Genomic DNA, 114422 nt, shown 5'->3' with positions numbered 1-114422 from the left:
CCGGGCCGCCGAGAAGATCGTCAGCGTCGAGCCGAGCGCGGCGGGCAGTGACGTCTGGGTGCACGGCGGCGGCTTCGCCACGTACCACGACGCGCGCAAGGAGCGCTTCGCGCGGTTCGAGGAGCTGCTGCGGCGCTGGCAGGAGGAGCACGCCCGGCTGAAGGCGCTCGTCCTGCGGATGCGGCAGCAGGCGGCGAACAGCCCCGACATGGCGAACCGCTACCACGCGATGCAGACCCGCTTCAGGAAGTTCGAGGAGGCCGGCCCGCCGCCGGAGCCGCCGCGCGAACAGGACATCAGGATGCGGCTGCGCGGCGGGCGGACCGGGGTGCGGGCGGTGACCTGCAAGAACCTGGAGCTGACCGGGCTGATGAAACCGTTCGACCTGGAGATCTACTACGGGGAGCGGGTCGCGGTCCTCGGCTCCAACGGGTCGGGCAAGTCGCACTTCCTGCGGCTGCTGGCGGGGGAGCCGGTGGCGCACACGGGGGAGTGGAAGCTCGGGGCGCGGGTCGTGCCGGGTCACTTCGCCCAGACACACGCGCATCCGGAACTGCTCGGCAGGACGCTGGTGGAGATCCTCTGGTCCGAGCACGCCAAGGACCGGGGAGGGGCGATGTCGGTGCTGCGGCGGTACGAGCTGGAGCGGCAGGGGGACCAGCCGTTCGAGAAGCTGTCCGGCGGGCAGCAGGCGCGGTTCCAGATCCTGCTCCTGGAGCTGGCCGGCACGACGGCGCTGCTGCTGGACGAGCCCACGGACAACCTGGACCTGGAGTCGGCGGAGGCGTTGCAGGACGGTCTTGAGGTGTACGACGGCACGGTGATGGCCGTCACGCACGACCGGTGGTTCGCGAAGACCTTCGACCGGTATCTGGTCTTCGGGTCGGACGGGGTCGTACGGGAGACGGTGGAGCCGGTGTGGGACGAGCGGAGGGTCCAGCGGGCGCGGTGACCTTGGCGGTCGGCGGGCGGGGCGAGCCGGTGGCGGGTGCGGGGGCGGGGTGCCGTGCGGCGCCGTTGCGGGGGCGCTGCCCCCGGGCCCCCGCGCCTCGAATGCCGGCGGGGCTGTAAGGAGTCGCCTCAAGCGCCGCGGGGCCGGGTGGGTGCGGGGGCTGGAAAGGCCGCCTCAAGCGCGGGGCTGGAAGGGTGCGGAAGGGCTGAAAGTGGCGACTCAAGCGCCGGCGGGGCTGAGGGGTGCGGGGTCGTTTTGACCCGCGTGGGGGCTCCCCGGTAGGGTTCAGGTTTGTTATACGTATTGGCTTCGTCGTTCTCACGCGAAGGGCCTTACGTAGGTTCCCTGGAGCAGTTACCAGTGGCTCGCATACGGGCAGCGTCCCCGGCATTGTGAGCCCCAGCTGCATGATCGCTTCAGGGGTGCCGTGTGTCTGGATCCCATCCACTGAAGAAGCGAAGGCTGCGAAGTGCGTACGTACAGCCCCAAGCCCGGCGATGTCACTCGCCAGTGGCACATCATTGACGCTCAGGACATCGTCCTGGGCCGTCTGGCCACCACGGCTGCGAACCTCCTCCGAGGCAAGCACAAGGCGATCTACGCCCCCCACATGGACATGGGCGACTTCGTCATCATCATCAACGCCGACAAGGTTCACCTGTCGGGCAACAAGAAGACCCAGAAGATGGCGTACCGCCACTCCGGCTTCCCGGGCGGTCTCCGTTCGGTGCGCTACGACGAGCTGCTCTCGAAGAACCCCGAGAAGGCCGTCGAGAAGGCCATCAAGGGCATGATCCCCAAGAACACCCTGGGCCGTCAGATGCTCTCGAAGCTCAAGGTCTACGCGGGCGACCAGCACCCGCACGCTGCTCAGCAGCCGGTCCCGTTCGAGATCACCCAGGTCGCGCAGTAGTTCCGGCCACCCCCTAAGACATACAGAAAGATCTGAGGAGAATCGTGGCCGAGACCACTGTTGAGACCCCCGTCGAGGGCACCGAGGGCGAGGAGACCTTCGCCGAGGTGACCACCTTCGAGTCCGAGGTCCCCGTCGAGGGTGAGTACACCTCCGAGTCGCTCGCGGGCCGCTTCGGCGACCCGCAGCCCGCGGCCGGCCTTGGCCGTCGCAAGAACGCCATCGCCCGCGTCCGGATCATCCCGGGCACCGGCAAGTGGAAGATCAACGGTCGCACCCTTGAGGACTACTTCCCCAACAAGGTGCACCAGCAGGAAGTCAACGAGCCCTTCAAGGTTCTCGAGCTCGACGGTCGCTACGACGTCGTGGCCCGCATCTCGGGTGGCGGTGTCTCCGGTCAGGCCGGTGCCCTGCGCCTCGGTGTGGCCCGCTCGCTGAACGAGGCGGACGTGGACAACAACCGCGCCACGCTGAAGAAGAACGGCTTCCTCTCCCGCGACGACCGTGCGGTCGAGCGCAAGAAGGCCGGTCTCAAGAAGGCCCGTAAGGCCCCGCAGTACAGCAAGCGCTAAATATCGCCTGCTCGACTGTCACGTTCGCCCCGGCGGCACGCTCTGTGCTGCTGGGGCGTTCGTTTATCAGCCCTCGCGGGCGTATAACGGCATAAGACGTTCATCGGCCCGCACGGGACCGCGGCCCGGCGAACGCCGTCGCGCATCTCGCAGGTCGGTCGCGCCACGCCGCCCGATGTGCCTTTTTGCGCTTTTCTCGTTGCTTTCGTTGTTTGGTTGCTCAGTTCGTTTGCTGTGCAGTGGTTGTTTGTGGTTTCGGAGCACTTCGGAGGACACCAGTGGGACGACTCTTCGGTACGGACGGGGTACGGGGTGTCGCCAACGCCGATCTGACGGCCGAGCTCGCGCTCGGTCTCTCGGTCGCGGCGGCGCACGTCATCGCCGAGGCGGGCACCATCGCGGGCCATCGCCCGACCGCCGTGGTCGGACGTGATCCGCGGGCATCCGGAGAGTTCCTGGAGGCCGCCGTCGTGGCGGGCCTGGCCAGCGCCGGTGTGGACGTGCTGCGCGTCGGCGTGCTGCCGACGCCGGCCGTGGCGTACCTCACCGGCTCGCTCGGCGCGGACATCGGCGTGATGCTCTCCGCCAGTCACAACGCGATGCCCGACAACGGCGTCAAGTTCTTCGCGCGCGGCGGCCACAAGCTCGCCGACGAGCTGGAGGACCGGATCGAGGCGGTCTACGAGCAGCACCGCACCGGTGAGCCGTGGAGCCGTCCGACCGGCGCCGGCGTGGGCCGGGTCACCGACTACACGGAGGGCTTCGACCGGTACGTCGCCCACCTCATCGGCGTCCTCCCGAACCGGCTCGACGGTCTCAAGGTCGTCCTGGACGAGGCGCACGGCGCCGCCGCCCGGGTCTCGCCCGAGGCGTTCGCGCGGGCCGGGGCCGAGGTCGTCACCATCGGGGCCGACCCGGACGGCCTGAACATCAACGACGGCTGCGGCTCCACCCACCTGGAGCTGCTGCGCGCCGCCGTCGTCGAGCACGGGGCCGACCTCGGCATCGCGCACGACGGCGACGCCGACCGCTGCCTCGCCGTGGACGCGGCGGGAGAGGAGGTCGACGGCGACCAGATCCTCGCCGTGCTGGCCCTCGCCATGCGGGACGCCGGGCAGCTGCGCAAGGACACCGTCGTCGGCACCGTGATGTCGAACCTCGGCTTCAAACTGGCCATGGAGCGCGAGGGCATCCGGCTCGTCCAGACGGCGGTCGGCGACCGGTACGTCCTGGAGTCGATGAAGGCCGAGGGCTTCGCGCTCGGCGGCGAGCAGTCCGGACACGTCATCGTCCTGGACCACGCCACGACCGGCGACGGCACACTGACCGGCCTGATGCTGGCGGCCCGCGTCGCCGCCACCGGCCGGAGCCTCGCCGAGCTGGCCGGGGTCATGCAGCGTCTGCCGCAGGTCCTCATCAACGTCCCCGACGTCGACAAGACCCGGGTGAACACCTCGTCCGAGCTGGCCACCGCGGTCGTCGAGGCGGAGCGCGAGCTGGGCGAGACCGGGCGCGTGCTGCTGCGCCAGTCGGGTACGGAGCCGCTGGTGCGGGTCATGGTCGAGGCCGCCGACATCGAGCAGGCGCGGGCCGTCGCGGGCCGGCTGGCCGATGTGGTGAAGTCCGCGCTGGGCTGAGCCGCCGCTCCACGGCCCGGCGCACGGGTCATGCCCGTACGGAAGCCCCTGGTGTGCTCGCCGGGGGCTTCCGTACGCGCCGGAACCTCGGCAGGGCCTTCTGGAGCAGCAGCGTCAGCGTGCCCGCGAGGATGATCCCGCCGAGGTTGGCGAGCAGCTGCTGCCCGGAGCCGACGGTCTGCTGGTAGTGGGAGTAGCTGAACGCGACGGCCGCGTTGGCGGCGGCCGGGACCGTCGTCACCGAGATCGCCACCCCGATCAGCACACCGGACTGCGCGGAGGTGAGCGAGAGCGTTCCGGCGACGCCCGCGAGGCACGCCACGACGAACGACATCCAGTCCGGGTGCCAGATGAACCCGGTGTTGGGCCGGGGCTCGTTGATCATGCCGCTGTTGAAGAGGCCGAAGGCGTCCATCAGCCAGGCGAAGCCCGCGGTGATGATCATCGCCAGGGCGAAGCCGCCGATCAGCGCCCACAGCGAGCGCGCCACCAGGCGCGGGGCGCGTTGCACCAGGGCCGTGGAGATCCCGGCCAGCGGGCCGAACTCCGGGCCGACCGCCATCGCGCCCACGACCAGCACCGCGTTGTCGAGCATCACCCCGCAGGCGGCGAGCATGGTGGCGAGGGCGAGGAAGGAGACGTAGGTGATGGAGAACGCCGACTCCTCGTGGGTCGCCTCCATCAGCTCCTCCCACAGCACCGCGTCGACGCTCTCGCCCGGGGCCTCCTCCTCCGCCCGGTCGGCCTGGTCGGAGAGCGTCAGCTCCATGTTCTCCATGGTGATCGACCCGGACCTGTCGATGCCGAGGCGGCGCAGCGCACCGATCAGCTCGTCGACGGCCTCGCGCGCCACGTCGCACATGACCACGTCCCCGGCCGGGGAGCGGGCGACGCCGGGCAGGACGACGAGGTGAGCGGTGCCGACGGAGGACTCCAGGAGCGCGACGACCTCGTCGGTGGTGTCGGCCGGCACGATCAGACGCAGATGCAGCACGCGGCAGCCGGCCTTCCGGGTCGGAGTGGGCGCAGTGGTCGTTGTGGTCAGAGCTTGCGCAGGGACAGCTTCTGGACCTTGTGGTCCGGTCCCTTGCGGAGTACCAGGGTGGCACGGCCGCGCGTCGGAGCCACGTTTTCCAGCAGGTTCGGCTTGTTGATGGTCCGCCACATGGTGCGCGCGTAGTCCAGCGCCTCCTCCTCGGAGACCTGGGTGTACTTGCGGAAGTACGAGGACGGGTCCTGGAACGCCGTGGCGCGCAGCTTGCGGAAGCGGTTCAGGTACCAGGTTTCGATGTCCTCGGCGCGCGCGTCCACGTACACGCTGAAGTCGAAGTAGTCGGCGAGCCCGACCCTGGTGCGGCCGTCACTGCCGGGCAGCGCGGGCTGGAGGACGTTGAGGCCCTCGACGATGAGGATGTCGGGCCGGCGCACGGTGAGCCGCTCGTCGGGGACGATGTCGTAGATCAGGTGCGAGTAGACGGGCGCGGTCACCTCGTCCTTGCCCGCCTTGATGTCGGCGACGAAGCGGGTCAGGGCGCGCCGGTCGTAGGACTCCGGGAACCCTTTGCGCGAGGTCAGCCCGCGCGCCTTGAGCTCCTTCATCGGCAGCAGGAACCCGTCCGTGGTCACCAGCTCGACGCTCGGGTGCTCCGGCCAGCGGGCCAGCAGCGCCTGGAGGATACGGGCGCTGGTGGACTTCCCGACGGCGACACTGCCCGCGACCCCTATGACGAACGGGGTGCCGCTCTGCGCCCCGTGCCCGTTCCCGGCGTCCCCGAGGAAGGTGTTCAGCGCGCCGCGCAGCCCGGAGGTGGCCTGGACGTACAGGTTGAGCAGCCGGGAGAGCGGCAGATAGACGTCCCGCACCTCGTCCAGGTCGATGACGTCGCCGAGGCCCCGCAGCCGCTCCACCTCGTCGGCGGTCAGCGGCAGCGGGGTCTTGTCCCGCAGCGCGCTCCACTCGTCGCGCGAGAGCTCGACGTACGGGGTCGGCGCGTGCTCGGTGCGACGGTGGGGGCTCCGTGCGGGTGAGGTGATCACGTGTTCATTGTCGCGGGAGTTCCAACCGAGTGGGGGGTGGGCTCGGTCACGTGGGTGCCGGGTCGGGGTCGGTGCTGTGCCCCGTGCCCGCGTGCTCGACCGCCTTGGCCTCCCTACAGCTGGTCCCCCTGCCGGCTGGTTCCGGAGGATGCGTCCTGCCACCGTCCTTGCTGTCCTGCTCGCACGGAGCCGACGGGGCAGCGGCGAGTACCCGGGTGGGGAACACCGAGATGACCCCCGGTAGGGGCGGGGCGCAGCAGCGTATCCGGGGCCCCGGGCTCCCCGCTCCCCGGGACTCCGGGCCACGGAGTCCCGGGGAGCCCGGCGTGGAAGGTATTCGCCCTACGCGTCCTGCGGATACCAGCGCAGCTCGACCGTGTTGCCGTCCGGGTCGAGTACGTAGACCGAGGTGGCCGAGCCCCGGGCCCCGAAGCGGGGGACCGGGCCCTCCTTCACCGTGAACACCCCGGAGTCGATGACCTCCTGCCAGTCGAGCGGGTCGACGACGAGGCAGATGTGGTCCACGTTCGACTCGCCGCGCGGACGGTCGAGAAGGTCGATGATCGTGGTCGGGCTGACCCGGACCGACGGGAACGGCACCTTCCCCGCCCGCCACTCCTCGACCCGGACCGGTTCCAGGCCCAGCGGCCCGCAGTAGAACGCGAGGGCCCGCTCGACGTCCCCGACGTTGAGGACGAGGTGGTCGAACGCCTTGACCCGCACGGTCGGCGGCAGCACGGGCATGGTCAGGCCTCCGATGCGTACGTGACGAAGTCCGCCCAGGCGGCCGGGGCGAAGCCGAGGTGCGGGCCGTCGGTGGGGAGGTGCTTGGAGTCGCGTACGTGGATGGTGGCGGGGGCGGCGGCGACCTCGACGCAGGACGGGCCGTCGTTGGTGCTGTAGCTGCTCTTGAACCAGATCAGCTCGGTGCTCATGTCTCTCCCAGCAGTTTCTCGATGAATTCCCGTGACAGACGGGGCGTGAGTGCCTGCGATCGGATCAGGTTGTAACGCATCTCCAGGATCTGCACCTGCCTCGGATCGGTGATCAGCCCGCTGATGAGCTGAACCTCGTTGAGCCCGACGGTCTTTCCGTCCTTGAGTTTAAGGATGCGGTGTGAACCGCCGAGACCCGCGTGCTCCTCCGCCTCCATCGGCATGACCTGGATCTCGACATGCCGCAACTGGCTGAGCTCAAGCAGGTGTTCGAGCTGGTGGCGCAGGACCATTCTGCCTCCGGTCCGCCTCCGCAGGGTCGACTCTTCCTGGACAAAGGTCAGCAGCGGCGCGGGCCGCCGGTCGAACACGACCTGCCGGGCCATGCGGGCCGCCACCAGGCGCTCGACGTCGTCCTCGCTGTACGCGGGGCGTCGCTCGCGGTACAGGGCGCGCGCGTACTCCTCGGTCTGGAGCAGCCCGTCGATCACTCCATTCGCGTACGAGCCGATCTCGACAGCTTCCGCCTCCAGCTTCGTCAGGTCGCGGACCTTCTTCGGATACCGCGCCTCCTCCACGTCCTTCTTCATCGCCGAGATCCTGCCGCCCGCGCCCACGACGTCGTCGGTCCTGTCCAGGAACTCCGGCTTCGGGATGCGCCGCCCGCCCTCGACCTTGAAGACCAGGTTCTCGCTGTACCCGATGGCCGTGCCCAGTTCGGCGGCCCGCAGTCCCGCCGCCTCGCGCCAGAGCTTGATCTGCCGGCCGACCGCCGCGATGACCGCCCCGGAGTCGTCCTCCAGGCCGAAGTCCCGGTCCTCGTCGTCCCCGTCGAGCGCCGTGCGGTTCTCGCGGCCCTGGTTGTCCATGTCAGCCATGCGGCAGATGCCTCCACCCGTGTGTGTGCCGGACGTGTACGGCGGGGACGGGGCCCGGTACACCGGGGACAGTCACTGTCCGTACTCGCGTCAGTGCTTCTCAGAGTAGATACGTCCGGACACTCTGAGTGACATGAACCAGAGAATCACCCAACCGCGTGCACGCACCGGACAGTTCGCCGTGCAGCTCTCCGCCACCCGCCGAGGCGCCCGGCTCGCCCGCCTGCTGGCTACTGAGCAACTGCGCTCCTGGGGGCTGCCGCTGGAGGACGCGAGCCTGGTGATCGGCGAGCTGGCGACCAACGCGGCGCTGCACGGGTACGTCCCGGGGCGGGACTTCCGGATCCTGCTCAGCGTGTACGACGACGTCCTGCGGATCGAGGTCGTCGACACCCGGGGCGACAGCCTCCCGGAGAAGCGGGCCCCGGCCGCCGACTCCGAGAGCGGGCGAGGGCTGTTGCTCGTCGAGGCGTTGTCGGTGCGGTGGGGCACGGAGCACGGGCCGTTCCCGCGCAAGACGGTGTGGGCGGAGGTGGCTCTCACCGGATCGTGACTGCCGCGACCCGGTGGACCGGGATCCGGTGGGTCCGGGACGCGGGTGGCCGCGACGTGGTGGACCGCGTCCCGGTCGGCCGCGACGTAAAAGCTTTTGAGTACCGGCTTTTGAGTACTGGGGAAATAACCCAACCCGACCCTGACCGGCCAACTGGCTACCCCTGGGCGCGCGGGCGCGTGAGCGTGCGAGGGCGTCGTCACTCACACGGGTGAAGTGTGCCAACCGGGCTGGATTTTGGCCCTGTTGGCGGGCATATGCTCACGCTGACCACCACCCCAGACATGAGACGGCCCCCGGCCGGGACTGGCATCCCGACCGAAGGCCTGACCAACAAGGAAGAAGACACCTTCCCGATGGATACCCAGCAGGTTAGCGCGCCCTCGCTCGCCCCGTCCTCCGGCGTCGTACACATCAACATCCGCCTCACCGACGGCTACACGATCATCTCCAACCGCCTCTCCCAGCACCGGGGCCTGTCCCTGCTGGCGATCGGCCTCGGCACCCACATCCAGTCGCTGCCCGCCGGGAGGCGCATCGGCATCAAGGTGCTGGCCGCGACCTTCCCGGAGAGCGAGGCGGCCATCGCGGCCGGGCTGAGGGAGCTGGAGCACCACGGCTTCCTGCGCCGCACCCGGGAGCGTGTGGGGGGGCGGCCGGGTTGCCACGCGCACGGAGTCGTACAACCACCCGGATGCGGCTGCCCGGCGGGCGGTGGCCGTCGGGAGCGGCGGGGGAGCGGCGCCCGCGCCGGTACGGGAGGCCGTGCCCGAACCCGTACGTGAGCCCGAGGCCGCGCCGCCCGTACCGCCGCCTGGGCCCGAATCCGTGCGGGCGGAACCCGCACCCGCCCCGGCGCCCCGGCTCGTGCCGCCGCCCACCGCGCCCAAGCCGCCGCGCGCGGCGCTGCCCGGGCTGTGCCGTCCCTCCGAGGCGCTGTACGCGGCGGCGGCCGACCTGCTTGCCGGTCTGCGGCGGACCGCGCCCCTGTTCGTACTCTCCGAGGAGGAGGTGCGGCGGCTGGTTCCGGGGGTCGCCGCCTGGCTGGAGCGGGGGATGCGGCCCGATGCCGTACGCAAGGCGCTCACCGACGACCCGCCCGTACCGCTCCGGCACCCGGCGAAGCTGGTGCGCCACCGGCTGACCGCGCTTCTCCCGCCGCCGTTGCCCGTCGCCGCGCCGGTTGTCCCCCTCCAGACCTGTGAGGACTGCGACCGGGCGTTCCGGTCGCCGGTGCCGGGGGTGTGCCGGGGGTGCGGTGACGTCCGTGCGGACGGTGGCGAGCCACTTCGCCTGAGCGCGTGAAAGAGAAGAGGAAGCCAGTGATGTCCGTACGTGTGAACCGGGTGGATGCCCGGCGAGGGCCTGCCGATGTCGCCCAGCTCTATCATGGGCTCCGACGGGTCGTGACCGTCATCAGCGGAGAGGTGCATGCCATGAGTTCTGCGGATTCCGAGCAGCCGATCCACCCGCCGACCCGCCCGCGACAGACGGTCGAGGAGCTGCTGGCTGCGAAGGGGACGCGACCGATCGCTTCCCTGGACGACCTCACAGCCGGCACTTTCGGGACGGACGAGGAGGTCGAGGAGTTCGTGGCCTTCACCTACTCCGAGCGCCGACGTGACGTCGCCTGAGCCGCCGGTATGCAACCTGTTGTCCTGGACACGGATGTCAGCTCGCTGACCCATAAGGGCAGGCTCACCGGCCCCCTCGCCACACGGCTGATCGGCCGGAGACCCCTCATCACCTTCGTCACCCTCGGCGAGCTGACGCAGTGGGCGGAAATCCGGAACTGGGGCGGCCCGCGCCGCCAAGAGCTTGCCGACTGGATTTCCGCGATTCCCGTCCTGCCCGCTGACGAGGCGGTGGCCGCGACCTGGGGCCGGCTCTCCGCAGCGGGACGCAAGGCCGGGCTGCCCCAGCCGGTCGACGACATGTGGATCGCAGCCTGCTGTCTCACCTACGACCTGCCTCTCGCGACGCTGAACCTGAAGGACTACGCGTATTTCAGGGAGCACCACCGGCTGCGCATTCTCGGCGAGCAGTAAAACTACGGGCGGCGTGTCGATCGGGCGGCGTCCCGTTCGTCGTCATCGTGTAGGGCGACCCGCACGGCGGGCGCGACACACGCGACACACAGGCGACAGGAGCCGACCATGAAGTACATGCTGCTGATCCACAGCGGGGCCGTCGACGAGCAGGGCGGTGCGCCCCAGTGCACCGTCGAGGACTGGATGGCCTACGACAAGGACGTACGCGACGCGGGGATCCACGTCTCCGGGGAGTCGCTGGCCGACCTGGTGACCGCGACCTCCGTGCGGGTCTCGCCGACGGGGGAGCGGACCGTGACGGACGGGCCGTTCGCGGAGACCCGGGAGCTGCTGGGCGGGTTCCTCGTGATCGACGTGCCCGACCTCGACGCCGCCCTCGACTGGGCCGCGCGCTGCCCCGGCTCGCGCGACGGCGGCTCGGTCGTCGTCCGGCCGGTCGCGGACTTCGGGGCCTGAGAGCCGTGGCGGGCGAGGACGCCTCGGCGGGGGAGGCCAGGGTCGCCGTCGAGGCGGTGTTCCGGGAGGAGCGCGGGCTGCTGCTCGCCTCCCTCGTCCGCCGGTTCGGGGACCTCGACCTGGCCGAGGAGGTGACGTCCGAGGCGATCGAGGCGGCGCTGCGGCACTGGCCCGCCGAAGGCGTCCCCGCCCGGCCCGGGGCCTGGCTGCTGACGACCGCCCGGCGCCGGGCGGTGGACCGGCTGCGGCGCGACCAGGCGTACGCGGCCCGGCTCGCCGTCCTGAGTGCGGACGCGGAACGGGCCGATCCCGCCCCCGCCGCAGACGCGCAGGGACCCGGTGAACTACCGGACGAGCGGCTGCAGTTGTTCTTCACCTGCACCCACCCCGCCCTCGCCGCCGAGGACCGTACCGCCCTCACCCTGCGCTGCCTCGCCGGGCTCACCACACCGGAGGTGGCGCGGGCGTTCCTCGTTCCGACGGCGACCATGGCCCAGCGCATCGTGCGGGCGAAGAAGAAGATCCGCGAGGCCCGGATCCCGTTCCGGGTGCCCGGCCCCGACGAGCTGCCCCAGCGGCTGCCCGGGGTGCTCCAGGTCGTCTACTCGGTCTTCACGGAGGGGTACGCGGCCAGCTCGGGGCCCCGTCTCCAGCGGCTCGACCTGGCCGAGGAGGCGATCCGGCTGGCCCGGATACTGCACCGCCTGCTGCCCGCCGAGCGGGAGAGCGCCGGGCTCCTCGCGCTGCTGCTCCTCGTCCACGCCCGGCGCGACGCCCGGACCGGCCCGGAGGGGGAGCCGGTGCTCCTGGAGGACCAGGACCGGGGGTGCTGGGACCGGCCGATGATCGAGGAGGGCCGCGCCCTGGTCGTCCGGGCGCTGACGGGCGGGCCGGCCGGGCCCTACGGGGTGCAGGCCGCCATCGCCGCCCTGCACGACGAGGCGGCGGACGTGGCGGCCACGGACTGGCCGCAGATCGTGGCCCTGTACGACGTGCTCCGCACGCTCACCCCGTCCCCCGTGGTGGAGGTGAACCGCGCCGTGGCGGTGGCGATGAGGGACGGGCCGGGGGCCGGTCTCGCGCTGCTCGACGCGTTGGCGGGGGAGCCCCGGCTGCGGGCGTACCCGCCGTACGCGGTGGCGCGGGGTGACCTGCTGAGCCGGCTGGGGCGGGACGGGGAGGCCGCTGACGCGTACCGGGCGGCGCTGGAGCTCGCGGGCACCGAGCCGGAGCGGGCCGCACTGCGACGGAAGCTGGGGGAGTAGGAGCCGGGCCCACGCGTTCCCGCAGCAGCGGGTTCGCGGCCGTTCTCCTGTGGGTTCCCGTTCGGCCGAACGGGATTCGATGGCCGGAACCATCATCTTGACCTGCGCATGACATGGCTTCATTCTGTGCCCGTCGCACAGCTCCACCCCCCCACCCCGACGGACGTCAGGAGACTGCCAGCATGCGACTCGTCAACGCACGGAAATCCCGGCCGGCGAAGGCCAGACGGAACGCCGCCCTCGCCGTCCTGCTCGCGCTCGGCCTCGCCGCCCCGGCGACCGCCGTCGCCACCGCCGAGACCTCGGCCCCGAACGCGGCCGTCGCCGCGGACGAGCGGACGCTCCAGTACGAGATCCCCGGGCGCACCACCCCCGCCGCCCGCACCGACATCGCCCGCGCGGGCGTCTCGATCGACGAGGTCCACGACCACGGCGTCGTGATCACCGCGGACGCCGCCCAGGCCCGGAAGCTCCGGGCGCGCGGCCACGTACTGGAAGCCCTGCCCGCCCCGGTCGCCGAGCCGCACGCGGCGGACGGTGTGAGCGCCCTCGACTTCCCGCCCGCCGACTCCCGGTACCACAACTACGCCGAGATGAACGCGGCGATCGACGCGCGCATCGCCGCGAACCCCTCGATCATGAGCAAGCGCGTCATCGGCAAGACCTACCAGGGCCGCGACATCATCGCGGTCAAGGTCAGCGACAACGTCGCCACCGACGAGGCCGAACCCGAGGTCCTGTTCACCGCCCACCAGCACGCCCGCGAACACCTGACCGTCGAGATGGCGCTCTACCTGCTCCGTGAACTGGGCCAGGGCTACGGCTCCGACTCCCGGATCACCAGGGCGGTCGACGGCCGCGAGCTGTGGATCGTGCCGGACATGAACCCGGACGGCGGGGAGTACGACATCGCCTCGGGCTCGTACCGCAGCTGGCGCAAGAACCGTCAGCCCAACTCCGGCTCCACCGCCGTGGGGACCGACCTCAACCGCAACTGGGCCTACAAGTGGGGCTGCTGCGGCGGCTCCTCCTCCAGCCCGTCGTCGGACACCTACCGCGGGGCCGCGGCCGAGTCGGCCCCCGAGACGAAGGTCGTGGCGGACTTCGTCCGCAGCCGGGTGATCGGCGGGAAGCAGCAGATCACGGCGGCCATCGACTTCCACACGTACAGCGAACTGGTGCTGTGGCCCTTCGGCTACACGTACAACGACACGGCCCCCGGCATGACGGCTGACGACCGCAACGCGTTCGCCGCGGTGGGCCGCAAGATGGCGGCGAGCAACGGCTACACCGCCGAGCAGTCCAGTGACCTCTACATCACGGACGGCTCGATCGACGACTGGCTGTGGGGCTCGCAGAAGATCTTCGGCTACACCTTCGAGATGTACCCCCGCTCGTCCTGGAGCGGCGGCTTCTACCCGCCCGACGAGGTCATCGAGCGCGAGACCTCCCGGAACCGGGACGCGGTGCTCCAGCTGATCGAGAACGCCGACTGCATGTACCGGTCGATCGGCAAGGAGGCGCAGTACTGCTCCTGACGGGGCGAGGTCGACTCCGCTCCGGTGCGGGGCCGCGTACGGGCCCGCACCGGAGCCTCAGGCGACGTCGTGGACGCTGTGCTCGCCGAGATCCGGGGCGTGCCGGGCGACCGTGCGGTAGTCGAGGTCGTCATGGAGGACCGTCAGCCCGTGATGGGCCGCTGTGGCGGCGGTGATCAGGTCCACCGCGGAGGCGCTGCGATGCTGCCCGGCGCGTGCCATGCGGTGCTGGACCGAGGTGATCCAGCGCCCCGCTCCCTTCGGTACGGAAACGTCCGGGTAGAGGTCGGTGAACATCTCCACGATCTCGTCGTACTCGCGCGCGTTCCGGGCGCCGTACAGGAACTCCGCCCGCTGCGGATAGCAGGAGGCGATCGTTCCGGCCTCGACCGCATCGGACCACGCCGATTGGAGGGCGCTGTCGGAGAGCAGGCGTACGAGGCCCGACGTGTCGAGCAGGTAGATCACTGCCCGTCCTTCTCCGCCCGGTGCCGCCGCTCGGCGTCCTCGACCGCACCCCAGGTGCGCGCGCGATCGAAGTGGCGGCTGATGCGTGCCGCCCGCTCCTGCTGCTCAGCGTAGAAGCGCAGGGCGATGTTGACGGTCTCCTTCTTCGTCCGGGCCTTGGACAGGGCCATCGCCCGCTCCAAGGCTTCATCGTCTATGTCGATCTGGGTCACCGACATGTCCGGCCCTCCCGTCGTGCGCCCTGCGTCATGTGGGACATGTACAAAGAATTGTATGCCACCAACATTCCTCCCGCGAGGCGCTTCCGGCCTTAGGGTGCCGCTATGTGCGGAATCGTGGGTTATGTCGGTGGGCAGTCGGCGCAGGACGTCATCGTCGCGGGACTCAAGCGCCTCGAATACCGGGGCTACGACTCGGCGGGCGTCGCCGTACTCGCGGACGGCGGGCTCGCCGCCGCGAAGAAGGCGGGCAAGCTCGTCAATCTGGAGAAGGAGCTCGGGGACCGGCCGCTGCCGGCCGGCCGGACCGGCATCGGGCACACCCGCTGGGCGACGCACGGGGCGCCCAACGACGTGAACGCCCACCCCCACCTGGACAACGCGGGCCGGGTCGCCGTCGTCCACAACGGGATCATCGAGAACTTCGCGGCCCTGCGCCGCGAGCTGACCGGGCGCGGGCACGTCCTGGAGTCGGAGACCGACACCGAGGTCGTCGCGCATCTGCTGGCCGAGACGTTCTCGGCGGGCGAGGACCTCGCGGACGCGATGCGGCAGGTGTGCCGGCGGCTGGAGGGGGCGTTCACCCTCGTCGCCGTGCACGCGGACCAGCCGGACGTGGTGGTCGGCGCCCGGCGCAACTCACCGCTCGTCGTGGGCGTGGGACAGGACGAGTGGTTCCTCGCCTCCGACGTCGCCGCGTTCATCGCGCACACCCGGTCCGCCGTCGAACTGGGCCAGGACCAGGTCGTCGAGCTGAGCCGCGAGGGCGTCGTCGTCACCGGGTTCGACGGAGAGCCGGCAGAGGTGCGCGAGTACCACGTCGACTGGGACGCCTCCGCCGCCGAGAAGGGCGGCTACGCCTCCTTCATGCTCAAGGAGATCGCCGACCAGCCCCGGGCCGTCGCCGACACCCTCCTCGGCCGGGTCGACGGGGAGGGCACGCTCCACCTCGACGAGGTGCGCATCCCGTCCGCCGAACTGCGGGAGGTCGACAAGGTCGTCATCGTCGCCTGCGGCACCGCGTTCCACGCCGGGATGATCGCCAAGTACGCCATCGAGCACTGGACCCGGCTGCCCTGCGAGACCGAACTGGCCAGCGAGTTCCGCTACCGGGACCCGATCCTGGACCAGCGCACCCTCGTCGTCGCCATCTCGCAGTCCGGCGAGACCATGGACACCCTGATGGCGCTGCGGCACGCCCGCGAGCAGGGCGCCAAGGTGCTCGCCATCTGCAACACGAACGGCTCCACGATCCCGCGCGAGTCCGACGCCGTCCTCTACACGCACGCCGGGCCCGAGGTCGCCGTCGCCTCCACCAAGGCCTTCCTCACCCAGCTCGTCGCCTGCTACCTCGTGGCGCTCTACCTCGGCCAGGTCCGCGGCACCAAGTGGGGCGACGAGATCCGTACGGTGGTGCGCCAGCTCTCCGCCGTCTCCGGGGAGGTCGACCGCGTCCTGACGACGATGGAGCCCGTGCGCGAGCTGGCCCGGTCACTCGCCCACCACGACACCGTGCTGTTCGTCGGCCGGCACGTCGGCTACCCGGTCGCCCTCGAAGGCGCGCTCAAGCTCAAGGAACTCGCCTACATGCACGCCGAGGGGTTCGCGGCCGGCGAGCTGAAGCACGGGCCGATCGCGCTCATCGAGGAAGGGCTCCCCGTCGTCGTCATCGTCCCCTCGCCGCGCGGGCGTTCGGTGCTCCACGACAAGATCGTGTCCAACATCCAGGAGATCCGGGCCCGGGGCGCGCGCACCATCGTCGTCGCCGAGGAGGGCGACGAGGCCGTCGTCCCGTACGCCGACCACCTCATCACCGTCCCCGCAACGCCTACGCTGCTTCAGCCGCTGGTCGCCACCGTGCCGCTCCAGGTCTTCGCCTGCGAGCTCGCGACGGCCCGCGGCAACGAAGTGGACCAGCCGCGCAACCTGGCGAAGTCCGTGACCGTGGAGTGAGTGAGCGACCCGGGCGTCCCGGGGTCGCGAGGACGACAGGAACAGCGAGGGTGGGGTCGTGATCATTGGGGTCGGCATCGACGTGGCCGAGATCGAGCGGTTCGGCGCGGCGCTGGAGCGTACGCCCCAGTTGGCCGACCGGCTCTTCGTCGGCAGCGAGCTGACGCTGCCCAGCGGCGAGCGGCGTGGAATCGCCTCGCTCGCCGCCCGGTTCGCCGCGAAGGAGGCCCTGGCCAAGGCGCTCGGCGCACCCGGCGGGCTGCTCTGGAGCGACGCGGAGGTCTGGGTCGAGGAGAGCGGGCAGCCCCGGCTGCGGGTACGCGGCACGGTCGCCGCCCGCGCCGCCGAACTCGGCGTGCGCGGCTGGCACGTCTCGCTCAGCCATGACGCGGGCGTCGCGTCGGCGGTGGTCATCGCGGAGGGGTGAGCACCGGAGGGCCGCGGGGTGGTCTTCGCGGAGGGGTGAGCGCCGGAGGGCCGCGCAGTGGGCGTACGGGGGTGGCGTCGGCCCGCGTGATCGCGGAGGGTTGGACCCATGCGACGTGCCTACAGCGTGGAGACCGTACGGGCCGCCGAGGCCGCCCTCATGCAGCGGCTGCCGGAGGGCGCCCTGATGCAGCGCGCCGCCGCCGGGCTCGCCGTGGCCTGCGGCGATCTGCTGCGGCGCAACGGCCGGGTGTACGGGGCCCGGGTCCTGCTCCTGGTCGGCAGCGGCGACAACGGCGGCGACGCCCTCTACGCGGGCGCCCGGCTGGCCCGCCGGGGCGCGGGCGTACGGGCCCTGCTGCTCACCCCCGACCGGGCCCATCCCGGCGGCCTCGCCGCGCTGCTGGCGGCCGGAGGGCTGGTCGTCGACGGGCCGGACGGGCTCGGCGTGCTCGACCTCGTCGTGGACGGCATCACCGGCATCGGCGGGCGCGGCGGGCTGCGCGAGGACGCCGTCGCACTGCTCCACACGGTGACCCGGGACCGTACCCCGGTCCTCTCCGTCGACCTGCCGAGCGGGGTGGAGGCCGACACCGGGGAGGTGCACGGCGACGCGGTCCGGGCGGACGCGACGGTCACCTTCGGCACCTACAAGCCCGGCCTCCTCGTCGACCCGGCCGCCGAACACGCGGGAGCCCTGCGGCTGGTGGACATCGGGCTCGGCCCGGAGCTGCCCGAGCCGCCGGACCTGGAGGCCCTCCAGTACGCGGACGTCGCGGCGTTGCTGCCGGTGCCGGGCGCTTCGAGCGACAAGTACCGGCGCGGGGTCGTCGGCGTCGTCGCCGGGTCCGGGCGCTACCCGGGCGCGGCGGTCCTCGCGGTCGCGGGAGCGCTGCGCGGCGGGGCCGGGGCCGTGCGGTACGTCGGACCGGGCGCGGACGCGGTGATCGCCCGGTTCCCCGAGGCGCTGGTGCACGCCGGGCCGCCGTCGGAGGCGGGGCGGGTGCAGGCCTGGGTGGTCGGGCCCGGGCTCGGCGACGGGCGGAGCGCGGCGGCCGCCGTCGCCGATGTGCTGGCCACCGACGTCCCCGTACTGGTCGACGCGGACGGGCTGCGGCTGCTGGACGCGGAGACCGTCCGGACCCGGACCGCCCCCACCGTCCTCACCCCGCACGCGGGGGAGGCCGCCGCCCTGCTCGGCACGGCCCGTGAGGAGGTCGAGGCCGGGCGGCTGACCGCGGTGCGCGAACTGGCCGCCCGCTACCGCGCCACCGTGCTCCTCAAGGGCTCCACGACCCTGATCGCGGAGGCCCGCGACACCCCCGTACGGGTCAATCCGACCGGTACGTCCTGGCTCGCCACGGCGGGCAGCGGCGACGTGCTCTCCGGGCTGACGGGGTCCCTTCTCGCGGCCGGGCTGGCCCCGCTCGACGCCGCGTCGGCCGGCGCCTATCTGCACGGGCTCGCCGCCCGGCACGGCTCGGACGGGGCCCCGGTCTCCGCGCAGGACGTCGCGGACGGCATCCCGGCGGCCTGGCGCGACGTGCGGGCGGGCTGAGCCGGGGTGATGGTGGAGGCCCCGGAGTGGAAGGGCGGTCGGCAGCGGTGAGCGGCAGCCAACCCGTACGTGTACGCAGGGCCTACGACCCGCCGGAGGACGGCGACGGCACGCGTGTCCTGGTCGACCGGCTCTGGCCCAGGGGCGTCTCCAAGGAGCGGGCCGCGATCGACGTCTGGCTGAAGGACGTCACCCCCTCGGACGAACTGCGCTCCTGGTACCACCAGGACCGCTCCGGCGCGCGTCACGACACGTTCGTCGAGCGCTACCGCACCGAACTCGACGACTCCGCCCACACGGAGGCCGTCGAGCGGCTCGTCGGCCTCGTGCGCGAGGGCGGGCCCGTCACGCTGATCACCGCCGCCAAGGACGTGGACGACAGCCATGTTCCGGTCCTCGTCGACCACCTGAAGCATGTGATGAAACGCACATAAGGCCGGATACCGGCGTACGTCGCCCGAGGGGCGACCGACGCCTCTGAGACACTGGGCGCGATGAACGAGACAGCGTCCCTGAGAGCCCGTGCCGAGATCGACCTCGCCGCGCTGCGCGCCAACGTGCGCGCCCTGCGCGAGCGTGCGGCCGGTGCGCAGCTCATGGCCGTCGTGAAGTCCGACGGGTACGGGCACGGGGCGGTGCCCTGCGCCAGGGCCGCGCGGGAGGCCGGGGCGACCTGGCTGGGCACCGCGACCCCGCACGAGGCCCTCGCCCTGCGGTCGGCCGGACTCGACGGCCGGATCATGTGCTGGCTGTGGACGCCCGGCGGCCCCTGGCGCGAGGCGATCGAGGCCGACGTCGACGTGTCGGTCAGCGGCATGTGGGCGCTGCGCGAGGTCGTCGAGGCCGCCGGAGCGGCCGGCCGGCCGGCCAGGATCCAGCTCAAGGCCGACACCGGCCTCGGCCGGGGCGGCTGCCAGCCCGCCGACTGGCCCGGACTGGTCACCGAAGCCCTCGCCGCCGAGCGGGCCGGGCGCGTCCGGATCACCGGTCTCTGGTCCCACTTCGCCTGCGCCGACGAGCCCGGCCACCCCTCGATCGCCGCCCAGCTCGACGTCTACCGCGACATGGTCGCGTACGCCGAGAAGGAGGGCGTGGAGCCCGAGGTGCGGCACATGGCCAACTCCCCGGCCACGCTCACGATCCCCGAGGCGCACTTCGACCTCGTCCGGACCGGCATCGCGATGTACGGCATCTCGCCCGCCCCCGAGCTGGGCACCTCCGCCGACTTCGGGCTGCGCCCCGCGATGACGCTCGCCGCGTCCGTCGCCCTGGTCAAGGGAGCCCCCGCCGGACACGGCGTCAGCTACGGCCACCACTACACGACGTCCGCGGAGACGACCCTCGGCCTGATCCCCGTCGGTTACGCGGACGGCGTCCCGCGCCACGCGTCGGGCCGGGGCCCCGTCCTGGTCGGCGGGAGGACGCGCACGGTCGCGGGCCGCGTCGCCATGGACCAGTTCGTCGTCGACCTCGAAGGCGACCGGCCCGAACCGGGCGCGGAGGCGGTGCTGTTCGGTCCTGGCGACCGGGGCGAGCCGACCGCACAGGACTGGGCGGAGGCCGCCGGCACCATCGCGTACGAGATCGTCACCCGCATCGGCACCCGGGTGCCCAGGGTGTACGTGAACGGGACGGCCGATCCGACCGGGGGCGCACAGCGGTGAGCGAGAGCAGCGCGAGGGCCGCCGTCGACGCGACCGCCGCCGCCGCTGCCGGCGCGGCCGGCTGGCGCCGGGCGGGGATCGCCGGGGCCGCGATAGGGGTGCTCGCCGCCGGCGCGGCGGCGGGCGTCGCCGTCGAGCGGCTCACCGTCGGGCGAGGCATGCGGAAGAAGGCCCGCCTGGCACTGGACGCCACCGGGCCCTACGGCTCGCTGCGCGGCACGCCGGGCCGGGCCGTCGCCGACGACCACACCGAGCTGTACTACGAGATCGACGAGGTGGAGGACGCGCCGGCGGCGGCCGACGAGGGTCCGGGCGCGACCGGCACCCGCCGTCGCCGCCTCTTCGGGCGCAAGGCCCCCGCCCCGGTCACCGTCGTCTTCAGCCACGGCTACTGCCTCGGCCAGGACTCCTGGCACTTCCAGCGGGCCGCCCTGCGCGGCCTCGTCCGCTGCGTCTACTGGGACCAGCGCAGCCACGGCCGCTCCGAGCGGGGCCGGGCCCAGGCTTACGGGGTGCCGCTCGGCATCGACCAGCTCGGCCGCGACCTGAAGGCGGTCATCGACGCGGCGGCCCCCGAGGGCCCGCTGGTGCTGGCCGGGCACTCCATGGGCGGCATGACGATGATGGCGCTGGCCGACCAGTACCCGGCCCTGATCCGCGACCGGGTCGCCGCCGTCGCCCTGATCGGCACCTCCAGCGGCGAGCTCGGCGAGGTCAGCTTCGGGCTGCCGGTGGCGGGCGTGAACGCGGTGCGCCGGGTGCTGCCCGGGGTGCTGAAGGCGCTCGGCTCGCAGACGGAGCTGGTGGAGAGGGGCCGGCGGGCCACGGCGGACCTCTTCGCCGGGCTGATCAAGCGGTATTCGTTCGGTTCGCGGGACGTGGACCCGGCGGTCTCCCGGTTCGCGGAACGGCTGATCGAGTCCACCCCGATCGATGTGGTCGCCGAGTTCTACCCGGCCTTCACCGAGCACGACAAGAGCGGCGCGCTGACCGCGTTCCGGGACGTGCCCGTGCTGATCCTGGCCGGGGACAAGGACCTGGTCACCCCCAGCTCGCACAGCGAGGCCATCGCGGACGTCCTGCCCGACGCCGAACTGGTGATCGTGCCGGACGCCGGGCACCTGGTGATGCTGGAGCACCCGGAGGCGGTCACGGACCGGCTGGCCGACCTGCTCGTACGCAGTGGCACGGTGCCGGACGCTAACGTTGGCGGACATGGAAGCACCGCACAACAGCCCGGCCGCTGAGACCGCTCCCGAGCCCGTGGGGACGACCGCTCCCGAGCCCGCCGGGGCCGTACCCGAGGCCGTGACGGTGACGCTCACCGTCACCTCCCCCGAACAGATGCAGGACCTGGGCCGCCGCCTCGCCCGGGTGCTGGCCCCCGGCGACCTGGTCATGCTGACCGGGGAGCTGGGCGCCGGGAAGACGACGCTGACCCGGGGCCTCGGTGAGGGCCTCGGCGTGCGCGGCGCTGTCACCTCGCCCACCTTCGTCATCGCCCGCGTCCACCCCTCGCCGGCCGGAGGCCCCGCCCTGGTCCACGTCGACGCGTACCGCCTGGGCGGCGGGCTCGACGAGATGGAGGACCTGGACCTGGACGTGTCGCTGCCGGAGTCGGTGGTGGTCGTGGAGTGGGGCGACGGCAAGGTCGAGGAGCTGGCCGGCGACCGGCTGCGGGTCCTCATCGACCGCGCGACCGGCGACACCGACGACGAACGGCGCGAGGTGACCCTGGTCGGCATCGGGGCGCGCTGGGCGGGGCTGCGGGCGGATCTGGCGTAACGCCGCCCGTCCTCCGCCGCCATCCTTCACGAGACCTTCCCGACAGTGCGTCGGTAAATTGTTGCGCGGGGGACCGTGGTCGTGGTCACATGGGTACGAGACGTGGTTAGGTCTGCCTAACCACGCCCTCCACCGGAGCATCCAGGAGGCATCCATGCCGACGCCCGAGCGCGCAGCGCGACCGCAGCCGCGACCGACTCCGTCCGCCCTGTCGATGAAAGACCTGCTGGCCTCGTGCGCCGCGGCCTCCGCGGTCTCCACCCCGCCCAGCGACGCGGCGGAAACGGCCGACCGGGACGAGGGGAGCGCCCGCGAGGACGCCGCCCGGCGGCGGGCGGCGTAGGACACCCCGGGTTCCGAGGAGCGAGGCCCCGGTCCCGTAAGCCCTCTGGGCCCTACAGGACGACGGACCCCTGGTCGCCCTACGGGACGACAGACCCCCTGGTCGCCCTACGGGAACAGACCCCCTGGTCGCCCCCTACGGGACGACGACGACCTTCGCGCCGACCGTCGCGAAGGTCCACATCGCGTTGCCGTCCGCGCGCTTCATCCGGACGCCGCCCGTCTTCGACGCCGGGTCCGGGCTGGCCATCGAGCCGTCCTGCGCCGCGCTGAAGCCGATCGTCACCTCGTCCACGTTCGCGAACCGGACCACGTGCTCGATCGGGACGCCGTCCGAGCCCTGGACCGTGCCCGAGCGCGAGGTGACCTGGTGGACCCCGGTCGGCGGGCTGACGGGGCTCGGCATCACGGTGAAGGTGCGGATCGCCTCGTTGTTCTCGTCGACCAGCCACACCCGGCGGTCCTTCAGCGCGTACACGACGCGCTCGCCTTTGCCGGAAGCGACCGGGACCGCCAGCGGGTCGGCCGGGGGCTTCGGCTTGGCGGAGGGCTGCGCCGGGGCCGAGGCGGAGCTCTTCGGGCCGGGAGTGGACGCCACCGAGGCGGGGGCGTTCGCCGAGGCCTGGTAAGCGAGGAAGGCGACCGCGGCGACCGCCGCCGCAGTGAGCCCGGCCACGATTCCCGAGCTGCTCCTTGCCACCGTGAACTCCCCTTTCGGCGCCGCCTGCCGTATGTCGTACAAGCGTTTATGTCGTACCCGTGGATACCCGGGTGACGGTAGCAGCCGCGCGTGCGCCGGCCGGGACGCCGTACGGACGCCGTAACGCCGTCGGCGGAGCCGTAGGCTGTTTGCGTGCTCTTGCTCGCCATGGATACCGCCACGCCCGCCGTCACCGTCGCCCTGCACGACGGTACGTCCGTCATCGCCTCCTGCGGACAGGTCGACGCCCGCAGGCACGGGGAGCTGCTGCTCCCCGCCGTCGACCGGGTCCTCGCCGAGGCCGGGACGAGGCTCGACGCCGTGACGGACGTGGTCGTGGGCGTCGGCCCCGGCCCCTACACCGGCCTGCGGGTCGGCCTGGTCACCGCCGCCACCTTCGGCTCCGCCCTCTCCGTACCGGTCCACGGCCTGTGCACCCTGGACGGCCTCGCCTACGCCGCCGGCCTGGAGGGCCTGGAAGGGCCGTTCGCCGTGGCGACGGACGCGCGCCGCAAGGAGGTCTACTGGGCGCGGTACGAGGACGCCCGCACCCGTACGGGCGAACCCGCCGTCGACCGGCCCGCCGACATCGCCGCCGCACTTGCGGGGCTGCCCGTGGTCGGCGCGGGCGCGGTGCTCTACCCGGACGCCTTCCCGGACCCCCGCGGCCCCGAGCACGTCGCCGCCGGAGCGCTCGCCGCGCTCGCCGCCGAACGCCTCGCCGCCGGACAGCAGCTCCTGGAGCCGCGGCCGCTCTACCTGCGCAGGCCCGACGCCCAGGTCCCGAAGAACTACAAGGTGGTCACCCCCACGTGAGCGCCGCCACCGCCGCCGTACTGCGCGAGATGCGCTGGTGGGACATCGCACCGGTGCTGGAGCTCGAACACGCGCTGTTCCCGGACGACGCCTGGTCGCCCGGCATGTTCTGGTCCGAGCTGGCCCACGCCCGCGGCCCCGGCGCCACCCGCCGCTACGTCGTCGCCGAGGACCCCGCCACCGGCCGCATCGTCGGCTACGCCGGGCTCGCCGCCCTCGGTGACCTGGCCGACGTCCAGACGATCGCGGTCAGCCGCGAGGCCTGGGGCACCGGCCTCGGCTCCGAACTTCTCACCGATCTGCTGAAACACGCGACCGCCTTCGAGTGCGCCACCGTGCTTCTGGAGGTCCGGGTCGACAACGCCCGCGCGCAGAAGCTGTACGAGCGCTTCGGCTTCGAGCCGATCGGCTTCCGGCGCGGCTACTACCAGCCGGGGAACATCGACGCCCTCGTCATGCGCCTCACCATGCAAGAGCCAGCGGTAACCGAACACGCACCAGGAACCGGGACTGAATGATGGCTGCCGACGAACCCCTCGTACTCGGCATCGAGACCTCCTGCGACGAGACCGGCGTCGGCATCGTGCGCGGGACGACCCTGCTCGCGGACGCCGTCGCCTCCAGCGTCGACACCCACGCCCGCTTCGGCGGCGTCGTCCCGGAGATCGCCTCCCGCGCCCACCTGGAGGCGATGGTCCCCACCATCGAGCGCGCCCTGAAGGAGGCGGGCGTCAGCGCCCGCGACCTCGACGGGATCGCCGTCACCTCGGGCCCCGGGCTCGCCGGAGCCCTGCTCGTCGGCGTCTCGGCCGCGAAGGCGTACGCCTACGCGCTCGGCAAGCCGCTCTACGGGGTCAACCACCTCGCCTCGCACATCTGCGTCGACCAGCTGGAGCACGGCCCGCTGCCCGAGCCGACCATGGCGCTCCTGGTCAGCGGCGGGCACTCCTCGCTCCTGCTGGCCCCCGACATCACCAGCGACGTCCGGCCGCTCGGCGCGACGATCGACGACGCGGCGGGCGAGGCGTTCGACAAGATCGCCCGCGTGCTGAACCTCGGCTTCCCCGGCGGCCCGGTCATCGACCGCCTCGCGAAGGAGGGCGACCCGACGTCGATCGCCTTCCCGCGCGGTCTGACCGGCCCGCGCGACGCCCCGTACGACTTCTCCTTCTCCGGCCTGAAGACGTCGGTGGCGCGCTGGATCGAGGCGAGGCGCGCGGCGGGCGAGGAGGTGCCGGTACGGGATGTGGCGGCGTCCTTCCAGGAGGCCGTGGTGGACGTGCTCACGCGAAAGGCGGTCCGGGCCTGCAAGGACGAGGGCGTCGACCACCTGATGATCGGCGGCGGCGTGGCCGCCAACTCCCGGCTGCGCGCACTGGCCGAGGAGCGCTGCGAGCGGGCCGGTGTCCGGCTGCGGGTGCCGCGCCCCGGGCTCTGCACCGACAACGGTGCGATGGTCGCGGCGCTCGGCGCCGAGATGGTCGCCCGCAACCGCCGCCCCTCCGACCTGGAGCTGTCGGCCGACTCCTCGCTGCCGGTCACGGAGCCGCATGTGCCGGGGGCCCACCAGCAGCACACGCATGATCACGTGCACGAGATCAGCAAGGACAACCTGTACTCATGAGCCCCGCCGCGACCATCGTCCTGATGTGGGAGGCCCGCGCCGTGGAGGGCGGTGGCGGTGAACTCCTGGAGTGGGCGCGGGCGCGGGCCGCAGAACTGGCCCGCGAACCCGTCCGCCGCGAACTGCTGCGCGCCCCGCAGGACCGGGTGCTGGTGATGACGTGGTGGCAGGACGCCTCGTACGCCGACGAGCTCCCCGAGCTTCCCGAGCCCGACGCCGCCCTGATCACCCGTCCGGTGCACCGCTGGCGCTTCGAGGCGGTGGGCTGAGCAGCACCCCCGCCGCGGCCGCCAGGCCGCGCCGCCGCGGCCCGCCCCGGCCCGCCGCGCCCCGGCCCGCCGCGCCCCGGCCCGCCGCGCCCCGGCCCGCCGTGCCGCGCCGTGCCCTGCCGCGCCCCGGCCCGGCCCGGCTTTGCGCCCCGGCCCGGTCAGGGAAGCGTGGGGGAATGGGGACGCCATGGGCGGCGAGGGGAAGAGCGGGACGGGGAGCGGGCCCGGTGGCCGTGGAGCAGGACAGGGGTGCGGCCTCCCGCTGAGGCCGCACGGGTGCGGGCCGCGTGCCCCGGGGCGTGTCCGATGAGTTCCCGCGCCCGGGGCGGTCTACCTTCCACGACGTCCGGACCCCCAGGACCGGACGCGTGGACGGCCCGACGAGGAGAAGACCATGCAGAAGATCACCCCCTGTCTCTGGTACGACGGCCACGCGAAGGAGGCGGCCGAGCACTACGTCGCGATCTTCGGCGGTGACTCCCGCATCCGGGACATCACCTACTACGGCGCCGAGGCCCCCGGCGAGACGGGTTCCGTGCTCACCGTCGACTTCCGGCTCGCCGGCCAGGACTACACGGGGCTCAACGGCGGCCCGCAGTTCCCGTTCACCGAGGCGATCTCGCTCTCCGTCGACTGCGCCGACCAGGCCGAGGTGGACCGGTTCTGGGCCGCGCTCTCCGAGGGCGGCGAGGAGGGGCAGTGCGGCTGGCTCAAGGACAAGTTCGGGGTGTCCTGGCAGATCGTGCCGAACGAGCTGCCGCGCCTGCTGGCCGACCCGGACCCGGCGAAGGCGGACCGGACCATGAAGGCGATGCTCGGCATGGGCAAGCTGGACATCCAGGCGCTGCGCGACGCCTGAACGGGCGCGGCCCGAGGGTCCGGACCTGCGCGGGGCCCCGGGGGCCCCGAACGGGCGCGCGCCCCCCGGGGCCGGATCGGTAGTGTTCTGCGCATGCCACGCCGTGCCCCGCTCCCGCCTCCGCCGCCGCCCGTCGAGATCCGCTCCTGGCCCGACCGAGAGGCGATGCTCGCCGACCGGGCGGTGGTCCTTGGCGAGTTGGTGAAGATGCACGTGGGGCCGGGGCGGCTCGGGCTGCTGTGGATGTGGGGGGGCGCTCGCCGCGATCGGCTGGAGCCTGGTGGGCTCCGGCATCGTCATGTTCGAACAGGCCCTCGACCTGGTCGACTTCACCAGTGTCATCGGCGGAAGCGCCAGCCTGGTCATCGGCGCGGCGGTCCTGATCCCGGCCGCCGTCTTCCTCGGGGTCGGGGTCTCCCGGGACCGGAAGGTCCGCACGCTGCTCACCGCCTGGGGTGCGCTGGCCCGCGACCCGGAGCGCGACCGGCGGCTGCGGATGCCCGGGACGAGCCTCGCCTGGCTGCTGCTGTCGTTCGCCCTGGGCGCGGTGGGGCTGGCCCTGTGCATCATCGGGCCCGCGAGCGCGCGGCCGGGCCGGGAGACGTACGGGCTGGTCGCCCTGGTGATGGGCGTCGGCATGGTGGCCTGGCTGACCGCGCTGATCGGCGCGGTCACGGCCCTGGCGCACCGCCGCTGGGTGGTGGGCGTCCTGATGGGGACCGGTACGGGTGCAGGGACCGGGACCGGGACCGAGGCCGGACGGTCGCCGGCCGTGGCCCGGGGCCCCGAGCCCGCACGCCCGCCCTTCACCCGCGCCGGCGGACCCGGCCACCGCTGAGAGCCTGTCGGGTGGCCTTCGACCGGAAAGCGGACGCGGTCCGGTGCGTACGGTTCCAGGGCGCCGGGATGTCCTCGTAGCGGAGCTGCCAGGGCGTCTCGGCAACGCCGGAAGCGTGCGTGCCAGGGCGTGGCGGCCCGGTCAGAGGTCACCCGACAGGCTCGGAGACGTTCCCGCCCCGGTTCAGCCCAGCGGATGGCCGATCAGCATCGTCGGAGCCCCCGCCACCCGGGTCAGGAACACCGTCACCGCGTTCGGCCCGCTCAGCTTCATCCGGCGGCGCAGCTCCTCCGGCTCGACCGCCGAGCCGCGCTTCTTGACGGTCAGCACACCGACCTGACGCTCCCGCAGCAGCGCCTTCAGCTTCTTCATGTTGAACGGCAGTTGATCGGTGATCTCGTAACCCGAGGTGTACGGGGAGGAGTACGGCCGGTCGCTCGTGACGTACGCGATCGTCTCGTCCACCAGCCGCCCGCCGCACCGCTCCACGACGTCGGCGACCAGATGGGCCCGGATCACCGCGCCGTCCGGCTCGTACAGATAGCGCCCGACCGGGCCCACGGGCGGGGCGGGCAGCGGGGCCGGGGCGGTCAGGGTCGCCCCGGAGGGCAGCAGCGTTGCCCGGAACGCACCGGACGCGAAGCCCTCCCCGTACCAGAGCACCGCCTCCTTCACATCGCCGCCGTCCGAGATCCACTCGGCCTCCGCCTCCGGGCCGATCGCCTCGTGCGGGATGCCCGGGGCGATCTTCAGCGCCGCCCGGGGGGCCTTCAGCGCGGCGGCCGTCGCCCAGGACAGCGGCGGTGAGTACGCCTCCGGGTCGAAGATCCGGCCCCTGCCGCCCCGCCGCGCCGGGTCCACGAAGACCGCGTCGTACGCCGCGGTGTCGATCTCCGTGACATCGGCGCACCGCACCTCGATCAGCCGGTCCAGGCCGAGCGCCTCGGCGTTGGCGCGGGCCACCTCGACGGTCAGCGGGTCGCGGTCCACGGCGAGCACAAAGATCCCGGCGCGGGCCAGCGCGAGGGCGTCGCCGCCGATGCCGCAGCACAGGTCGGCCACGCTCCGCACGCCGAGCCCGGCGAACCGGGCGGCGCGGTGGGCGGCGACCGAGGTGCGGGTGGCCTGCTCGACGCCGTTGGGCGTGAAGTACATCCGGTACGCGTCCGCCGTCCCGAACTTCGCCACTGCCCGCTGCCGCAGCCGGGCCTGGCCCAGGGCCGCCGACACCAGCTCCGCCGGGTGCGTGCGGCGCAGCCGGGTCGCGGTGGCCAGCTCGTCGGCGGGGTCGTGGTCGCGCAGCTCGGCAAGCAGCCGCTCGCCCTCGGGGGTGCGCAGCGCGGCGAAGGCGGCGCGGGCGGGGTCGTCGGCCGAGGCGGAGGGGGTCGTTGCGTTCACCCGGTCCATTGTGGCCGGTGCGCCGGTGTGGGCCGGCCGGGGGACGGGGCATGGCTGCTCGCGGTGTCGAAAGGGCGAGCGGGTCGACGGCTGGCAGGATGCGGCGCCATGCAGCTAGTACGACAAAACGAAAAATCAGCCATGAAGTGGCACAGGTCGGGCGGTGTCGTGCTGGCGGCCCTGCTGGCCGCCGCCGTCGCCTCCGGATGTGCGGCGGAGGCGGGTGGCAGCGGCGCGGGAGCTCCCGGCGGGCCCGCGAAACCCGCCGCCGGCCAGCAGGGCGACGCCACCCCGCAGGCCGGGCCCGCCCGCGCCCCCGGCGCGTACGCGGAGACGCTCAAGAAGAAGCAGGCCGCACGGGCGGTCGCCGCGAAGAAGTGGGGGCTCGCCAAGACCCCGCTCGCAGCCCCCGAACCGCCGGAGACGAAGCCGCGCATCACCACCCGCAAGGGCTTCGAGGTCCGGGACGACGCCGGGCTGCCGCCCGTCTTCACCACCGTCCCGACCAAGGAGAAGATCGTCTTCCTGACGATGGACGACGGGGCGGAGAAGGACCCCGAGCTGCTGCGGATGATGACCGAACTGGACATCCCGTACAGCGCGTTCCTCAGTGACTACGTCATCAACGACGACTACGGCTACTTCAAGAAGATGCAGCAGCGCGGGGTGGTCATCAGCAACCACACGCTCAACCACCGCTATCTGCCCGGACTCTCCCACGCAGAGCAGAAGCGGGAGATCTGCGGCCAGCAGGAGAAGATCCTCAAGCACTACGGGAAGCGGCCCACCCTCTTCCGCCCGCCCTACGGCAACTACAACCGCGACACCCTCGTCGTCGCCAAGTCCTGCGGGATCACCGCCGTACCCCTGTGGTCCTCCGAGGCCTTCCCCGACCACATGGAATGGCGCGAGTGGGACAGGGACCTGCACCCCGGCGACATCGTCCTCACCCACTTCCGGGGCAAGGAGGACTGGAAGGGCTCGATGCCCGACATGATCCGCCGGGTCATGAAGACCGTCACGGACAAGGGATACGCGGTGGCGAAGCTGGAGGACTACGTCTGACCCGCGCCCCTTCCCCGCACCCGCCGCGCACGCGCGCTCAGCCTCCGCTGCCTGTCGCCCCCGCTGCGACAGGGCGGGGGTCCCGCAGGCCCGGTGCCACCGGCCGCGCGGCAACGTCACCGCGACGCAGGCGGCCACGAGGGCGAAGACGCCGAGAGCGATGGCCGGGATCCGGTCCGTGCCCGGGTCCTTGGGAGGGGCAGGCGCGGACGCCTTGTCTGCGGACACCCCGTGCTGCCGGGCAGGCGGCTCTCCGGACGCGTCATCTCCGTACCGTCGTAACGTCGTTCGGAACACGGAACTCCGCCCCCACGTTGGCCGGGACGCTGATCCGATGGAGCCCCGATGGAGCCCCGATCGAGACGGCGCGAGGGTGGTGAATTGGCACTCCGCTTGACCGAGTGCTAATCGCGGTCATAGTCTCAGGTCTGGCACTCCCCCCTGGAGAGTGCCAGCACCACCTTGTGCGACAGGGCAGGTCCGGCACCCGCGACGACGGATCGGTCTGGTCGCCACCCACAGACTGTTAAACCCCGTGAGATCTCCGAAGGGGGAGACCGGATCGTGTCGACCACCAGCTCCAAGGTTGCGATCAAGCCGCTCGAGGACCGCATTGTGGTCCAGCCGCTCGACGCCGAGCAGACCACGGCTTCCGGCCTGGTCATTCCGGACACCGCGAAGGAGAAGCCCCAGGAGGGCGTCGTCCTTGCCGTCGGTCCGGGCCGCTTCGAGAACGGCGAGCGACTTCCGCTCGACGTCAAGACCGGCGACGTCGTCCTGTACAGCAAGTACGGCGGCACCGAGGTGAAGTACAACGGCGAGGACTACCTCGTCCTCTCGGCCCGCGACGTCCTCGCGATCGTCGAGAAGTAATTCACCCACGTTTGCTTGTGTTCTGCGCCCCTGGCCCCCTGCGAAATAACTAGCCGGGTGGCGAGGGGCGCAGTTCGTTCGAGAGGGAAGTACAGCCCATGGCGAAGATTCTGAAGTTCGACGAGGACGCCCGTCGCGCCCTTGAGCGCGGCGTCAACAAGCTTGCCGACACGGTCAAGGTGACGATCGGCCCCAAGGGCCGCAACGTCGTCATCGACAAGAAGTTCGGCGCTCCCACCATCACCAACGACGGTGTCACCATCGCGCGCGAGGTCGAGCTCGACGACCCGTACGAGAACCTCGGTGCCCAGCTCGTCAAGGAGGTGGCGACCAAGACCAACGACGTAGCGGGTGACGGCACCACCACCGCGACCGTCCTGGCCCAGGCGCTCGTCCGCGAGGGCCTGCGCAACGTCGCCGCCGGCGCCTCCCCGGCCGCCCTGAAGAAGGGCATCGACGCCGCGGTCAAGGCCGTGTCCGAGGAGCTCCTCGCGACCGCCCGCCCAATCGACGACAAGTCCGACATCGCCGCCGTGGCCGCGCTCTCCGCGCAGGACACCCAGGTCGGCGAGCTCATCGCGGACGCGATGGACAAGGTCGGCAAGGACGGTGTCATCACCGTCGAGGAGTCCAACACCTTCGGTCTGGACCTGGAGTTCACCGAGGGCATGGCCTTCGACAAGGGCTACCTGTCCCCGTACATGGTGTCCGACCAGGAGCGTATGGAGGCCGTCCTCGACGACCCGTACATCCTGATCCACCAGGGCAAGATCGGCTCCATCCAGGAGCTGCTCCCGCTCCTGGAGAAGGTCATCCAGGCCGGCGCCTCCAAGCCGCTCCTGATCATCGCCGAGGACGTCGAGGGCGAGGCGCTCTCCACCCTCGTCGTCAACAAGATCCGCGGCACCTTCAACGCCGTCGCGGTGAAGGCCCCGGGCTTCGGCGACCGCCGCAAGGCCATGCTCGGTGACATCGCCACCCTCACCGGTGCGACCGTCATCGCCGAAGAGGTCGGCCTCAAGCTCGACGGCGCCGGTCTCGACGTGCTGGGCACCGCCCGCCGCGTCACCGTCTCCAAGGACGACACGACCATCGTCGACGGCGGGGGCAACTCCGAGGACGTCAAGGGCCGCGTCAACCAGATCAAGGCCGAGATCGAGTCCACGGACTCCGACTGGGACCGCGAGAAGCTCCAGGAGCGCCTCGCGAAGCTGGCCGGCGGCGTGTGCGTCATCCGTGTCGGCGCCGCCACCGAGGTGGAGCTCAAGGAGAAGAAGCACCGCCTCGAGGACGCCATCTCCGCGACCCGCGCCGCTGTCGAGGAGGGCATCGTCTCCGGCGGTGGCTCCGCCCTCGTCCACGCGGTGAAGGTCCTGGAGGGCAACCTCGGCAAGACCGGCGACGAGGCCACCGGTGTCGCGGTCGTCCGCCGCGCCGCCGTCGAGCCGCTGCGCTGGATCGCCGAGAACGCCGGCCTGGAGGGTTACGTCATCACCTCCAAGGTCTCCGAGCTCGACAAGGGCCAGGGCTTCAACGCCGCCACCGGCGAGTACGGCGACCTGGTCAAGGCCGGCGTCATCGACCCGGTCAAGGTCACCCGCTCCGCCCTGGAGAACGCCGCGTCCATCGCGTCTCTGCTGCTCACGACCGAGACCCTGGTCGTCGAGAAGCCGGCCGAGGAAGAGGGCGACGCCGGTCACGGCGGCCACGGCCACTCCCACTAGTACGCGCGGTACCTCCCGGTACGCATGAGGCCCGGCACCCCCGTCGCGGGGGCGCCGGGCCTCGGTGCGTTCCGCCTCGGCAGCAGCGCCTCACCGTCGACCAGCGAACCCCGCGAGGTGTCGATCAGCGTCGCGTCCGCCATCGCCGCCAACTGCGCCGCGATGCCCGGGCCCATGGCCAGGAGGGCGGTGGGGGGGCGGTCATGTGACGCCCCCCGCGGTCGGACCGGCCTTCCTGCACCCGTACCGCACCGGTCGCCGCAAGGCGGTCACTGCGGACCGTACTTACGCCCCGTCCGCGAGGTGACCCCGCCGAGCAGGCCCCGCGGGGCGATCTTGACCAGCCCCATCAGCGCCTTGTACCGCGGGTCCGGGATCGACACCGTCTTCCCCCGGGCCAGATCCGCCAGCGCCGAGGCCACCAGCTTGTCCGCGTCGAGCCACATCCAGTCCGGGATGTTGTCCGTGCCCATACCGGCCCGCTCGTGGAACTCCGTCCGGACGAACCCGGGGCACAGCACCATCAGCCGCACCCCCGACCCGGCCAGATCCCGCGCCGCGCCCTGGGTGAACTGCACGACCCACGCCTTGGACGCCCCGTACGTACCGCGCGGCACGAACGCCGCGACGGACGCCACGTTGACGACCCCGCCCCGGCCCCGCTCCTTCATCCCGGCGACGGCCGCCGAGGTCAGCCGCAGCACGGCCTCGCAGTGCACCTTCAGCATCGTCAGCTCATCGGCCATGGACACCTCCAGGAAGCGCCCCTTGTTGCCGAACCCGGCGTTGTTGACCAGCAGATCGACCGGGTGCCTGCGCTCCGCGAGCCGCTTCTCGACCGCCTCGATCCCGCTGTCCGTGGACAGGTCGGCGCTCAGCACCTCCGCCTCGATGCCGTGCCGGTCGTGCAGTTCGGTGGCCTGCTCGCGCAGCCGTGCGGTGTCCCGCGCCACCAGCACCAGGTTGTGCCCCTGGGCCGCGAGCCGCCGCGCGAACGCGGCCCCGATGCCCGCCGTCGCGCCCGTGATCAGTGCAGTCGTCATACGCGGCACGTTAGTGCCCCGCCGGGCAGACCCCTGACCGGCCCCCGGCCGGGCCCCCGCGTCCCGGCCGGGGGCGACCCCTCGCTTCCCGTCAGGGTGCCGCGGAGTGGGTCAGGGTGATCCGGGGGAGAACGACAGCATGCGGGCCTCGCGCACGGGCTTCCGGTTCTCGTCGCCGCTCACGTGCGTCGACGTCAGGACGAGCCGCCCGTCGGCATAGGCCGTGTGCCCCATGGACATCTCGTACTCGTACGGCGCGGTCGCCACCGGGTGCCTCACGACGTTCGTCTCCGTGCCGGCGCCGCGCGGGCCCATGAGGAAGGTCCGGCCGGGGCGGCGTGAGGTGGCCGCCTCGTAGATGAGCATCGACTTGCCGTCCTCCGCGCGCAGCGGATACAGCCTGCGCAGCTCGTCGGACTTGATGCCCCACAGGAACTTCCCGGTCTTCAGGTCGTACGCGCCGACCTGTTCGGTGCCGCCCAGCATGATGAGGCCCTTACCGACCCCGGTGCCCCGGCAGGGCTGGATGTCTCCGCCGGCCCCGTCTCCGCCGCAGTGCTCGAAGCCCTTGGCCCGGGCGTCGAAGGTGGTGCGGTGCTTGCCTCCGGGGTCCAGGACCGTGATCCGCCAGTCGCTCGCGCTGTCCTCGTTGTCGTAGGTGGTGAAGACGACCGGGTCCATGGAGATCAGACTGCCGAAGCTCCAGCCGGTCTTCATCCGGTAGCGCCACAGGACCTTGCCGGTACGTGGGTCGAGCTCGCGCACCTGGCCGTAGTTCTTGCTCCGGTCGATGGCGATCATGCAGTCGGAGCTGACCAGCAGCCGGGCGACACCGCCCGCCACGTCGTCCGGGACGCACTTGTTCTTGTTCTCCCGGGGGATCTCGTAGAGCTTGCTCCCGTCGTCCATCCGGTAGGTGACGGCCACCATGTTCCGGGCGACGGCCAGGGTGTCACCGCTGATGGCGCTGTGGACGATGAACGTGTTGTCCCGGTCACCGGGCTCGTCGAGCTCCTTGTGCCACCCCCGCTCCCCGGTCTTCAGATCGATCATCTGCATCCGGTTGCACTGGTTGCCCCGCTCGTTGTCCGGCCTCTCGTGATGGAAGACCACGACCTTGCCGTCGGGCGTCGGGTTGGCCGGCGTCTCGCAGACGGAGGAGGGCAGCGTCACGTTCCAGACCTCGGCACCGTCCGAGAGCCGGTAGGCCGTGACCTTCCGGTGCAGGGCCTGCACCGCGGTGTCACCGACGATCCACAGGTCGTGGACCTTGTTGATCTGCTTGGGCAGATCGGTCCTGTCGTCGGCGATCCACGCCGCCGACTCGCCCGGCTTCCGGGCGGCGGCGACCTCTCTCGTCGTCGGAATGTGGCTCAGCTCCGGGCCGCCTGCCGCGGGGGTACCGGACGGGGACGCCGACCCGGAGGGGCCGGGCGACTCCTTCGCCACGGGCTTCGCGGGCTCGTCCCGCCACTGGTCGGAGAGCGCGTACACCCCTCCCGCCACGACCACCAGCACCAGCGCGACGACCGCGGCGGCGACCGGCCCCCGGCCGAACCGGCGACGCGGCGGCGGTGCCGGCACGGTCGGCGGTCCGAACCCCTGGGGCCCGCCGCCCTCCGAGGCGTACGGGTTACCGGGAACGGGCTGCTGCGGCGGGCCCGGGGCGTACCAGGGCTGCTGCGGGTCGGGCATGGTCTTCCCCCTGAGGCGCCACTCGGCTCGAAGACTTCTCCTCGGGCACAGGTCACTGGTGGTGGACGCGCCGCACACCGGTCCAGTTCCCGCCGCAACGTCCAGGGAACCCGCGGAGAATGACGCCCCGTCACCGGAGCGGACCACCGCCCCCCCCGTACGGACCGGCCCGCCCGGTCCTCAGCCCTGCCGCGCGGCGTACTCCCGTGCCTTGCGCAGCGCCTCGGGGTGCAGCGCGGTCCCGGCGGCCAGCAGCGCGGGCAGCAGGGTGCGTTCGGTCGTCACGGCCCGGAACTGCAGAGCCGCCGTGACCTCGTGGTCCGGTCGGTGCACGATCTCGATCGCGTCCCCGGAACGGACCGTGCCCGGCTCGATCACCCGCAGATACGCGCCGGTGGCACCCTGCTGGGTGAACCGCCTGACCCACCCCTTCTCGCCGAGATGGCCGGCGAAGGTCCGGCACGGAATGCGCCCCGAGGTCACCTCCAGCACCAGCTCCGCCCCCACCCGCCAGCGCTCGCCGATCCGCGCGCCGCTGACGTCGAGGCCCAGCGTCGTGAAGTTCTCGCCGAACGCCCCGTTGGCCAGCTTCCGGCCACCCAGCTCCCGCTCCCAGGCGTCCAGCTCCTCCCGGGCGAAGGCGTACACCGCCTGGTCGCTGCCGCCGTGATGACGCAGGTCGCACACCGCGTCCCCGGCGAGTCCGCTGCCGCCGACGCCCTTGGGACCGGGATCGAGAACCTCGACCGGGCCCCCCACCGGTCGCTTGTCGATCCCGGTGAGGCCACCGGGCCCGTCGGTCTGTGCGGAGTGGCGAGGTCGGCCGATGTTCACGGTCAGCAGCTTCATACGGTCACGCTAATCGCTCCTTCCTCAAAGTGGCATGCGATTAGTTCGCCTCGAACCCAAGAGGCTCTTATGGTGGAGAGGTGATCGAAGCCCGCCACCTCCGTGTCCTGCGCGCCGTGTCCACCACCGGCTCGTTCTCCGCCGCCGCCCGTGAACTCGGCTGCACCCAGCCCGCCGTCAGCCAGCAGATGAAGGCCCTGGAGTCCTCCGCCGGCACCACGCTGCTGATCCGCACCGGACGCGAGATGCGCCTCACCCAGGCCGGCGAGGCGTTGGTGCGGCACGCCTCCGGCATCCTCGCGGGGCTGACCGCCGCCGAGGAGGAGGTCGCCGCCATCGCCGGACTGCGGGCCGGCCGGGTCCGGCTGGTCTCCTTCCCCAGCGGCAGCTCCACCCTGGTCCCGGGGGCGCTGGCCGCCCTGCGCGCCGAACACCCCGGCACCCGGGTCTCGCTCGTCGAGGCCGAGCCGCCGCGCTCGGTGGACCTGCTGCGCGAAGGCGACTGCGACATCGCGCTGGCGTTCCGTTACGGGGCGACCGGCGGCGAATGGGACGACCTGGTGGTCCGGCCGCTGCTCACCGACCGGCTGATCGGCCTGGTCCCGGAGGGGCACCGGCTGGCCGGGGCGTCGAGCGTGTCCATCGGCGAGCTGGCCGACGAGTCGTGGATCGCGGGCTGCCCGCGCTGTCGCCGGCAGCTGGTCGAGGTCTGCGAGGAGTCCGGCTTCACCCCGCGCATCGACTTCGCCACCGACGACTACCCGGCGGTGATGGGCCTCGTCGGGGCCGGGCTCGGAGTGGCGGTGCTGCCGGAGCTGGCCGTCGAGTCGGTACGCCCCAAGGGGGCCAGGGCCGTGCCGGTCGAGCCCGCGATCGAGCGGGAGATCGTGGCGCTGACCCTGCCGGACCTGGCCCGGGTCCCGGCGGTGGCGGCCACCCTGGACCAGCTGTCGCGGACGGCCGCCCGCTGAGACCGCGCGGGGCCCGTGACGCCCGCCGGGGCCCGCGGCCCACGGGCGGTGAGGGGTCCGGTCCCGCTGCGGCTGGTCGCGGGCCGGATGGCTGAAGGTGTCGAAGAAACGTTTCTGCGTTCAGCTGCGGCGTACGGGTGTCAGGTGGCGCCGGGGTCGTTGGCGGGGGCCCCGGAGGGCGCCGCGGTGATCAGCCGGGTTCTGGCCCGGCCCATCAGCTCTTCGCGCTCGTCCTCCGTCAGGCCGCCCCACACTCCGTAGGGCTCCCGTACGGCCAGGGCGTGCGCCGCGCACTCGGCCCGTACCGGGCAGCGCATGCACACCTCCTTGGCGGAGGTCTCGCGGGCGCTCCGCGCCGCGCCGCGCTCACCCTCCGGGTGGAAGAACAGGGAGCTGTCCACGCCTCGGCAGGCGGCGAGCAGCTGCCAGTCCCACAGGTCTGCGTTGGGTCCGGGAAGGCGGGAGAAATCTGCCATTGCTTGTCCCCTCGGAGCTGTGCTGCGTCGGAAGCGGCATCTCGACCGTCTGTGATCGACGGCCTGCCGTGCTCGGACCGTCTGTGATCGGTGTGACCGAAGTCTCGACCGTACATCTATGGTGCTAGTAGATGTAAATATGACTGATTGCGAATCTAGTCACAGACACCCTCAAAAGGGAAGAAATGGTGCCGAACAGGGCATGCCGACGAGTGAAGATTCGGTTGACGGGTGAATCACCCGTGCCGTTCTCCTCCGTGAGCGGCCCTTCACGTAGAGTGCCGAACCCGGCCGCCCGACCCGTAACTCTTTCGAGTGACCGTCGTTAAGGGAACGGATGCGGTTGACGGATATCCGGCTCGGGCACGTGTCCGAGGGGGTCAACCGCACAGGTGACGACTTGTATCAGCCTGGAGGCTCAAGGTGACGCGCATCAGCTGCGGAGGACGGTCATGACATCCGTCCTCGTCTGCGACGACTCCCCGCTTGCCCGAGAAGCGCTCCGTCGCGCGGTGGCCACCGTGCCCGGCGTCGAGCGCGTGACGACGGCGGCCAACGGCGAGGAAGTCCTCCGCCGCTGGGGTGCCGATCGTTCGGATCTGATTCTGATGGACGTACGCATGCCCGGTCTGGGGGGTGTGGAGACGGTCCGGCGGCTGCTCTCCGCCGACCCCGGGGCCCGGATCATCATGCTGACCGTCGCCGAGGACCTGGACGGCGTCGCACTCGCGGTCGCCGCCGGGGCCCGCGGCTATCTGCACAAGGACGCCTCGCGCGCCGAGCTGCGGGCCACCGTCACCCAGGCGCTGGCCGACCCGACGTGGCGGCTCGCCCCGCGCCGGCTGCGGTCCGCCGAGATGGGGGCGGCCCCCACGCTCACCGCGCGGGAGATCCAGGTGCTCGAAGGCATGAGCCATGGCCGCTCCAACGCGGAGATCGGCCGTGAGCTGTTCCTCTCCGAGGACACGGTCAAGACCCACGCCCGGCGCCTGTTCAAGAAGCTCGGGGCCTCGGACCGCGCCCACGCGGTGGCCCTCGGATTCCGCTGGGGCCTGGTGCGCTGACGACCGGCCCGGGCCGCGCCCCGTCCGCAGGCCGGCGGACGGGGTCACGGAGCGGGCCACCGGCTCCACACCCCGTATCCGGGCGCCCGCTCAGCAGTGTCATGTGACGCTTCCCGGCCGATGACGCATCCTTGAGTCGTGGAGTTCCTCGGGAACGATTCGGTCGAGCGGAAGGGGAGGGCGCAGGGCATGACATCCGGCGCACCCGCTCATAACGCTTCGGTGCACAACTCGGGACGCGGTGGAGCGGACCGGACGGCATCAGGGCACCATGGTCCGATGCGCGACGACGAAACCACGGTGATCGGTGCCCTCGTGCACCGGGCCGTCGACGGCGACGCGCAGGCCACCCATGATCTGCTGGCCCACGTACACCCCCTCGCCCTGCGCTATTGCCGCTCCCGGCTGAGCCGGCTCCCCGGTGATGCTCGCCACTTCGTGGAGGACCTGGCGCAGGAGGTCTGCGTCGCGGTGCTGATGGCGCTGCCGCGCTACAAGGACACCGGCCGGCCCTTCGAAGCCTTCGTCTTCGCGATCGCCGGCCACAAGGTCGCCGACCTCCAGCGCGCCGCGATGCGCCACCCGGGGTCGACCGCGGTCCCCTCCGACGAGATGCCGGAACGGCCCGACGACTCCCTCGGCCCGGAGGAGCGCGCCCTGCTCAGCAGCGATGCGGCCTGGGCCAAGAAGCTCCTCGCCAACCTCCCGGAGAACCAGCGCGAGCTGCTGGTCCTGCGGGTCGCGGTCGGGCTGACCGCGGAGGAGACCGGCCAGATGCTCGGGATGTCCCCAGGGGCGGTCCGGGTCGCCCAGCACCGCGCGCTCAGCAGGCTCCGGGCACTCGCCGAGCAGTAGCGCAGACCTACGCGGGTCCCCGTCGTCGACGCTGTAGGAAGCTACAGAACAGCCAAGTGATCTTGATCGTGGAATGAGACGCCCGTAGAGCCCGTTAGCATGGACATCCGCACCGATCAAGGCCATTTGGGGAAGGTGTCATGACTGCAAACGTCGACGGAGTGCCCGAGAAGTTCGCGACGCTCGGGCTGACCTACGACGACGTGCTGCTGTTGCCCGGCGCGTCCGAGGTCCTGCCCAACGCGGTCGACACCTCGTCGCTCATCTCGCGCAACGTACGGGTGAACATCCCCCTGCTGTCGGCCGCCATGGACAAGGTGACCGAGGCCCGCATGGCGATCGCCATGGCCCGGCAGGGCGGCGTCGGCGTGCTGCACCGCAATCTCTCGATCGAGGACCAGGTCAACCAGGTCGACCTGGTCAAGCGCTCCGAGTCGGGCATGGTCACCGACCCGATCACCGTGCACCCCGACGCCACACTCGGCGAGGCGGACGCGCTCTGCGCGAAGTTCCGCATCAGCGGCGTGCCGGTCACCGACCCCGCGGGCAAGCTCCTCGGCATCGTCACCAACCGCGACATGGCCTTCGAGTCGGACCGCTCGCGCCAGGTGCGTGAGGTCATGACGCCGATGCCGCTCGTCACCGGCAAGGTCGGCATCTCCGGCGTGGAGGCGATGGAGCTGCTGCGCCGCCACAAGATCGAGAAGCTGCCGCTCGTCGACGAGGCCGGCATCCTCAAGGGCCTCATCACGGTCAAGGACTTCAAGAAGGCCGAGCAGTACCCGAATGCCGCCAAGGACGCCGAAGGCCGTCTGCTGGTCGGCGCGGCCGTCGGCGCCAGCCCCGAGGCGCTGGACCGCGCCCAGGCGCTCGCCTCCGCCGGGGTCGACTTCCTGATCGTCGACACCTCGCACGGACACAACAGCAACGCCCTCGACTGGATGGCGAAGATCAAGTCGAGCGTCGGCGTGGACGTCATCGGCGGCAACGTCGCCACCCGCGACGGCGCCCAGGCGCTCGTCGACGCCGGTGTCGACGGCGTCAAGGTCGGCGTCGGACCCGGCTCGATCTGTACGACCCGAGTGGTCGCCGGTATCGGCGTCCCGCAGGTCACCGCGATCTACGAGGCCGCGCTCGCCGCCCGCGCCGCGGGAGTCCCGGTCATCGGCGACGGCGGCCTGCAGTACTCCGGCGACATCGGCAAGGCGCTGGCCGCAGGCGCGGACAGCGTGATGCTGGGCAGCCTCCTCGCGGGCTGCGAGGAGTCCCCGGGCGAGCTGATGTTCATCAACGGCAAGCAGTTCAAGTCGTACCGCGGCATGGGCTCGCTGGGCGCGATGCAGTCCCGCGGACAGGGCCGGTCGTACTCCAAGGACCGTTACTTCCAGGCCGAGGTGTCCTCGGACGACAAGCTCGTCCCCGAGGGCATCGAGGGCCAGGTGCCCTACCGCGGCCCGCTGGCCAACGTCCTCCACCAGCTCGTCGGCGGCCTCCGCCAGACCATGGGCTACGTCGGCGCCGCGTCCGTCGACCAGATGGAGAGCAAGGGCCGCTTCGTGCGGATCACCTCGGCGGGTCTCAAGGAGAGCCACCCGCACGACATCCAGATGACGGTGGAAGCGCCGAACTACAGCAGGAAGTAACGCATCAGCGCAGGTGAGGGGCGGACCGGAGTTCCCGGTACCGCCCCCGGTGCGTGTCCGGCGGATCCTGTCCGGTCCTGATCCGCCGGACACGCCCTCCCTGCGTGTCGGGGATACTGGTCAGCGCAGACGTAGAGGGAAAGGCCACACATCGTGACTGAGATCGAGATCGGGCGCGGCAAGCGCGGCCGCCGGGCTTACGCATTCGACGACATCGCTGTCGTTCCGAGCCGCCGCACCCGGGACCCGAAGGAGGTCTCGATCGCCTGGCAGATCGACGCCTACCGCTTCGAGCTGCCGTTCCTGGCCGCTCCCATGGACTCCGTGGTCTCCCCGCAGCACGCCATCCGGATCGGCGAGCTCGGCGGCCTGGGCGTGCTGAACCTGGAAGGCATCTGGACCCGGCACGCCGACCCGCAGCCGCTGCTGGACGAGATCGCCGGGATGCCGCTCGAGTCCGCGACCCGCCGGCTCCAGGAGATCTACTCCGCCCCCATCCAGGAGGAGCTGATCGGGCAGCGCATCAAGGAGGTGCGCGACTCCGGTGTCGTGACCGCCGCCGCGCTCTCCCCGCAGCGCACCGCCCAGTTCTCCAAGGCGGTCGTCGACGCGGGCGTCGACATCTTCGTGATCCGCGGTACGACGGTCTCCGCCGAGCACGTGTCGGGCGCGGCCGAGCCGCTGAACCTGAAGCAGTTCATCTACGAGCTGGACGTCCCGGTCATCGTCGGCGGCTGCGCCACGTACACCGCCGCCCTGCACCTGATGCGGACCGGCGCGGCCGGTGTCCTCGTCGGCTTCGGCGGCGGCGCCGCGCACACCACGCGCAACGTCTTCGGCATCCAGGTCCCGATGGCCACCGCCGTCGCGGACGTCGCCGGGGCCCGCCGCGACTACATGGACGAGTCCGGCGGCCGGTACGTGCACGTCATCGCCGACGGCGGCGTCGGCTGGTCCGGCGACCTGCCGAAGGCCATCGCCTGCGGTGCGGACGCCGTGATGATGGGCTCCCCGCTGGCCCGCGCGACGGACGCGCCGGGCCGCGGCCGTCACTGGGGCATGGAAGCCGTCCACGAGGACGTGCCGCGCGGCAAGCTGGTCGACCTCGGTTCGGTCGGGACGACGGAGGAGGTCCTCACCGGTCCTTCGCACACCCCGGACGGTTCGATGAACATCTTCGGCGCCCTGCGCCGCGCGATGGCCACCACCGGCTACAGCGACCTCAAGGAGTTCCAGCGCGTCGAGGTGACGGTGGCGGACTCGCAGCACCGCCGCTGACCGCTCGCAGGTGCACGGAAGGGCCCGGACCGTCACGCGTCACGCGCGTCACGGTCCGGGCCCTTCCGGATGGTCGTACGGGGTGTCAGCCGGCCTTCTTGGCACCACCGACGGCGGCGGCCGCGGCGAGGGCGAGGAAGAGGTAGGTCATGAAGTCGGCCTCTTCCGACCACGCCTCCGTCACCGTGCCGAAGTGGTCGCCGACGACCTCGGAGAACGGGATCTGCGCCAGGTCGGAGAGCACCATCGAGATGCCGACGAGCTGGCCGAGGTAGACGGCGCCGATGGAGAAGACGGCGGACGCCGCGATGACCGCCGGGTTGGAGCCGCCGAGCTTGCTCGCCGCGAAGCCGACCAGGAAGCCGACGCCGACCGCCGCGTAGCCGACCTCGCGCTCGATGGAGCCCGCGATCACGCCGTACAGGATCCCCGCGACGACGGCCGCGCCCAGGGCGACCAGCACGCCGACCAGGATGTTGTTACGGGCCGGGGGCGCCGGGGGCGCCGGGGCGAAGGGGGCGCCGCCGCCGAACGGGGCGCTCTGGCCGGGCTGCTGGCCCGCGAACGGGTTGCCCGTGGGTGCCGGCGGCTGCTGGCCGTACGGGTTGCCGGTCGGCGCGGCGGGCCCGCCCGGCTGGCCGGCGTACGGGTTGCCGTCGACGGGCTGACCGCCGTACGGCTGCTGGGGCTGGTTCGGCGGCTGCACGGGCTGACTCACGGTGGGGCTCCCCCTGGGACGACTGCACACGACTGTGCGAGGTACGCACTGCTGTGCGCTCTGTGACGCCGCAGGGTAGCAGGACGTTACGTGAACGGTCACCGACAATCTTTCGACGGTCCGTCACCTCTCGGAGCCGGTGTCCGTCAGAGCCGGTGCGCGGCCCCCGCCGGAGTGGCCCCCCGGGTGTCCAGGAGCAGTTGGGCCTTCACCGCGAGGCCCTGGAGGTCGTAGGTGCGGTGCTGCTGGAGCAGTACGGTCAGGTCGGCGGCGGCCGCCGCCTCGTACAGCGAGTCGGCGCGCGGGACCGGGCGTTCGCGCACCCGCCAGTCCAGGACGTGCGGGTCGTGATAGCCGATCTGGGCGCCCATGTCCATCAGCCGGGTGGCGATCTCCCGGGCGGGGGCGGCCTCCTGGTCGGCGCTGTCCGGCTTGTAGGTGACGCCGAGCAGCAGCACGCGCGCGCCCCGGACGGACTTTCCGTGCTCGTTCAGGAGGGTGGCGCAGCGCTGGATGACGTAACTGGGCATCCGGTCGTTGATCTCCTGCGCCAGCGAGACCATCCGCAGCGGGTGCCCGGGGGTGCGGGTGCTGTAGGGCAGGCAGCCCGGGTCCACCGGGACGCCGTGCCCGCCGACGCCGGGTCCCGGGCGGAAGGGCTGGAAGCCGAACGGCTTGGTCTCGGCGCACCGGATGACGTCCCAGAGGTCGACGCCGAGGTCGTGGCAGAGCACCGCCATCTCGTTGACCAGCGCGATGTTGACGTGCCGGAAGTTGGTCTCCAGGACCTTCGTCATCTCCGCCTCGCGCGGTCCGCGGGCTCGGACGACCTTGTCGGTGAGCCGTCCGTAGAAGGCGGCGGCCGACTCGGTGCAGGCGGGGGTGAGGCCGCCGATCACCTTGGGCGTGTTGGCCAGGACGTGGGTGCGGTTGCCGGGGTCGAGCCGGCCGGGGGAGGAGGCGAGGTGGAAGTCGCGTCCGGCGACGAGCCCCGAGCCCTCTTCGAGGAGGGGGCGGAGGAAGTTCTCGGTGGTGCCGGGCGGCACGGCGGACTCCAGCAGCACGGTGGTGTGCGGGCGCAGCCGGGGGGCCAGCGCGCGGGCGGCGTCGCCGAGCGCGGTGAGGTCGATCGCCCGGTCGGGGCCGAGCGGGGTGGGGGAGCAGATCACGGCGGTACGGATCCGGCCCAGCTCGGCGACGTCGGTGGTGGGCCGGAAGCCGCCGGCGAGCATCCGGCGGACCTCGGACGCGGTGAGCGTGCCCTCGACGGGGCTGCGGCCCGCTCTGAGCTCCGCGTAGGGGCGTGGGTCGGGGTCGTAGCCGACGGTGTCGATTCCGGCAGTCACGGCGGCCTGGGCGAGGGGCAGGCCGAGGTGACCGAGTCCGATGACGGCGAGGTCTGCGGGCATACAGGAAGCCCCCTAAGTGCGGAGAGCGAAGATCGCAACTGCTGTGGACAGCGCAATGTCAGACTAGGCGTAAATATGACCTATATGTCGCATTGTGTGGCTCCGGACGCCCGGGTGTTGTCCACAGGCGGTGGCCGAACTCGGGGAGCGCGGACAGAATCGAGGGGTGGACACGGGCGGCCGGCCCCTCGGCCGGGTGGCGCTCCCGTGTCCGACCACCCCGATCCACCGGGAGGCAGCAGTGAGGACAGCGACACTGGGACCCGCCGAGCGCACCGTCGCGCTCGCCGCCATGGCCGAGCGCGAACTGGACGTGCTGGTCGTGGGGGCGGGCGTGGTCGGCGCGGGCACGGTGCTGGACGCCGCCACCAGAGGCCTCTCGACCGGACTGGTCGAGGCGCGCGACTGGGCGTCCGGCACATCGAGCAGGTCGAGCAAGCTGATCCACGGCGGCCTGCGCTATCTGGAGATGCTCGACTTCGCCCTGGTCCGGGAGGCGCTCAAGGAGCGCGGGCTGCTGCTGGAGCGCCTCGCCCCGCACCTGGTGAAGCCGGTGCCCTTCCTCTACCCCCTGCAGCACAAGGGCTGGGAGCGGCTCTACGCCGGCTCCGGCGTCGCGCTGTACGACGCGATGTCGGTCTCCTCCGGCCACGGCCGCGGCCTCCCCGTCCACCGCCATCTCTCCCGCAAGCACGCCCTGCGGGTGGCCCCCGCACTGAGGAAGGACGCCCTGGTCGGCGCCCTCCAGTACTACGACGCCCAGATGGACGACGCCCGCTTCGTCACCGAGCTGGTCCGCACCGCCGCGTCCTACGGGGCCCAGGTGGCGAACCAGGCCCGCGTCGTCGGCTTCCTCCGGGAGGGCGAGCGAGTCGTGGGCGCGCTCGTGCGGGACGTCGAGAGCGGCACGGAATACGAGATCCGGGCCAAGCAGGTGGTCAACGCCACCGGCGTGTGGACCGACGACACCCAGGGGCTCATCGGCGAGCGCGGGCAGTTCCACGTCCGGGCCTCCAAGGGCATCCACCTGGTCGTCCCCAAGGACCGCATCCACTCCTCGACCGGGCTCATCCTGCGCACCGAGAAGTCCGTCCTCTTCGTCATTCCCTGGGGCCGGCACTGGATCATCGGCACCACGGACACCGACTGGGACCTGGACAAGGCCCACCCGGCCGCCTCCAGCGCCGATATCGACTACCTCCTCCAGCGCGTCAACTCCGTCCTGAACACCCCGCTGACCAGGGACGACGTCCAGGGCGTCTACGCCGGACTGCGGCCGCTGCTGGCAGGCGAGTCGGACGCCACCAGCAAGCTGTCGCGCGAGCACACCGTCGCCCACCCCGCCCCCGGCCTGGTCGTCGTGGCGGGCGGCAAGTACACGACGTACCGGGTCATGGCCAAGGACGCCGTGGACGAGGCGGTGCACGGGCTCGACCAGCGGGTCGCCGCCTGCGTCACCGAGGACATCCCGCTGCTGGGGGCCGAGGGATACAGGGCCCTGTGGAACGCGCGCGCCCGGATCGCGGCCCGGACCGGACTCCATGTCGCCCGGGTGGAGCATCTGCTCAACCGGTACGGCTCAATGACGGAGGAAGTCCTGGAACTGATCCTCGCCGACCCCACCCTGGGCGACCCCCTGCCCGCCGCCGACGACTACCTGCGCGCCGAGATCGTCTACGCGGCCTCCCACGAGGGCGCCCGCCATCTGGACGACGTGCTGACCCGGCGCACCCGGATCTCCATCGAGACCTTCGACCGGGGCACCCGAAGCGCCCGGCTCTGCGCGGAGCTGATGGCGCCGGTGCTCGGCTGGGACGAGGAGCGGATCGACCGGGAGGTCCAGCACTACGAGAAGCGGGTGGAGGCCGAGCGCGAATCGCAGCGGCAGCCCGACGACCTCACGGCTGACGCGGCCCGGCTCGGCGCACCCGACATCGTGCCCATCTGAGAGCCTGTCGGGTGACCTCTGGCCGGGCGGCCACCCCCTGGCACGCACGCTTCCGGCGATGCCGAAATGCCCTGAAAGCTCCGCTACGAGGACATCCCGGCGCCTGGGAATCGCACGCACCGGAGCGCGTCCGCTTTCCGATCGAAGGCCACCCGGCCGACAGGCTCCGAGGCGGGTCCGGCGGATCAGCCGATCCGTCATGTGTGCTCCGAGCGGGCGGCCACCGCCCGCCGCCCCCGGGCCAGTTGGGCTCCACCGGCCCGGGGGAGGGGCGGGGCGCGCCCGGACCGGCCTGGACGGGGAGGCCGGGTTGGTAGGAGGCTGTGGGGGCTTCCCTCTTCGAGCCGCAGCGCGGCGGACCCCGGACCCGGCACCAGGACCGGTCCCGGGGTGAGGGACAATGAACGCTCTGCCAGGGCGGGTTGATCGCAGAGGGGACGCATGTCGGAGGCGGAGCAGGCACGGGAGCCCCAACGGGACAAGAACGGTCGTCTCCTCGCGGGGCGCTACCGGCTCGGTGAGGTGCTCGGCCGGGGCGGCATGGGTACGGTCTGGCGCGCCGCCGACGAGACCCTCGGCCGCACGGTCGCGGTCAAGGAACTGCGGTTCCCCTCGGCGATCGACGAGGACGAGAAGCGCCGGCTGATCACGCGCACCCTGCGTGAGGCCAAGGCGATCGCACGGATCCGCAACAACAGCGCGGTGACCGTCTACGACGTGGTCGACGAGGACGACCGCCCGTGGATCGTCATGGAGCTGATCGAGGGCAAGTCGCTCGCCGAGGCGATCCGCGAGGACGGCACGCTGACGCCGAGGAGGGCCGCCGAAGTCGGGCTCGCCATCCTCGACGTGCTGCGCTCGGCGCACCGCGAGGGCATCCTGCACCGCGACGTGAAGCCGTCCAACGTGCTGATCGCCGAGGACGGGCGTGTCGTGCTCACCGACTTCGGCATCGCCCAGGTCGAGGGCGACCCGTCGGTCACCTCCACCGGCATGCTCGTCGGCGCCCCCTCGTACATCTCGCCGGAGCGGGCCCGAGGTCACAAGCCGGGCCCGCCCGCCGACCTGTGGTCGCTCGGCGGACTGCTGTACGCGAGCGTCGAGGGCTGCCCGCCGTACGACAAGGGCTCGGCGATCGCCACCCTGACGGCCGTGATGACCGAACCGCTCGACCCGCCGAAGAACGCCGGTCCGCTCACCGAGGTCATCTACGGGCTGCTGGCCCGGGACCCCGACCAGCGTCTCGATGACGCCGGGGCGCGGGCGTTGCTCAACGACGTCATCAACACCCCCGACGTTCCCGAGCCGGCGCCCGCGGATTCCACCCAGATCATGGCGCTGCCGTCGGGGCCCGCCGCCGACCTCCTCGTCAAGCGGACGCCGAAGCAGCCCAAGGCCCCGAAGCCGCCGAAGCAGTCCACCGGCTCGGGCGAGTCCGGCGAAGGCGCCCGCGACCGGCTGCGCGGAGCCCTGCGCTCCGTGCGCAACGCGAAGACCCCGGCCGTGGCGGCGGGAGCCGCGGCGGCCGCGGCCGCGGCGTCGGCGAGTTCCCCGGCCGCCGCCACCGGCTCGCCCGCCGCCCCGCCCAAGCCTCCGTCGCCCCCCGGGACGCCCGCCCCGGGCGCGAAGTCCGGAGCTGTCACGGGGTCAGCCCCGGCGACCGGGAAGGGGGCCGGGGCGGCCCCTGCCGGCGCCCCGAAGTCCGCGGCGACGGCGAGTGCTTCCGTACCCGGGCAGCGCCCGCCGACCCCGCCCGCGTCCACGCGGGCCTCGATCACCGACGTGGTGCCCCGCCGCACCCTCGCGATCATCGCGGCCGTCGTCGCGCTGGCCATCCTCGGCACGGTCCTCGCACTCACTCTCGGCGGCGACGACGCGGACAAGGCCGGCGGCAAGGGCGACACCGCCGCTTCGGCCGGGGCCTCGGCCGGCGGCGCCGACGACAAAAGCGACGACACGGGCGGCGGTTCGGCCGGCGAGAAGGGCGACGGCCAGAAGGAGGGCCAGGGCACGGACGACGGCCGGGCCTCCGAGGACCCCTCCGGCGACGACGTGGACGATCCGGAGTCCGACGACCCCAAGGGCGACGAGCCGGGCGGGGGCGACTCCCTGCCCGCCGGCTACGAGAAGGTCGCCGACACCCGGTTCCACTTCACCATGGCGATGCCCGGGAACTTCAAGCGCACGGCCATAGCGGGCACCAACTCCGGCGGCATCTACAACGCCGGGCAGGGCAGCTTCCCCCGGGTCCAGGTCGACTTCAACAGTTCGCCCAAGGACGACGCGGCGGCCGCCTGGCGCGGGGCCGTCGGTAGCGCCAAGGTCCTCAGCGACGGCTACAAGCACGGCAGCATAAAGAAGGTCGAGTACAACGGCTATCCGACCGTCGCGGACTGGACGTTCGAGCGCAACCACAGCGGCGTCCGGGTCCAGGTGCTCAACCGCGGCTTCAAGGTGGACGCCAAGCGCGGCTACTCGATCATGATCAGCTGCAAGGTGGACGAGTGGGACGGCGAGGAGTGCCGGACGCTGCGCGAAACGGCGTTCGCCACCTTCACGCCCACGGACTGACCGATGGGCGGGCCCGTGAACCGGTGGGCGGGCCCGTGAGCCGGCGGGTATGAAACGTTTGTGCGGGCCGGGTTGGCGCGACCCGGCCCGTCGGCCCGCGTTGCCACGTATCGTAAGAGACCGGAGACCGTACGAAGCCGGTGCAGCAGGTCAATTGCCCGCCGAATGACCGTAACTGACGGATGCGTGCACCTCTGACGGCCGGGGGAACAGCGCGCTCTGGGGAGGCGTCGTGGACGACTACGCGGGTCGGGTGCTTGCCGACCGCTACCGCCTTCCGCTGCCCCCGTCCGACGGGTACGAACTGGCTGAGACCCGGGCGTTCGACACATACAGCGGTCAGGAAGTCCTGGTCCGCCAGGTGCCGTTGCCCGAGATCGTCGACGCGGAGGTGCTCGACGCCGACGGGCAGGCCCCGATGTCCGGTCGTACCACCGGGCGAGCGGTCCGCCGCAGTACGGACCCCGCGGTCCGGCGGGCGATCGAGGCCGCGCAGGCCGCCGCCCAGGTGCCCGATCACCCCCGGCTCGACCAGGTCTTCGACGTGTTCGCCGAAGCGGGTTCGCTGTGGATAGTGAGCGAGCTCGTCGCGGCCCGCCCGCTCGCCGCCCTCCTCGCGGAGCGCCCCCTCAACCCCTACCGGGCCGCCGAGATCGGCTCCGACGTGCTCACCGCCCTGCGGGTGCTGCACGCCCACGGCTGGACCCATCGCAACATCACCGTGCGCACGGTCCTGGTGTGCGACGACGGCCGCGTCATGCTCACGGGCCTCGCGGCGGGCGCCGCCGAGGAGGCGCTCTGCGGGTACGCCCCCGAACCGCGGCCCGACGCCGATCCGGTGGCCGCCCCCACGACGTACGGCATCCCGGCCGTCGAGCCCGCCCCGCCGAGGGAGCTCGGCGGGGCCAACCCGCTCCCGCCGGCCAGGAACGACGCGGATGCGGACCACACGGCGGTCGACAGCTACCAGGGCGACGAGGAGTACGCAGCGGGCGAGGGCTACGACACCCGCGAGGGCCGTGAGCTTCCCGCTCCGCCGCTGCCGCGGGGCTACGCGCCGAGCCGGGACGCCGGCCGGCACGACCTGCCGCCGGGCCGGGCGGCCGGCCCCGCCCCGGGGCGGAGCGCCGAAGGGCAGGAGATCGTCCCGCGCCCCGCCGCCCCCGCCGTCCCGTACACCGCCGTACCGCCCCCCGCCGAGCCGGGCGCCGCGAGCGCCGCCCAGCTGCGGGCCGCCCGCGCCGGAGCCATCGCCGCCTACCGGGCGGGCGCACGGGCCGCCGCCCGGGTCACCGAGGACCGGCAGCAGGGCGACCGCTCCCCGGCCGGCCTCACGAAGTCACCGGCGGAAGAGCGCGAAGCCACCCCGGCCTCCGGAACCGGCACGGACGCCACGGGCCAAGGCACAGCCGCGGGCCCGGGCGCAGGCACCAGCACCACCCACGGCATCACCGGCCCCGAGCCCGAGTCCGACACAGGCGTCCTCCCCTTCCAGCGCCCGGCGGCCCCCGGCGCCCCCGCCCCGGACGCCCCCCTGGCCTCCCGGCTGACCGCCCCCTGGGGCAGCCCCGCCGAGGACTCCTACGACGACGAGGACGACGAGGACGACGAAGAGGGCCCCCGTCCGCCCGGCCGCCGCGTCCACCTCGCGGGGACCTGGGACGACGGGCCCGGTGCGGGGCGGCCCGTCTCCGCGGGCGGATCCGGCCAGGACGCGCTGCGCGCCGACTCCCGGCGGCCCGGCCCGCCGGCCCCCGCGTCCAAGCAGCTCGCCCGCACCGCGCCGCCCCCGGACGGGCGGGCCGCCTCCCGGGCCTGGGAGGACGCCGTCGCGGGCGGCGAACCCGCCGTCTACCGTGGCCCCACCACGCCGCTCGCCGCCGAACGCGCCCGTCAGGCACGGATCGCCGTCGTCGGAGCGGTCACCGAGCGCTGGGCCCCCGAGCAGGCGGGCCCGGTCCACGACAACTGGCAGCTCGCGCCCCCGATCGGCCCCTCCACCGACCTGTGGGCGCTCGGCGCGCTGCTCTACCGTGCCGTCCAGGGCCACGCCCCCTACCCCGAGGAGAACGCGGCCGAGCTCGTCCAGATGGTGTGCGGCGAGCCGCCCGCCTTCGCGGAGGAGTGCGGTCCGCTGCGGCCGGTCGTCGAGTCGCTGCTGCGCCAGGACCCCACGGAGCGGCCGGACTTCGAGGAGCTGCGCGGCTGGCTGCGCTCGCTGGTGCGCTCCGCGCCGGAGCCGGAGGCGGGCGCCGACGTCGTGACGCTGCCCGCGCCCGACGCCGCCCGGCTCCCCGTCGTACGCCGCAGGGGCGAGCTGGTCCGCCGGCGCCGGGGCCGCTTCGGCGGCGGCGCCGCGCACGGCAGACACCGCCAGGGGAAGCGTCAGCAGCCGCCGAAGCGACGTGATGGCGGAGAGCAGCGGGACCGGCAGGACTCGCTGCTGCCGCCCGACCGGTCCGTGCGGATGCCCGTGGAGGCCTGGGAGGAGGAGCGCCCGGCCCGTGCGCCGCGTGCGCCCAAGGGCCCCCGGGTGCTGCGGGAACCGCCGCGCCGGGGCGAGGGATCGTCCTCCCCGCGCAGCCTGGGCCGGCTGCTGCTCATCCTCATCCTGCTGCTGATGGCCGCCGCCGTCGCGTACGCGGTGATGTTCCTGCCGAAGCAGGAGCCGGGCAAGGACAGCGGGGCGCCGGTTTCGCCCACCGGCTCGGCCGCACCGCCCGCCGCCTCCGGGGAGCCCGAGCCGTCCGCCTCGGCGGACGGTTCCGCCGATCCCGGGTCCCAGAAGCCGCAGACCAGCCGGTCGGCCGTCGCGCTCGCCCCCGGCTACGCGCTCCGCAAGGACGCGGAGGGCTTCGAGGTCGGCGTACCGAAGGACTGGCAGCGCAGCCCCGCCAACGCCGACCGTCAGATCCGGTACGGCAGCGACGGGTTCACCCTGCTCGTGGTGCCCGGCCGGGACACGGTGAAGGCGGGCGGCAGCGATCCGCTGGACTACCAGCGGGACAAGGAGCCCGAGCTCCAGCCGTTCCGGGACTCCAGCTGGTCCTCCTCGTCCGGGCTGCGCCGGGTCGACGTCGGCCGGCAGGCCATGGCCGAGGGGCAGTTCACCTGGCAGGAGAGCGGCGGGCGCGAGGTGTACGTCCGTAATCTCGCGATGATCGTGGAGGGCAGGTACCACGTCATCCAGGTCATCGGCCCCGAGGGCGACCGGGACAAGGTCACCGAGATCTACGAGCAGGCTATCGCCTCGTACCGGGTCGGAACCTGATCCTCCGGCCCCCGGGGGCCGCCTGACCGCATGTCATCGTGATCGCCCCGGCGGGCATTGTGCGGTGTGGACAACCATCACAGTGCGGTCTCGTGGGCGATCCCCCGTTCCGCCTCCCCGCTCCGCCTCCGTAATCTGGCAAGCCGAGGAACGGGGCGGGGACATCACGTGGATCGATCACAGGGCACGGACGCGGGACCGGTGCTGGCGGGACGCTACCGGCTGGGCGACGTCCTCGGCCGGGGCGGCATGGGCAAGGTCTGGCGAGCCCACGACGAAGTGCTGCACCGCACCGTCGCGGTCAAGGAGTTGACCGCCGGACTGTACGTCGCCGAGGCCGACCGGCTCGTCCTGCACGCCCGGACGCAGAAGGAGGCCCGGGCGGCGGCGCGCATCACGCACCCCGGCGTCGTCACCGTCCACGACGTGATCGAGTACGACAACCGTCCCTGGATCGTCATGCAGTACGTCGACGGGCCCTCGCTCGCCGACGCCGCCAAGGAGAGCGGCGAGGTCGCCCCGCGCGAGGCGGCCCGCATCGGGCTGCACGTGCTGAGCGCCCTGCGCGCCGCCCACGGCGCCGGGGTGCTGCACCGCGACGTCAAGCCCGGCAACGTCCTGCTGGCGCGCGACGGGCAGGTGCTGCTGACCGACTTCGGGATCGCCGCGATCGAGGGCGACTCCACCATCACCCGTACCGGCGAACTGGTCGGCTCCATCGACTACCTGGCCCCGGAACGGGTACGCGGCGGCGACCCCGGACCGGCCTCCGACCTCTGGTCGCTCGGCGCGACGCTGTACACGGCCGTCGAGGGCACCTCCCCGTTCCGTCGTACGTCCCCGATCTCCACCATGCAGGCCGTCGTCACCGAGGAGCCGCCCGCCCCGGTCAACGCCGGTCCGCTCGGCGCCGTGATCACCGCGCTGCTCCGCAAGGACCCGGCCGACCGGCCCACAGCCGCCGAGACCGAGCAGATGCTGCTGGACGCCATGGAGGGCCGCGAACCCCGGGCCGCCCAGGCGCATGTGCCGACCCAGCGCCTCCCCGAGGACGCCCGGTACGCCTGTCCGGACGGGAACGGTCCCGGCGGCCCGAACAGCTCCCGCGCCTCCGACGGCTCCGACGGCGCCACCGCCCGGCTGCCCGGAGCGGCCCCCGCCACGACTCCGCCGCCCGCCCCCGGCCCGGACCACGTGAACCCGGTCACCGGCCCCGCCTCCGCCCCGGTGACCCGGCGCGCCGGATCCCGGTGGCGCACGGTGCTGGTCGTGGTCGTCGTCGCAGCCGTCCTCGGGGGCGCGGGTGGGCTGTTCGCGATGAAGTACGGGGACGGCTCGGACACCCCGGCCGGCACGGGCGGCGGTGCGGCCGGGGGCAGCACGCCGTCCGCGACGCCGACCACCCCGGAGGCCACCGCCCCCGCGCAGGGGATGCCGGAGATACCCGACGGCTGGCACCGGGTCGACGACCCGGCGGGATTCAGCCTGGTCGTGCCGGAGGACTGGACCCGGCGGTACCAGGACGGCCAGATCGACTACACGCCGGACGGCGGGGCCCACCGGATCCGCATCAGCGTCGACCCGGACCCGGACTTCGACCATCCGTATCTGCACATGCGGAACATGGAGGAGCAGCTCTCCGAGCGGCTGCCGGGCTACCAGCGGATCGGGATGGAGAAGAACACCTTCCGCGACCGGCCGGGCGCCCGCTGGGAGTTCACCTGGAACGAGACCAAGGACCACCCGGGACCCCGGCACGGGATCGACCAGATGTACTACGGCGGTTCCGGCGGCCCCGAGTACGCCCTGTATCTGACCGCCCCGCAGGAGGGCTGGGAGGCCAGCCGGGAGAAGTTCGACATCATGCTGCGCAGTTGGAGCGCCCCGAAGGCGCCGTAGCGAGCCCGGGACCGCCCGGCGGGCGCCCGACGCCCCGCCCGGGTCGCTGAACGGTCACGGCTCCGCGTCCGGTGACCGCCCCTGGTGGTGTCCGGCCCGACGCGTGAACCAGGATGGGGCGCATGACGGATCCCGGGGGACGGGGCAGGCGGCGGAGGACGGCGACGCGATCTTCGCCGAGGTCACCGAGGGGCTCAAGATCCACGCCTTCCCGACGACGCCGGAAAATTTGCGGTCGCTGAGCGTCGCGCGCCAGCCGCCGCCGGGTGGTCGGCCGCATAGCCACTGATCAGCGGTTATGCCGCCAGCGATCACTGGCTCGTTCGAGGCGGGCTTCCGGCAGGGGTGGCGGGTCCTGTGAAAAACTGTTACCCACGGGTACCCAAAGGCTCCGGCTGGACATACTCTCGGCCCCATGACGGACTCGCAGGCCCCTGACGCCCCTCTCGGTACCAACCCCGTGGCGGTCGCCCCCGCCGGTGTGCGCACGGCCGCCGACGTGGTCACCCCCGAGGTGATCGCCCAGCTGACCCGTGGCGTCGTCGGGTCGGGCCGTACGGCCAACCACACCCCCTTCACCGGGGAGAAGCTGGCCGACCTGCCCGAGTCCACCCCCGAGGACGTCGCCACCGCCTTCGACCGGGCCCGCGCCGCCCAGCCCGTCTGGGCCGCCGTCCCCGTACGGCAGCGGGCCGCCGTCCTGCTGCGCTTCCACGACCTCGTCCTGAGCCGCCAGTCCGAGGTCCTCGACCTCATCCAGCTGGAGACCGGCAAGGCCCGCCTGCACGCCCACGAGGAGGTGCAGGCCGTCGCCGTCGCCGCCCGCCACTACGGGCGCAAGGCCGCCTCCTACCTCAGGCCCCGCCGCCACACCGGCGTCGTCCCGACCCTCACCAAGGTCACCGAGCTGCGCCAGCCGCGCGGGGTGGTCGGCCAGATCGCCCCCTGGAACTACCCGCTCGAACTCTCCGTGGGCGACGCGCTGCCCGCGTTCGTCTCCGGCAACGCCGTCGTGATGAAGCCCGACACGGAGACCGCGCTCACCGCCCTGTGGGCCCGCGACCTGCTGATCGAGGCCGGACTGCCCGCCGAGGTCTTCCAGGTCGTCCTCGGCGAGGGCCCCGTCGTCGGACCCGAGGTCGTCAGCCGCGCCGACTACGTCTCCTTCACCGGCTCCACCCGCACCGGCCGCGAGGTCGCCGTCGGCGCCGCGTCCCGGCTGGTCGGCGTCTCCCTGGAGCTCGGCGGCAAGAACGCCATGCTCGTCCTCAAGGACGCCGACGTGGAGAAGGCCGCCGCCGGAGCCGTCCGCGCCTGCTTCTCCTCCGCCGGACAGCTCTGCATCTCCATCGAGCGGCTGTACGTCCACGAGTCGATAGCCGACGACTTCGTCCAGCGCTTCGCCACCCGGACCAAGGCCATGCGGCTCGGCAACGCCCTCGCGTACGGGGCCGACATGGGCTCCCTCGTCGGCGAACGCCAGCTGGAGACCGTCACCCAGCACGTCGACGAGGCCGTCGAGAAGGGCGCGAAGCTCGTCGCCGGCGGCGTCGCCCGTCCCGACATCGGCCCGCTGTTCTACGAGCCGACCATCCTCGACGGGGTGGAGGCGCCGATGTCCGTCTGCACCGAGGAGACCTTCGGGCCGGTCGTCTCGGTCTACCGCTTCAGCGACGAGGACGAGGTGATCGCGCTGGCCAACGCCACCCCGTACGGCCTCAACTCCAGCGTCTGGACCACCGACTCCCGGCGCGGCCACCAGGTCGCCGCACGGCTGCGCACCGGCACCGTCAACATCAACGAGGGGTACGCCCCCGCCTACGGCAGCGTCCAGTCCCCGATGGGCGGCATGAAGGAGTCCGGCCTCGGCCGGCGGCACGGCTCCGAGGGCATCCTCAAGTACACCGAGGCCCAGACCGTCGCCCAGCAGCGGCTGATCCCGCTCGCGCCCGCCTTCGGGATGGACGACGAGAAGTACGCCGCGTTCATGACCCGCAGCCTCAAGGCGATGAAGGCGTTCCGGCTGCGCTGAACGCCCTGGAGGCTTCAGCGGCTTCCGCCCTTTCGTACCGATTCCGTTCCGAGGAGTGCCATGTCCCAGGACAGCCCTGCCCAGAAACAGGCCGTGAACCCTGTGCCGGCCGAGGACGACGCCGCGTACGACTACGACGTGCTGGTCGTCGGCTCGGGCTTCGGGGGTGCGGTGTCGGCGCTCCGGCTCACCGAGAAGGGCTACCGCGTCGGGATCCTGGAGGCGGGCCGCCGCTTCACCCCCGCCACGCTCCCCAAGACCTCCTGGGACCTGAAGAACTACCTGTGGGCCCCCGCGCTGGGCCTCTTCGGCATCCAGCGCGTCCACCTCCTCGGCAACGTCATGGTGCTCGCCGGGGCCGGGGTCGGCGGCGGGTCGCTCAACTACGCCAACACGCTGTACGTGCCGCCCGCCCCGTTCTTCGAGGACCGACAGTGGGCCTCGATCACCGACTGGCAGGACGAGCTCAAGCCGTACTACGACCAGGCCCGCCGCATGCTCGGCGTCCGCCTCAACCCGACCATGACCCCCTCCGACATCCACCTCAAGGCCGCCGCCGAGGCCATGGGCGTCGGCGACACCTTCCACCTGGCCCCGGTCGGCGTCTTCTTCGGCGACGGGAAGGACGCCGACGGCACCGCGAGGACCAAGCCCGGCGGCACCGTCCCCGACCCGTACTTCGGCGGCGCGGGCCCCGCCCGCAAGGCCTGCACCGAGTGCGGCGAGTGCATGACGGGCTGCCGCCACGGCGCGAAGAACACCCTCAACGAGAACTACCTCCACCTCGCCGAGAAGGCCGGGGCGGTCATCCACCCGATGACCTCCGTCGTCGGGATCACCGACGACCCCGAGGGCGGCTACCGCGTCCTCACCGTCCCCACCGACCGCCGCCGCAAGGCGAAGCCCACGAAGCTGCGCGCCCGCAAGGTCGTCGTCGCGGCGGGCACGTACGGCACCCAGACCCTGCTGCACACCATGAAGGACCGGGGTCTGCTGCCCCGGCTCTCCGCGAAGCTCGGCGAGCTGACCCGTACCAACTCCGAGGCGCTGGTGGGTTCCCAGACCAGCGACCGCCGCTACCGCAAGAAGCACGGCATCGCGAAGGCCGACTTCTCGCAGGGCGTCGCGATCACCTCCTCGATCCACCCGGACGACAACACCCACATCGAGCCCGTCCGTTACGGCAAGGGCTCCAACGCCATGGGCGCGATGTCGATCCTCCAGGTCCCCTACGGCGGCCGCCGGGTGCTGGGCTGGCTCGCCAACATGGCCAAGCACCCCACCCTCGCCGTGCGTTCGCTCTCCAACCACCACTGGTCCGAGCGCACCATCATCGGCCTGGTCATGCAGTCGCTGGACAACTCCCTGACCACGTACCGCAAACCGAGCGGCATCGGGAAGGGCCTGCTCACCGCCCGCCAAGGCCACGGCGCTCCCAACCCGACGCAGATCCCGGAGGCCACCCGCAGCGCCACCCTGCTCGCCGAGGAGATCAACGGCTTCGCCGGGTCCAACGTCGGCGAGCTGATGGGCACCCCGCTCACCGCCCACTTCCTCGGCGGCTGCCCGATCGGCGCGAGCGCGGAGGAGGGCGTCATCGACCCGTACCACCGCCTCTACGGCCACCCCGGCATCAGCGTCGTCGACGGCTCCGCGGTCTCCGCCAACCTCGGCGTCAACCCCTCGCTGACCATCACCGCCCAGGCCGAGCGCGCGATGTCCTTCTGGCCCAACAAGGGCGAGGCCGACCCGCGCCCGGAGCAGGACGCGGCCTACGAGCGGCTCACCCCCGTCGAGCCGCTCGCGCCCGCCGTGCCGAAGGAGGCGTTCGGTGCGCTGAAGCTGCCGTTCCTGGGCATCCCCGTGGTGCCGCCGAAGGGGACGGCGGAGGCGGGGGCGGACGTGAAGGGCGTCGGGAACACTCCCGTGCCCAATCCGTGATCTTCCTCCGGGCAACCGTTCGGGGAGCTGCGTGGTCGAACCCTTACTGCCTCACCGCAGTCACACAGTTCCTGCCGAGTGCCAGAGGTCCCCGATGACACGCATTTCCCCGAGAACCGTGCTGCACCGCGCAGCCGGCTCGTTCGCCGCCGCCGGTCTGCTGGCCGCGGCCTCGCTCGCCGGGGCGGCCGCCCCGGCACAGGCCGCGGACACGCCGGTGTTCACGCTGGGCGGCCCGGGCGAGACCGCCCTGCACCCGTACCCGGAGAGCGGCCGGCCGAAGTCGTCCACGGTCGGGATCACCCTCAACAACCCGTCCGATGACGAGGAGAACGGCGGCTTCGGCGGCGACTTCACCCTCACCTTCGACCTCAGCGGCGTCGCGGGCGTCGCCGACGTGAAGTTCGACGGCGAGTCGAGCCCGGACTGCAAGGTCACCGGTACGAAGGCCGTCTGCGAGGACTGGGGCATCTGGCCCGGCCTCCAGGGCGCGGCCGACCTCGTCGTCACCGCCGCCGACGGCAGCGAGAACGGCGACACCGGCACGATCACGGTGACCGGCCAGGCGGACGGCGCCACCTTCACGCCGCTCACCACCCGGCTCACGGTCGGCGGCCCCGACCTCGTGATGGAGCGGCTGCCCTTCAAGACGGAGCTGACCCCGGGCGAGAAGCAGCAGGCCCCGATCACCTTCGCCAACCGCGGCACCCGGGATGCCGACGGCGTCCTGCTCACGCTGCGGTACTCGCGCGGCCTGGACATTCCGCAGCGCTACTCCAACTGCGAGTACACCGTGGACGACCCGGACCTGCCCGACTTCGGCTGGACCACGGCGCTCTGCTCCGTCGAAGGAGCCTTCGAGGCGGGCGCGACGTACACGCTGGCGACTCCGCTGACGCTGGAGGCCACCGAGCGCGCCTACTACGACACCTTCCTCTACGGCATCCACGAGAACAGCACCGCCCAGCGCACCGCCCAGCGCGCGGGCGCCTCCTTCGAGCGGGGCACCGGCGGCGTGCTGAAGGCGGTCCCGGCGAAGAAGGGCGCCGCGGCGAGGAGCACTGACCTCGACCCGTACGACAACCAGCAGGAGGCCGACTTCCGTACGGAGAACACGGCCGACTTCGTGGCGTACGGCGACCAGGTGGCCGGGCCCGAGGGCTCCACGGTCAAGGCCGACATCGGCTTCCGCAACGAGGGCCCGGCGTGGATCGGCCACATCCGCTCCGGCGAGGACGTCGCCACCGTCGACTTCACCGTCCCCCAGGGCGCGTCGGTCACGTCGAAGCCGGAGCGCTGCCGCGCGGTGACGGCCGACGGAAAGTACCGCGAGGACCAGAACAGCCCCGCGCCGCGGTACGTCTGCAACACCTCGATGACCGTACGGGACGGGGCGGGCCTCGACCTGCCCTTCGAGCTGCGGGTCGACAAGGCCATGGTCGGCGCGAGCGGCGCGGTGACCGTACGCAGCACCTGGCTGCAGAACCCGAAGCTCCCGTTCGACCCGAAGCCGGCCAACAACACGGCCTACCTGATCCTGAACGGTGAGGGCGACGGCTCCGACTCCGGCGGTGCCACGGAGGGTGGCGACGGCGGCTCCGGCGAGCCGTCCACCCCGCCGGACTCGGCCCCGGGCCCGGAGGAGAGCCCGTCCGGCACCCCCGGCCCCTCGGCGTCCGCCACGTCCGGCGCAGGCTCGGCGGGCATGGCCGGCGGCTCCGGCGGCGGAGGCGGCCTGGCCTCGACGGGGTCGGTCGCCCTGATCGCCTCGGGGACGGCGGCCGCGGCGCTGGCGGCGGGCCTGCTGCTGTTCACGGCGGCACGGCGACGGGCCGCCTCGCAGCACGTCTGACGCCCGACCGGCGGCGGAGGGGGAACAGGGCCTCCGCCCGGAACGTTCCGATGCGGCCGACCCGGGCGTCCCCGGGGTCGGCCGCATATGGAGTGACCGGGCTGCTGTCCCCTGCGGACCGGTCACATACGCCAGGTCGTGGTCCCACGACGTACCTGCAGTACGTCACACTTCCCGGCGGAGCCACGCGTGGTTTCCTGCCGATGCCGCCCCTGGTTGGCACGGACAACAGAATCAACGAAGGCACCGCGCTCCCGGTCACGCGCCGTACGGGTGAGACGGGGCCCGAACGCAGATACGGCCCCTGTCCGGCACGCGGAGAACCGTTCCCTCAGGGCTCCTCACACCCGGCCGCGGCACAGCTCCAGGAGCGTCATGGCGAGCGCGGTGCCCGGCTTGCCCAGCGCGTCCCTGTAGTGGCCGAGCACGGCCGTCTCCCGGGAGAGGTTGACCCGGCGGCCGCCGGAGGTGATCCGGGCCTGCTGGATCACCGCCGAGACGGCCATCCGTTCCTGGACGAGGCCGATGATCCGGTCGTCGAGGGCGTCGATGCGCTCACGGGCGCCGCCGATCAGGGCGGCGGCCTCGTCGGTGCGGGCGCCGGTGGCCGTGGTGGTGTCCGTGGCGGTGGTGGTGCTGCTCATGATGGTGACTCCCGGTGGGGCGGTGGGTGACGGCCCCCGGAGCCATGGACCCGGATACGCCAGACGCCCCGGGCCTGATGGCCCGGGGCGCCTGGAACGTTGCTTGTCAGTAGCTCAAGCAGCACGACCATGGCAGCCGGCGGGCCGGATGCCATAGGTAAAGACGAAGATCGTGTGCTGACGCATGGGCACAGTATGGCCCCGCTCCGGCCGCCCCGACAAAACGGCGCCCGGATCCTGAGACGGCGGCCCGGCGGAGGGTCCGGCCACGGCCGGTAGAATCGGAAGAACCGACCCCCTTCACCACCGCCGGAAGGCCGCCCCGTGCCAGCAGCACCCCCCGCCGCCCCCGACGCCACGGCCGACGTGGTCCTCGTCGTCGACTTCGGCGCGCAGTACGCCCAGCTCATCGCCCGCCGCGTCCGTGAGGCCCGGGTCTACAGCGAGATCGTCCCGTCCACCATGCCGGTGGCCGAGATGCTGGCCAGGAACCCCCGGGCGATCATCCTCTCCGGCGGTCCCTCGTCGGTGTACGCGGAGGGCGCGCCGTCCCTGGACCGCTCGCTCTTCGAGGCCGGGGTCCCGGTCTTCGGCATGTGCTACGGCTTCCAGCTGATGGCGACGACGCTCGGCGGCACGGTCGACGACAACGGGGCCCGTGAGTACGGCCGAACCCCGCTGCACGTCACCAAGGCGGGCTCGACGCTCTTCGAGGGCACGCCCACCGAGCAGCCGGTGTGGATGTCGCACGGCGACGCCTGCTCGGCCGCCCCCGAGGGCTTCACCGTCACCGCCTCCACGGACGTGGTCCCGGTCGCGGCCTTCGAGAACGACGAGAAGAAGCTCTACGGCGTCCAGTACCACCCGGAGGTCATGCACTCCACGCACGGCCAGCAGGTCCTGGAGCACTTCCTCTACCGCGGCGCGGGCATCGAACCGAACTGGACCACCACCAACGTGGTCGAGGAGCAGGTCGCCCTCATCCGCGAGCAGGTCGGCACCAAGCGCGCCATCTGCGGCCTCTCCGGCGGCGTGGACTCCGCGGTCGCCGCGGCCCTCGTCCAGAAGGCCATCGGGTCCCAGCTGACCTGCGTGTACGTCGACCACGGGCTGATGCGCAAGGGCGAGACCGAGCAGGTCGAGAAGGACTTCGTCGCCGCGACCGGCGCGAAGCTGAAGGTGGTCGACGCGGAGAAGCGCTTCCTCGACGCCCTGGCCGGGGTCTCCGACCCGGAGCAGAAGCGGAAGATCATCGGCCGCGAGTTCATCCGCGTCTTCGAGCAGGCCCAGCTGGAGATCCTCCAGGAGGACGGACCCGAGGTCGCCTTCCTCGTCCAGGGCACGCTCTACCCGGACGTCGTCGAGTCCGGCGGCGGCACCGGCACCGCCAACATCAAGTCGCACCACAACGTCGGCGGCCTCCCCGACGACATCGAGTTCCAGCTCGTCGAGCCGCTGCGCCAGCTGTTCAAGGACGAGGTCCGGATGGTCGGCCAGGAGCTGGGCCTCCCCGAGGAGATCGTCCAGCGCCAGCCGTTCCCCGGCCCCGGCCTCGGCATCCGCATCGTCGGCGAGGTCACCAAGGACCGCCTGGACCTGCTCCGCGAGGCCGACGCCATCGCCCGCGAGGAGCTCACGGCGGCCGGCCTGGACCGCGACATCTGGCAGTGCCCGGTGGTTCTCCTCGCCGACGTCCGCTCGGTCGGCGTCCAGGGCGACGGCCGCACCTACGGCCACCCGATCGTGCTGCGCCCGGTCTCCTCCGAGGACGCGATGACGGCCGACTGGTCGCGCCTGCCCTACGAGACGCTGGCGAAGATCTCCACCCGCATCACCAACGAGGTGGCCGACGTCAACCGCGTCGTCCTCGACGTGACGAGCAAGCCGCCGGGGACCATCGAGTGGGAGTGACCTTCCCCGCTCCCTGAGAGCCCCCAGGTCAACGCCGATGCCGTCGCTCATTCGTCTGGGCGGCGGCATTGTCGTACCGGACGGGTACGCCGAGTGAGGAGACGAGACTTCGGCGTAGGGGAGCGATCGTGAGCGTCGCACCCGAGCCCGGGCTTGAGGAGCAGGAGCCGTACCGGTGGCCTGTTCCGCCGGAGGGCGGCTGCGGTGGGCACCGGATCAGCCGGACCATCCGCCGCACGCGGAGGTGATGGCCGAGGCCGACGCCCCCGCACCGGCTACTTCGGCGGCCCCCGTTCCTGCTCCGCCCTCGCTTGTCCGGTGCTCAGCACCTGACCTGCCCCCCCAAGCTCTTCTCACCATCCCCACCCGGCGGTAACTTCCGGTCCTGTACGCCTCTGAGAACGTGAGGAGCCGCCGTGTCCGAGCAGATCGCCGTGTCCGCCCCCGCCCCGATCCCCGTCGAGCAGCTTCAGTTCGCGATGCCACCCGTGCACGCCTCGCCGGACGAGGAACGCGCGTACCGCAGGGAACGGCTGGCGGGCGCGTTGCGGCTGTTCGGGCAGCTCGGGTACGAGGACGGGGTCTCCGGGCACATCACCGTCCGCGACCCCGAGCTGGCGGACTGCTTCTGGGTCAACCCGTTCGGCGCGCCCTTCGCCGACCTCGCCCCGACGGACCTGATCCTCGTCAACGGCGACGGCCAGGTCGTCCGGGGCCGCTTCCACGTCAACCAGGCCGCGTTCGCCGTGCACGCGGCGGTGCACCGGGCCCGCCCGGACACCGTGGCCGTCGCGCACACCCACTCCGTGCACGGGCGGGCGCTCGCCGCGCTCGGGGAGCCGATCGAGCCGATCACCCAGGAATCCTGCGCCTTCTACGAGGACCACGCGCTGTACGAGAACTACTCAGGGGTCGTCGTGGACGAGGACGAGGGCCGGCGGATCGCCGCCGCGCTAGGGCCGCACAAGGCGGTGATCCTGCGCAACCACGGGCTGCTGACCGTGGGGGACTCGGTGGACGCGGCGGCCTGGTGGTTCCTCACGATGGAGCGCGCCTGCCAGGTGCAGCTGCTTGCGCGGGCCGCCGGGAAGCCCGTGCTCATCTCGCACCGGGACGCCGTCACCACCCGCGATCACCTCGGCAGCGACCTGGTGGCCTGGATCAACTACCAGCCCCTGTGGCAGCGGATCGCTCGAACGTTCTGACGACACCCGCCCCCGGCCCGCCCCGATGCGCGGCCCGGCCGCCCGGTACGGCACAATTCGCAGATATCGCAAATGAGTTGGCTGTACCGGGGCGGGAAAGGGCGTAATCCTCCGTGGCGTTGGACGAAACCAGGACGAGCGGCACGCACGGCGGCGGCTGTACCTGCGGCGACTGCCCGCACGGCGCCCGCCGGGGACACCGGCGCGCGGTCGCCGCGTTCCTGGCCAGACGCGATGAACTGGCGGCGGGCAACGGGCTGCCCGCCGGGGTCGCCCAGTCGCCGTCCGCTTCCCGGCAGTGGGTCTCCGACGAGCTGACCGGGTCCGCCCGTACCGTCGCCGAACGGGCCCGCGAGGCCGGTGACGCCTGGCTCCACCAGGTCTGGCGGGGCACGTTGTTCGTCGTCTGGGGTGCGGCCGGGGCTCTCCTCGTCGGCGCGAGCCTCACCGCGATCGGGGCCGGCTGGTCCACCGCCCGTACCGCCGGGCTGATCGCCGCCCTCCTCACGGCCGGGCTGCTCACCGCCGCCGCCCGCCTCCATCGCGCCCGGGGCGGTCTGCTCGCCCCGCTGATCGGTGAGGACAACCGGCTCTCCACCTCCCGTACGGTCGCCGCCTCCTGGGTGCTGCTCGCCGTCTTCGCCGTCCTCGTCCTCGCGCTGCAACTGGCCGGGGCCTCCGACCCGGACGAGAGGGACGCGCTGATCGAGGGCCTCGACCTGGTGCGCTCCGCCGGGGTCGTGGCCGTGCTGGCGCTGGTGTGCGCGGTCGCCGTCGTCGTGCGCCGCGTCGTGACCGTACGGGTGCTGGGCCAGCGGCTCCAGAAACTGCGCGCGGACCGGCCGCGCGCAGCCGACCTGCTCACCGACGACTCCGGGCGCGGCTCCTTCACCGATGTGCAGTACGTGCTGGTCAGCGCCGTCGCCGTGCTGTTCGCCGGGGTTCGCCTGGCCCGCCGCCCCGAGCAGCTGCCCGACCTGCCGTGGGGGCTCGCGCTGCTGGTGGCGGTCTCGGCGGCGACCTACTTCGCCGGGAAGTACGCGGAGGGCGGCCGGCCCGTCGTGCTGTCGGTCGTGCGGGCCCGGGAGGCCGGGGACCTGGACGCCCCGATCCGGACCGGCGACGACATCGAGATCCGGGGCGCGGGCTTCGTACCGCCCGGCGCGGGCAGCCCCGACCGGCTGGCCCGGCTCGTCGTACGGATCGGCACGGTCCATGTCCACGTCCCCCTGATCCCGGTCGCCGGGGGCTTCGCCAACCCGACCGACAGCGTCCTCACCGTTCCCGTACCGGTCGAGGTCGAGCCGGGGACCGTGGACGTCCAGGTCGTCACCGCCGCCGGGGTGGAGACCAACCGCTGCCCGATCGACGTCACGGACTGACCCACGCCGCCTCCCGCAGCGGAACTCCGCCGCCGATCACGTCCCAGCCCTGGTGAGCAGCGCGCCGGGGGCGTACGTATGGTCGAGGTGACGGGTCTTCGGGAAGCGGGGCAGTGGTGATGAACGGTTACGGCGGCGGTTCGTACGGTCTGGGTGAGCGCAGGACGCTGAGGGAGCAGGCGGGCACGTACGCCCTGCTTCCGCTGCGGATCTTCCTCGGCGTCACCTTCGTCTACGCGGGCCTCGACAAGCTCACGGACAGCGCGTTCCTGTCCGCGACCGGCCCCGGGACCATCGGCGAGATGATGCGCGGGGTGCGTGACTCCTCCGCGATCCCCGCCCTCGTCGACCTGGCCCTCAAGAGCCCCGAGGGCTTCGGTCACGCCATCGCGATCGGCGAACTCCTCGTCGGCCTGGGTACTCTCGTCGGCCTCTGGGCCCGGCTCGCGGCGCTCGGCGGCGCGCTGATCTCGCTGAGCCTCTGGCTGACCGTGAGCTGGCAGGCCACCCCGTACTACTACGGCAACGATCTGCCCTATCTGATGGCGTGGCTGCCGCTGGTGCTCGCCGGCGCCACCGTGTTCTCCGCCGACGCCTTCCTCGCCTCGCGCCGCCGCCGGACCAGGTAGGCCGCCCAGGTCACCGTCGCGGCCAGCCACAGCCCGCCGAGGAGCACCGGCAGGAAGAACGTCCACGGGACCTCCCAGGCCCCGGCCGCGTCGGCCGCGTACCCGCCGGCCAGGCCCAGCATCGCCAGGCCCGCCACCGCGCGGCCGGGCCGGAATTCATGACGCAGCACGGGTGACCTCCACCTGTCCGATGCCGACTTCCAGTTCCAGCTCGATCGTTCCGGCGGGCTTCGCGCCCGCCGGCGGCGGCAGCGTCCGCTGCCTCGCCTCGTCGCTGTTGATGCGCACCTGGACCCGCTGGCCCTCCTCCAGGCGGATCTCCCCGAGACCCGCCTCGGCACGCACCTCCACCGTCACGTCCTTCGGGATGACGACGGCCGCCCGCCCCGCCGCCACGTCGAGCCTCGTGCGCACGGTCTCGCCCTCGGGCACCTTCAGGCCGGACAGGTCCAGCCGGGCGTCGCCCGTACTCAGTTCGTAGCGCGGCTGGACGGTGGTCAGCGAGGCGGGCTTCCACTCCTGGCGTGCCCACGACGTGTCGATGTCCTTCGGCAGCACCGCCGCACCCGCCAGCAGGCCCGCCGTGATCATCGCCATCAGGACCGTGCCGAAGCCGGTCCGCCCCAGCACCGAAGCGATCAGCAGGCCGAGCCCGAACACCGCGAGGGCGGCGACCAGACCGATCTGGAAGGCGGTCCCCAGCGGCTGCTGATCCCAGCTCAGCCCGGTGCCCAGGCCGCCCGCCACCAGCGCCGTCAGGAAGACCAGGCCGCCGATGGAGCGCGGCCCGCGCGGAGCGGGCGACGGCTGCGGCGCCCGGAACGGGTCGTCCGGGCTGGGCCGCCCGGCCTTCACCCCGGCGTGCGCCGCGGCGGCGTCCGTGTCCGGCGGGCCCCACAGATAGCCGGAGCCGACCGGCCCCGTGGTCCCGTCCTTGATGATCGGGTCCCGCCACCACGACGGGCTGCCGGGCGTCGGCGGGGCCTTCACCTCCGGCGGCGGCGTGCCGAGCCCCCCGGAGTGCGCGGGCCCGGGCGGTGCGGCCGGTGCGCCGGGCGGGGCCGCCGGGTCCTCCGGGGCGGCCGTCCGCCGGGACTGGGTCCACACGGAGAACCCGACGACGGCCAGCGTCAGCAGCGCGGCGAACGCCAGCATGCTCCGGTTGTGCAGCATCGACAGGAACAGCCCGCAGCCGATCAGCGCCAGGAGCAGCGCCACCAGTGACGCCCCGTCGACCCGCCCCGACAGCAGCTTGCGCGCCTCGTTCTCCTCGTCGCCGTCGGCGGGCAGCAGCAGCCAGGCGAAGCCGTAGAAGATCAGACCGATGCCGCCGGTCACCGACAGCACACCGAGCACGATCCGGAAGATCACCGGGTCCACGTCGCAGTACCGGCCGAGCCCGCCGCACACCCCGGCGACGACCTTCTGTCGCGGGGTGCGCCGCAGCGTCGGCTTCGGCGCTTCGGGGGGTGCGACGCCGGGAGCGGCGTCCGAGGGAGCGGTCATACCTCCATGGTGAGGGTCCGGACCGCCCTCCGGGACCCGTGCCGACCCTGGCCGGTCCCTGATATTGCCCGCGCCGCCCCGGAAGGGCCGTTCGACGCGCTGCACGTGCGCGCCCCGCCTGCCCGGGTGCGTAATCCGCGCCCCGCCTGCCCGGGTGCGTAATCAGGGTCGCCTCCGGGACCGACCCTGATGCCGCCCCGCACCCGCGCGTGTGACGATCGGGGTATGCCAGCCGCCACCGCCCGAGCCGCCAGCTCCCTCGCCGCCGACCCGGAGGAGCCCCCGCTGCGCAAGCTCTACCGAAGCGCCGACGGGCGGCTGCTCGGTGGCGTCGCGCGCGGGCTCGCCGGGCACCTCGGACTGCCCGTCGCCTGGGTGCGGTTCCTCTTCCTCGGACTGTTCCTCACCGACGGCCTCGGGGCGGTGCTCTACGCCGTGTTCTGGATCGTCGTCCCGCTCGGCGTCGGCGGCGTCGACGCCCCGCGCTCGGTGTTCGAGACGTCGGCGGACGGCCGCCGCAAGCTCCGCAAACCGGACAAGGGCCAGGTCTTCGCGCTGGTCGCCCTGACCGTCGGGGCCGTCGCGTTCGTCGTCAACGTCGACATGGGCAGCGAGGCCGACCGCTACATCTGGCCCACCCTCCTGATCGGCGCCGGCTCCGTCCTGGTCTGGCGGCAGGCGGACAACGCCCGGCGCGCCCGCTGGATGGAGACCGGCCGCAACCGCAAGCTGCTGCACCTGGCCCGCGGACTCGCCGGAGTGGCCCTCGTCGGCCTCGGCCTCGCCGTGTTCCTGGTGGTGCGCGGCTCGGCCGCCCAGCTCGGCAACGTCCTCACCGCGGCCATCGCCGTACTCACCGGCATCGCCCTGCTCGCCGGCCCCTACCTGGTGCGGATGACCCAGGACCTCTCCGAGGAGCGCCTGATGCGCATCCGCGCCCAGGAGCGGGCCGAGGTCGCCGCCCACGTCCACGACTCCGTGCTGCACACCCTCACCCTGATCCAGCGCAACGCGGACGACGGCGGCGAGGTCAGACGCCTCGCCCGCGCCCAGGAACGCGAGCTGCGCAACTGGCTCTACAACCCCGAGGGCACCGGCAAGGACGAGGACGACGAGCCGGAGACCCTGGCCGAGGCGGTCAAACGGGCCGCCGCCGAGGTCGAGGACAAGCACGGCGTCCCCCTGGAGGTCGTCGTGGTCGGCGACTGCCCCCTCGACGACAAGCTGGCCGCACAGATGCAGGCCGCGCGCGAGGCGATGGTCAATGCCGCCAAGTACGGTGGCGAGGGCGGCGCCGTCCAGGTCTTCGCGGAGGTCGAGGGCCGTACGGTCTTCGTGTCCGTACGGGACCGGGGTCCGGGTTTCGACCTGGACGAGGTTCCCGGGGACCGCATGGGCGTACGAGAATCAATCATCGGCCGGATGCAGCGCAACGGCGGCAGTGCCCGGCTGCGTTCGGTGCCCGGCGGGGGCACCGAGGTCGAGCTGGAGATGGAAAGGGCGAGCGAATGACCGAGAACACCGAAGCCACCGGGGGCCCGGAGCGACGGGTACGGGTCGTGCTCGTCGACGACCACCGGATGTTCCGCACCGGGGTGCAGGCCGAGATCGGCCGCACCGAGGAGACCGGCGTGGAAGTGGTCGGCGAGGCCGCCGACGTCGACCAGGCGGTCACCGTCATCACCGCGACCCGCCCCGAGGTCGTCCTCCTCGACGTCCATCTCCCGGGCGGCGGCGGCGTCGAGGTGCTCCGCCGCTGCGCCCCCATGATGGGCACGGCCGAGAACCCGGTCCGCTTCCTCGCACTGTCCGTCTCGGACGCCGCGGAGGACGTCATCGGCGTCATCCGTGGCGGCGCGCGCGGCTATGTCACCAAGACGATCACCGGCACCGACCTGGTCGACTCGGTCTTCCGGGTCCAGGAGGGCGACGCGGTCTTCTCGCCCCGCCTGGCCGGCTTCGTCCTGGACGCCTTCGCCTCCACCGACGCCCCGCCGGTCGACGAGGACCTGGACCGCCTCACCCAGCGCGAGCGCGAGGTGCTGCGGCTGATCGCGCGCGGTTACGCGTACAAGGAGATCGCCAAGCAGCTGTTCATCTCGGTGAAGACGGTCGAGTCGCACGTCTCGGCGGTGCTCAGGAAGCTCCAGCTCTCCAACCGGCACGAGCTGACCCGGTGGGCGACGGCGCGACGGCTGGTCTGAGAGCCTGTCGGGTGGCCTTCGATCGGAAGCGTGCGTGCCAGGGCGTGGCCGCCCGGTCAGAGGTCACCCGACAGGCTCTGAGGCCGTCGCTCACCTGCCGGCCGGGTCGAGCGAGATGTTGACCTTCTCCCCGATCCGGCGGTAGCCGACGCCTGCGTAGATCCTCTCGACGCCGGCGTCGCCCGGCTCCAGCCAGACGGTCCGGCAGCCCTGGTCGAGGGCCCGTTCCGTCAGCCAGGCGGAGAGCGCGGCGCCGACGCCCCGGCGGCGGAAGGGGGCGGCGACGGCGAGACCGGCCAGTTCGCTGAGGCCGTCGACCGCGACGGAGCAGCCGCCCGCTCCGGCCGGCGCGCCGTCGAGGACCGCCAGTGCGGCGACCCCGTCGCCGCCGGCCGCCGCGCGCAGCCAGTCGGTCATTCCCGGCTCGGGTTCGCCCTCGCCGCCGAAGCCCTGGTGCTGGACGCGGGCGGTGTCGGTGAACTCCGCTTCGGTGACCGGGGTGCCGATACGGAGGCCGTCGACCGGTTTCGGCGTACGGAGGTCCTCGCGGCCGCAGGCGAGCAGCGGGGCGCGGTTCTCGACGGTGAAACCGGCGGCCAGCAGCGCTGGTTCGACGGCCGGGGCCCAGGCGGGCAGGAACTCCAGGCGGGGGAGCCGTTCGCGCTGCCGGAACGCGTCGACCAGGGCGGCCACGTCGTCCGCGGTGGGTTCCGCGTCCCGGTCGGGGATGGCGTAGTTGGCGTACTTCAGCTCCCAGCCGGGGTTGTGCCGGACGGTGAACGGGCCCACCCGGTAGTGGTCGGGGGACCGCAGCGTGAGCGTACGGGCGTAGTCCTGGACGGCGTTCGCCATCGTCATACGGGGGTTCCTTCGGCGGGAGGGGAGCTCGGCCGCCGTGGACTATGCCACCCGGGTCGCTCCCGCGAAAGGCATTTGATCGATGGGCGCGATCCGGACCGGTGCTCCCGGGCGCGGGGCGTGGATCATCTGGCCACCGCCGATGTAGAGGCCGACATGGCTGATCCCGGAGTAGAAGAACACCAGGTCGCCGGGGGCCAGTTCGGAGCGGGCGACCCGGGCTCCGGCGTTGATCTGGGTGTAGGTGGTGCGCGGCAGGCTCACGCCCGCCGCCTTCCAGGCGGCCTGGGTCAGGCCCGAGCAGTCGAAGGCGTTCGGGCCCGTCGCCCCCCAGACGTACGGCTTGCCGATCGCGCCGTGCGCGAAGGCGACGGCCTGGGCGGCACGGGAGTCGGGGGCCCCTACCGGGGCGCGGGTGGCGGAGCGGTCGGCGTGGGCCGGGCCGCCGCCGTGCCGGGCGTCGGCGGAGCTCTCGTAGGCGGCGCGCTCGCCGGCGGTCAGGGTGTCCAGCAGCCTGCGGGCCTCGGTCAGCTTGGTGCGGATCGCGGTGCGGTGTTCGCGCAGCTCGGTGCGGCGGGCGGCGAGGCGTTCGGTCTCCTGGTCGGCGCGGTCCTTGACGCGGGTGATCCGGGAGACCTGACGCTTGATGTTCCGCAGCAGGCCGCTCTGCCGGTCGCCCGCCCGGTTGAGGTAGGAGGCGCGTTGCAGATAGGCGTCGGGGTCGGAGGAGAGCGCCAGTTGCAGCGCCGGGTCGAGGGTCCCGCCGCGGTACTGCGCGGTGGCCAGCGAACCCAGGGCGTTCCGGGTGGTGTTGAGGCGGTCGGTGCGGCGTGCGGCCTCGTCGGTCAGGGCCTCGACGGTGCGGGTGGCGGCGGCCGCCTTCTCCTTCGCCCCGTTGTACTTCTCGGTGGCGACCTCGGCGTCGTGGTACAGCCGGTCGACCTTCGCCTGGACCTGGGCGGTGGTGGGGGCCGGTTCGGCGGGGGCCGCACCTGCCCCGGTGACCGAGCCGGCGGTGGCGGCCCCGGCGAGCGCCAGGGTGGCGGCGGTGCGGGCAGCAGAGCCGGTGAACGGGCGCTGCTTGGGTTTTCGGTGAGCTGACCTGCGGTGCGCTGCCACGGGGGCGGCATCCTTCCTGTCGGCTGCCCGCCGGGGGATACCGGCGGCTCCGTGAAGGACGCTAATCCGGGCGCGGGGAAAAGGGTCACCATGACAGCTATTGCCCTGATGTGACGTTTCGTCGGTCGCATCTGATCGGAGAGAGAGGTGCATTGCCGGGCAATTCGCTCAGTTCCAGGGAAAGCGAACAGGGAAGGCTTACCTCACTGTGCAGGGAGACACCGGCCCTGGCTAGGCTCCGGAGCCATGGACGTACTCATCAATGTCTTCGTCGCCCTGCACATCATCGGCATCGCCTCCCTGCTGGGCGGCTTCCTGACGCAGATGAAGGCCATGGGGGCGGGGACCGCCCGCTTCGTTCCCGCGATGCTCCACGGCGCGCTGACCATGCTGGTCACCGGTGTCGCCCTGGTCGGCCTCAACCAGGCCGACGACCAGACCGTGAACAACGTCAAGATCGGCGTCAAGCTGGCGCTGCTGGTCGTGATCCTCGCCCTGGTCTACGTCAAGCGGGACGACGAGAAGGTCGACAAGGGCGCGTTCGCCGCGGTCGGCGGGCTGACGGTCGCCAACATCTTCATCGCCACGGTCTGGACCTGAGGCGCTCCGGGGGCGGCCACGGAAAGCCGCCCCCGGCTCCGTACCACGTACTGCTGCTACGCCGGGCGTACGCTCCCGTAGATCGGCATGTAGTAGATCGACTCCTCGCGCACGTTCGTACCCGGCTTCGGGGCGTGGATCATCATCCCGTCGCCCTTGTAGATGCCGACGTGGCTGATGTCGTCGTAGAAGAAGACCAGGTCACCCGGCTGCAGGTCGGAGGTGGCGACCCGGGTCCCGACCTCCACCTGGTCCCAGGTCGTCCGGGGCAGGGTCACTCCCGCCTCCCGCCACGCCGCCTGCGTCAGCCCCGAGCAGTCGTAACTGGACGGGCCCGAGGCGCCCCAGACGTACGGCTTCCCGATCTGGGCGCGGGCGAAGTCCAGCACCTTCTCCGCCTTGGCGGCATAACCGCTGCCCGTGCCGGTGTCGGAGCCCGATCCCGTGCCCGTACCGGATCCGGAGCCCGTTCCCGAGCCGCCGCCGGGCTCCTTCGCGGCCTCCTCGCGGGCCTTCTCCTCCGCCTCGGCCTTCTCCTTCGCCTCGGCGGCCTGCCGGGCGGCCAGCTTCGCCGCCTTCTCCTCGGCCTCTGCCTCCTTCTTGCGCTCCAGCTCCGCCAGCCGCGCCTTCTCCTCGGCGGTCAGCCTCGACAGCAGGCCGCGGGCCTCGGTGAGCTTGTTCTGCACGTCCTTCTTGCTGGAGGCGAGCGTGGCCTGCGTCTCGGTGAGGGTCTCCAGGCTCTTCACTGCCTCCGCGCGCTTCTTCGCCGCCGACGCCTGCTGCGTACGGAAGTCGGTGACGGCCTGCTGCTGCCGCTCGGTGGCCCGGTCCATCAGCCGGCTCTGGTCGAAGTACCCCTGCGGGTCGTCCGCCAGGAAGAACGTCGCCGTGGGCGCGATGCCGCCGCTGCGGTACTGCGCAGCCGCGTAGGAGCCCAGCGCCCGGCGCGCCTCGTTGATCTTCTCGGTCCGCTTCGCCACGTCGGCCAGCAGCGTGTCGACCTTCTTCCGCTGGGACGCGGATGCGGCCTTGGCCCGGTTGTACTCCTGGGTCGCGGTGCCCGCCTGCCGGTACAGGGCGTCGACCTTCTTCTGGACTTCCTCGATGGCGGGCTTCGGCTCCGCGGGCGCGGCCGTGGCGCTCTGCGTGGAGAGCAGCGTCACGGAGGCCAGCGCGGCCGTCGTCAGCCCGACGGCAGGGGTGGTGGTGCGCACCTTCGTGCGCGGCTTGCGATGCGATGCCAAGACCGGCATCTCCTTCCGTGGACCGCCTACCGGGTTAGCTGTCGGGTTCGGACGGAACGGAAGGCTGTCCTACGGTCCGGATGCGAGGCACGGACCGATTCACCCCGGTTCTGCGTGTGGGTCCCCGGTTCCGAACTGCCAGGGCGGCAGGACGGATTCGGCAGAGGTGTCCGTTAGGCGCGGTTCGCCTCAGGGAGGTACGGATCACCTGACCGAGCACGCTAGCCAACCGGCCCCACCGCTGGGAAGGACGATGAGCGATATGCCCGATACATTTTCGTGACCTTCTCGGATCCGGGGCCCGGCACCCCCTCCGACCGGGCGATCCTTCACGGAACGTCGACGTCCGGTCTCCGTGCGTACGGGCGGAGACCGGGTGCCGACGGCCGCTTCCGGCCTTCGGCCCGAGGTTGTCAGTGCGGCCGCCTAGACTCGGGAGGCGATGAGCAGCCTCTTTGACGACAGTTTCCTGACCGGCCTCCAGCCCGCGGAGGACGGCCCCCCGCCGCCCCCCGAGGACCACGCGCCCGAAGCGGTGCCGGAGGGACTCTTCGAGGGCGTCTACGATGCGCCCCCGCCGCCCCGGGACGGGTACTACCGGGACGGCCACCCGCGCCCGGTGATCGACGCCGCCGCGCTGCTCGACGGGCTGAACACCGAGCAGCGCGCCGCCGTCGTGCACGCCGGGTCCCCGCTGCTCATCGTCGCCGGGGCCGGCTCCGGCAAGACCCGGGTGCTCACCCACCGCATCGCCCACCTGCTGGCCGAGCGCGGCACGCACCCCGGGCAGATCCTCGCGATCACCTTCACCAACAAGGCCGCGGGCGAGATGAAGGAGCGCGTCGAGCAGCTCGTCGGCCCGCGAGCCAATGCCATGTGGGTCATGACCTTCCACAGCGCGTGCGTCCGCATCCTGCGCCGCGAGTCGAAGAAGCTGGGTTTCACCTCGTCGTTCTCGATCTACGACGCCGCCGACTCCAAGCGCCTGATGGCCCTGGTCTGCCGCGATCTGGAGCTGGACCCCAAGCGCTTCCCGCCGAAGTCCTTCACCGCCAAGGTCTCCAACCTCAAGAACGAGCTCATCGACGAGGAGACCTTCGCCGGACAGGCCGCCGATGGCTTCGAGAAGACGCTGGCCCAGGCGTACGCGCTCTACCAGGCCCGCCTGCGCGAGGCCAACGCCCTGGACTTCGACGACATCATCATGACGACGGTCCACCTCCTCCAGGCCTTCCCGGACGTCGCCGAGCACTACCGCCGCCGCTTCCGCCACGTCCTCGTCGACGAGTACCAGGACACCAACCACGCCCAGTACACCCTGGTCCGTGAGCTGGTCGGCCCGGCCGGAGAGGCCGACGCCCCCGCCGAGCTGTGCGTGGTCGGTGACGCGGACCAGTCGATCTACGCCTTCCGGGGCGCGACCATCCGCAACATCCTCCAGTTCGAGGAGGACTACCCAAGCGCGAAGACGATCCTGCTGGAGCAGAACTACCGCTCCACGCAGACGATCCTCTCCGCCGCCAACGCCGTCATCGAGCGCAACGAGAGCCGCCGCCCCAAGAACCTCTGGACCAACGCCGGCTCCGGCGCCCGCATCACCGGCTATGTCGCGGACACCGAGCACGACGAGGCGCAGTTCGTCGCCGACGAGATCGACCGGCTCACCGACGCGGGCGACGCCAAAGCGGGCGACGTCGCCGTCTTCTACCGGACCAACGCCCAGTCCCGTGTCTTCGAAGAGATCTTCATCCGCGTCGGCCTGCCCTACAAGGTCGTCGGCGGGGTGCGCTTCTACGAGCGCAAGGAGGTCCGGGACGTCCTGGCCTACCTCCGGGTCCTCGCCAACCCCGAGGACACCGTCCCGCTGCGCCGCATCCTCAACGTCCCCAAGCGCGGCATCGGCGACCGCGCCGAGGCGATGATCGACGCCCTGTCGATGCGCGAGAAGATCTCCTTCCCGCAGGCGCTGCGCAGGGTGGACGAGGCGTACGGCATGGCCGCCCGCTCGTCCAACGCCGTCAAGCGCTTCAACACGCTGATGGAGGAGCTGCGCACGATCGTCGAGTCCGGCGCCGGGCCCGCCGTCGTGCTGGAAGCGGTCCTGGAGCGCACGGGCTATCTCGCCGAGCTCCAGGCCTCCACCGACCCGCAGGACGAGACCCGTATCGAGAACCTCCAGGAACTCGCCGCAGTCGCCCTCGAATTCGAGCAGGAGCGTGGCGACGAGGAGGGTGCGGGCACGCTCGCGGAGTTCCTGGAGAAGGTCGCGCTCGTCGCCGACTCCGACCAGATCCCCGACGAGGACGAGGACGGCTCCGGCGTCATCACGCTGATGACCCTGCACACCGCGAAGGGCCTGGAGTTCCCGGTGGTCTTCCTCACCGGGATGGAGGACGGCGTCTTCCCGCACATGCGGGCCCTCGGCCAGACCAAGGAGCTGGAGGAGGAGCGCCGCCTCGCGTACGTCGGCATCACCCGCGCCCGCGAGCGGCTCTATCTGACCCGGGCCGCGATGCGCAGCGCCTGGGGCCAGCCCTCGTACAACCCGCCCTCACGGTTCCTGGAGGAGATCCCGGAGCAGCACCTGGACTGGAAGCGCAAGGGCCCGATGGCCGCGCCCGCCGGACCCACCTCCGGCATCACGTCCTCGCTGTCCTCCTCCCGCTCCCGCACCGGCCCCTCGGGCTTCGCGACCCGGCGCGGCACGGAGAAGCCGACGGTCACCCTGGTGGCCGGGGACCGGGTCACGCACGACCAGTTCGGGCTCGGCACGGTGACGGCCGTCGAGGGCTTCGGCGACCAGGCCAAGGCGACGGTCGACTTCGGTGACGAGCGCCCGAAGAAGCTGCTGCTGCGGTACGCGCCGGTCGAGAAGCTGTAGACGCGCGGACGGACGCGGAGAAGGGGGGCCGAGGCCCCCCTTCTCCGCGTCCGTCTTTGCGCTCGTCTTCGCGTTCTCTTCTTCGCGTTGGTCAGGTCGGGTTGACGCCCTTGCTGCGCAGCCACACCAGCGGGTCGATCGCCGAGCCGCCGCCGGGCCGGACCTCGAAGTGCAGGTGCGGACCGGTGGAGTTGCCCGAGTTCCCGGAGTACGCGATGACGTCACCGGCCTTCACCGGGCCCGAGCGGATCCTGGTGCTGCTGAGGTGGCAGTACCAGGTCTCGGTGCCGTCGGCGGCGGTCACGATCGCCATGACCCCGTAGGCGCTGTTCAGCTGGGTGCGCACGGTGCCGTCGGTCGCGGCCATCACCGGAGTGCCGTACGAGACGGGGAAGTCGATGCCCGAGTGCACGGACATCCAGTTGACGCCCGCCTGACCGTAGTAGGCGCTGAGCCCGTGCTGATTGACCGGCAGGACGAACTTGGGTCGCAGCGCCTCACGGCGTGCGGCCTCCTCCTCGCGCTTCTTCTTCTCCGCCGCCTGGCGTTCCCGCAGGTCGATGCGCTCCTGGGTGCGGCTCGCGCGCTCACGGAAGTCGTCGCTGCCCTCGGAGAGCTGCTCCAGCTGGCTGTCCAGCCGGTTGTTCGCGGCGACCGGCTGGACCGTGCTGGGGTCGGCGACCGCCAGCGAGGTGGTCGTCTCGTCCTGCTTCTCCTCGCCGCCGGGCATCCCGCTGACCGAGGCGGCGGCGATGCCCGCGACGCTCATCACGCAGGCGGAGGGCACCGCGACGGTCAGCAGGGCGGAGCGCTTGGCGGGAGTACGCCGCCGGGCCCGGTTCCGGTTGCGGGCGGCGGGGGGACGGACGGCAGTGCGGTTCACGGGGGGCGGGGCGGCGAAGTCGTCCCCGGCGTCCGGCTCCGGTGCGAGGGCGGCGAACGCGGCGGTGGAGGACGGGTCGGCCTCCGGCTCCCCGGCCGTACCGTCCGGCTCGGGCGACGCCTCGGGCGCCGTCGTGTCAGCCGACTGCTGTTCGTACAGCGGGTACGACGTCTGTTCGGGTTCGTACGCGGATTCCCCGGGCGTGGCGCCCGAGTTCCACGCGGTCGCGTCGTAGGCGCCCGTGTCGTACGCCCCTGTGCCGTAGGCGCCGGTGGTGGCGTACGTTCCGGTGTCGTACGAACCGGTGTCATGTGTGCCGGTGCCGGTGCCGGTGCTGGTGCCGACGACGGCCGCGGTGCCGTACGCGCCGGTCGGATACGCGCCGGTCTCGTAGGCGTCCGCCCCGTGGGTGCCGGTTCCGTATGCGGTGCCGGCCGGGTACGTACCGGTCTCGTGGACGCCCGTCTCGTACGTCCCGGTGCCGTACGCCTCCGTGGCGTACGGGGTGTCCGTGCCGTACGGGGCGGCGGGGAAACCGGTGGTGGGGAACGCACCGGTGTCGGCGGTCGCCCACTGGCCGGTCAGGTCCTGGTCGGTGACCTGCTGCCAGGCCCCGGAGGTGTCCCACTGCTGCGGGGCCTGCTCCTGGGCGGCGTAACCGTCGTGGGCGAGGGTCTGCTGCGGGCCGGTGTTCCACGCGGAGGAGTCGTACCGGCGGCTGTGGTCCGGCTGTCCGGTCGCGTACGTGGTGTCGTGGCCGGCGCCGTAGGTGGTGTCGCCGTATCCGGCGGCGGGGTGACCCGTGTCGTAGCCGGCGTCGTGGCCGCCCGGAAGGGAGCCGAAGAGCGGGTCGGTGTCGAAGCTGCCGGTCGATCGGTCGTCGTACCCGACGTGCCCGGCGTGGGGGTGCTGGTCGTTCACCAACTTCTCTCTCGCCTCGGCAGCAGGACTGTTCTGGGTCCCGTTCAGGGGGGTCCCAGGGGGAAGCAGTGGCCGCGACTGTACCCGGCGGTATGTGAGGACGACAATCTTCGACAGGTTTTGCCTTCGCAGGAAACGGGCAATCGACCGTCTTTCGGTGGACGGCAGACGCAGCCTTGGCCCTACGTTCGAGTGATGTTCTATTTCAGGCCACGGAAGCCGCTCCGTCGGCGGGCGTTGCGTCCTCTCCTGCCTCGGGCGTGTCGAGAGCCTCACGGATCGCGGCGGCCACCGTCGGGTGCACGGGCAGTGCCAGGTGCCCGATGCCGGTGACGCGTACGTTCACCGCGTCGAGGTCGGGGTGGTCGACGCACGCCGTCTCGATGGGGACCATCACCTGGTCCAACTCGCTCCAGAAGCTCACGAACCGGGTCCGGCACCCGGGGGTGGGGGCGCGCAGCTCCTCGATCACGGAGGAACCGCCGCGCATCTGCCGCACGATGGGGTGAACGCCCGCCCCGGGGGCGACGGCGGTGCCTCCGTGCGGGGTCCCGAGCGTCACCAGGGTGCGGACCCGTCGGTCACCGCCGAGTCGCTGTACGTAGTACCGGGCGATCAGGCCGCCGAGGCTGTGTCCCACGATGTCGACGCTGCTGTGTCCCGTGCGCGCGCAGATCTCCTCCACGTGCCGCCCGAGCAGTTCGGCGGCGGTGCGGATGTCGTTGGTCAGCGGGGAGTAGTTGAGGGACTCCAGGTGGCGATGGCCGTGCCGGGTCAGCGCGCGGCGCAGGACGACGAACACGGAGCGGTTGTCGATGAAGCCGTGCAGCAGGACGACGGGCGGCGCGGTGGCGCCGGTGACCGGCAGGGAAGTGGCCGTGGGCGGTGCGGCCTCGCCCGGGTCCGGGTCCGGGTCCGGGCTGCCGGTGTCGGTGCTCGTGCCGGTGTTCGTCGGTCGGGTCGGTGGGCGGCGCTCAGGGGTGAGGCCGAAGGGGTAGACGACCAGGTGCCCGGCGAGGACGACCAGCTCCAGCGCGGTGGCGCCGAGCAGGGCGGACGACAGCCGGGGGACCGGCAGACGGGGGAGGCGGGGCAGCAGGGAGAGGAGAGGGAGGAGCTTCACGGCCGACCTCCTGCACTGGCGTAAGGGGGAGGCGGCTCCCGTCCCCGTATGCCCTCATGGGGTGTCGGCACGAGCGCCGCGGGCCGGTGGGGCCGGACGGCGACGGCGGCCGTACCACCGTGCCGTGCGGCTGGCGGCGCGGTGGTACGGCGACCTCGTTGCGGCTCCCCTGGGGGTGTCTCGCGCCGGGCCCCGCGCGGCCGGAACACCGCGAAGGACGGGGAACGACGCCTGGCGAACATGTCCCACATGTGATTTCCCCCTCCCCGCCTGCCGCGAAACAGCGGCTTGCGGGATGCTGTGGATAACGTTCGTTCACATCCCCGGCCCTTCAGGCACGGGAGACCAGGTGGAGGCAGTGATGGGTGTGACCGGTCCGATCCGTGTGGTGGTGGCCAAGCCGGGACTCGACGGCCACGACCGCGGGGCCAAAGTCATCGCGCGGGCGTTGCGGGACGCCGGTATGGAGGTGATCTACACGGGGCTCCACCAGACGCCCGAGCAGATCGTCGACACGGCGATCCAGGAGGACGCCGACGCCATCGGCCTCTCGATCCTCTCCGGGGCGCACAACACGCTGTTCGCCAAGGTGATCGAGCTGCTGAAGGCCCGGGAGGCGGAGGACATCAAGGTGTTCGGCGGCGGGATCATCCCGGAGGACGACATCGCACCGCTGAAGGAGCTGGGCGTCGCGGAGCTCTTCACCCCGGGGGCGACGACGACCGAGATCGTCACCTGGGTCAACGCGAACGTCCGCCAAGCCGCCCAGGCCTGAACGCCGGCCCCGGGGGCGGGCCCGCTGCGTACCGGGCCGACGCGGGCGGCGGCGGTCTCCGTCCCCGCGCCCGGTCGCCGGAACCGCCTCCGGTGCGGAGCCGGGTCGTCGCGACCGCTCACGTCGCGCCGCTTCCGTCCCGCCCGGCCGCTCGTCCCGGCCGCGTCGCCCGTCGCGCCTGCCGCTCGTTCCGGCTGCGTCGCCCGTCGCGCCTGCCGCTCGTTCCGGCGGCTCGTCCCGGCTGCGTCGCCGCGTCAGGCCATCAGCTCCGCCTCCATCGCGGCGCGCAGCCGCAGGGTGGAGACCAGGCGCTGGAAGGCCTCCGACCAGTAGCCGCCCGCCCCCGGTGACGCCCCCTCCTGCTCGTCCTGCGCGGCCGTCAGGACCTCCAGCCGGTCGGCCTCGGCCGGATCCAGGCAGCGTTCCGCGAGGCCCATCACTCCGCTGAAGCTCCACGGATAGCTCCCGCCGTCCCGCGCGATGTCGAGTGCGTCGACCACCGCACGCCCGAGCGGCCCGGCCCAGGGGACCGTGCACACCCCGAGCAGCTGGAACGCATCCGACAGGCCGTGCGCGGCGATGAACTCTGCGACCCAAGAGGCCCGTTCGCCCTGGTCCAGGATCGCGAGGAGCTTCGACCGCTCGGCGATCGAGCCCGTCCCCGGGCCGCTCGCCGACGGCGCCGAGGGGCGCCCGAGCAGGGCCCGGGCCCACCGGGGATTCCGCTGCCGCATGGCCGCCCGGCACCACGCGGTGTGCAGCTCCCCGGCCCAGTCGTCGGCGACGGGCAGGGCCACGACCTCCTCGGCCGGGCGCCCGCCGAACCGCTCCTCCCAGACACCGAGCGGGGTGGCCTCCACCAACTGTCCGAGCCACCATGACCGTTCACCCCGGCCCGTCGGCGGGACCGCGGCGACGCCGTCGCGCTGCATCCCCGCGTCGCACTCGTGCGGCGCCTCCACGGCGATGGAGACGACGTCCCCCGTACGGTCGGGGCTGACGCAGGACATCGCGCGGTCCGCCATCCGCCCGGCGAGGGCCGACGCGGGCAGGGCGGACAGCAGTTCGGCGGCGGTGGCGCGGACATTGCGGCTGCGGTCGGACAGGGCCTGCTCCAGGAACGGCTCGTCGTCGCCCCCGAGCCCGGACCGCAGGGAGTCCAGGAACATCAGCCGGTCCTCCGCCCGTTCGGCCGACCACGTGGTGGCGAGCAGGGCGAGCCCGGCGGGCGGATCCTGCGCCCGTACGGCGTCGAGCAGCGCGACCCGCTCCGCGAACAGTCCCTCCTCCCACAGCCGGCGCACCGCGTCCGGGTCCTTGGTGTCGGGCTGGAGCGCGCCGCTCGCGGAGCCCCGCAGGGCGAACTTCCAGTCGGGATTCAGCCCGGCCAGCCACAGACCGCGCGGCCCGGCGAACGCGAGCGCCTGCGGGCGCAGGTCCGTACGGGCGCGGGCGGCGTCCAGGAGCGGCGGCAGCAGGGCCGCCGGGGCGCGGAATCCCTGCCGGTTGGCGGCGGCCAGCCACTGCGGGATGAGCTCGGTGAGGTCGGGCGTGGCCCCGCGCCGCCCGCCGCCCGAGGGCGCGGCACGGTCGGCCAGCAGATGGGCGAGCCGGTGCCGGGCGGCCTCGGGGAGCGCCGGGCGCGGATCCGGGACGGCGGGCTCGGGCCGGGCCTCGGGCACTGCGGGCAGCAGCCCGGCCCGCTGCCGCACGGTGTGCAGCGCGGCGGCGTCCAGCAAAGCCGCGGGAGCATCGGTGGCCGGTACGGGGTCGCCGTGTGGCGTCGGAGGCCGGCGGTCGGTGCCCAGGAGCGCCGAGGTGACCAGCTCCTCCCAGGGCACGGAGCCGACGTATGCGGAATCGGAGGCGGAAGTGGCGCTGGGGTCGGTGGTGGGGTCGGTGGTGGTGGGGCTGGTCGTGCGAGGCATCTTTCCCCTCCAGTGGCAGGGCTGGGCGGATGTCGGACGGGGGGCGGACCGGGATGGGGGGCGGGAACGGCGAGCAGCGGGCAGCGGGCGGCAGTGGGTCGGCGGTACGCGCCCTAGGGGGCGGACGTCGGGCGGTCGGCGCACGCGAGGGCGCCGCGGGCCGGGCGCCAGAGGCTGGGCGGGCCGGGCCCGGGCGTCGGGGCGTGCCGGGCCGGCGGGGCGGGCCGTCTGGTCGCCTGGCCTCCGGGTCAGACCAACTGGACGACCGCCCCGCCCGTGGTGCGCCCGTCCTCCTCCCTCTCGCCCGGGTCCCAGGCCGCGAACGGGTCGAAGCCGCGGTGGCCGATCTCGCCGAACACGGTGACCGGGCCACCGCCGGACAGTGCGACGAGCTTCCACAGGCCCGGCCGGGACAGCGCGGCCGGGGCGATCGGCAGCGCGGAGTCGGCGTGGGCGTCGGCCACCTGCCAGCCGTCCTTCGACGGCACGGGTATGACGTCGCGCAGGGTGACCGGGCAGCCGTCCAGCCAGGGGTCCTCCGTCAGGGCGGTCCCGTAGGCGGCGGGTGCGTCCGCCGCGGCGATCCCCGGCGGGGGCCCGGCCGGGGCCGTGACCCCGAACTGCTCGCCCAGCTCCGCACGGAGCTGCCCGCCGCCCGGATACGGCGTCAGCTCGGCGTCGACCGTCGCGCCCACCGGCAGCGCCTGCGCCGGGGACCGGCCCGCCGCGCCGAACGAGAGCAGCAGAGCGGTGCGGCCCGAATCCCGCCCGTACAGCCAGATCCGCCGGGTGACGATCTTGCCGTCCGGGGTGTCGTACTGCGCGAGGACCAGCCAGTGGTCCCGGACCGGGGCGCCTTCGGCGGACATCGGCAGTCCCACCCTCGTCCGCACGGTCGCGGCCAGCGGCTCCGGCAGCCGCTCCCTGCCGAGCCAGGCCGTGTCCAGCAGATGGAGCAGGCCGCACTCCTCCAGCAGCCGGACCGGCCAGCCGGGACCGGACCCGGTGATCGCGCCCAACTCCCGCACCCGGGACGCGAGGCCGGGGGCCTGGGCGTCGACCATGCGGGCCGCGGTCTCCTCCCACAGGCCGTATCCCGAGCGGTCGGTCGCGGCGAGCCCGCCGCGCAGCAGGTCCGCCAGGCGCTGTTCCAGCTCCCGGGCCCCGTCCGTGACCCGCTCGGCGCGGCGCTCCGCCCGCTTCCTGGCGGCGGCGGGGTCGGCCGGCCGCCGCGCGGTGTCGCCGCCCGACGAGGCGCGGGCCCTCTCCGCCGCGCGTCCGCGCCGGCCCTCGATCCACGCAGAGGCCCAGTCGGCCGGCTCGCCCGGCCGGAACGCGGCGGCGTCGGACGCCCGGAGCAGCAACAGCCCCAGCGCGTGCTTGCACGGGAACTTCCGGCTCGGGCAACTGCAGGAGTAGGCCGGGCCGGTGGTGTCGACCACCGTTCGGTACGGCGTGCTCCCGCTCCCCCTGCACAGCCCCCACACCACACCGCCCGTGGCGTCGCGGCCCGTGCCGGTCCACGGGCCGGCCGCGCCGAGTCGCGTACCCGCCTTGCGTGATGCGTCGTCAGGAGCCAGTGCCAGCACCTGCTCCACCGACCAGCGCGCCACCGGTCCGCCGGTGGGCGAGGGTTCTCCCCCGTGAGATAGCAGCATGTCCCCGACGGTAGGGGGCGCCACTGACAGTCCCCTCCGACCTGCGGAGCAGCCGCCCCGAGGAGGATTTGACTCCGCCGTCCGTCTGCGCTTCTCTGCGGTCTCCGCTTACGGAACAGATCCGGGCGGACCGATCCAGGGGGGACCCCAGATGAACCGCACCATCCGCACCACACGGACCGCCGGAACCGCCCGCCCCGTACGTACCATTGCCTGTGCCCTCGCGATCACCGGCCTCGTGCTCGGGCTCGGCGCCTGTTCGGCCGAGTCGGTGGACGAGGCGGTCGGCAAGGCGGTCGACACGACCGTGGACGAGACGTACGAGGTCACGTACGAGGTCACCGGCACGAGCGTCGACGAGATCACGTACCACGGGGGCGGCGGCGAGGCCTTGGAGCCCGAGCTGGAGACCGTCACCTCGCCGACCCTGCCGTGGAAGAAGACCGTCGAGCTGCGCGGCATCATGCCGCCCGCCGTCATGCCGATGGCCCTGGACGCGGGCGGCGCCGACGTCACCTGCACCATCACCTACAAGGGTGAGGTCATCAAGGAGGCGAAGGGGGAAGGCATGCTCACGGCGGGCGGCTGCGTCGCCGTGTCGCCGATCGTGGGCTGACCGGGTCGACCGGGGGCCGATCGGGCTGACGGGGCTGGCCCTGTTCGCTCGTGAAACGGGTCCTGACCTGCGGTCAGGACCCGTTGTCAGTGGCATGGTGCACCGTGGAACCACATCAGGTCGACCGATCTGGAGGGGGATCCATGACCGTGCCCGAAACCACCGCGGCCGTCGAGCCGGAGGCGGGCGCCGAGGCGCTCCGCCCGCACGCCGAGGACGCGTTCGCCGACGAGCTGAAGGCGCTCACAGCCGCCGACGACCGGCCGAGGCCGGCCCGTTGGCGACTGTCGCCCTGGGCCGTCGCCACCTATCTGCAGGGCGGGACCCTGCCGGACGGCACGGTGATCACGCCGAAGTACGTGGGCCCGCGCCGCCTGGTCGAGGTGGCCGTGACCACGCTCGCCACGGACCGCGCACTGCTCCTGCTCGGCGTCCCCGGCACGGCCAAGACCTGGGTGTCCGAGCACCTCGCCGCCGCCGTCAGCGGCGACTCGACGCTGCTCGTGCAGGGCACCGCGGGGACGCCCGAGGAAGCCGTGCGCTACGGGTGGAACTACGCCCAGCTGCTCGCCCACGGGCCCAGCCGCGACGCCCTGGTGCCCAGTCCGCTGATGCGGGCCATGTCCGAGGGCATGACCGCCCGGGTCGAGGAGCTGACCCGCATCCCCGCCGACGTGCAGGACTCGCTCATCACGATCCTGTCCGAGAAGACGCTCCCCGTTCCCGAGCTGGGACAGGAGGTCCAGGCCGTCCGCGGGTTCAACCTCATCGCCACGGCCAACGACCGGGACCGCGGCGTCAACGAGCTGTCCAGCGCGCTGCGCCGCCGGTTCAACACCGTCGTGCTGCCCCTGCCCGCCACCCCGGACGCCGAGGTCGACATCGTGTCCCGGCGCGTCGACCAGATCGGCCGTTCGCTCGACCTGCCGGCGGCGCCGGAGGGCCTGACCGAGATCCGGCGCGTGGTGACGGTCTTCCGCGAGCTGCGCGACGGGGTGACCACCGACGGGCGCACCAAGCTCAAGTCCCCCACCGGCACGCTCTCCACCGCGGAGGCGATCTCCGTCGTCACCAACGGCCTCGCCCTCGCCGCCCACTTCGGCGACGGCGTTCTGCGCCCCGGCGACGTCGCGGCCGGCATCCTCGGCGCGGTCGTCCGGGACCCCGCGGCGGACCGGGTGGTCTGGCAGGAGTATCTGGAGACCGTGGTCCGCGAGCGGGACGGCTGGAAGGACTTCTACCGCGCCTGCCGCGAGGTATCCGCATGACGTGCCCCGCCGGGACGGCCACGATGACCGGGACCGGCCCGACGACCGGAGCGGCCGGGTCAGGGTCATGCGCGGCCGTCGGGCCCTGGCTCCTGGGGGTGCGGCACCACGGCCCCGGGTCCGCCCGCGCGGTCCTCGCCGCGCTCGCGGCGGCCCGCCCGGCCGCCGTCCTCATCGAGGGGCCGCCCGAGGGCGACGCGCTGCTGCCCCTCGCCGCCGACCCGCAGATGCGTCCCCCGGTCGCGCTGCTCGCGCACGCCGTGGACGACCCGGGGCGGGCCTCCTTCTGGCCGATGGCCGCGTTCTCGCCGGAGTGGGTGGCCATCCGCTGGGCCCTCGCCCACGACGTCCCGGTCCGCTTCATCGACCTGCCCGCCGCCCACTCCCTCGCGCTCAAGGAACCCGCGCCGGGCCCTGGGAGCGACGGGGCGCCGGGGGAGCGGGCCGAGGACGAGGTCACGCCGGTCGTCGACCCGATCCGGGTGCTCGCCGAGACCGCCGGACACGACGACCCCGAGCGCTGGTGGGAGGACGTCGTCGAGCACCGCGCACCGGGCGGCGGAGTACCCCCCGACGGAGGAACACCCACCGGGAGGACGCAAGGCGACGCGCTGGCGCCGTTCGCCGCGCTGGCGGAGGCCATGACCGCGCTCCGCGAGGCGTACGGCGACGGCGGGCAGCCCCGGGACGCGGTGCGCGAGGCCTACATGCGGATCCAGCTGCGTACCGCACGCAAGGAGTTCGGTGACGACGTCGCCGTCGTCTGCGGCGCCTGGCACGTCCCCGCTCTCGCCGCGCGGACCACCCTCGCCGCCGACCGCGCCCTGCTCAAGGGCCTCCCGAAGGTCAAGGCCGGCCTGACCTGGGTGCCCTGGACCCACCGCCGGCTGGCCCGGCACAGCGGTTACGGCGCCGGGATCGACTCACCCGGCTGGTACGGGCACCTCTTCGACGTGGCCGACCGGCCGATCGAGCGATGGATGACCAAGGTCGCCGGACTGCTGCGCGACGAGGACCGGTCCGTCTCCACCGCCCATGTCATCGAGGCCGTCCGGCTCGCCGAGACCCTCGCCGCCCTCCGGGGCCGGCCGCTGGCCGGTCTGGGCGAGACGACCGACGCGGTGCGGGCCGTCATGTGCGAGGGGTCCGACGTTCCGCTCGCCCTCGTCCGGGACCGGCTGATCGTCGGCGAGACCCTCGGCGAGGTGCCGGACGCCGCCCCGGCCGTCCCGCTGCAACGGGACCTGACCCGCAGCCAGCGCACCCTCCGGCTCAGACCGGAGGCGTCGGAACGCGAGCTGGACCTCGACCTGCGCAAGGAGACCGACGCCGCCCGCAGCCGCCTCCTGCACCGGCTGTGCCTCCTCGACGTCGGCTGGGGCGACCCGGTCGCGGGGCGCGGCGGCACCGGCACCTTCCGGGAGAGCTGGCGGCTGAGCTGGGAGCCGGAACTGCACGTCCGGGTCGCGGAGGCGGGCGTATGGGGCACCACGGTCCTCACCGCCGCCACCGCGAAGGCCGAGTCGGGGGCCGTGGCGGCGACCGCGCTGGCCGACGTCACCGCACTCGCCGAACGCTGCCTCCTGGCCGGACTCCCCGACGCGCTGCCCGTCGTGATGAAGGCCCTCGCCGACCGGGCCGCACTCGACGCGGACGTCGGCCACCTCGCGGACGCGCTGCCCGCCCTGGCCCGCTCCCTGCGGTACGGGGACGTGCGCTCCACGGACACGGCGGCGCTCGCGGAGGTCGCCGCCGGGCTCGCCGAGCGGATCTGCGTCGGCCTGCCGCCCGCCTGCACCGGCCTCGACGCCGACGGGGCCGAGGCACTGCGCCGTCAGGTGGAGGCCGTGCACGGGGCGATCGGGCTGCTGCTCGCCGGAGCGGCCCCCGCCGAAGGGCTGCGGGAGCGCTGGGACGCCGTTCTGCACAGGCTGGCGGTCCGGGACACGGTCGCCGGGATCATCCGGGGCCGGGCCACCCGGCTGCTCCTGGACGAGGGACGGCTGGCGGAGGACGAGGCGGCCCGGCTGATGGGCCTGGCGCTCTCGCCCGGCACCCCGCCCGCCGACGCCGCCGCCTGGATCGAGGGGTTCGTCGGCGGTGCGTCGGGCGGCGGCATGCTGCTGGTCCACGACGAGCGGCTGCTCGGCCTCGTCGACGCCTGGCTGACCGGTGTCCCCGCCGAGATGTTCACCGATGTGCTGCCACTGCTGCGCCGCACGTTCTCCGCGTACGAACCGGGCGTACGGCGCTCCCTGGGCGAGCTGGTCCGGCGCGGACCCGCCCCCGAGGGAGCACGCAGGGGTGACGCGGGCCGGGTGCCCGGGGGCTTCGGACCCGGTCTCGACCGGGCCAGGGCCGACGCGGTGGAGCCGGTGCTGCGCCTGTTGCTCGGCCGCCGCCCCGAGCCCGTGGAGACCGCCGGATGACGACGACCACGACGACGGACCCGGACCCGGTGCACCCGGACCCGACGGGGGAGACGATGGAACGGACAGAACGGACAATGGCGACGGCGCAGACCTCGCTGGTCTCGCAGGCCGTGCGGCCCACCACCCCGCCCGCGCCCGACGCCGAACGACTGCGGCGCTGGCGGATGGTGCTCGGCGCGGACAGCGCCGACAGCACCGGGTGCGTCCTCACCGGCCAGGACGCGGCGATGGACGGTGCGTTGAACGCGCTGTACGGCGGGGGCGCCGGGAAGAAGCCCGGCGTCCGGAGCCCCGGTGGCCGTTCGGCGGGACTCGGCGCGTCGGCGCCCTCCGTCGCCCGCTGGCTCGGCGACATCCGGACGTACTTCCCCAGCTCCGTGGTCCAGGTCATGCAGCGCGACGCGATCGACCGGCTCGGCCTGGCGGCCCTGCTCCTGGAGCCGGAGATGCTGGAGGCGGTCGAGGCGGACGTCCACCTCGTCGGCACCCTGCTCTCGCTCAACAAGGCGATGCCCGAGACGACGAAGGAGACCGCACGCGTCGTCGTCCGCAAGGTCGTCGAGGACCTGGAGAAACGCCTGGAGAGCCGCACCAGGGCCACCCTGACCGGCGCCCTGGACCGCTCGGCGCGGATCAGCCGGCCGCGCCACCGCGACATCGACTGGAACCGCACCATCCGGGCCAACCTCAAGAACCACCTCCCCGTCCCGGGCGACGCGGAGGGGAGGGGCACGATCGTTCCCGAGCGCCTCATCGGCTACGGACGCGCCGCCCGGTCCGCCAAGAAGGACATCATCCTGTGCATCGACCAGTCGGGCTCGATGGCCGCGTCGGTCGTCCACGCCTCGGTCTTCGGCGCGGTGCTCGCCTCCATGCGCACCCTGTCGACCCGGCTCGTCGTCTTCGACACGGCTGTCGTCGACCTCACCGACCAGCTCGACGACCCCGTCGACGTCCTCTTCGGCACCCAGCTCGGCGGCGGCACCGACATCAACCGGGCGCTCGCCTACTGCCAGTCGAGGATCACCCGCCCCGCGGACACCGTCGTCGTCCTCATCAGCGACCTCTATGAGGGCGGCATACGCGACGAGATGCTCAAGCGGGTCGCCGCGATGAAGGCCTCCGGTGTGCAGTTCGTGACGCTGCTCGCACTCTCCGACGAGGGCGCGCCCGCGTACGACCACGAGCACGCGGCGGCGCTCGGAGCGCTGGGCGCACCCGCGTTCGCCTGTACGCCGGACCTCTTCCCGGACGTCATGGCGGCGGCGATCGAGAAGAGGCCACTGCCCGTACCGGACAAGGAGACCCAGCAGTAACCAGGGATCTGCGTGCCCCCCCACGCGCGCTCGTGCCGATCCGGACCCTTCCGGCTCCCGGCGAACCCGTCCGGGAGCCGGAGGGGGCCACCCTCTGTGACCGTTATCACCGCTCAGGTGTGATCTGCGATTTAGGGACACACGGAGCGCGGGGATAACCTGCCGGATGGACATGCCGCGTACTCGGACACCGTGTACGCCTCCCTAGTGACAGAGCAGTCACGTTGCCCATCGCGGCACGCCCACGCAGAAGAACGAACCGCGATACCACTAAAAGGGACGGACGCGCGTGGACCTGTTCGAGTACCAGGCGAGGGACCTCTTCGCCAAGCACGGTGTACCGGTGCTGGCCGGTGAAGTCATCGACACGCCTGAGGCAGCCCGCGAGGCGACCGAGAAGCTGGGCGGCAAGTCTGTCGTCAAGGCTCAGGTGAAGGTCGGCGGCCGCGGCAAGGCCGGCGGCGTCAAGCTGGCGGCGGACCCCGACGAGGCGGTCGCCCGGGCGACCGACATTCTCGGCATGGACATCAAGGGCCACACGGTCCACAAGGTGATGATCGCCGAGCTGTCCCCGGAGATCGAGGCGGAGTACTACGTCTCGTACCTCCTCGACCGCACCAACCGCACCTTCCTGGCCATGGCCTCGGTGCAGGGCGGCATGGACATCGAGGAGGTCGCGGAGAAGACCCCCGAGGCCCTCGCGAAGGTCCCGGTCAACGCCGTCGACGGGGTCGACATCGTCAAGGCCCGCGAGATCGTGGCCCAGGCGAAGTTCCCGGCCGACGTGGCCGAGGGCGTCGCCGAGGCCCTGGTGACCCTGTGGGACACCTTCGTCGCGGAGGACGCCCTCCTCGTCGAGGTCAACCCGCTGGTGAAGACCAAGGACGGCCGCATCCTGGCCCTGGACGGCAAGGTCTCGCTCGACGAGAACGCCGACTTCCGCCAGCCCGGCCACGAGGCTCTCGAGGACAAGGCCGCAGCCGACCCGCTCGAGGCTGCCGCCAAGGCCAAGAACCTCAACTACGTGAAGCTGGACGGCGAGGTCGGCATCATCGGCAACGGCGCCGGCCTGGTCATGTCGACCCTGGACGTCGTCGCGTACGCCGGTGAGAACCACGGCGACGTGAAGCCCGCCAACTTCCTCGACATCGGTGGCGGCGCCTCCGCGGAGGTCATGGCGAACGGCCTGGAGATCATCCTCGGCGACCCGGACGTCAAGTCCGTGTTCGTCAACGTCTTCGGTGGCATCACCGCCTGTGACGAGGTCGCCAACGGCATCGTGCAGGCGCTCGCGCTGCTCGAGTCCAAGGGCGAGAAGGTCGAGAAGCCGCTGGTCGTGCGTCTCGACGGCAACAACGCGGAGCTGGGTCGCAAGATCCTCTCCGACGCCAACCACCCGCTCGTGCAGCGCGTGGACACCATGGACGGCGCGGCCGACAAGGCCGCCGAGCTCGCCGCGGCTGCGAAGTAAGGAAGAGGGACTCAGACCACCATGGCTATCTTCCTCACCAAGGACAGCAAGGTCATCGTCCAGGGGATGACCGGCGCGACGGGCATGAAGCACACCAGGCTCATGCTCGCCGACGGCACCAACATCGTCGGCGGCGTGAACCCGCGCAAGGCCGGCACGTCCGTCGACTTCGACGGCACCGAGGTCCCGGTCTTCGGCTCCGTCAAGGAGGCGATGGAGAAGACGGGCGCGAACGTGTCCGTCCTCTTCGTGCCGCCGGCCTTCTCGAAGGCCGCCGTCGTCGAGGCGATCGACGCCGAGATCCCGCTCGCCGTCGTGATCACCGAGGGCATCGCCGTCCACGACTCGGCCGCCTTCTGGGCGTACGCCGGCGCGAAGGGCAACAAGACCCGGATCATCGGCCCGAACTGCCCGGGTCTCATCACCCCCGGCCAGTCCAACGCCGGCATCATCCCGGGCGACATCACCAAGCCCGGCCGCATCGGTCTCGTGTCCAAGTCCGGCACGCTGACCTACCAGATGATGTACGAGCTCCGTGACATCGGCTTCTCCTCCGCCGTCGGCATCGGTGGCGACCCGGTCATCGGCACCACGCACATCGACGCCCTCGCGGCGTTCGAGGCGGACCCGGAGACCGACCTCATCGTGATGATCGGCGAGATCGGCGGCGACGCCGAGGAGCGTGCCGCCGACTTCATCGCGAAGAACGTCACGAAGCCGGTCGTCGGTTACGTCGCGGGCTTCACCGCCCCGGAGGGCAAGACCATGGGCCACGCCGGCGCCATCGTCTCCGGCTCCTCGGGCACCGCCCAGGCGAAGAAGGAGGCCCTTGAGGCCGCCGGCGTGAAGGTCGGCAAGACGCCGACCGAGACCGCCAAGCTGGCGCGCGAGATCCTCGGCGCCTGACGCAGGCAGTCAGGCAGCACGGACACGCGGCGAACGGCGCGGGCCCGCACCCCTGAAGGACACAGGGGGTGCGGGCCCGCGCCGTTCGCGTGCGCACCCGCGCACGCCGCCCGGGTCACGGCCTCACCGGGGCTGCGGAACCAGCCGCTCCGGGCCGTGCGCCAGCTGCTCGCGCAGCGACTTCTGAAGTTTCAGGTCCTGCGCGGTGAGCTTCTGCGGACCACCGCGCGGCGGTACGCCCCCGACCCGCTCGGCGGGGGAGACCGGCTGTTCGTAGTGGGTGGGCGCGGTGTGCAGGGTCAGCCAGGTCAGGGCGATGAGCAGCGCGACGCCCGCGACGGCGGCCCGGGTCCACAGCCGGGCCCTGTCCTCGCTGCCGGTGCGCACGGCACGGGCCGGCCGCGGTACGGGGACGTGCTCGGCGCGGGCGAGGCCGCCGAGCCGGTCGTGCAGCAGGGCCGACTGTTCGGCGGGCGACGCGGCGGCCGCCAGTTCGGGGAGCCGCTCGGCGACGGCGGCGCGGGCGGTCATCAGACGGCCCGCCGCCGCCGGGGTGCTGGCCTCCGTCTCGGCGGCCGTCTCCGGGAGGTCCAGGCCGACCCCGTCGTACAGGAGCAGCGTGCGCCGGTAGGCCGGGGGAAGGTCGAGCAGCGCGTCGAACAGCGCCCGCTTGCCCGGCTCCGTGGGTGGGGCGTCGGGGTGCCGGTGCGCGCGGCGCAGCCGGTGCCAGGGGGACATCGCGTACTCGTACGCCGCCGCGCGCGCCCAGCCGGCCGGGTCACGGTCCACGGCCACCTCGGGCCAGCGCTGCCAGGCCAGTTGAAAGGCGCGCTCGACGGACTCGCGGGCCAGGGCGCGGCGGCCGGTCAGCAGATAGGTCTGCCGGACGAGGCCGGGGGCGGTCCGGGTGTACAGCTCGTCGAACGCCTCGGCGGGCGAGAGGCGCCGCTCGCCGGCCGCCTCTGCCTCGGCATCCGTGTTTCCCGCCGCGTCGTCCGTACCCGCGCCGTCCACGGTCGGGGCTTCGGGGGCGGCTTCGAGGACGGCGTCCGGGGCCGTCGGCGCCAGGGCCGGGGGAGCCGGAGATGCCGAAGGTACCGAAGGTGCCGAAGGTGCCGGGGGTGCCGGAGGGGCGGTGGCCGGGGATGCCTCCGCTTCGGGGGCGATGAGCTTCGCGTACAGCGCGCGCTTGCGCCCGCGCGGGCTCGTGCGCCCCGTCTCCCAGGAACGCACGGTGGCGCGCGTGACACCGACCGCCGCCGCCACCTGGTCCTCGCTCAGTGCTTTCGCCTCGCGCAGTCTGCGGCGCTCCTTGGGGGAGGGCAGCGGCGGCGCGGCGGCCTCGTCGGTCGTGCTCCGGGTCATGGATGACCCCCGAGGGCGCCGCACTGGGTGAAAAAGTACATAAACGTATATTGAGCGACACGGCGGCTGTTCGCGCGTTACGCGGGATGAGCGCGTGTCGTTGGCAGCATGGGCCGCGTGACCCAGATGACGCAACGCGGCCCGAAGGCGACGGCCGAGCGGAACCGCACCCTCGCCCTGGCCTCCGCCCTGGTGCGGGGCGCCATCGCCGCCGGGCTCGGCCTCGGGTCGCTGACGGTGGTGGTGATGGTGCTGTGGATCAGTTCCCCGTACCCGGACAGCGGACCGGGCGGGGCGCTGCGCGCGGCCGCCGGGGTCTGGCTGCTCGCCCATGGCTCCGGACTCGTACGCCCCGACACGCTGAGCGGCGTTCCCGCGCCCGTCGGCATGGTGCCGCTGCTGCTCGTGCTGGGCCCGGTCTGGCTGGCGCACCGCGCGGCGCGTGATGCGGCGGAGCCGGAGGAGGGTCGGCCCAGGCCTTCGCAGGCGGGCGCGTTCTGCGCGGTGACCGCGGGGTACCTGCTGGTGGTGTCGGGTGCGGCGGCCTACGCACGGGGCGGTCCGCTGCGCCCGGACCCGGACACGCTGGTGTTCCCGGTGGCGCTGGTGGTGGCCGGTGCGGCGGCGGCCGGGGTGTGGTCGGCGGCCGGGCGGCCGTTCGGGCCCCTGCCGTCCTGGTCGCCGCCGGCGCTTCAGGAGGCGTTCGCGCGGACGCTCTTCCGTGACCGGGCCGGGACGGCGTGCCGGTCGGCGGCGGTGGGCGTGATGGTGCTGCTCGGGGGCGGTGCGCTGCTGGTCGCGGTGGCGCTCGGCCGGAACGCGACGGTGGCGCAGGACGCGTTCCTGGCGCTCGCCGGCGACTGGTCGGGCCGGGTCGCCGTGCTCCTGCTGGCCGCGTCGCTCGTGCCGAACGCCGCGCTGTGGGGAGCGGCGTACGGGCTCGGCCCCGGCTTCTCGCTCGGTACGGGAGCCACCGCCACCCCGCTGGGCCTCGACGGGACCCCGACGGTGCCCCACTTCCCCCTGCTGGCGGCCATCCCGGACCAGGGGCCCGGCACCCTGCTGAACGGGGCGGCCCTGGTGGTGCCGGTGGCGGCCGCGCTGGCGGTCGCCTGGTTCACCGCCCGCAGGGCCGCGCCGGCCGACGCGCCCCGCGCCCAGGCGTGGAGCCCGCGCGAGACGGTGCTGGTGACCCTGCTCGCCGCGCTGGGGTGCGGTGCGGGAACGGTGCTGCTCACGGCGGTGGCCGGCGGACCGCTGGGCACCGGGGCGCTGAGTGCGTTCGGCCCGGTGTGGTGGCTGACCGGCCCGGCGGCGCTGGCGTGGACCGCGGTCGTCGGCGTACCGGCGGCCCTGCTGCTGCGACTGTGGCGACTGCGTACCCCGGGCTGGGCCTGGCGCAGGGGCGTAAGGGATGCGAGGGACGTAGCGGAGGAGGAACTCCCGGCGACGGCCCCGGCGACGGCCCCGGCGAAGGCGGCCGAGGAGGAGACGGCGGCCGTCGCGGGGCGTCCGCGCCGCTGGTGGGAACCGTGGCGTGGGCGGGGCGGCACCGGGGGTGGGACGCAGGGCGAGTCCGGCGGTGCGGGGCCGGGCGGTTCCGCGACCCCGGCCCCCGGCCCGGCGCCCGAAGCGGCCTCCGGCGCGCGGCCCGGCCCGGTGGCGGGGCGGGGCGGGGTGGGGTTCGAGCCGTACGACTTCCTCCCGACCGACCCCTGGCACGAGAAAGAATTCAGGGAGGCCCGTTGGGCCTCCCTGAAGCGGGTTTCCGGCGGCCTGATGGCCGACTTCCCCGCCGATGTCCCCGCCGAGCTCTCCGCTGACCTCGCCGCGGACCGTCCCGTGGCGGAGCCGGACGGCGGCCCGGGAACTACTTCTTGACGCCGAAGAACGGCTCCAGCGGCTTCGGTAGCTGGTCGTTGCAGGACAGCGCGGCCGTCTTGGTCAGCGCGTCGTTCACGCATGTGTAGTAGTCGCGGTAGACGAGCTGCACGGTGAACGTCGTCGCCACGATGAGCAGCGCCAGCAGTGCGGTCACCAGCCCGCCGACGGCCGCTGTGGTCTGCTGCCTGCTGCTGACGTTCTGCGGCGCGGCGGGCGCGGCGTGCGAGGGCGTGGCGGGTGCGGCACCGGAGACGTCGTCCGCCGTGGCCCCCGTGCCGGTTCCGGTGCCGCCCACCACCACGCGGTCCGTCGCGGAGGCGTTCCTCATCGGGGTGCGGAGCGCGCTGATCGCCCAGTACGTCGCGAGTGCGCCCAGCAGCAGGGCGAGCTCCGTGAACTCGAAGAGGGCGAAGAAGAAGGCCCACATACCGCCGAGCACCGCGTAGCGGGCGCGCCGCTGTGCGGGGTCGGTGGGGTCCCAGCGCAGTCCGCCCGGACCGCCCCGGTCGGTTCCGCCCTTGCCCCCGGGGCCACCGGAGCCGTCACCGCCGGGGCCGCCGCCGAAGCCGCCGTTGCCCCGGCCGGGCTGCTTGCTGCTCCACTGGCTGCCCCACGACGGGCGGTCGCCGGAGGAGCCGTCGCCGTTCCCGTCGGACCCACCCTTCCCGCCCGGCCCGTCGGACCCGTCGGATCCGTTCGGCGCGGAGGGGCGGCGCGGCTGCCACGGCTGGTCCGGACGGTCCGCGGGCGGCGGGGCGAACGGATTGTCGTCCTGGGGCTTCCCGGCGGCCCCGGAGGGGGAGTCGGGCGAGGTGGAGGGGTCCGGCGAAGAGGACTGGCGTTCCCGCATCAGCAGAGCGGACCGCTCGGGCAGGGGGAGGCGGAAGGCGGTGCTGCGGCGTCGGTCCGGCATGTGGTGAACGTCTTCCCCATCTCGTCAGGTCCGCCCGGAGGACGGTTCGTCCGCCCGGAGGAGCCCGGTGGACGGTGGGCTGTCCCCTGACGCTACCTCCCGGCCACGCCCCCGTCCCGTGGGGGCCGTCGGGTGTGCCGGTATCGTTGCTGACGGTCGGCCCGTTCGTAGGGTTCCCCGTATCAGGCGAAGCGATACTTTCGTACGACCCTACAAAGAGCATGCCGCGCCTGCGTCATCATGCGGTCATCACGTGAGAAAGGGCCCCGACGTGGCCTCCCCGCCCCCCTCCGCCTCTCCTGCCCGGCTGGTCGTGCTGGTCTCCGGGTCCGGTACGAATCTCCAGGCGCTGCTCGACGCCATCGGCGAAGACCCGGCGGCGTACGGAGCGCGGATCGTCGCGGTCGGCGCGGACCGCGACGGCACCGGTGGCGTGGAGCGCGCGGAGCAGGCCGGAATCCCCACGTTCGTGTGCAAGCTCAAGGACCACGCGACCCGCGCCGCATGGGATGAGGCACTTGCCGCACAGGTCGCCGCGCACCGCCCGGACCTCGTCGTCTCCGCCGGTTTCATGAAGATCGTCGGCCCGGCGTTCCTCGCCGCGTTCGGCGGCCGGACCGTCAACACCCACCCCGCCCTGCTGCCCAGCTTTCCCGGTGCCCACGGAGTGCGCGACGCACTCGCGTACGGCGTGAAGGTCACCGGCTGCACCGTCCACTTCGTCGACGACGGCGTCGACACCGGTCCGATCATCGCGCAGGGCGTGGTCGAGGTGACCGAGGAGGACACCCCGGAGGGTGAAGCCGCCCTCCACGAACGCATCAAGGAAGTCGAGCGCTCGCTGCTCGTCGAGGCCGTGGGGCGGCTCGCCCGTGACGGCCATCGCATTGAGGGACGAAAGGTTCATCTCGGTCATGTCGGTGAATAAGCCCATCCGCCGCGCCCTGGTCAGTGTCTACGACAAGACGGGGCTCGAAGACCTCGCCCGCGGTCTGCACGAGGCGGGCGTCGAACTCGTCTCCACCGGCTCCACCGCCGGCAGGATCGCCGCCGCCGGAGTGCCGGTCACCAAGGTCGAGGAGCTCACCGGCTTCCCCGAGTGCCTGGACGGCCGCGTCAAGACGCTGCACCCGCGCGTCCACGCCGGCATCCTCGCCGACCTCCGCCTGGACGCCCACCGCGAGCAGCTCGCCGAGCTCGGCGTCGAGCCCTTCGACCTGGTCGTGGTGAACCTCTACCCGTTCAAGGAGACCGTCGCCTCCGGCGCCTCCGACGACGAGTGCGTCGAGCAGATCGACATCGGCGGCCCCTCGATGGTCCGCGCCGCCGCCAAGAACCACCCGTCGGTCGCCGTCGTCACCAGCCCCGAGCGGTACGCCGACGTCCTCGCCGCCGTCAAGGACGGCGGCTTCGACCTCACCGCCCGCAAGCGGCTGGCCGCCGAGGCCTTCCGGCACACCGCCGCCTACGACGTGGCCGTCGCCTCCTGGTTCGCCGACGGCTACGCGGCCGCCGGCGACTCGGGCCTGCCCGAGTTCCTCGGCGACACCTTCACGCGCAAGAACGTCCTGCGCTACGGCGAGAACCCGCACCAGCCCGCCGCGCTCTACACCTCCGGCGGCGGCGGTCTCGCCGAGGCCGAGCAGCTGCACGGCAAGGAGATGTCCTACAACAACTACACGGACACCGACGCCGCCCGCCGCGCCGCCTACGACCACACCGAGCCGTGCGTCGCGATCATCAAGCACGCCAACCCGTGCGGCATCGCCATCGCCGACGACGTCGCGACCGCGCACCGCAACGCCCACGCCTGCGACCCGCTCTCCGCGTTCGGCGGCGTCATCGCCGTCAACCGCCCGGTGACCGTCGAGATGGCTGAGCAGGTCGCGGAGATCTTCACCGAGGTCATCGTCGCCCCGGCCTACGAGGACGGCGCCGTCGAGGTGCTGGCCCGCAAGAAGAACATCCGCGTGCTGCGCGCCCCCGAGGCCCCGGCCTCCGCGTTCGAGGTCAAGGCCATCGACGGCGGTGCGCTGCTCCAGGTCGCCGACCGCCTCCAGGCGGACGGCGACGACCCGGCCAACTGGACCCTCGCCACCGGCGAGGCGCTCTCCGAGGCCGAGCTGAAGGAGCTGGCCTTCGCCTGGAAGGCGTCCCGGGCGGTCAAGTCCAACGCGATCCTGCTCGCCAAGGACGGGGCCTCGGTCGGCGTCGGCATGGGCCAGGTCAACCGCGTCGACTCCGCGAAGCTCGCCGTCGCGCGGGCCGGCGAGGAGCGGGCGGCCGGTTCGTACGCCGCGTCCGACGCCTTCTTCCCGTTCCCCGACGGCCTGGAGATCCTCACGGCCGCCGGCATCAAGGCCGTCGTCCAGCCCGGCGGATCCGTCCGCGACGAGCTGGTGATCGAGGCCGCGAAGAAGGCCGGCGTGACCATGTACCTCACGGGCACGCGCCACTTCTTCCACTGACCGGGAACCGTGGCCGCACCCCGACGGGGGTGCGGCCACGGTCGCGTCCTCCCTACGGAATCGGCTCGCCGCTCTGTTCTAATGAACGGCCGTGGAAATCCCTAGCGGGGGCAGTCACCGTGCTTGAGCTGAACCAGAGTGGAACGGACCGGTCGGAGCCGGGGCGCCTGCCCGCCCAGGTGCCGGGGCCGGATGCCGCCGTGCCGGACGCCCGTCCCGCGGGCGACACGCCGCGTACGGGCGAGGCCACTGCCGAGCGCGTACCCCTGCGCCCGTACCTCATCGCCGGCGCGATCCTGTGCGCGCTCTACTTCCTCTACTCGTACTTCCAGTACGCCCGTTTCGCCTCGCCCTCCTGGGACCTGGGGATCTTCGAGCAGGAGCTCAGGGCCTACGCCGGGTTCGACGCCCCGGTCGTCGACATCAAGGGCCCCGGCTATCTGATCCTCGGCGACCACTTCTCCCCGATCGTGGCGCTGCTGGCCCCGCTGTACTGGCTCTGGCCGGCGGCCGAGGCCCTGCTGTTCGCCCAGGCCGCGCTGTTCGCGCTGGGGGCGGTCGTGGTCGGCCGCACCACCCAGCAGCTCCTCGGCGGGCGCTCCGGGCTCTGCGTCACCGTCGCGTACGGGCTCTCCTGGGGGATCCAGGAAGCGGTGAAGGCCGACTTCCACGAGATCGCGTTCGCCGTACCGCTGCTGGCCCTCGTCTGCCGGGCCCTGCTCCTGCGGCGCTGGACGGCCGCCCTGCTGTGGTCGCTGCCCCTGGTCCTGGTCAAGGAGGACCTGGGCGCCACCGTGGCGGTCGTCGGCTTCCTGCTCTTCGTCCACGGCCGCCGCCTCCAGGGCGCGCTGCTCGCCGCGTTCGGGGTCGTGGCCTTCGTCGTCACCCTCATGGTCCTCATCCCGGCGGCCAGCAGTGCGGGCACGTACGACTACTGGACGAAGATCGACAAGAACGGCGAGCAGGACGTCTCGATGCTGGACTCCGTCCTCGGCGTCCTCAACTCCTCCGTCAAGATCGAGATGCTGGTCTTCCTGATCGGCATCACCGCGTTCATGGCGCTGCGTTCACCGCTGACGCTGCTGATCGTCCCCACGCTCGGCTGGCGGCTGCTCTCGCAGGACAGCAACCACTGGGGCATGGTCTGGCACTACAGCGCGATCCTCATGCCGGTGCTCTTCCTCGCGCTGGCCGACGGCGTCCGCCGCAGCCGCGACTCGCACCGCCCCTGGCTCGCCTCGTACGCGAAGGCCGCCGTCCCCGTGGCGGCCGCGATCGCCGTCGCGATGACGCAGCACCTGCCGCTGCGCGATCTGCTGCGCCCGGAGACCTACCGCACCGACGACGCCCGCAGCCGGGCGGCCCGGGCGGCGCTGGACGCCATCCCGGCCGGGTCGCGGGTCGAGACGGACATCACGCTGATGGCCCACCTCACCTCCGACCGCACCGTCTACTGGGTCGGCGGAGCCCCGGGCACCGCACCCGACATCGTCGCCGTCAACCTGGACTTCGGCTGGTCCCGCCCGATCCAGGACCCGGTGGCGTACGCCCAGCAGCTGCACCCCGAGGCGCGCTACCGGCTCAAGCACCGGGGCGGCAGCTTCGTGGTGATGGAGCGCACGACACCCGAGCCGGCGGAGATCCCGGGGGTGCGCGACGACTGACCGGGCCGTACGGGAGTGCTGAGCGGCCGCCCGGCATGCAGCGAGGGCCGCCCCCTTGAGCGGGTGCGGCCCTCGCGGCGGGTCCGGACGGAGCGTCAGTTGGCCTTGACGACCACGGACGAGCAGACCTTGTCCGCGAACGTCTGCTTCTTCTCGTCCCACAGCGGCCACAGCCAGCCGATGTAGCAGGCGATGCTGTCCAGGAAGTGGGCCAGACGGCGCACGAACGCCATGCCGAAGCCCAGCGGACGGCCGTCGGCCTCGCGCAGCAGGCGGATGCCCACGGCCTTCTTGCCGATCGTCTGGCCGGTGGTGCCCTCCTGGTACAGCTGCCAGATGGCCACGGCGATGAGGCCGATGAAGCCGATGCCGCTGAGGATCATGCCGAACGAGTCGCCGACACCGGTGCCGATGATGACGAGGATGTACGGGACCATCATGACGAGCCCGTCGACGATCAGTCCGCCGAAGCGCAGACCCCAGTGGGCCAGCTCCGGCATGCCGCCGCCGTAGCCGGGCTGCTGCGGGTAGCCGCCGCCGTAGGGCTGGCCGGGCTGCTGCTGGGGGTACCCCGGCTGCTGTTGCGGGTAGCCGTAGCCCTGCGGCGGGACACCCTGCGGAGCCTGCTGCGGGTAGCCGTAACCGGGCTGCCCCTGCGGCGGGCCCTGCGGAGGCTGGCCGGGCTGCTGCCCGTACGGGTTGTTCGGGTCGCCGAAGCTCATAAGGGGTGTTCCTTCAACAGACGTGTGGTGACGAGATGGCCACACGGAGGAAGGACACCGATCAGCGGCCCGCCCCCCGTACAACCGCGGCCTTCATCGTTATAAGCCGAGTCCTCGTTTGTCCAGTCCAGGGCCCCGGAAGTTGTGCAAGTGCAATCTCCGGTACGGGGGTGGCACCGGCAATTGGTATGCGGGCGGGGTCATCCGCGAGGATGGGCCCATGACTGCCCAGATTCTCGATGGCAAGGCCACCGCTGCCGCGATCAAATCCGATCTGACCGTCCGTGTGGCGGCCCTCAAGGCGCAGGGGATCACTCCCGGCCTCGGAACCCTTCTCGTCGGGGACGACCCGGGCAGCCGGTGGTACGTCAACGGCAAGCACCGTGACTGCGCCCAGGTCGGCATCGGCTCCATCCAGCGCGAACTTCCCGACACCGCCACGCAGGAGGAGATCGAGGACGTCGTCCGGGAGCTCAACGCCAACCCCGAGTGCACCGGTTACATCGTCCAGCTGCCGCTGCCCAAGGGCATCGACACGAACCGGGTCCTGGAGCTGATGGACCCGGCGAAGGACGCCGACGGGCTGCACCCGATGAGCCTCGGCCGTCTCGTCCTCAACGAGACCGGCCCGCTGCCCTGCACCCCGCAGGGCGTCGTCCAGCTGCTGCGCGCGCACGGCGTGGAGATCAACGGGGCGCACGTCGTGGTCGTCGGACGCGGTGTCACCATCGGCCGGTCGATCCCGCTGCTGCTGACCCGCAAGTCGGAGAACGCCACGGTGACCCAGTGCCACACCGGCACCCGGGACCTCTCCTCGCACCTGCGGCAGGCCGACATCATCGTCGCCGCGGCCGGGGTGCAGCACCTGATCAAGCCCGAGGACGTGAAGCCGGGCGCGGCCGTGCTCGACGTCGGCGTCAGCCGGGACGCGGACGGCAAGATCGTCGGCGATGTGCACCCGGGGGTGCGCGAGGTGGCCGCCTGGGTCGCCCCGAACCCCGGTGGCGTCGGCCCGATGACCCGCGCGCAGCTGCTGGTCAACGTGGTCGAGGCGGCCGAGCGGGCCGCAGGCGAGGCCGCCGACGCCGACGCCGCGGGCTGACGGCCCGGATCCGGAGGGAATCCCCATGGGTGCTGGTACGAGTCCGGCCGACCCCGTGCCCGCGGGCCGGGCGGCGGACGAGCCGGGCGAACCGGACGGGCAGGACGGGCCCGGCGTGCCGGACGAACCGGCCACGGACGGGACCGCGGACAAGACCGCTGACGAGGTCACGGACAAGACCGCGGACGGGGCCGCGAAGGCCACGGACAAGGCCGCGACCGCCGGGCGCCCCCGCCGCTCCCGGCGGTTCCCGCGGTTCACCCGGGACACCGCCCGCCCCGAGGGCGGCGGCCGGGCGGCGTCCGGCGACGCGCCCGCCACGGCCCGGCAGTGGCCGCTGCTCACCGTGCTCTGCGCGGCGGGCCTCGGCCTGCTGATCGTGGCCCTGGACCCGTTCGACCAGGCGTTCCGCATCGGCACCATCCTGATCGGCGGCGCGCTGATCACCGGTGCCGTACTGCGCTGGGTGGTGCCCTCGGTCGGGATGCTGGCGGTACGTTCCCGCTTCACCGACCTCGTCACGTACGGGCTGATGGGCACGCTGATCGTGCTGCTCGCGCTGGTCGCCCAGCCCGAGCCGTGGCTGGACGTCCCGATCCTCGAGGACGCGGTCCGCTTCACGATCCGCTAGGGCGTGTTTCGAAAGGAGCGCCGTCCGCCCGCCGAGCAGGCGGGACTTTCGGAACACGCCCTAGCGGCGTCCGGTCCGACCGTGGTGCCCGTCCCCACCCCCGAGGGAGGACGGACACCACGGCGGGTGGCCGCCGGGCAAGAAGACCCGGTATGCGGCGAGATGGGTCACCTTGCCCCGTCCCGACTCCAGCGTCATGGACATGGAAGGCCGGAACAAGCGCTCACTGTGTCCTGTGGCACGGAAGTGACCATTCCGGCACGGTGTGATCGCCGCGCAACGATGGCAGACTGTCACGGCACACAGAGCGGCACGGAGCAGGCAGAGAGCAGTGGCCGGAACAGCGATCGGGGCGCGTGAAGATGCGCACCCCGTCCCGAATGCTCCCGTGCGCCCCCTCGTCAGGAACTGACACCCTGGTTCCGCGCATCCTCGTGGGTGGTCCAGCTGACGGTCCGGAACGGACGGAAGGCGGACGGACCGGGGGATGGGCGGGTCGGGGGACCGGCCGCAGCGGGGCACAGCAAGCACGTCCGGGGGACATGAGGGGGGAAACGCGATGCCTCGTTGGAAGGCACTGCCCGAAGAGCTCGACCCGCAGATCCGGGAGTTCGCCAGCCAGCTGCGCCGGCTCGTCGACCGCAGCGGGCTGAACATCAACGCGGTGGCCGACCGCACGGGTTACAGCAAGACGTCCTGGGAGCGGTATCTCAACGGGCGACTGCTCGCCCCGCGCGGGGCCGTCGTCGCCCTCGCCGAGGTGACGGGCACCCCGCAGCACCACCTCACGACCATGTGGGAGCTGGCGGAGCGGGCCTGGAGCCGGGCCGAGATGCGCCACGACATGACGATGGAGGCCATCCGCATCACGCAGGCCCGTGCCGCGCTCGGCGAGCTCGGCACGACGCCTCCCGACGCTCCCGCGGGCGGCCGGTCCGGCCGGCCCTCCACCGGTGGCCGGCACAGCGCGGCCGGATCCGGCGCGCGGGTCCCCACCGCCGCGGGCCCGGCCGGTGCGGACGCCCCGCCCGGTGACGCCGCCGGCGACGGACGTGGAGCCTCCGCCCACGGGGCGTACGCCCAGGGCCCGGGCGGCCACGGGAACGACGGCCAGGGACCGGGCGGCTACGGGACCGACGCCTACGGGACCGACGCCTACGGGACCGGCGGCCATGACGCGACGCGCCCGCCGTCCGTACCCCACCAGCGCGGCGGCGCACCGGGGGCTCCCCAGCCGTCGCAGGGCGGGCGGCGGGCGGGCCGGAACGCCGGGGGCAGGACTCCCGGCGGCCGCGGGAAGGGCGTCATGCTCGCCGTAGGAGCCGTCGGCGCACTGATCGTCGTGGTCGGCGCGGTGCTACTCGCACCGGGCGGCGACGAGGCCGCCAAGGCCACCCCGCCCCCGTCGGCGGCATCCACCACAGCCGCCCCGGAGCTGCCCGTGGGCGTCGAGTGCAGCGGCGCCGACTGCGCCGGGCAGGACCCCGAGGCGATGGGCTGCGGCGGCGAGTTCGCCCGTACGGTCGCCAGCGCCGTGGTCGGCGGCAGCAAGCTGGAGGTCCGCTACAGCGAGGTCTGCTCCGCCGCCTGGGCCCGGCTCACCGAGGCCGCCCTCGGCGACACCGTGCGGATCACCGCGGGCGCCGGCGGGCAGGACGGCGAGGTCATGGGGGACACCGACGCGTACACCCCGATGGTCGCGGTGAAGAAGGCGTCCGACGCGAAGGCGTGCGCGACGCTCACCTCCGGCACGAAGGGGTGCACGGACCCGGGCGAGTGACAGGGCCCCGGACCGGCCCTGCCCGGGGCCTGTGTCACCCGTGCGTGCTGTGCGTGACCGGTTGTGTGCGGTGCCACAGGGGGGCGGGCGGCCCGGCCCGGCCGGGTCCGATAGCCTGACCGCTGGATATCTCTTCACGTCAAGATTCGTCGGGGCGGGGAAGAGGCGTCCAGCACCAGGGTCCGGCACCAGGGGCCGGGACCCCCACCGCCAGCTGTCTAAACGGAGACCGCCATGACCCGCACTCCCGTGAATGTCACCGTGACCGGCGCAGCCGGCCAGATCGGCTACGCGCTGCTCTTCCGCATCGCCTCCGGCCACCTGCTCGGCCCGGACGTGCCGGTCAACCTGCGCCTCCTGGAGATCCCGCAGGGCCTCAAGGCCGCCGAGGGCACCGCGATGGAGCTCGACGACTGCGCCTTCCCGCTGCTGCGCGGCATCGAGATCACCGACGACCCGAACGTCGGCTTCGCCGGTGCGAACGTCGCCCTGCTCGTCGGCGCCCGCCCGCGCACCAAGGGCATGGAGCGCGGCGACCTGCTCGCCGCCAACGGCGGCATCTTCAAGCCGCAGGGCAAGGCCATCAACGACAACGCCGCGGACGACATCAAGGTCCTCGTCGTCGGCAACCCGGCCAACACCAACGCGCTCATCGCGCAGGCCGCCGCCCCGGACGTACCGGCCGAGCGCTTCACCGCGATGACCCGGCTGGACCACAACCGCGCGATCTCGCAGCTGGCTGCCAAGACCGGTGCCGCCGTCTCCGACATCAAGAAGCTGACGATCTGGGGCAACCACTCGGCCACCCAGTACCCGGACATCTTCCACGCGGAGATCGCCGGCAAGAACGCCGCCGAGGTCGTCAACGACGAGGTGTGGCTGGCCGACACCTTCATCCCGACCGTCGCCAAGCGCGGCGCCGCGATCATCGAGGCCCGTGGCGCGTCCTCGGCCGCCTCGGCCGCCAACGCCGCCATCGACCACGTGCACACCTGGGTCAACGGCACCGCCGAGGGCGACTGGACCTCGATGGGCATCCCGTCGGACGGCTCCTACGGCGTCCCCGAGGGCATCATCTCCTCGTTCCCGGTCACCACGAAGAACGGTGTCTACGAGATCGTCCAGGGCCTGGACATCAACGAGTTCTCCCGTACGCGCATCGACGCGTCGGTCAAGGAGCTCTCCGAGGAGCGCGACGCGGTCCGCGAGCTCGGCCTGATCTGACCCGGCCTGATCCGGCCCGCACCCGCGGTACGTCGAGCGCCCCCGGCAGCACACGCTGCCGGGGGCGCTTCGGCATGCCCTCCGGGGGAACCCGGTGGTCAGCTCTTGTGGTCGCCGGGCGTGTAGTGGCCCGGGACCAGGCGGCCGGTGACGCCGAAGCGGTTCCAGGCGTTGATCACCGTGATGGCAGCGATCAGCTGGGCCAGTTCGGTCTCCTCGAAGTGCTCGGCGGCCTTCGCGTACACCTCGTCCGGGACGAAGCCGTCGGTCAGTACGGTGACCGCGTCGGTCAGGGCGAGCGCCGCCAGCTCCTTCCCGGTGTAGAAGTGCTGCGACTCCTCCCAGGCGCCGAGCTGGACGATCCGCTCGACGGACTCGCCGGCCGCGAGCGCGTCCTTGCTGTGCATGTCCAGGCAGAACGCGCACCGGTTCAGCTGCGAGGCCCGGATCTTCACCAGCTCCACCAGGACCGGGTCCAGGCCCTTACGGGCGGCGATGTCGAGCCGGATCATCGCCTTGTAGACGTCCGGGAGGAGCTGGGAGACGGAGATCCGGGCCGGGTGCTCGGGGGCGAGGCCGGTGGGGGCGTGGTGGTGCTCGTGCGTCGTGGTCATGAGGACGACGCTACGGCCCGGATGGCGCCCCGGTATGGTCCATCGGCATGAAGGATTCCTGGGCCACTTTCGGCGCGGACCTGCATCTGGAGCCGGTCGGCGAAGGGCTGCGCAGCGGGTTGATGGAGGCGCTGCGGCAGGCCGTGCGCACCGGCCGGCTGACGCCCGGCACCCGGCTGCCGTCCTCCCGGGTGCTCGCCGCCGACCTGGGCGTCGCCCGCAACACGGTCGCCGACGCCTACGCCGAACTGGTCGCCGAGGGCTGGCTCACCGCCCGGCAGGGCTCGGGGACCAGGGTCGCCCAGCGGTCGGCGCCGCGCCGGACGGACCCGGCGGCGGCCCACTCCCGGCCGGCGCGGTCCGGGGCCGGGTACAACCTGAAGCCCGGCTCGCCGGACCTGTCCGCCTTTCCGCGCACCGCCTGGATCAAGGCCGCCCGCAAGGCGCTCACCGCCGCGCCCGACGAGGCCTTCGGCTACGGCGATCCGCAGGGCCGCGTCGAACTGCGCACGGTGCTGGCCGAGTACCTGGCGCGGGCCCGCGGGGTGCACGCCGCCCCGGAGCGCATCGTGATCTGCTCCGGCTTCGCGCACGGGCTGACGCTGCTGGGCCGGGTACTGCGCCGGCGCCGGGTCCGGGAGGTCGCCGTCGAGTCGTACGGCCTCGACCTCCACACGAACCTCCTCACCGAGGCCGGGCTGCGCACCCCGTGCCTGCCGCTGGACGAACACGGGTCCCGGACCGGTGAGCTGGCCGCGATGCGCGGCCCGGGAGCGGTCCTGCTGACCCCGGCGCACCAGTTCCCCACCGGGGTACCGCTGCACCCGGACCGGCGGGCCGCCGCCGTCGACTGGGCCCGGTCCGCCGGCGGGCTGATCCTGGAGGACGACTACGACGGGGAGTTCCGGTACGACCGGCAGCCGGTGGGCGCGCTCCAGGGCCTCGATCCGGAGCGGGTCGTCCATCTCGGCACCGCGAGCAAGTCGCTGGCCCCCGCGCTGCGCCTGGGCTGGATGGTGCTGCCCCGGAGCCTGGTGGGGGAGGTGGTGGCGGCGAAGGGCGTGTCCGACTGGATGTCCGGTTCGCCCGACCAGCTGACGCTCGCGGAGTTCATCGCCTCCGGGGCGTACGACCGGCATGTGCGCTCCATGCGGCTGCGCTACCGCCGACGTCGCGACCAGCTCGTCGCCGCGCTCGCGGAGCGCGCGCCGGGCATCGAGGTCAGCGGGATCGCGGCCGGGCTGCACGCGGTCCTCGAACTCCCCGCGGGCGCCGAGCGTTCGGTGATCCAGGCGGCGGCGTTCCAGGGCCTGGCGCTGGAGGGCCTCGGGCGCTACCGCCACCCGGACGCCCCGGACGCCCGCGACGCCCTGGTGATCGGCTACGGCTCGCCGTCCGAGAGCGCCTGGGCGGGCGCGCTGGACGCCCTGTGCCGGGTGTTGCCGTGAGGGCCAGGTTTCGAACAAGCGACCCCTCCAACTAATCTGACAAGAGGTCCGGTGGCGGAAAAGGGACGCCGGATCCGATCGCGTACCACGGGGGAGAACCGGACATGGCCACACGAAGGCTGAGGTCGAGCACGGTCGTGCTCGGCGGCATGGGGCTGCTCGCCCTGACGATCACGTCCTGCGGCTCGGAGCCGGACCGGCGCTGCGCCGACCGGACGACGCAGAAGACCCTGCCGAGCTCCGAGTGCCGCAGCGGCGGGAACGGTTCGTACTACTACGGCGGCAAGAGCGACAACGGCAAGGTGCAGGGCGGCAGCTTCGACAAGTCGGCGGTCGACCGCGGCGGCTTCGGCTGCTCCGGCTCCGGCGGCGGCTGACCGCCGTGGAGCGCCGCCGAATCGAGCCGCGCCCCGGCTGGCAGGAGACCGTCGAGTCGCAGGGCGTCGTCTACCCGCTCACCCGCTACCCGGACGACTCGCTGCGTCCGTACTGGGACGAGAGCGCCTACTACGTCTTCTCGCTGCCCGAGGTCGAGGCGCTGGAGGAGACCGTCGGGGAACTGCACACGATGTGCCTGGCCGCCGCCGCGCACATCGTCGAGCGGGACCGCTTCGCGGACCTCGGCATCACCGATCCGCGACTGACCGCACTGGTCGCCGAGTCCTGGCGCCGACGCGAGGAACTGCCCTCCGTGTACGGGCGGTTCGACCTGCGCTACGACGGGAGCGGCCCGGCGAAGATGCTGGAGTACAACGCCGACACCCCGACCTCGTTGGTGGAGGCGGCGAGCGCGCAGTGGTTCTGGATGGAGGACCGGTTCCCCGGGGCCGACCAGTGGAACTCCCTGCACGAGCGGCTGGTCGACGCCTGGAAGCGGCAGGTACCCCTGCTGCCGCCCGGTCCGCTGCACTTCGTCCACTCCGACGGCGACGAGCTGGGCGAGGACCTGATGACGGTCGCGTACCTCCGCGAGACCGCCCAGCAGGCCGGACTCGACACCGAGGCGCTGTCCGTCGAGGAGATCGGCTGGGACCGGCTGTCCGGCCGGTTCGTCGACCACCGGCTGCGGTTCATCCGCAGCTGCTTCAAGCTCTACCCCTGGGAATGGCTGGTCACGGACCGCTTCGGCCCGCAGGTGCTGGACACCCTCGACAACGGCGGCGGCTCCGGCACCACCTGCTGGATCGAGCCCGCCTGGAAGATGCTGCTCTCCAACAAGGCGCTGCTGGCGATCCTCTGGGAGCTGTACCCGGGCCATCCGAACCTGCTGCCCGCCTACCTCGACGGCCCACGCGAGCTGGCCGGGCCCGGCGGGGCGGGGTACGTGTCCAAGCCGCTGCTCGGCCGCGAGGGCGCCGGGGTCGACCTGCACGGTCCCGGCTCGCCGCCCGTGACGCGCGACGAGCCGTGCTGCTACCAGGAGCTGGCCCCGCTGCCCGACATCGACGGCAACCGGGTGGTGCTCGGCGCGTGGACCGTCGAGGACGAGGCGGCGGGGCTCGGCATCCGGGAGTCGGCGGGGCCGGTCACGGACGAGTACGCCCGCTTCCTGCCCCACGTCATCCTCTGAGATCCGGGGCCGTACGGGGCCGGCTCAGAGCCTGTCGGGTGGCCTCTGACCGGGTGGCCACGCCCTGGACGCCACGCTTCCGGCGTTGCCGAAACGCCCTGGCAGCTCCGCTACGAGGACCTCTCGGCGCCCTGGAACCGCACGCACCGGACCGCGTCCGCTTTCCGGCCGAAGGCCACCCGACAGGCTCTCAGGCGCTCAGCACCGCCCGCAGCCGGTCCAGGCCCCAGTCCAGGTCCTCCTTGCTGATCACCAGCGGCGGGGCGATCCGGATCGTCGAGCCGTGGGTGTCCTTCACCAGCACCCCCCGCTCCATCAGCTTCTCGGAGATCTCCCGGCCGGTGCCCAGCGCCGGAGCGATGTCCACGCCGGCCCACAGACCCCGGCCGCGCACCGCCTCCACCGCGCCGCCGCCCGTCAACAGGCCCAGCTCCCGGTGCAGATGGTCGCCCAGCTCGGCCGCCCGCTGCTGGTACTCGCCGGTCCGCAGCATCGCGATCACCTCCAGCGCCACCGCGCAGGCCAGCGGATTCCCGCCGAAGGTGGAGCCGTGCTCGCCGGGCCGGAGCACGCCGAGCACGTCCGCCGACGAGACGACCGCGGAGACGGGCACCACCCCGCCGCCCAGCGCCTTGCCGAGCACGTACATGTCCGGCACCACACCCTCGTGGTCCAGCGCGAACGTCTTCCCGGTCCGGCCGAGGCCCGACTGGATCTCGTCCGCGACGAACAGCACGTTCCGCTCGCGGGTCAGCTCCCGCACCCCGGGCAGATAGCCGGCCGGCGGCACCAGTACGCCGGCCTCGCCCTGGATCGGCTCGATCAGCACCGCCACGGTGTTCTCCGTCATCGCCTCCCGCATCGCGGTGAGATCCCCGTACGGGACGATCTCGAACCCCGGGGTGTACGGGCCGAAGTCGGCCCGCGCCTCCGGGTCGGTGGAGAAGCTGATGATCGTCGTCGTGCGGCCGTGGAAGTTGTCCGAGGCCACGATGATCTTCGCCATGCCGTCCGGTACGCCCTTGACCCGGTAGCCCCACTTGCGGGCCGTCTTCACCGCGGTCTCCACGGCCTCCGCCCCGGTGTTCATCGGCAGCACCGTCTCCATGCCGCACAGCGCCGCCAGCTCCGTACAGAAGTCGGCGAACCGGTCGTGGTGGAAGGCCCGGGAGGTCAGCGTCACCCGTTCCAGCTGAGCCTTGGCCGCGTCGATGAGCCGACGGTTGCCGTGGCCGAAATTGAGCGCCGAGTATCCGGCCAGCAGGTCCAGATACCGACGGCCCTCGACATCGGTCATCCAGGCGCCGTCCGCCGTGGCCACGACGACCGGCAACGGGTGGTAGTTGTGCGCGCTGTGCGCCTCGGCGGAGGCGATGGCAGTTTCCGTGTTCGACACGGGATCTCCGTTCGTCGTGCGGCGTGGGCGGAGGGTGGTGCCCACTTTGTATCGTCGGTCGGATCCCACGCCGGGAAACCTCCACCGCCCGGCGCGCCCGCCGTCGCACGCCGGGCGGCCGGAATGTGCGGTTCGTCTCAGCCGTGCGCTCCCGTGCTCCGGGACCGTGCGGGTACGCGCCCTCTCCGCCCCGCACCGGCTGCCGGAGATCGCCCCCGTACCTGAGACAATGGGGCCATGGCCTCTGACCTCCCCACCGACCAGCCGCAGACGGGCCGCACCGGTGCGGCCGCCCGTCCGCGCGTGCTCTCCGGGATCCAGCCCACCGCAGGCTCGTTCCACCTCGGCAACTACCTGGGCGCGGTGCGCCAGTGGGTGGCGCTGCAGGAGACCCACGACGCCTTCTACATGGTCGTGGACCTGCACGCGATCACGATCCCGCAGGACCCCGCCGAGCTGCGGGCCAACACCCGGCTCGCCGTGGCGCAGCTGCTGGCGGCCGGTCTGGACCCGGAGCGCTGCACGCTCTTCGTCCAGAGCCATGTGCCCGAGCACGCCCAGCTCGGCTGGGTGATGAACTGCCTCACCGGCTTCGGCGAGGCCTCCCGGATGACGCAGTTCAAGGACAAGTCCGCAAAGCAGGGCGCCGACCGGGCCACCGTCGGCCTCTTCACCTACCCGGTGCTCCAGGTCGCGGACATCCTGCTCTACCAGGCCGACCAGGTCCCGGTCGGCGGCGACCAGCGCCAGCACATCGAGCTGACCCGCGACCTCGCCGAGCGCTTCAACGGCCGGTACGGTCGGACGTTCACCGTCCCCGCGCCGTACATCCTCAAGGAGACGGCGAAGATCCTCGACCTCCAGGACCCGGCGGTCAAGATGAGCAAGTCGGCCTCCACGCCGAAGGGCCTCATCAATCTGCTCGACGACCCGAAGGTCACCGCGAAGAAGGTCAAAAGCGCGGTCACCGACACCGACACGGTGATCCGCTACGACGAGGAGAAGAAGCCGGGCGTCAGCAACCTGCTCACGATCCTCTCCACCCTCTCCGGCAGCCCCGTCGAGGATCTGGAACGGACTTACGAGGGCAAGGGCTACGGTGCGCTGAAGACCGACCTGGCCGAAGCCATGGTGGAATTCGTCACTCCCTTCCGGGCCCGCACCCAGGAATATCTGGATGACCCGGAGACGCTGGACTCCATCCTGGCCAAGGGAGCGGAGAAGGCCAGGGCCGTCGCCGCGGAGACGCTGGCACAGACGTACGACCGGATGGGCTTCCTGCTCGCGAAGCACTGAGTCCAAGGACCCTGGCGAGATCATGGCCCCAGGGGTCACACTTGCGGCGGCGGAACGCGCGGGCCGGAAACCCGGCTCGCGCGGCATGACCGGAAATCGACCATCGACGACGGAGGAGAACGACGTGGGGACCGTAACGCTCGGCGTTTCGATCGCGGTCCCGGAGCCCTACGGCAGCCTGCTCCAGGAGCGCCGCGCGAGCTTCGGGGACCCTGCCGCCTTCGGCATTCCCACCCATGTCACCCTCATGCCGCCGACCGAGGCGCAGTCGGCCGACCTCCCGGCGATCGAGGCGCACCTCGACCGGATCGCCGCGGCCGGCCGCCCGTTCCCGATGCGGCTGTCCGGCACCGGCACCTTCCGCCCGCTGTCGCCGGTCGTCTTCGTCCAGGTCGTCGAGGGGGCCTCGGCCTGCTCCTGGCTCCAGAAGCGGGTGCGGGACGCCTCAGGACCCCTGGTGCGCGAGCTCCAGTTCCCGTACCACCCGCACGTCACCGTGGCCCACGGCATCGCCGAGGAGGCCATGGACCGGGCTTACGAGGAGCTGGCCGACTACGAGGCGGCCTGGACCTGCGGTTCCTTCGCGCTGTACGAGCAGGGCCCGGACGCCGTCTGGCGCAAGCTCCGGGTCTTCCCGTTCGGCGCGGGCGGCGGGGTGCCTGCCGTCCCCGCCCAGGGCGGCTACACGATCGACGCGTCGTCGGCCCCGTCGCTGCGGCCCTGAGCACCAGGGCCGCAGGGCGTGTCCGCCTCACGACCGCCAGACCGGCAGCCGGCGGAACAGCGGGCGGGGGACGTGCCGCAGCGCCGCCATCACCACCCGGAGCGAACCGGGCACCCACACGGTCTCCGAGCGCCGCCGCAGCCCTGTGACGATCGCCTCCGCGACCTCCTCCGGGCCGGTCGCGAGCGGCTGCTCCGGCCGCCCCGCCGTGGCCCGGGTCCGGACGAAGCCGGGGCGGACGACCATCACCTGCACCCCGGTCCCCTGGAGCGCGTCGCCGAGCCCCTGCGCGAACGCGTCGAGGCCCGCCTTGCTGGAGCCGTAGATGAAGTCCGCGCGCCGGGCACGCTCCCCGGCCACCGAGGACAGCACCACCAGCGAACCGTGCCCCTGCGCCTGCAGTGCGCCGGCGCACACCAGCCCGGCGGAGACCGCCCCCGTGTAGTTGGTCTGGGCGACCCGGACCGCGGCCATCGGCTCCTCCTCGTCCCGCGCCTGGTCGCCGAGGACCCCGAACGCCATCAGCACCACGTCGATGTCGCCCTCCGCGAAGACCTTGCCGAGGGCGACCTCGTGGGAGGCGGAGTCCAGCGCGTCGAAGTCGACGGTCCGCACGTCCGCACCCCGGCCGCGCAGCTCGGCGGCGGCCGACTCCAGGGCGGGGGAGGGGCGCCCGGCCAGCCAGACCCGGCGGGTGCGCAGGGCGATGAGCCGGCGCGCGGTGGCCAGGGCGATCTCGGAGGTGCCGCCGAGGACGAGCAGGGACTGCGGGGCGCCGAAGGCATCCTTCACGGAAAGCTCCTGGTCAGATGAGGTTGGGGGAGAGCACAGGCAGAAGAGGTGGCTGGGAGCCTGTCGGGTGGCTCTTACAGCCCGAGCCGGCGCGACAGGTCGGAGCGGAACGCCCCCGTCGGGTCCATCCGCTCCCGCAGCTCCCGGAAGTCCGTGAGACCCGGGTACATCGCGGCCGCTGTCTCCGGCCGCATCCGGGAGTCCTTCGCCAGGCAGACCCGGCCCCCGGCGGCGGCCACCTCCTCGTCGACGCCGTCCAGGAAGCGGGACAGCCCGGGCAGGGCCGCGGGCAGATCCAGGGCGAGGGACCAGCCGGGCGCCGCGAACGACAGCAGGCCGGGGTCCGCCGCCCCGAACCGCTGGAGCACGGCCCGAACGGCGGGGCCCCGGCGCGCCGCGATCCGGCGTACCACCCGGTGCAGGGTCTCCTCCTGGCCGTACCCGACGGCGAACCGGTAGCTCACCAGGCCGCCCCGGCCGTACAGCGGACGCGCGTCGGGCAGGGCGTCCGAGGCGTGGAGGAAGGCGGGGACCGGGCGGAGCTCACCGGTCCGCGCGCGGGGCGCGCCGCGGTAGCGGACCTCGTTGTACAGGGCGACCGAGGCCGGGCCGAGCAGCCCGGCGGGCAGCGGCGGGAAACCGGGGAGCAAGAGCCGCCCTCGGGGCCCTCCGGAGCGCGAGGACTCAAGAGCGCGCCCCGCGTGCGCCGGGCGCACATCCAGGGTTGCGTGCTCCCCCCGGGTGAGGATCCCGCGCCCCGTCGCCCGGCCCCGGGCCGTCAGGTCGATCCAGGCGGAGCCGTACGGCAGCCGGTCGCCGCCCGCGGTGAAGCGGGCCAGCAGATCGTCCAGGTCCCCGGCGCGCTCGGTGGAGACGGACATCAGGGCAGTGGCGACGCGCCGGAGGCGGAGCGTGGCGCCCAGGATCACCCCGGTCAGCCCCAGCCCCCCGGCGGTCGCGTCGAAGAGGGCGGTGCCCGGCAGCACCGTACGCACCTCGCCGTCGGCGGTGAGCAGCTCCAGGGCGCTCACCTGCCGGGCGAACGACCCGGACCGGCGGTGGTCGAGGCCGGGCAGATCGGAGCCGACAGCCCCGCCGACCGTCACCCTGCCGGTCCCGGGCACGACCGGCGGGAGCCAGCCGAGCGGCAGCAGCACCCGCAGCAGCCGCTCCAGGCTCACCCCCGCGTCGCAGCGCACGAGGCCGGCGGCGGCGTCGACCCCGCCGATCCGGGCCAGGCCCGTGGTGTCGAGCACCGAGCCGCCCGCGTTCTGCGCCGCGTCCCCGGTCGACCGCCCCAGCCCGCGCGCGATGACGCCCCGGGGCCCGCGCCCCCGGACGACGGCGACCGCCTCCTCGTGCGTGCGGGGGCGGAACCGTACGGCGGTCGTCGGGGCGGTGCGGCCCCAGCCGGTCAAGGACACCGTGTCGACGGACATGAGGGTGACCGTATCGTCCGGGAAATCC

General features: G+C 72.6%; 101 protein-coding genes, 1 pseudogene and 1 riboswitch (1 of these 103 only partly in view). Of the genes and pseudogenes, 69 read left to right on the top strand and 33 right to left on the bottom strand.

The features are described from left to right. The 4 genes from IG90_RS0108285 to glmM all read left to right on the top strand — a co-directional run. A protein-coding gene (locus IG90_RS0108285) for an ABC-F family ATP-binding cassette domain-containing protein (protein ID WP_030579843.1) crosses the window boundary here: on the top strand, positions 1-952 show its 3' portion. The gene continues 668 nt to the left of window position 1, outside the view; 952 of the gene's 1620 nt are visible here — the last part of the coding sequence; its start codon lies off the left edge, out of view; its stop codon occupies positions 950-952. A 469-nt stretch (positions 953-1421) separates the two neighbouring features. Next, complete coding sequence (gene rplM / locus IG90_RS0108280; protein ID WP_018960214.1) at positions 1422-1865, top strand: 50S ribosomal protein L13; 444 nt, start codon at positions 1422-1424, stop codon at positions 1863-1865. Positions 1866-1909: 44 nt separating this feature from the next. Continuing rightward, positions 1910-2437 carry a 30S ribosomal protein S9 gene (gene rpsI, locus IG90_RS0108275; protein ID WP_030579840.1) on the top strand — a complete coding sequence of 176 codons (528 nt, stop codon included), beginning with the start codon at positions 1910-1912 and terminating at the stop codon, positions 2435-2437. Positions 2438-2715: 278 nt separating this feature from the next. Further along, positions 2716-4074 (top strand): phosphoglucosamine mutase, encoded by a 1359-nt coding sequence (glmM, locus tag IG90_RS0108270; protein WP_030579837.1) that lies wholly within the window; start codon positions 2716-2718, stop codon positions 4072-4074. A 28-nt stretch (positions 4075-4102) separates the two neighbouring features. Here glmM and IG90_RS0108265 read toward each other — a convergent pair whose 3' ends face one another. The 5 genes from IG90_RS0108265 to IG90_RS0108245 form a co-directional block, all read right to left on the bottom strand. Beyond that, positions 4103-5068: a DUF389 domain-containing protein gene (locus IG90_RS0108265; RefSeq protein WP_030579835.1), complete on the bottom strand. Its 966-nt coding sequence runs from the start codon at positions 5066-5068 to the stop codon at positions 4103-4105. Between the two features lie 47 nt (positions 5069-5115). Further along, positions 5116-6111: a type I pantothenate kinase gene (gene coaA / locus IG90_RS0108260; RefSeq protein ID WP_030579833.1), complete on the bottom strand. Its 996-nt coding sequence runs from the start codon at positions 6109-6111 to the stop codon at positions 5116-5118. Between the two features lie 342 nt (positions 6112-6453). After that, complete coding sequence (locus IG90_RS0108255) at positions 6454-6855, bottom strand: VOC family protein (RefSeq protein WP_051860056.1); 402 nt, start codon at positions 6853-6855, stop codon at positions 6454-6456. 2 nt (positions 6856-6857) lie between these two features. Next, entirely contained in the window at positions 6858-7046 is a 189-nt protein-coding gene (locus IG90_RS0108250; protein ID WP_030579827.1) for a DUF397 domain-containing protein, read from the bottom strand. Further along, positions 7043-7924: a helix-turn-helix domain-containing protein gene (locus IG90_RS0108245; RefSeq protein ID WP_051860057.1), complete on the bottom strand. Its 882-nt coding sequence runs from the start codon at positions 7922-7924 to the stop codon at positions 7043-7045. Before IG90_RS0108245 ends, IG90_RS0108250 begins: the two co-directional genes overlap by 4 nt. A gap of 133 nt (positions 7925-8057) precedes the next feature. On the opposite strand from IG90_RS0108245, the gene IG90_RS0108240 reads away from it, so the two are divergent. The 7 genes and pseudogenes from IG90_RS0108240 (at position 8058) to IG90_RS0108210 (ending at position 13787) form a co-directional block, all read left to right on the top strand. Next, positions 8058-8477: an ATP-binding protein gene (locus tag IG90_RS0108240; RefSeq protein WP_030579821.1), complete on the top strand. Its 420-nt coding sequence runs from the start codon at positions 8058-8060 to the stop codon at positions 8475-8477. A gap of 356 nt (positions 8478-8833) precedes the next feature. After that, positions 8834-9782 (top strand): annotated as a pseudogene (locus IG90_RS39255) (hypothetical protein). A gap of 131 nt (positions 9783-9913) precedes the next feature. After that, complete coding sequence (locus IG90_RS0108230; protein WP_030579818.1) at positions 9914-10111, top strand: hypothetical protein; 198 nt, start codon at positions 9914-9916, stop codon at positions 10109-10111. A gap of 9 nt (positions 10112-10120) precedes the next feature. Then, a complete protein-coding gene (locus IG90_RS0108225) occupies positions 10121-10525 on the top strand; it encodes a type II toxin-antitoxin system VapC family toxin (protein ID WP_030579815.1) in 405 nt (134 codons plus the stop codon). 108 nt (positions 10526-10633) lie between these two features. Beyond that, a complete protein-coding gene (locus IG90_RS0108220; protein WP_030579813.1) occupies positions 10634-10984 on the top strand; it encodes a YciI family protein in 351 nt (116 codons plus the stop codon). A gap of 5 nt (positions 10985-10989) precedes the next feature. Continuing rightward, positions 10990-12249, top strand: a complete 1260-nt coding sequence (locus IG90_RS0108215) for an RNA polymerase sigma factor (protein WP_030579809.1) — start codon at positions 10990-10992, stop codon at positions 12247-12249. A gap of 182 nt (positions 12250-12431) precedes the next feature. After that, positions 12432-13787, top strand: a complete 1356-nt coding sequence (locus tag IG90_RS0108210) for a M14 family metallopeptidase (RefSeq protein WP_030579807.1) — start codon at positions 12432-12434, stop codon at positions 13785-13787. Between the two features lie 57 nt (positions 13788-13844). Here the strand turns inward: IG90_RS0108210 and IG90_RS0108205 are convergent, their stop codons facing one another. Beyond that, complete coding sequence (locus IG90_RS0108205; RefSeq protein WP_030579804.1) at positions 13845-14255, bottom strand: PIN domain-containing protein; 411 nt, start codon at positions 14253-14255, stop codon at positions 13845-13847. Further along, complete coding sequence (locus IG90_RS0108200; RefSeq protein WP_010058745.1) at positions 14252-14473, bottom strand: type II toxin-antitoxin system VapB family antitoxin; 222 nt, start codon at positions 14471-14473, stop codon at positions 14252-14254. Before IG90_RS0108200 ends, IG90_RS0108205 begins: the two co-directional genes overlap by 4 nt. Before the next feature lie 105 nt (positions 14474-14578). Here IG90_RS0108200 and glmS point away from each other — a divergent pair, with 105 nt between their 5' ends. The 8 genes from glmS to IG90_RS0108160 all read left to right on the top strand — a co-directional run bounded on the left by glmS (position 14579) and on the right by IG90_RS0108160 (position 22202). After that, complete coding sequence (gene glmS, locus IG90_RS0108195) at positions 14579-16426, top strand: glutamine--fructose-6-phosphate transaminase (isomerizing) (protein WP_030579801.1); 1848 nt, start codon at positions 14579-14581, stop codon at positions 16424-16426. Positions 16427-16484: 58 nt separating this feature from the next. Beyond that, entirely contained in the window at positions 16485-16853 is a 369-nt protein-coding gene (locus IG90_RS0108190) for a holo-ACP synthase (protein ID WP_030084374.1), read from the top strand. 108 nt (positions 16854-16961) lie between these two features. Then, a complete protein-coding gene (locus tag IG90_RS0108185; RefSeq protein WP_030579795.1) occupies positions 16962-18410 on the top strand; it encodes an NAD(P)H-hydrate dehydratase in 1449 nt (482 codons plus the stop codon). Between the two features lie 47 nt (positions 18411-18457). Then, entirely contained in the window at positions 18458-18844 is a 387-nt protein-coding gene (locus IG90_RS0108180) for a DUF488 domain-containing protein (protein WP_030579792.1), read from the top strand. A gap of 60 nt (positions 18845-18904) precedes the next feature. Further along, entirely contained in the window at positions 18905-20074 is a 1170-nt protein-coding gene (gene alr / locus IG90_RS0108175) for an alanine racemase (protein ID WP_030579789.1), read from the top strand. Next, positions 20071-21321, top strand: a complete 1251-nt coding sequence (locus IG90_RS0108170) for an alpha/beta fold hydrolase (protein ID WP_030579785.1) — start codon at positions 20071-20073, stop codon at positions 21319-21321. The genes alr and IG90_RS0108170 overlap by 4 nt, the downstream gene beginning before the upstream one ends. Next, the gene (gene tsaE / locus IG90_RS0108165; protein WP_030579782.1) at positions 21290-21859 is read left to right on the top strand and encodes a tRNA (adenosine(37)-N6)-threonylcarbamoyltransferase complex ATPase subunit type 1 TsaE; all 570 of its coding nucleotides are present in this window, start codon (positions 21290-21292) and stop codon (positions 21857-21859) included. The genes IG90_RS0108170 and tsaE overlap by 32 nt, the downstream gene beginning before the upstream one ends. A 154-nt stretch (positions 21860-22013) precedes the next feature. Continuing rightward, positions 22014-22202 (top strand): hypothetical protein, encoded by a 189-nt coding sequence (locus tag IG90_RS0108160; RefSeq protein ID WP_030579779.1) that lies wholly within the window; start codon positions 22014-22016, stop codon positions 22200-22202. A 135-nt stretch (positions 22203-22337) separates the two neighbouring features. Here the strand turns inward: IG90_RS0108160 and IG90_RS0108155 are convergent, their stop codons facing one another. Further along, complete coding sequence (locus IG90_RS0108155; protein WP_033893853.1) at positions 22338-22877, bottom strand: L,D-transpeptidase; 540 nt, start codon at positions 22875-22877, stop codon at positions 22338-22340. Between the two features lie 192 nt (positions 22878-23069). Here IG90_RS0108155 and tsaB point away from each other — a divergent pair, with 192 nt between their 5' ends. The 6 genes from tsaB to IG90_RS39250 all read left to right on the top strand — a co-directional run bounded on the left by tsaB (position 23070) and on the right by IG90_RS39250 (position 27307). Continuing rightward, positions 23070-23717, top strand: a complete 648-nt coding sequence (gene tsaB / locus IG90_RS0108150; protein WP_030579763.1) for a tRNA (adenosine(37)-N6)-threonylcarbamoyltransferase complex dimerization subunit type 1 TsaB — start codon at positions 23070-23072, stop codon at positions 23715-23717. Beyond that, positions 23714-24235, top strand: a complete 522-nt coding sequence (rimI, locus tag IG90_RS0108145; protein ID WP_030579760.1) for a ribosomal protein S18-alanine N-acetyltransferase — start codon at positions 23714-23716, stop codon at positions 24233-24235. The genes tsaB and rimI overlap by 4 nt, the downstream gene beginning before the upstream one ends. Further along, positions 24235-25341 (top strand): tRNA (adenosine(37)-N6)-threonylcarbamoyltransferase complex transferase subunit TsaD, encoded by a 1107-nt coding sequence (gene tsaD, locus IG90_RS0108140; RefSeq protein ID WP_030579756.1) that lies wholly within the window; start codon positions 24235-24237, stop codon positions 25339-25341. The genes rimI and tsaD overlap by 1 nt, the downstream gene beginning before the upstream one ends. Then, a complete protein-coding gene (locus tag IG90_RS0108135) occupies positions 25338-25610 on the top strand; it encodes a hypothetical protein (protein WP_030579753.1) in 273 nt (90 codons plus the stop codon). Before tsaD ends, IG90_RS0108135 begins: the two co-directional genes overlap by 4 nt. 394 nt (positions 25611-26004) lie before the next feature. Then, positions 26005-26469 (top strand): VOC family protein, encoded by a 465-nt coding sequence (locus IG90_RS0108130; RefSeq protein WP_030579750.1) that lies wholly within the window; start codon positions 26005-26007, stop codon positions 26467-26469. 280 nt (positions 26470-26749) lie between these two features. Then, positions 26750-27307 carry a hypothetical protein gene (locus IG90_RS39250; protein WP_063739480.1) on the top strand — a complete coding sequence of 186 codons (558 nt, stop codon included), beginning with the start codon at positions 26750-26752 and terminating at the stop codon, positions 27305-27307. A 183-nt stretch (positions 27308-27490) separates the two neighbouring features. On the opposite strand, the gene IG90_RS0108120 is transcribed toward IG90_RS39250, so the two are convergent. Then, complete coding sequence (locus tag IG90_RS0108120) at positions 27491-28714, bottom strand: THUMP-like domain-containing protein (protein ID WP_030579747.1); 1224 nt, start codon at positions 28712-28714, stop codon at positions 27491-27493. Between the two features lie 132 nt (positions 28715-28846). Here IG90_RS0108120 and IG90_RS0108115 point away from each other — a divergent pair, with 132 nt between their 5' ends. From IG90_RS0108115 to groL, 3 genes are all read left to right on the top strand, one after another. After that, positions 28847-29770, top strand: coding sequence for a polysaccharide deacetylase family protein (locus IG90_RS0108115; RefSeq protein ID WP_030579744.1), 924 nt, complete (start codon positions 28847-28849; stop codon positions 29768-29770). A 564-nt stretch (positions 29771-30334) separates the two neighbouring features. After that, complete coding sequence (groES, locus tag IG90_RS0108110) at positions 30335-30643, top strand: co-chaperone GroES (RefSeq protein WP_030579741.1); 309 nt, start codon at positions 30335-30337, stop codon at positions 30641-30643. A 98-nt stretch (positions 30644-30741) separates the two neighbouring features. Then, positions 30742-32367, top strand: a complete 1626-nt coding sequence (gene groL / locus IG90_RS0108105) for a chaperonin GroEL (RefSeq protein WP_030579738.1) — start codon at positions 30742-30744, stop codon at positions 32365-32367. On the opposite strand, the gene IG90_RS0108100 is transcribed toward groL, so the two are convergent. From IG90_RS0108100 to IG90_RS0108085, 4 genes are all read right to left on the bottom strand, one after another. Then, positions 32364-32543, bottom strand: coding sequence for a hypothetical protein (locus IG90_RS0108100; RefSeq protein WP_030579735.1), 180 nt, complete (start codon positions 32541-32543; stop codon positions 32364-32366). The two genes, groL and IG90_RS0108100, sit on opposite strands and share 4 nt — an antisense overlap. Before the next feature lie 93 nt (positions 32544-32636). Continuing rightward, complete coding sequence (locus IG90_RS0108095) at positions 32637-33410, bottom strand: SDR family NAD(P)-dependent oxidoreductase (RefSeq protein ID WP_030579732.1); 774 nt, start codon at positions 33408-33410, stop codon at positions 32637-32639. 111 nt (positions 33411-33521) lie between these two features. Beyond that, positions 33522-35105, bottom strand: a complete 1584-nt coding sequence (locus IG90_RS0108090) for an outer membrane protein assembly factor BamB family protein (protein ID WP_030579729.1) — start codon at positions 35103-35105, stop codon at positions 33522-33524. Positions 35106-35285: 180 nt separating this feature from the next. Further along, positions 35286-35954 (bottom strand): MOSC domain-containing protein, encoded by a 669-nt coding sequence (locus IG90_RS0108085; protein ID WP_030579726.1) that lies wholly within the window; start codon positions 35952-35954, stop codon positions 35286-35288. A gap of 80 nt (positions 35955-36034) precedes the next feature. Between IG90_RS0108085 and IG90_RS0108080 the strand changes: the two genes are divergently transcribed. Beyond that, positions 36035-36925, top strand: a complete 891-nt coding sequence (locus IG90_RS0108080; RefSeq protein ID WP_030579723.1) for a LysR family transcriptional regulator — start codon at positions 36035-36037, stop codon at positions 36923-36925. Positions 36926-37065: 140 nt separating this feature from the next. On the opposite strand, the gene IG90_RS0108075 is transcribed toward IG90_RS0108080, so the two are convergent. Beyond that, a complete protein-coding gene (locus IG90_RS0108075) occupies positions 37066-37401 on the bottom strand; it encodes a WhiB family transcriptional regulator (RefSeq protein ID WP_030579720.1) in 336 nt (111 codons plus the stop codon). Positions 37402-37853: 452 nt separating this feature from the next. On the opposite strand from IG90_RS0108075, the gene IG90_RS0108070 reads away from it, so the two are divergent. The 4 genes from IG90_RS0108070 to IG90_RS0108055 all read left to right on the top strand — a co-directional run bounded on the left by IG90_RS0108070 (position 37854) and on the right by IG90_RS0108055 (position 42241). Then, complete coding sequence (locus IG90_RS0108070; RefSeq protein WP_003948568.1) at positions 37854-38465, top strand: response regulator transcription factor; 612 nt, start codon at positions 37854-37856, stop codon at positions 38463-38465. Positions 38466-38744: 279 nt separating this feature from the next. Next, positions 38745-39320 carry a sigma-70 family RNA polymerase sigma factor gene (locus IG90_RS0108065; RefSeq protein WP_030579717.1) on the top strand — a complete coding sequence of 192 codons (576 nt, stop codon included), beginning with the start codon at positions 38745-38747 and terminating at the stop codon, positions 39318-39320. A gap of 140 nt (positions 39321-39460) precedes the next feature. Continuing rightward, positions 39461-40963, top strand: a complete 1503-nt coding sequence (gene guaB, locus IG90_RS0108060) for an IMP dehydrogenase (protein WP_030579715.1) — start codon at positions 39461-39463, stop codon at positions 40961-40963. 153 nt (positions 40964-41116) lie between these two features. Beyond that, positions 41117-42241, top strand: a complete 1125-nt coding sequence (locus IG90_RS0108055; protein ID WP_030579712.1) for a GuaB3 family IMP dehydrogenase-related protein — start codon at positions 41117-41119, stop codon at positions 42239-42241. 85 nt (positions 42242-42326) lie between these two features. Here IG90_RS0108055 and IG90_RS0108050 read toward each other — a convergent pair whose 3' ends face one another. Both IG90_RS0108050 and IG90_RS0108045 read right to left on the bottom strand, forming a co-directional pair. Beyond that, on the bottom strand, positions 42327-42959 hold the full coding sequence (locus IG90_RS0108050; RefSeq protein WP_233435954.1) for a hypothetical protein: 633 nt from the start codon (positions 42957-42959) through the stop codon (positions 42327-42329). Between the two features lie 146 nt (positions 42960-43105). After that, on the bottom strand, positions 43106-44368 hold the full coding sequence (locus IG90_RS0108045) for a nucleotide sugar dehydrogenase (RefSeq protein ID WP_030579705.1): 1263 nt from the start codon (positions 44366-44368) through the stop codon (positions 43106-43108). A gap of 241 nt (positions 44369-44609) precedes the next feature. On the opposite strand from IG90_RS0108045, the gene IG90_RS0108040 reads away from it, so the two are divergent. The 8 genes from IG90_RS0108040 to IG90_RS0108005 all read left to right on the top strand — a co-directional run bounded on the left by IG90_RS0108040 (position 44610) and on the right by IG90_RS0108005 (position 59882). Further along, positions 44610-46316, top strand: coding sequence for a glycerol-3-phosphate dehydrogenase/oxidase (locus IG90_RS0108040; protein ID WP_030579702.1), 1707 nt, complete (start codon positions 44610-44612; stop codon positions 46314-46316). A 441-nt stretch (positions 46317-46757) separates the two neighbouring features. Continuing rightward, entirely contained in the window at positions 46758-48887 is a 2130-nt protein-coding gene (locus IG90_RS0108035) for a serine/threonine-protein kinase (protein ID WP_030579699.1), read from the top strand. 232 nt (positions 48888-49119) lie between these two features. After that, on the top strand, positions 49120-52158 hold the full coding sequence (locus tag IG90_RS0108030) for a protein kinase (RefSeq protein WP_030579696.1): 3039 nt from the start codon (positions 49120-49122) through the stop codon (positions 52156-52158). 168 nt (positions 52159-52326) lie between these two features. Beyond that, a complete protein-coding gene (locus IG90_RS0108025; RefSeq protein WP_030579693.1) occupies positions 52327-54057 on the top strand; it encodes a serine/threonine-protein kinase in 1731 nt (576 codons plus the stop codon). A gap of 103 nt (positions 54058-54160) precedes the next feature. Continuing rightward, positions 54161-54346 carry a hypothetical protein gene (locus tag IG90_RS0108020; RefSeq protein WP_030579690.1) on the top strand — a complete coding sequence of 62 codons (186 nt, stop codon included), beginning with the start codon at positions 54161-54163 and terminating at the stop codon, positions 54344-54346. Positions 54347-54472: 126 nt separating this feature from the next. Beyond that, on the top strand, positions 54473-56089 hold the full coding sequence (locus IG90_RS0108015; protein WP_030579687.1) for a succinic semialdehyde dehydrogenase: 1617 nt from the start codon (positions 54473-54475) through the stop codon (positions 56087-56089). Positions 56090-56149: 60 nt separating this feature from the next. Next, entirely contained in the window at positions 56150-58030 is a 1881-nt protein-coding gene (locus IG90_RS0108010) for a GMC oxidoreductase (protein ID WP_030579683.1), read from the top strand. A gap of 94 nt (positions 58031-58124) precedes the next feature. Beyond that, positions 58125-59882 carry a hypothetical protein gene (locus IG90_RS0108005; protein ID WP_030579681.1) on the top strand — a complete coding sequence of 586 codons (1758 nt, stop codon included), beginning with the start codon at positions 58125-58127 and terminating at the stop codon, positions 59880-59882. A 341-nt stretch (positions 59883-60223) separates the two neighbouring features. Here IG90_RS0108005 and IG90_RS0108000 read toward each other — a convergent pair whose 3' ends face one another. After that, positions 60224-60526, bottom strand: a complete 303-nt coding sequence (locus IG90_RS0108000) for a chorismate mutase (protein WP_030579678.1) — start codon at positions 60524-60526, stop codon at positions 60224-60226. A gap of 324 nt (positions 60527-60850) precedes the next feature. On the opposite strand from IG90_RS0108000, the gene guaA reads away from it, so the two are divergent. The 4 genes from guaA (at position 60851) to IG90_RS0107980 (ending at position 65653) form a co-directional block, all read left to right on the top strand. Next, positions 60851-62437, top strand: a complete 1587-nt coding sequence (gene guaA / locus IG90_RS0107995) for a glutamine-hydrolyzing GMP synthase (RefSeq protein ID WP_030579675.1) — start codon at positions 60851-60853, stop codon at positions 62435-62437. 416 nt (positions 62438-62853) lie between these two features. Then, positions 62854-63642 (top strand): class II aldolase/adducin family protein, encoded by a 789-nt coding sequence (locus IG90_RS0107990; protein WP_030579671.1) that lies wholly within the window; start codon positions 62854-62856, stop codon positions 63640-63642. A 113-nt stretch (positions 63643-63755) separates the two neighbouring features. Continuing rightward, positions 63756-65024, top strand: coding sequence for a hypothetical protein (locus IG90_RS0107985; protein WP_030579668.1), 1269 nt, complete (start codon positions 63756-63758; stop codon positions 65022-65024). Positions 65025-65143: 119 nt separating this feature from the next. Then, complete coding sequence (locus IG90_RS0107980) at positions 65144-65653, top strand: DoxX family protein (RefSeq protein WP_030579665.1); 510 nt, start codon at positions 65144-65146, stop codon at positions 65651-65653. Here the strand turns inward: IG90_RS0107980 and IG90_RS0107975 are convergent. Both IG90_RS0107975 and IG90_RS0107970 read right to left on the bottom strand, forming a co-directional pair. Further along, complete coding sequence (locus IG90_RS0107975) at positions 65560-65823, bottom strand: hypothetical protein (protein ID WP_030579663.1); 264 nt, start codon at positions 65821-65823, stop codon at positions 65560-65562. The genes IG90_RS0107980 and IG90_RS0107975 overlap by 94 nt on opposite strands. After that, the gene (locus IG90_RS0107970; protein WP_030579660.1) at positions 65810-67159 is read right to left on the bottom strand and encodes a PspC domain-containing protein; all 1350 of its coding nucleotides are present in this window, start codon (positions 67157-67159) and stop codon (positions 65810-65812) included. Before IG90_RS0107970 ends, IG90_RS0107975 begins: the two co-directional genes overlap by 14 nt. A gap of 225 nt (positions 67160-67384) precedes the next feature. Between IG90_RS0107970 and IG90_RS0107965 the strand changes: the two genes are divergently transcribed. Beyond that, positions 67385-68671 (top strand): PspC domain-containing protein, encoded by a 1287-nt coding sequence (locus tag IG90_RS0107965; RefSeq protein WP_030579657.1) that lies wholly within the window; start codon positions 67385-67387, stop codon positions 68669-68671. Beyond that, positions 68668-69363, top strand: a complete 696-nt coding sequence (locus tag IG90_RS0107960) for a LuxR C-terminal-related transcriptional regulator (RefSeq protein WP_030579654.1) — start codon at positions 68668-68670, stop codon at positions 69361-69363. Before IG90_RS0107965 ends, IG90_RS0107960 begins: the two co-directional genes overlap by 4 nt. Before the next feature lie 90 nt (positions 69364-69453). On the opposite strand, the gene IG90_RS0107955 is transcribed toward IG90_RS0107960, so the two are convergent. Beyond that, positions 69454-70221 (bottom strand): GNAT family N-acetyltransferase, encoded by a 768-nt coding sequence (locus tag IG90_RS0107955; RefSeq protein ID WP_030579650.1) that lies wholly within the window; start codon positions 70219-70221, stop codon positions 69454-69456. A gap of 42 nt (positions 70222-70263) precedes the next feature. After that, positions 70264-71340 carry a C40 family peptidase gene (locus tag IG90_RS0107950; protein WP_030579647.1) on the bottom strand — a complete coding sequence of 359 codons (1077 nt, stop codon included), beginning with the start codon at positions 71338-71340 and terminating at the stop codon, positions 70264-70266. Positions 71341-71586: 246 nt separating this feature from the next. Between IG90_RS0107950 and IG90_RS0107945 the strand changes: the two genes are divergently transcribed. Further along, a complete protein-coding gene (locus IG90_RS0107945) occupies positions 71587-71940 on the top strand; it encodes a hypothetical protein (protein WP_030579644.1) in 354 nt (117 codons plus the stop codon). Positions 71941-71996: 56 nt separating this feature from the next. Here IG90_RS0107945 and IG90_RS0107940 read toward each other — a convergent pair whose 3' ends face one another. Continuing rightward, positions 71997-73193 (bottom strand): C40 family peptidase, encoded by a 1197-nt coding sequence (locus tag IG90_RS0107940; protein ID WP_030579641.1) that lies wholly within the window; start codon positions 73191-73193, stop codon positions 71997-71999. Beyond that, positions 73192-73357, bottom strand: a riboswitch (cyclic di-AMP (ydaO/yuaA leader). It overlaps the preceding gene by 2 nt. A gap of 269 nt (positions 73358-73626) precedes the next feature. Here IG90_RS0107940 and pcrA point away from each other — a divergent pair. Next, entirely contained in the window at positions 73627-76065 is a 2439-nt protein-coding gene (gene pcrA, locus IG90_RS0107935; RefSeq protein WP_030579638.1) for a DNA helicase PcrA, read from the top strand. Between the two features lie 91 nt (positions 76066-76156). Here pcrA and IG90_RS0107930 read toward each other — a convergent pair whose 3' ends face one another. Beyond that, positions 76157-77869 carry a peptidoglycan DD-metalloendopeptidase family protein gene (locus IG90_RS0107930; protein WP_030579635.1) on the bottom strand — a complete coding sequence of 571 codons (1713 nt, stop codon included), beginning with the start codon at positions 77867-77869 and terminating at the stop codon, positions 76157-76159. A gap of 205 nt (positions 77870-78074) precedes the next feature. Next, positions 78075-78992, bottom strand: coding sequence for a lipase family alpha/beta hydrolase (locus IG90_RS0107925; protein ID WP_030579632.1), 918 nt, complete (start codon positions 78990-78992; stop codon positions 78075-78077). A gap of 361 nt (positions 78993-79353) precedes the next feature. Between IG90_RS0107925 and icmB the strand changes: the two genes are divergently transcribed. After that, positions 79354-79767 carry a coenzyme B12-dependent isobutyryl CoA mutase small subunit gene (gene icmB / locus IG90_RS0107920; RefSeq protein WP_003966859.1) on the top strand — a complete coding sequence of 138 codons (414 nt, stop codon included), beginning with the start codon at positions 79354-79356 and terminating at the stop codon, positions 79765-79767. Positions 79768-80021: 254 nt separating this feature from the next. Here the strand turns inward: icmB and IG90_RS0107915 are convergent, their stop codons facing one another. Beyond that, positions 80022-81695 carry a DUF5691 domain-containing protein gene (locus IG90_RS0107915; RefSeq protein ID WP_030579629.1) on the bottom strand — a complete coding sequence of 558 codons (1674 nt, stop codon included), beginning with the start codon at positions 81693-81695 and terminating at the stop codon, positions 80022-80024. Between the two features lie 248 nt (positions 81696-81943). Continuing rightward, the gene (locus IG90_RS0107910) at positions 81944-83353 is read right to left on the bottom strand and encodes an SWIM zinc finger family protein (RefSeq protein WP_051860059.1); all 1410 of its coding nucleotides are present in this window, start codon (positions 83351-83353) and stop codon (positions 81944-81946) included. 151 nt (positions 83354-83504) lie between these two features. On the opposite strand from IG90_RS0107910, the gene IG90_RS0107905 reads away from it, so the two are divergent. The 6 genes from IG90_RS0107905 to sucD all read left to right on the top strand — a co-directional run bounded on the left by IG90_RS0107905 (position 83505) and on the right by sucD (position 91362). Further along, complete coding sequence (locus IG90_RS0107905; RefSeq protein WP_030579623.1) at positions 83505-83969, top strand: hypothetical protein; 465 nt, start codon at positions 83505-83507, stop codon at positions 83967-83969. Positions 83970-84112: 143 nt separating this feature from the next. Beyond that, positions 84113-85237 (top strand): ATP-binding protein, encoded by a 1125-nt coding sequence (locus IG90_RS0107900; protein ID WP_030579621.1) that lies wholly within the window; start codon positions 84113-84115, stop codon positions 85235-85237. Between the two features lie 23 nt (positions 85238-85260). Beyond that, a complete protein-coding gene (locus tag IG90_RS0107895) occupies positions 85261-87666 on the top strand; it encodes a DUF5682 family protein (protein WP_051860063.1) in 2406 nt (801 codons plus the stop codon). Further along, positions 87663-88985, top strand: a complete 1323-nt coding sequence (locus tag IG90_RS0107890) for a VWA domain-containing protein (RefSeq protein ID WP_030579615.1) — start codon at positions 87663-87665, stop codon at positions 88983-88985. Before IG90_RS0107895 ends, IG90_RS0107890 begins: the two co-directional genes overlap by 4 nt. 289 nt (positions 88986-89274) lie before the next feature. Further along, positions 89275-90456 (top strand): ADP-forming succinate--CoA ligase subunit beta, encoded by a 1182-nt coding sequence (gene sucC, locus IG90_RS0107885; protein ID WP_030579612.1) that lies wholly within the window; start codon positions 89275-89277, stop codon positions 90454-90456. Between the two features lie 21 nt (positions 90457-90477). Next, entirely contained in the window at positions 90478-91362 is an 885-nt protein-coding gene (gene sucD, locus IG90_RS0107880) for a succinate--CoA ligase subunit alpha (protein WP_030579609.1), read from the top strand. A 123-nt stretch (positions 91363-91485) separates the two neighbouring features. Here sucD and IG90_RS0107875 read toward each other — a convergent pair whose 3' ends face one another. Beyond that, complete coding sequence (locus tag IG90_RS0107875) at positions 91486-92727, bottom strand: helix-turn-helix domain-containing protein (RefSeq protein WP_030579606.1); 1242 nt, start codon at positions 92725-92727, stop codon at positions 91486-91488. 126 nt (positions 92728-92853) lie between these two features. On the opposite strand from IG90_RS0107875, the gene IG90_RS0107870 reads away from it, so the two are divergent. After that, positions 92854-94608 (top strand): cell division protein PerM, encoded by a 1755-nt coding sequence (locus tag IG90_RS0107870; RefSeq protein ID WP_030579603.1) that lies wholly within the window; start codon positions 92854-92856, stop codon positions 94606-94608. Here the strand turns inward: IG90_RS0107870 and IG90_RS0107865 are convergent. Continuing rightward, positions 94598-95524, bottom strand: a complete 927-nt coding sequence (locus IG90_RS0107865; RefSeq protein ID WP_030579600.1) for a hypothetical protein — start codon at positions 95522-95524, stop codon at positions 94598-94600. The two genes, IG90_RS0107870 and IG90_RS0107865, sit on opposite strands and share 11 nt — an antisense overlap. A gap of 271 nt (positions 95525-95795) precedes the next feature. On the opposite strand from IG90_RS0107865, the gene purN reads away from it, so the two are divergent. From purN to IG90_RS0107850, 3 genes are all read left to right on the top strand, one after another. Next, positions 95796-96452, top strand: coding sequence for a phosphoribosylglycinamide formyltransferase (gene purN, locus IG90_RS0107860; protein WP_030579598.1), 657 nt, complete (start codon positions 95796-95798; stop codon positions 96450-96452). After that, entirely contained in the window at positions 96439-97992 is a 1554-nt protein-coding gene (purH, locus tag IG90_RS0107855; RefSeq protein WP_030579596.1) for a bifunctional phosphoribosylaminoimidazolecarboxamide formyltransferase/IMP cyclohydrolase, read from the top strand. The genes purN and purH overlap by 14 nt, the downstream gene beginning before the upstream one ends. Before the next feature lie 119 nt (positions 97993-98111). Beyond that, positions 98112-99656 (top strand): DUF2079 domain-containing protein, encoded by a 1545-nt coding sequence (locus IG90_RS0107850; protein WP_030579594.1) that lies wholly within the window; start codon positions 98112-98114, stop codon positions 99654-99656. A 95-nt stretch (positions 99657-99751) separates the two neighbouring features. On the opposite strand, the gene IG90_RS0107845 is transcribed toward IG90_RS0107850, so the two are convergent. Beyond that, positions 99752-100378 carry an RDD family protein gene (locus tag IG90_RS0107845; protein WP_030579591.1) on the bottom strand — a complete coding sequence of 209 codons (627 nt, stop codon included), beginning with the start codon at positions 100376-100378 and terminating at the stop codon, positions 99752-99754. 220 nt (positions 100379-100598) lie between these two features. Here IG90_RS0107845 and IG90_RS0107840 point away from each other — a divergent pair, with 220 nt between their 5' ends. The 4 genes from IG90_RS0107840 to IG90_RS0107825 all read left to right on the top strand — a co-directional run bounded on the left by IG90_RS0107840 (position 100599) and on the right by IG90_RS0107825 (position 105115). After that, positions 100599-101480: a bifunctional methylenetetrahydrofolate dehydrogenase/methenyltetrahydrofolate cyclohydrolase gene (locus tag IG90_RS0107840; RefSeq protein WP_030579589.1), complete on the top strand. Its 882-nt coding sequence runs from the start codon at positions 100599-100601 to the stop codon at positions 101478-101480. Positions 101481-101505: 25 nt separating this feature from the next. Next, positions 101506-102111, top strand: a complete 606-nt coding sequence (locus IG90_RS0107835; protein WP_030579587.1) for a DUF3017 domain-containing protein — start codon at positions 101506-101508, stop codon at positions 102109-102111. A gap of 559 nt (positions 102112-102670) precedes the next feature. Next, positions 102671-103891 carry an XRE family transcriptional regulator gene (locus tag IG90_RS0107830; protein ID WP_030579586.1) on the top strand — a complete coding sequence of 407 codons (1221 nt, stop codon included), beginning with the start codon at positions 102671-102673 and terminating at the stop codon, positions 103889-103891. A gap of 234 nt (positions 103892-104125) precedes the next feature. Then, positions 104126-105115, top strand: coding sequence for a malate dehydrogenase (locus IG90_RS0107825; RefSeq protein WP_030579584.1), 990 nt, complete (start codon positions 104126-104128; stop codon positions 105113-105115). Between the two features lie 98 nt (positions 105116-105213). On the opposite strand, the gene IG90_RS0107820 is transcribed toward IG90_RS0107825, so the two are convergent. Next, entirely contained in the window at positions 105214-105729 is a 516-nt protein-coding gene (locus tag IG90_RS0107820) for a carboxymuconolactone decarboxylase family protein (RefSeq protein WP_030579582.1), read from the bottom strand. 47 nt (positions 105730-105776) lie between these two features. Between IG90_RS0107820 and pdxR the strand changes: the two genes are divergently transcribed. From pdxR to IG90_RS0107805, 3 genes are all read left to right on the top strand, one after another. Then, positions 105777-107177 (top strand): MocR-like pyridoxine biosynthesis transcription factor PdxR, encoded by a 1401-nt coding sequence (gene pdxR, locus IG90_RS0107815; RefSeq protein WP_030579580.1) that lies wholly within the window; start codon positions 105777-105779, stop codon positions 107175-107177. A 104-nt stretch (positions 107178-107281) separates the two neighbouring features. Continuing rightward, positions 107282-107554, top strand: a complete 273-nt coding sequence (locus IG90_RS0107810; protein ID WP_030579578.1) for a hypothetical protein — start codon at positions 107282-107284, stop codon at positions 107552-107554. 5 nt (positions 107555-107559) lie between these two features. Next, the gene (locus IG90_RS0107805; protein ID WP_030579577.1) at positions 107560-108747 is read left to right on the top strand and encodes a glutathionylspermidine synthase family protein; all 1188 of its coding nucleotides are present in this window, start codon (positions 107560-107562) and stop codon (positions 108745-108747) included. Positions 108748-108937: 190 nt separating this feature from the next. Here the strand turns inward: IG90_RS0107805 and rocD are convergent, their stop codons facing one another. Beyond that, a complete protein-coding gene (gene rocD / locus IG90_RS0107800) occupies positions 108938-110143 on the bottom strand; it encodes an ornithine--oxo-acid transaminase (RefSeq protein ID WP_030579576.1) in 1206 nt (401 codons plus the stop codon). A 303-nt stretch (positions 110144-110446) separates the two neighbouring features. Between rocD and trpS the strand changes: the two genes are divergently transcribed. Together trpS and IG90_RS0107790 are read left to right on the top strand one after the other, a co-directional pair. Next, positions 110447-111439: a tryptophan--tRNA ligase gene (trpS, locus tag IG90_RS0107795; RefSeq protein WP_030579574.1), complete on the top strand. Its 993-nt coding sequence runs from the start codon at positions 110447-110449 to the stop codon at positions 111437-111439. A gap of 124 nt (positions 111440-111563) precedes the next feature. Next, complete coding sequence (locus IG90_RS0107790; protein ID WP_030579572.1) at positions 111564-112163, top strand: 2'-5' RNA ligase family protein; 600 nt, start codon at positions 111564-111566, stop codon at positions 112161-112163. 27 nt (positions 112164-112190) lie between these two features. Here IG90_RS0107790 and dprE2 read toward each other — a convergent pair whose 3' ends face one another. Both dprE2 and IG90_RS0107780 read right to left on the bottom strand, forming a co-directional pair. Next, positions 112191-112955, bottom strand: coding sequence for a decaprenylphospho-beta-D-erythro-pentofuranosid-2-ulose 2-reductase (gene dprE2 / locus IG90_RS0107785; protein ID WP_030579570.1), 765 nt, complete (start codon positions 112953-112955; stop codon positions 112191-112193). A gap of 74 nt (positions 112956-113029) precedes the next feature. Beyond that, positions 113030-114394: an FAD-binding oxidoreductase gene (locus IG90_RS0107780; protein ID WP_030579569.1), complete on the bottom strand. Its 1365-nt coding sequence runs from the start codon at positions 114392-114394 to the stop codon at positions 113030-113032. Between the last annotated feature and the right edge of the window lie 28 nt (positions 114395-114422).

Origin of the sequence: Streptomyces anulatus (assembly GCF_000721175.1) — a bacterium.
GTDB classification, from domain to species: Bacteria; Actinomycetota; Actinomycetes; order Streptomycetales; family Streptomycetaceae; genus Streptomyces; species Streptomyces anulatus_C.
The sequence above is the reverse complement of the archived record's forward strand: the minus strand, read 5'-3'. Positions and strand labels throughout refer to the sequence as shown.

Excerpts from the sequence above, each read along its gene's own strand:
- IG90_RS0108065 (WP_030579717.1), top strand. The coding sequence starts at position 38,745 with ATGCGCGACGACGAAACCACGGTGATCGGTGCCCTCGTGCACCGGGCC.
- IG90_RS0108200 (WP_010058745.1), bottom strand. The coding sequence starts at position 14,473 with ATGTCGGTGACCCAGATCGACATAGACGATGAAGCCTTGGAGCGGGCG.
- IG90_RS0108115 (WP_030579744.1), top strand. The coding sequence starts at position 28,847 with ATGAAGTGGCACAGGTCGGGCGGTGTCGTGCTGGCGGCCCTGCTGGCC.
- IG90_RS0108005 (WP_030579681.1), top strand. The coding sequence starts at position 58,125 with ATGACACGCATTTCCCCGAGAACCGTGCTGCACCGCGCAGCCGGCTCG.
- IG90_RS0107890 (WP_030579615.1), top strand. The coding sequence starts at position 87,663 with ATGACGACGACCACGACGACGGACCCGGACCCGGTGCACCCGGACCCG.
- IG90_RS0108225 (WP_030579815.1), top strand. The coding sequence starts at position 10,121 with ATGCAACCTGTTGTCCTGGACACGGATGTCAGCTCGCTGACCCATAAG.
- IG90_RS0107905 (WP_030579623.1), top strand. The coding sequence starts at position 83,505 with ATGAACCGCACCATCCGCACCACACGGACCGCCGGAACCGCCCGCCCC.
- IG90_RS0107845 (WP_030579591.1), bottom strand. The coding sequence starts at position 100,378 with ATGAGCTTCGGCGACCCGAACAACCCGTACGGGCAGCAGCCCGGCCAG.
- IG90_RS0108015 (WP_030579687.1), top strand. The coding sequence starts at position 54,473 with ATGACGGACTCGCAGGCCCCTGACGCCCCTCTCGGTACCAACCCCGTG.
- IG90_RS0107780 (WP_030579569.1), bottom strand. The coding sequence starts at position 114,394 with ATGTCCGTCGACACGGTGTCCTTGACCGGCTGGGGCCGCACCGCCCCG.
- IG90_RS0107980 (WP_030579665.1), top strand. The coding sequence starts at position 65,144 with ATGAACGGTTACGGCGGCGGTTCGTACGGTCTGGGTGAGCGCAGGACG.
- IG90_RS0107900 (WP_030579621.1), top strand. The coding sequence starts at position 84,113 with ATGACCGTGCCCGAAACCACCGCGGCCGTCGAGCCGGAGGCGGGCGCC.
- IG90_RS0108045 (WP_030579705.1), bottom strand. The coding sequence starts at position 44,368 with ATGCCCGCAGACCTCGCCGTCATCGGACTCGGTCACCTCGGCCTGCCC.
- IG90_RS0108135 (WP_030579753.1), top strand. The coding sequence starts at position 25,338 with ATGAGCCCCGCCGCGACCATCGTCCTGATGTGGGAGGCCCGCGCCGTG.
- IG90_RS0108000 (WP_030579678.1), bottom strand. The coding sequence starts at position 60,526 with ATGAGCAGCACCACCACCGCCACGGACACCACCACGGCCACCGGCGCC.
- IG90_RS0107825 (WP_030579584.1), top strand. The coding sequence starts at position 104,126 with ATGACCCGCACTCCCGTGAATGTCACCGTGACCGGCGCAGCCGGCCAG.
- tsaB (WP_030579763.1), top strand. The coding sequence starts at position 23,070 with ATGGATACCGCCACGCCCGCCGTCACCGTCGCCCTGCACGACGGTACG.
- IG90_RS0108210 (WP_030579807.1), top strand. The coding sequence starts at position 12,432 with ATGCGACTCGTCAACGCACGGAAATCCCGGCCGGCGAAGGCCAGACGG.
- tsaE (WP_030579782.1), top strand. The coding sequence starts at position 21,290 with ATGGAAGCACCGCACAACAGCCCGGCCGCTGAGACCGCTCCCGAGCCC.
- IG90_RS0107910 (WP_051860059.1), bottom strand. The coding sequence starts at position 83,353 with ATGCTGCTATCTCACGGGGGAGAACCCTCGCCCACCGGCGGACCGGTG.
- groL (WP_030579738.1), top strand. The coding sequence starts at position 30,742 with ATGGCGAAGATTCTGAAGTTCGACGAGGACGCCCGTCGCGCCCTTGAG.
- pcrA (WP_030579638.1), top strand. The coding sequence starts at position 73,627 with ATGAGCAGCCTCTTTGACGACAGTTTCCTGACCGGCCTCCAGCCCGCG.
- IG90_RS0107960 (WP_030579654.1), top strand. The coding sequence starts at position 68,668 with ATGACCGAGAACACCGAAGCCACCGGGGGCCCGGAGCGACGGGTACGG.
- IG90_RS0108085 (WP_030579726.1), bottom strand. The coding sequence starts at position 35,954 with ATGAAGCTGCTGACCGTGAACATCGGCCGACCTCGCCACTCCGCACAG.
- IG90_RS0107830 (WP_030579586.1), top strand. The coding sequence starts at position 102,671 with ATGCCTCGTTGGAAGGCACTGCCCGAAGAGCTCGACCCGCAGATCCGG.
- guaB (WP_030579715.1), top strand. The coding sequence starts at position 39,461 with ATGACTGCAAACGTCGACGGAGTGCCCGAGAAGTTCGCGACGCTCGGG.
- IG90_RS0108220 (WP_030579813.1), top strand. The coding sequence starts at position 10,634 with ATGAAGTACATGCTGCTGATCCACAGCGGGGCCGTCGACGAGCAGGGC.
- IG90_RS0108250 (WP_030579827.1), bottom strand. The coding sequence starts at position 7,046 with ATGAGCACCGAGCTGATCTGGTTCAAGAGCAGCTACAGCACCAACGAC.
- IG90_RS0107895 (WP_051860063.1), top strand. The coding sequence starts at position 85,261 with ATGACCGGGACCGGCCCGACGACCGGAGCGGCCGGGTCAGGGTCATGC.
- IG90_RS0108075 (WP_030579720.1), bottom strand. The coding sequence starts at position 37,401 with ATGGCAGATTTCTCCCGCCTTCCCGGACCCAACGCAGACCTGTGGGAC.
- tsaD (WP_030579756.1), top strand. The coding sequence starts at position 24,235 with ATGGCTGCCGACGAACCCCTCGTACTCGGCATCGAGACCTCCTGCGAC.
- IG90_RS0107820 (WP_030579582.1), bottom strand. The coding sequence starts at position 105,729 with ATGACCACGACGCACGAGCACCACCACGCCCCCACCGGCCTCGCCCCC.
- IG90_RS0107940 (WP_030579641.1), bottom strand. The coding sequence starts at position 73,193 with ATGCCGGTCTTGGCATCGCATCGCAAGCCGCGCACGAAGGTGCGCACC.
- IG90_RS0107810 (WP_030579578.1), top strand. The coding sequence starts at position 107,282 with ATGGCCACACGAAGGCTGAGGTCGAGCACGGTCGTGCTCGGCGGCATG.
- IG90_RS0108245 (WP_051860057.1), bottom strand. The coding sequence starts at position 7,924 with ATGGCTGACATGGACAACCAGGGCCGCGAGAACCGCACGGCGCTCGAC.
- IG90_RS0108240 (WP_030579821.1), top strand. The coding sequence starts at position 8,058 with ATGAACCAGAGAATCACCCAACCGCGTGCACGCACCGGACAGTTCGCC.
- glmS (WP_030579801.1), top strand. The coding sequence starts at position 14,579 with ATGTGCGGAATCGTGGGTTATGTCGGTGGGCAGTCGGCGCAGGACGTC.
- pdxR (WP_030579580.1), top strand. The coding sequence starts at position 105,777 with ATGAAGGATTCCTGGGCCACTTTCGGCGCGGACCTGCATCTGGAGCCG.
- IG90_RS0107945 (WP_030579644.1), top strand. The coding sequence starts at position 71,587 with ATGGACGTACTCATCAATGTCTTCGTCGCCCTGCACATCATCGGCATC.
- IG90_RS0108255 (WP_051860056.1), bottom strand. The coding sequence starts at position 6,855 with ATGCCCGTGCTGCCGCCGACCGTGCGGGTCAAGGCGTTCGACCACCTC.
- IG90_RS0108095 (WP_030579732.1), bottom strand. The coding sequence starts at position 33,410 with ATGACGACTGCACTGATCACGGGCGCGACGGCGGGCATCGGGGCCGCG.
- IG90_RS0108185 (WP_030579795.1), top strand. The coding sequence starts at position 16,962 with ATGCGACGTGCCTACAGCGTGGAGACCGTACGGGCCGCCGAGGCCGCC.
- alr (WP_030579789.1), top strand. The coding sequence starts at position 18,905 with ATGAACGAGACAGCGTCCCTGAGAGCCCGTGCCGAGATCGACCTCGCC.
- IG90_RS0108070 (WP_003948568.1), top strand. The coding sequence starts at position 37,854 with ATGACATCCGTCCTCGTCTGCGACGACTCCCCGCTTGCCCGAGAAGCG.
- IG90_RS0107915 (WP_030579629.1), bottom strand. The coding sequence starts at position 81,695 with ATGCCTCGCACGACCAGCCCCACCACCACCGACCCCACCACCGACCCC.
- IG90_RS0108230 (WP_030579818.1), top strand. The coding sequence starts at position 9,914 with ATGAGTTCTGCGGATTCCGAGCAGCCGATCCACCCGCCGACCCGCCCG.
- IG90_RS0107865 (WP_030579600.1), bottom strand. The coding sequence starts at position 95,524 with ATGCCGGACCGACGCCGCAGCACCGCCTTCCGCCTCCCCCTGCCCGAG.
- sucD (WP_030579609.1), top strand. The coding sequence starts at position 90,478 with ATGGCTATCTTCCTCACCAAGGACAGCAAGGTCATCGTCCAGGGGATG.
- IG90_RS0107875 (WP_030579606.1), bottom strand. The coding sequence starts at position 92,727 with ATGACCCGGAGCACGACCGACGAGGCCGCCGCGCCGCCGCTGCCCTCC.
- IG90_RS0108100 (WP_030579735.1), bottom strand. The coding sequence starts at position 32,543 with ATGGGCCCGGGCATCGCGGCGCAGTTGGCGGCGATGGCGGACGCGACG.
- IG90_RS0107965 (WP_030579657.1), top strand. The coding sequence starts at position 67,385 with ATGCCAGCCGCCACCGCCCGAGCCGCCAGCTCCCTCGCCGCCGACCCG.
- IG90_RS0108090 (WP_030579729.1), bottom strand. The coding sequence starts at position 35,105 with ATGCCCGACCCGCAGCAGCCCTGGTACGCCCCGGGCCCGCCGCAGCAG.
- IG90_RS0108160 (WP_030579779.1), top strand. The coding sequence starts at position 22,014 with ATGCCGACGCCCGAGCGCGCAGCGCGACCGCAGCCGCGACCGACTCCG.
- IG90_RS0108120 (WP_030579747.1), bottom strand. The coding sequence starts at position 28,714 with ATGGACCGGGTGAACGCAACGACCCCCTCCGCCTCGGCCGACGACCCC.
- purH (WP_030579596.1), top strand. The coding sequence starts at position 96,439 with ATGTCGGTGAATAAGCCCATCCGCCGCGCCCTGGTCAGTGTCTACGAC.
- IG90_RS0107835 (WP_030579587.1), top strand. The coding sequence starts at position 101,506 with ATGGGTGCTGGTACGAGTCCGGCCGACCCCGTGCCCGCGGGCCGGGCG.
- IG90_RS0107840 (WP_030579589.1), top strand. The coding sequence starts at position 100,599 with ATGACTGCCCAGATTCTCGATGGCAAGGCCACCGCTGCCGCGATCAAA.
- IG90_RS0107870 (WP_030579603.1), top strand. The coding sequence starts at position 92,854 with ATGACGCAACGCGGCCCGAAGGCGACGGCCGAGCGGAACCGCACCCTC.
- icmB (WP_003966859.1), top strand. The coding sequence starts at position 79,354 with ATGGGTGTGACCGGTCCGATCCGTGTGGTGGTGGCCAAGCCGGGACTC.
- IG90_RS0107955 (WP_030579650.1), bottom strand. The coding sequence starts at position 70,221 with ATGACGATGGCGAACGCCGTCCAGGACTACGCCCGTACGCTCACGCTG.
- IG90_RS0108010 (WP_030579683.1), top strand. The coding sequence starts at position 56,150 with ATGTCCCAGGACAGCCCTGCCCAGAAACAGGCCGTGAACCCTGTGCCG.
- IG90_RS0108130 (WP_030579750.1), top strand. The coding sequence starts at position 26,005 with ATGCAGAAGATCACCCCCTGTCTCTGGTACGACGGCCACGCGAAGGAG.
- IG90_RS0108035 (WP_030579699.1), top strand. The coding sequence starts at position 46,758 with ATGTCGGAGGCGGAGCAGGCACGGGAGCCCCAACGGGACAAGAACGGT.
- IG90_RS0107970 (WP_030579660.1), bottom strand. The coding sequence starts at position 67,159 with ATGACCGCTCCCTCGGACGCCGCTCCCGGCGTCGCACCCCCCGAAGCG.